The 84,318-nt window shown below is 40.8% G+C and carries 81 protein-coding genes, 2 tRNA genes, 1 pseudogene and 1 other annotated feature (1 of these 85 only partly in view); of the genes and pseudogenes, 74 read left to right on the plus strand and 10 right to left on the minus strand.

The features are described from left to right. Positions 1 to 70, plus strand: the 3' portion of a protein-coding gene (locus tag ACTWPM_RS07270) for a hypothetical protein (protein ID WP_443132401.1). It extends 53 nt beyond the left edge of the window; only the last 70 of its 123 coding nucleotides appear in the window; its start codon lies off the left edge, out of view; it ends in the stop codon at positions 68 to 70. A gap of 62 nt (positions 71 to 132) precedes the next feature. On the opposite strand, the gene ACTWPM_RS07275 is transcribed toward ACTWPM_RS07270, so the two are convergent. Then, a complete protein-coding gene (locus ACTWPM_RS07275; protein ID WP_443132402.1) occupies positions 133 to 1,452 on the minus strand; it encodes a purine-cytosine permease family protein in 1,320 nt (439 codons plus the stop codon). 108 nt (positions 1,453 to 1,560) lie between these two features. Between ACTWPM_RS07275 and ACTWPM_RS07280 the strand changes: the two genes are divergently transcribed. Then, complete coding sequence (locus tag ACTWPM_RS07280) at positions 1,561 to 2,319, plus strand: SDR family oxidoreductase (RefSeq protein WP_443132403.1); 759 nt, start codon at positions 1,561 to 1,563, stop codon at positions 2,317 to 2,319. Between the two features lie 158 nt (positions 2,320 to 2,477). Further along, complete coding sequence (gene ald, locus ACTWPM_RS07285; RefSeq protein WP_443132404.1) at positions 2,478 to 3,596, plus strand: alanine dehydrogenase; 1,119 nt, start codon at positions 2,478 to 2,480, stop codon at positions 3,594 to 3,596. Positions 3,597 to 4,269: 673 nt separating this feature from the next. Here ald and ACTWPM_RS07290 read toward each other — a convergent pair. Next, complete coding sequence (locus ACTWPM_RS07290) at positions 4,270 to 5,241, minus strand: bile acid:sodium symporter family protein (RefSeq protein WP_443132405.1); 972 nt, start codon at positions 5,239 to 5,241, stop codon at positions 4,270 to 4,272. A 238-nt stretch (positions 5,242 to 5,479) separates the two neighbouring features. Here ACTWPM_RS07290 and ACTWPM_RS07295 point away from each other — a divergent pair, with 238 nt between their 5' ends. The 7 genes from ACTWPM_RS07295 to ACTWPM_RS07325 all read left to right on the plus strand — a co-directional run bounded on the left by ACTWPM_RS07295 (position 5,480) and on the right by ACTWPM_RS07325 (position 11,670). Continuing rightward, a complete protein-coding gene (locus tag ACTWPM_RS07295) occupies positions 5,480 to 5,992 on the plus strand; it encodes a DUF4178 domain-containing protein (RefSeq protein ID WP_443132406.1) in 513 nt (170 codons plus the stop codon). 17 nt (positions 5,993 to 6,009) lie between these two features. Then, positions 6,010 to 6,681, plus strand: coding sequence for a PspA/IM30 family protein (locus tag ACTWPM_RS07300; RefSeq protein ID WP_443132407.1), 672 nt, complete (start codon positions 6,010 to 6,012; stop codon positions 6,679 to 6,681). Positions 6,682 to 6,755: 74 nt separating this feature from the next. Beyond that, on the plus strand, positions 6,756 to 7,430 hold the full coding sequence (locus ACTWPM_RS07305) for a DUF4247 domain-containing protein (protein ID WP_443132408.1): 675 nt from the start codon (positions 6,756 to 6,758) through the stop codon (positions 7,428 to 7,430). Between the two features lie 14 nt (positions 7,431 to 7,444). Then, positions 7,445 to 7,840 (plus strand): DUF350 domain-containing protein, encoded by a 396-nt coding sequence (locus tag ACTWPM_RS07310; RefSeq protein WP_443132409.1) that lies wholly within the window; start codon positions 7,445 to 7,447, stop codon positions 7,838 to 7,840. A 98-nt stretch (positions 7,841 to 7,938) separates the two neighbouring features. Then, positions 7,939 to 9,489 carry a polyamine aminopropyltransferase gene (locus tag ACTWPM_RS07315; RefSeq protein ID WP_443132410.1) on the plus strand — a complete coding sequence of 517 codons (1,551 nt, stop codon included), beginning with the start codon at positions 7,939 to 7,941 and terminating at the stop codon, positions 9,487 to 9,489. A 32-nt stretch (positions 9,490 to 9,521) separates the two neighbouring features. After that, complete coding sequence (locus ACTWPM_RS07320; RefSeq protein WP_014644008.1) at positions 9,522 to 10,202, plus strand: metal-dependent hydrolase; 681 nt, start codon at positions 9,522 to 9,524, stop codon at positions 10,200 to 10,202. A gap of 154 nt (positions 10,203 to 10,356) precedes the next feature. Further along, on the plus strand, positions 10,357 to 11,670 hold the full coding sequence (locus tag ACTWPM_RS07325; RefSeq protein ID WP_443132411.1) for a DRTGG domain-containing protein: 1,314 nt from the start codon (positions 10,357 to 10,359) through the stop codon (positions 11,668 to 11,670). 37 nt (positions 11,671 to 11,707) lie between these two features. On the opposite strand, the gene ACTWPM_RS07330 is transcribed toward ACTWPM_RS07325, so the two are convergent. Beyond that, a complete protein-coding gene (locus tag ACTWPM_RS07330; protein WP_443132412.1) occupies positions 11,708 to 12,010 on the minus strand; it encodes a YtpI family protein in 303 nt (100 codons plus the stop codon). 126 nt (positions 12,011 to 12,136) lie between these two features. Between ACTWPM_RS07330 and ACTWPM_RS07335 the strand changes: the two genes are divergently transcribed. After that, on the plus strand, positions 12,137 to 13,084 hold the full coding sequence (locus ACTWPM_RS07335; RefSeq protein WP_443132413.1) for a DHH family phosphoesterase: 948 nt from the start codon (positions 12,137 to 12,139) through the stop codon (positions 13,082 to 13,084). Positions 13,085 to 13,107: 23 nt separating this feature from the next. Here the strand turns inward: ACTWPM_RS07335 and ytrI are convergent, their stop codons facing one another. Together ytrI and ACTWPM_RS07345 are read right to left on the minus strand one after the other, a co-directional pair. Beyond that, positions 13,108 to 13,605, minus strand: coding sequence for a sporulation membrane protein YtrI (gene ytrI / locus ACTWPM_RS07340; protein ID WP_443132414.1), 498 nt, complete (start codon positions 13,603 to 13,605; stop codon positions 13,108 to 13,110). After that, positions 13,605 to 13,937, minus strand: a complete 333-nt coding sequence (locus ACTWPM_RS07345; RefSeq protein WP_014644003.1) for a YtrH family sporulation protein — start codon at positions 13,935 to 13,937, stop codon at positions 13,605 to 13,607. The genes ytrI and ACTWPM_RS07345 overlap by 1 nt, the downstream gene beginning before the upstream one ends. 123 nt (positions 13,938 to 14,060) lie before the next feature. Between ACTWPM_RS07345 and dnaE the strand changes: the two genes are divergently transcribed. The 8 genes from dnaE (at position 14,061) to ACTWPM_RS07385 (ending at position 25,054) form a co-directional block, all read left to right on the plus strand. Continuing rightward, a complete protein-coding gene (gene dnaE / locus ACTWPM_RS07350) occupies positions 14,061 to 17,423 on the plus strand; it encodes a DNA polymerase III subunit alpha (RefSeq protein ID WP_443132415.1) in 3,363 nt (1,120 codons plus the stop codon). Between the two features lie 122 nt (positions 17,424 to 17,545). Then, positions 17,546 to 18,784 (plus strand): NAD(P)-dependent malic enzyme, encoded by a 1,239-nt coding sequence (locus ACTWPM_RS07355; protein WP_443132416.1) that lies wholly within the window; start codon positions 17,546 to 17,548, stop codon positions 18,782 to 18,784. Positions 18,785 to 18,867: 83 nt separating this feature from the next. Further along, complete coding sequence (locus tag ACTWPM_RS07360; protein ID WP_443132417.1) at positions 18,868 to 19,464, plus strand: FadR/GntR family transcriptional regulator; 597 nt, start codon at positions 18,868 to 18,870, stop codon at positions 19,462 to 19,464. A 101-nt stretch (positions 19,465 to 19,565) separates the two neighbouring features. Further along, complete coding sequence (gene accD, locus ACTWPM_RS07365) at positions 19,566 to 20,426, plus strand: acetyl-CoA carboxylase, carboxyltransferase subunit beta (RefSeq protein ID WP_443132418.1); 861 nt, start codon at positions 19,566 to 19,568, stop codon at positions 20,424 to 20,426. Further along, the gene (gene accA, locus ACTWPM_RS07370) at positions 20,423 to 21,385 is read left to right on the plus strand and encodes an acetyl-CoA carboxylase carboxyl transferase subunit alpha (protein WP_443132419.1); all 963 of its coding nucleotides are present in this window, start codon (positions 20,423 to 20,425) and stop codon (positions 21,383 to 21,385) included. The genes accD and accA overlap by 4 nt, the downstream gene beginning before the upstream one ends. A gap of 230 nt (positions 21,386 to 21,615) precedes the next feature. Then, positions 21,616 to 22,575 (plus strand): 6-phosphofructokinase, encoded by a 960-nt coding sequence (gene pfkA, locus ACTWPM_RS07375; RefSeq protein ID WP_443132420.1) that lies wholly within the window; start codon positions 21,616 to 21,618, stop codon positions 22,573 to 22,575. Between the two features lie 31 nt (positions 22,576 to 22,606). Further along, positions 22,607 to 24,370, plus strand: coding sequence for a pyruvate kinase (gene pyk, locus ACTWPM_RS07380; RefSeq protein ID WP_443132421.1), 1,764 nt, complete (start codon positions 22,607 to 22,609; stop codon positions 24,368 to 24,370). A gap of 291 nt (positions 24,371 to 24,661) precedes the next feature. After that, on the plus strand, positions 24,662 to 25,054 hold the full coding sequence (locus ACTWPM_RS07385; protein WP_443132422.1) for an FxsA family protein: 393 nt from the start codon (positions 24,662 to 24,664) through the stop codon (positions 25,052 to 25,054). A 34-nt stretch (positions 25,055 to 25,088) separates the two neighbouring features. Here ACTWPM_RS07385 and ytvI read toward each other — a convergent pair whose 3' ends face one another. Beyond that, entirely contained in the window at positions 25,089 to 26,198 is a 1,110-nt protein-coding gene (gene ytvI / locus ACTWPM_RS07390; RefSeq protein ID WP_443132423.1) for a sporulation integral membrane protein YtvI, read from the minus strand. Positions 26,199 to 26,449: 251 nt separating this feature from the next. Between ytvI and citZ the strand changes: the two genes are divergently transcribed. The 23 genes from citZ (at position 26,450) to ACTWPM_RS07505 (ending at position 49,707) form a co-directional block, all read left to right on the plus strand. Next, on the plus strand, positions 26,450 to 27,565 hold the full coding sequence (gene citZ, locus ACTWPM_RS07395; protein WP_443132424.1) for a citrate synthase: 1,116 nt from the start codon (positions 26,450 to 26,452) through the stop codon (positions 27,563 to 27,565). Positions 27,566 to 27,678: 113 nt separating this feature from the next. Continuing rightward, the gene (icd, locus tag ACTWPM_RS07400; protein ID WP_443132425.1) at positions 27,679 to 28,953 is read left to right on the plus strand and encodes an NADP-dependent isocitrate dehydrogenase; all 1,275 of its coding nucleotides are present in this window, start codon (positions 27,679 to 27,681) and stop codon (positions 28,951 to 28,953) included. Between the two features lie 26 nt (positions 28,954 to 28,979). Further along, complete coding sequence (gene mdh / locus ACTWPM_RS07405; protein WP_443132426.1) at positions 28,980 to 29,918, plus strand: malate dehydrogenase; 939 nt, start codon at positions 28,980 to 28,982, stop codon at positions 29,916 to 29,918. Positions 29,919 to 29,994: 76 nt separating this feature from the next. After that, positions 29,995 to 30,471 carry a MaoC family dehydratase gene (locus ACTWPM_RS07410; RefSeq protein ID WP_443132427.1) on the plus strand — a complete coding sequence of 159 codons (477 nt, stop codon included), beginning with the start codon at positions 29,995 to 29,997 and terminating at the stop codon, positions 30,469 to 30,471. A 316-nt stretch (positions 30,472 to 30,787) separates the two neighbouring features. Beyond that, complete coding sequence (locus ACTWPM_RS07415; protein ID WP_443132428.1) at positions 30,788 to 31,483, plus strand: response regulator transcription factor; 696 nt, start codon at positions 30,788 to 30,790, stop codon at positions 31,481 to 31,483. Further along, entirely contained in the window at positions 31,484 to 33,232 is a 1,749-nt protein-coding gene (gene pnpS, locus ACTWPM_RS07420) for a two-component system histidine kinase PnpS (protein ID WP_443132429.1), read from the plus strand. A 234-nt stretch (positions 33,233 to 33,466) separates the two neighbouring features. Further along, a complete protein-coding gene (gene polA, locus ACTWPM_RS07425) occupies positions 33,467 to 36,112 on the plus strand; it encodes a DNA polymerase I (RefSeq protein WP_443132430.1) in 2,646 nt (881 codons plus the stop codon). A 17-nt stretch (positions 36,113 to 36,129) separates the two neighbouring features. Further along, the gene (gene mutM, locus ACTWPM_RS07430; RefSeq protein WP_443132431.1) at positions 36,130 to 36,966 is read left to right on the plus strand and encodes a DNA-formamidopyrimidine glycosylase; all 837 of its coding nucleotides are present in this window, start codon (positions 36,130 to 36,132) and stop codon (positions 36,964 to 36,966) included. 44 nt (positions 36,967 to 37,010) lie between these two features. Continuing rightward, positions 37,011 to 37,610, plus strand: coding sequence for a sporulation membrane protein YtaF (gene ytaF, locus ACTWPM_RS07435; protein WP_443132432.1), 600 nt, complete (start codon positions 37,011 to 37,013; stop codon positions 37,608 to 37,610). Positions 37,611 to 37,622: 12 nt separating this feature from the next. Next, positions 37,623 to 38,222: a dephospho-CoA kinase gene (coaE, locus tag ACTWPM_RS07440; protein ID WP_443132433.1), complete on the plus strand. Its 600-nt coding sequence runs from the start codon at positions 37,623 to 37,625 to the stop codon at positions 38,220 to 38,222. Positions 38,223 to 38,848: 626 nt separating this feature from the next. Next, on the plus strand, positions 38,849 to 39,883 hold the full coding sequence (locus ACTWPM_RS07445) for a glyceraldehyde-3-phosphate dehydrogenase (protein ID WP_443132434.1): 1,035 nt from the start codon (positions 38,849 to 38,851) through the stop codon (positions 39,881 to 39,883). A 278-nt stretch (positions 39,884 to 40,161) separates the two neighbouring features. Continuing rightward, the gene (gene speD / locus ACTWPM_RS07450; RefSeq protein WP_014643982.1) at positions 40,162 to 40,539 is read left to right on the plus strand and encodes an adenosylmethionine decarboxylase; all 378 of its coding nucleotides are present in this window, start codon (positions 40,162 to 40,164) and stop codon (positions 40,537 to 40,539) included. A 172-nt stretch (positions 40,540 to 40,711) separates the two neighbouring features. Next, the gene (locus ACTWPM_RS07455; RefSeq protein ID WP_443132435.1) at positions 40,712 to 41,086 is read left to right on the plus strand and encodes a cytosolic protein; all 375 of its coding nucleotides are present in this window, start codon (positions 40,712 to 40,714) and stop codon (positions 41,084 to 41,086) included. A 40-nt stretch (positions 41,087 to 41,126) separates the two neighbouring features. Continuing rightward, positions 41,127 to 41,591, plus strand: a complete 465-nt coding sequence (gene nrdR / locus ACTWPM_RS07460; RefSeq protein WP_443132436.1) for a transcriptional regulator NrdR — start codon at positions 41,127 to 41,129, stop codon at positions 41,589 to 41,591. A gap of 49 nt (positions 41,592 to 41,640) precedes the next feature. Continuing rightward, a complete protein-coding gene (locus tag ACTWPM_RS07465) occupies positions 41,641 to 42,990 on the plus strand; it encodes a replication initiation and membrane attachment family protein (RefSeq protein WP_443132437.1) in 1,350 nt (449 codons plus the stop codon). 21 nt (positions 42,991 to 43,011) lie between these two features. Further along, positions 43,012 to 43,944 carry a primosomal protein DnaI gene (gene dnaI / locus ACTWPM_RS07470; RefSeq protein WP_443132438.1) on the plus strand — a complete coding sequence of 311 codons (933 nt, stop codon included), beginning with the start codon at positions 43,012 to 43,014 and terminating at the stop codon, positions 43,942 to 43,944. Between the two features lie 181 nt (positions 43,945 to 44,125). Then, a complete protein-coding gene (gene ytxC / locus ACTWPM_RS07475) occupies positions 44,126 to 44,947 on the plus strand; it encodes a sporulation protein YtxC (RefSeq protein ID WP_443132439.1) in 822 nt (273 codons plus the stop codon). Positions 44,948 to 45,266: 319 nt separating this feature from the next. Further along, a complete protein-coding gene (gene thrS / locus ACTWPM_RS07480) occupies positions 45,267 to 47,213 on the plus strand; it encodes a threonine--tRNA ligase (RefSeq protein ID WP_443132440.1) in 1,947 nt (648 codons plus the stop codon). 174 nt (positions 47,214 to 47,387) lie between these two features. Beyond that, positions 47,388 to 47,512 (plus strand) — a sequence feature (ribosomal protein L20 leader region). A gap of 77 nt (positions 47,513 to 47,589) precedes the next feature. Further along, entirely contained in the window at positions 47,590 to 48,093 is a 504-nt protein-coding gene (gene infC / locus ACTWPM_RS07485) for a translation initiation factor IF-3 (protein ID WP_014643974.1), read from the plus strand. Positions 48,094 to 48,125: 32 nt separating this feature from the next. Next, positions 48,126 to 48,323 (plus strand): 50S ribosomal protein L35, encoded by a 198-nt coding sequence (rpmI, locus tag ACTWPM_RS07490; protein ID WP_014643973.1) that lies wholly within the window; start codon positions 48,126 to 48,128, stop codon positions 48,321 to 48,323. 30 nt (positions 48,324 to 48,353) lie between these two features. Continuing rightward, positions 48,354 to 48,710, plus strand: a complete 357-nt coding sequence (rplT, locus tag ACTWPM_RS07495; protein ID WP_443132441.1) for a 50S ribosomal protein L20 — start codon at positions 48,354 to 48,356, stop codon at positions 48,708 to 48,710. Between the two features lie 101 nt (positions 48,711 to 48,811). Beyond that, positions 48,812 to 49,099 carry a DUF1294 domain-containing protein gene (locus tag ACTWPM_RS07500; protein ID WP_443132442.1) on the plus strand — a complete coding sequence of 96 codons (288 nt, stop codon included), beginning with the start codon at positions 48,812 to 48,814 and terminating at the stop codon, positions 49,097 to 49,099. Between the two features lie 35 nt (positions 49,100 to 49,134). Then, on the plus strand, positions 49,135 to 49,707 hold the full coding sequence (locus ACTWPM_RS07505; RefSeq protein WP_443132443.1) for a TVP38/TMEM64 family protein: 573 nt from the start codon (positions 49,135 to 49,137) through the stop codon (positions 49,705 to 49,707). Positions 49,708 to 49,745: 38 nt separating this feature from the next. Here the strand turns inward: ACTWPM_RS07505 and ACTWPM_RS07510 are convergent, their stop codons facing one another. Beyond that, positions 49,746 to 50,147, minus strand: a complete 402-nt coding sequence (locus ACTWPM_RS07510; RefSeq protein WP_443132444.1) for a sigma-w pathway protein ysdB — start codon at positions 50,145 to 50,147, stop codon at positions 49,746 to 49,748. A 115-nt stretch (positions 50,148 to 50,262) separates the two neighbouring features. On the opposite strand from ACTWPM_RS07510, the gene ACTWPM_RS07515 reads away from it, so the two are divergent. Continuing rightward, positions 50,263 to 50,745, plus strand: a complete 483-nt coding sequence (locus ACTWPM_RS07515) for a dUTP diphosphatase (RefSeq protein ID WP_443132445.1) — start codon at positions 50,263 to 50,265, stop codon at positions 50,743 to 50,745. Between the two features lie 83 nt (positions 50,746 to 50,828). After that, the gene (locus ACTWPM_RS07520; protein ID WP_443132446.1) at positions 50,829 to 51,914 is read left to right on the plus strand and encodes a M42 family metallopeptidase; all 1,086 of its coding nucleotides are present in this window, start codon (positions 50,829 to 50,831) and stop codon (positions 51,912 to 51,914) included. A gap of 58 nt (positions 51,915 to 51,972) precedes the next feature. Here the strand turns inward: ACTWPM_RS07520 and sspI are convergent, their stop codons facing one another. Beyond that, positions 51,973 to 52,191, minus strand: coding sequence for a small acid-soluble spore protein SspI (sspI, locus tag ACTWPM_RS07525; protein WP_224892962.1), 219 nt, complete (start codon positions 52,189 to 52,191; stop codon positions 51,973 to 51,975). A 119-nt stretch (positions 52,192 to 52,310) separates the two neighbouring features. On the opposite strand from sspI, the gene ACTWPM_RS07530 reads away from it, so the two are divergent. The 3 genes from ACTWPM_RS07530 (at position 52,311) to pheT (ending at position 56,838) form a co-directional block, all read left to right on the plus strand. Further along, positions 52,311 to 53,045, plus strand: a complete 735-nt coding sequence (locus ACTWPM_RS07530; RefSeq protein ID WP_443132447.1) for a TrmH family RNA methyltransferase — start codon at positions 52,311 to 52,313, stop codon at positions 53,043 to 53,045. A gap of 316 nt (positions 53,046 to 53,361) precedes the next feature. Then, on the plus strand, positions 53,362 to 54,396 hold the full coding sequence (pheS, locus tag ACTWPM_RS07535) for a phenylalanine--tRNA ligase subunit alpha (protein ID WP_443132448.1): 1,035 nt from the start codon (positions 53,362 to 53,364) through the stop codon (positions 54,394 to 54,396). Positions 54,397 to 54,411: 15 nt separating this feature from the next. Next, on the plus strand, positions 54,412 to 56,838 hold the full coding sequence (gene pheT, locus ACTWPM_RS07540; RefSeq protein ID WP_443132449.1) for a phenylalanine--tRNA ligase subunit beta: 2,427 nt from the start codon (positions 54,412 to 54,414) through the stop codon (positions 56,836 to 56,838). Positions 56,839 to 56,884: 46 nt separating this feature from the next. Here the strand turns inward: pheT and rnhC are convergent, their stop codons facing one another. Continuing rightward, complete coding sequence (gene rnhC / locus ACTWPM_RS07545) at positions 56,885 to 57,811, minus strand: ribonuclease HIII (protein WP_443132450.1); 927 nt, start codon at positions 57,809 to 57,811, stop codon at positions 56,885 to 56,887. A gap of 148 nt (positions 57,812 to 57,959) precedes the next feature. Between rnhC and zapA the strand changes: the two genes are divergently transcribed. From zapA to uvrC, 12 genes are all read left to right on the plus strand, one after another. Next, a complete protein-coding gene (zapA, locus tag ACTWPM_RS07550; protein ID WP_443132451.1) occupies positions 57,960 to 58,253 on the plus strand; it encodes a cell division protein ZapA in 294 nt (97 codons plus the stop codon). Next, positions 58,246 to 58,788, plus strand: coding sequence for a CvpA family protein (locus tag ACTWPM_RS07555; RefSeq protein WP_443132452.1), 543 nt, complete (start codon positions 58,246 to 58,248; stop codon positions 58,786 to 58,788). Before zapA ends, ACTWPM_RS07555 begins: the two co-directional genes overlap by 8 nt. A 114-nt stretch (positions 58,789 to 58,902) precedes the next feature. Next, positions 58,903 to 60,615 carry a DNA polymerase/3'-5' exonuclease PolX gene (gene polX / locus ACTWPM_RS07560; RefSeq protein ID WP_443132453.1) on the plus strand — a complete coding sequence of 571 codons (1,713 nt, stop codon included), beginning with the start codon at positions 58,903 to 58,905 and terminating at the stop codon, positions 60,613 to 60,615. Between the two features lie 27 nt (positions 60,616 to 60,642). Beyond that, the gene (locus ACTWPM_RS07565) at positions 60,643 to 62,988 is read left to right on the plus strand and encodes an endonuclease MutS2 (protein ID WP_443132454.1); all 2,346 of its coding nucleotides are present in this window, start codon (positions 60,643 to 60,645) and stop codon (positions 62,986 to 62,988) included. A gap of 25 nt (positions 62,989 to 63,013) precedes the next feature. After that, entirely contained in the window at positions 63,014 to 63,421 is a 408-nt protein-coding gene (locus ACTWPM_RS07570; RefSeq protein ID WP_443132455.1) for a DUF350 domain-containing protein, read from the plus strand. Between the two features lie 441 nt (positions 63,422 to 63,862). After that, entirely contained in the window at positions 63,863 to 65,566 is a 1,704-nt protein-coding gene (locus ACTWPM_RS07575) for a long-chain-fatty-acid--CoA ligase (protein WP_443132456.1), read from the plus strand. Between the two features lie 107 nt (positions 65,567 to 65,673). Continuing rightward, positions 65,674 to 66,264 (plus strand): TetR/AcrR family transcriptional regulator, encoded by a 591-nt coding sequence (locus tag ACTWPM_RS07580; RefSeq protein ID WP_443132457.1) that lies wholly within the window; start codon positions 65,674 to 65,676, stop codon positions 66,262 to 66,264. Positions 66,265 to 66,278: 14 nt separating this feature from the next. After that, on the plus strand, positions 66,279 to 67,052 hold the full coding sequence (locus ACTWPM_RS07585) for an enoyl-CoA hydratase (protein ID WP_443132458.1): 774 nt from the start codon (positions 66,279 to 66,281) through the stop codon (positions 67,050 to 67,052). A 17-nt stretch (positions 67,053 to 67,069) separates the two neighbouring features. Next, positions 67,070 to 67,843, plus strand: a complete 774-nt coding sequence (locus ACTWPM_RS07590) for an electron transfer flavoprotein subunit beta/FixA family protein (protein ID WP_443132459.1) — start codon at positions 67,070 to 67,072, stop codon at positions 67,841 to 67,843. A 27-nt stretch (positions 67,844 to 67,870) separates the two neighbouring features. Next, a complete protein-coding gene (locus ACTWPM_RS07595) occupies positions 67,871 to 68,851 on the plus strand; it encodes an electron transfer flavoprotein subunit alpha/FixB family protein (RefSeq protein ID WP_443132460.1) in 981 nt (326 codons plus the stop codon). 135 nt (positions 68,852 to 68,986) lie between these two features. After that, positions 68,987 to 69,301: a thioredoxin gene (gene trxA / locus ACTWPM_RS07600; protein WP_443132461.1), complete on the plus strand. Its 315-nt coding sequence runs from the start codon at positions 68,987 to 68,989 to the stop codon at positions 69,299 to 69,301. A 496-nt stretch (positions 69,302 to 69,797) separates the two neighbouring features. Further along, the gene (gene uvrC, locus ACTWPM_RS07605) at positions 69,798 to 71,594 is read left to right on the plus strand and encodes an excinuclease ABC subunit UvrC (protein ID WP_443132462.1); all 1,797 of its coding nucleotides are present in this window, start codon (positions 69,798 to 69,800) and stop codon (positions 71,592 to 71,594) included. A 10-nt stretch (positions 71,595 to 71,604) separates the two neighbouring features. On the opposite strand, the gene ACTWPM_RS07610 is transcribed toward uvrC, so the two are convergent. Continuing rightward, a complete protein-coding gene (locus ACTWPM_RS07610) occupies positions 71,605 to 72,048 on the minus strand; it encodes a YslB family protein (protein WP_443132463.1) in 444 nt (147 codons plus the stop codon). A 282-nt stretch (positions 72,049 to 72,330) separates the two neighbouring features. Here ACTWPM_RS07610 and ACTWPM_RS07615 point away from each other — a divergent pair, with 282 nt between their 5' ends. The 15 genes and pseudogenes from ACTWPM_RS07615 to ACTWPM_RS07685 form a co-directional block, all read left to right on the plus strand. Then, entirely contained in the window at positions 72,331 to 72,951 is a 621-nt protein-coding gene (locus ACTWPM_RS07615) for a succinate dehydrogenase cytochrome b558 subunit (RefSeq protein WP_443132464.1), read from the plus strand. Between the two features lie 42 nt (positions 72,952 to 72,993). Then, complete coding sequence (sdhA, locus tag ACTWPM_RS07620) at positions 72,994 to 74,745, plus strand: succinate dehydrogenase flavoprotein subunit (protein WP_443132465.1); 1,752 nt, start codon at positions 72,994 to 72,996, stop codon at positions 74,743 to 74,745. Between the two features lie 15 nt (positions 74,746 to 74,760). After that, positions 74,761 to 75,525 (plus strand): succinate dehydrogenase iron-sulfur subunit, encoded by a 765-nt coding sequence (gene sdhB / locus ACTWPM_RS07625; RefSeq protein WP_443132476.1) that lies wholly within the window; start codon positions 74,761 to 74,763, stop codon positions 75,523 to 75,525. 124 nt (positions 75,526 to 75,649) lie between these two features. Continuing rightward, complete coding sequence (locus tag ACTWPM_RS07630) at positions 75,650 to 77,974, plus strand: sensor histidine kinase (RefSeq protein WP_443132466.1); 2,325 nt, start codon at positions 75,650 to 75,652, stop codon at positions 77,972 to 77,974. Next, a complete protein-coding gene (locus ACTWPM_RS07635; protein ID WP_443132467.1) occupies positions 77,971 to 78,621 on the plus strand; it encodes a response regulator transcription factor in 651 nt (216 codons plus the stop codon). The genes ACTWPM_RS07630 and ACTWPM_RS07635 overlap by 4 nt, the downstream gene beginning before the upstream one ends. Positions 78,622 to 78,718: 97 nt before the next feature. Continuing rightward, entirely contained in the window at positions 78,719 to 78,943 is a 225-nt protein-coding gene (locus ACTWPM_RS07640) for a helix-turn-helix domain-containing protein (RefSeq protein WP_014643940.1), read from the plus strand. A gap of 173 nt (positions 78,944 to 79,116) precedes the next feature. Beyond that, positions 79,117 to 79,578 (plus strand): MarR family winged helix-turn-helix transcriptional regulator, encoded by a 462-nt coding sequence (locus ACTWPM_RS07645; RefSeq protein WP_443132468.1) that lies wholly within the window; start codon positions 79,117 to 79,119, stop codon positions 79,576 to 79,578. A 21-nt stretch (positions 79,579 to 79,599) separates the two neighbouring features. Then, complete coding sequence (racE, locus tag ACTWPM_RS07650; RefSeq protein WP_443132469.1) at positions 79,600 to 80,424, plus strand: glutamate racemase; 825 nt, start codon at positions 79,600 to 79,602, stop codon at positions 80,422 to 80,424. A gap of 116 nt (positions 80,425 to 80,540) precedes the next feature. After that, a complete protein-coding gene (locus ACTWPM_RS07655) occupies positions 80,541 to 81,626 on the plus strand; it encodes a GerMN domain-containing protein (RefSeq protein ID WP_443132470.1) in 1,086 nt (361 codons plus the stop codon). Between the two features lie 139 nt (positions 81,627 to 81,765). Further along, on the plus strand, positions 81,766 to 82,536 hold the full coding sequence (rph, locus tag ACTWPM_RS07660) for a ribonuclease PH (RefSeq protein ID WP_443132471.1): 771 nt from the start codon (positions 81,766 to 81,768) through the stop codon (positions 82,534 to 82,536). Next, on the plus strand, positions 82,533 to 83,129 hold the full coding sequence (locus ACTWPM_RS07665; RefSeq protein WP_443132472.1) for an XTP/dITP diphosphatase: 597 nt from the start codon (positions 82,533 to 82,535) through the stop codon (positions 83,127 to 83,129). The genes rph and ACTWPM_RS07665 overlap by 4 nt, the downstream gene beginning before the upstream one ends. A gap of 13 nt (positions 83,130 to 83,142) precedes the next feature. Next, complete coding sequence (locus ACTWPM_RS07670) at positions 83,143 to 83,670, plus strand: metallophosphoesterase (protein WP_443132473.1); 528 nt, start codon at positions 83,143 to 83,145, stop codon at positions 83,668 to 83,670. A 101-nt stretch (positions 83,671 to 83,771) separates the two neighbouring features. Then, positions 83,772 to 83,845: transfer RNA gene (locus ACTWPM_RS07675), tRNA-Gly, on the plus strand. A gap of 35 nt (positions 83,846 to 83,880) precedes the next feature. Continuing rightward, positions 83,881 to 83,954: transfer RNA gene (locus ACTWPM_RS07680), tRNA-Arg, on the plus strand. A 200-nt stretch (positions 83,955 to 84,154) separates the two neighbouring features. Continuing rightward, positions 84,155 to 84,318, plus strand: a pseudogene (locus ACTWPM_RS07685) (ISL3 family transposase); the annotation flags it as partial.

The raw sequence follows: 84,318 nt of genomic DNA on the forward strand, positions 1-84,318 counted from the left end.
GACCGCGCCACTGAATGAAAGTTATCAGTCCGTGAAAAAAAATGAGCCCAAGGAAAAATCCAATCAATAATGAGAATAATCCCATCTCCGCTTAAGCAGGAGTGGGATTATTGTGTTATTGCCTCATTTTTTCTAGCCCCATGTTTTATGCTTCATAAACCATGGATAGGTAACCATTAGTATAGTAAATGTGAGGAATCCAGGCGACCAATTGTCCGGAAAACTGAAATAAATGATACTGCCAAGGATTATAAAAATCAAAGCGTATGGGTTAATGCTAGATGTTTTAGTTAGTTGCTCAATAGCTTTCTCATTTAAATACAGACGTTTAACAATTAGATAATCGCCTGAAATAACCGCAGAAATCGGTATAATCAATCCTCCGAGTAATGAAATGTAAGACTCAGCTTCATTAACGAGAGAAGGAAACCCACTTAATAAGACACCAAGAAATCCAAACACGACCGCGCTTTGAACGCGAGTCAGGCGGCTGAAGGTATTCAGTAAACTATATCCTCCTGTATAGGCGTTACTAATGTTAATTGAAATCATGGAAACTACTGCGGTTAACGTAATTATGCCAATAATAAGGGGGGATTCTGTTTGACCGCTTGAAGATACATAAGGGTTAATATCATGAAATAAATAAGCGGAGGAACACCCGATTAAGGCTGTAATGAAGAAGCCGATGCCGTTTCCTATGAGTAATCCCCAGAAGCCGTGCGCCGGGGTTTTTGCATAGCGTGTCATATCGGCTGAAGCACTTACCCCAGAAACATACTGTACAAAAGCTAAGCTCGCATAGAAAAACATACTGGTTAAAGAACCTTGGATAGGCTCCAGTTGGAATGTGAACCATGCGGTGTCCCCTTGATTTGTAGTAAAGTATATATATAAAATCGTGAATTCTCCCAGTAAAAGAAAAGGAAGAAAATAAGTAGTGGCTTTTTTAACAGCATCAAAACCTATTATAGCTAGCATAACCATGAGAATAGATAAAGGAATGGAGAATAGTAAAAAAGGTACCTCTTGGCCTGTCATTCGAATAAAAAGCTGCTGAATGACATATGTACCACCTATAGTCTGTACGCTGAACCAATAAAGGGAGGTTATACTTCGTATTGGTGAAGAAAGAAAACGGGCTCCCTGCACTCCGAGAATTGTGCGTATTGCGTACTGGGCAGGGATTCCTAAACGCGATCCAGGTAAAGACAAGTAAGACACGAATAAAAAACCTAAAATTGCGCCGATACATGTAGTAAGGACTCCGTTCCAAAAGGATAGACCGCCTTCTAACACTGCCAATGCAGGAACCAGGAAGTTTCCAGCATTGGCAGCTACGGCAATTTGAATAAATGCAAAGCGATACCATGAAGTGTTTTGTCTTTTTTTGGGCACCGCTTCTAAGCCGATCGTTTCAATTAACTCTTTACGTGAGGCAGTTGCCTTCATAACTTCCACGTCCCCTCTGCCGCATTTATTGTACATAAGGCAGAAGGTCTTGTAAATATATAGTATTGAAGCAAAGGGCAAACTGAAGTTCCATGGGAGGAATGGACAATGAGGCATGCAATTATAACAGCTGGATCTAAAGGTTTAGGCAGGAAAGTTACTGAGCAGTTCCTTAAGAAAGGGGTGTCAGTAACTATCACGTATTTAAATGATAAAAAATCAGCCATGAAGTTGTTTGAGGATTTCCCTGAAAAGAAAGAAAGGATCCATATTATGAAAGCGGATGTGACAGATTTACGTGATTTACACTCTTTAGTTCAAGAAACGATTCACAGGTTTGGGCGAATAGATTATTTGATCAATAATGCGGGACCTTATATATTTGAGCGGAAAAAGTTGATGGATTATTCTACGGAAGAGTGGAACGCTATGATGAAAGGAAATCTTGACGCCGTTTTCCATTTAATGAAGCTGACAGTACCTCATATGAGGGAGCAGCATTTTGGGAGAATCATCAATTACGGTTTTCAAGGTGCCGGCTCGGCTTCAGGCTGGATTTATCGGTCAGCATTTGCTGCTGCAAAAGTCGGTCTTGTATCTCTCACTAAAACAATTGCTTACGAAGAAGCTGAGTATGGCATTACTTCTAATATGGTCTGCCCTGGGGATATTGTAGGCGAGTGGAAGGAGTCAACAATCGAGAATGGTCGAAAATCAAAGGATGATTATACTCCGATTGGACGGCCGGGAACCGGAGAAGATATAGCCCGTACTATTGATTTCTTATGCCATGAAGACTCGGATATGATAACAGGAACGATTTATGAGGTTACGGGTGGTGTCGATGTGATAAACAGGTACAGGTAAAAAGATTGAATATTCCGTTATTTGTAAAAAGGTCCCCATTTGAGTTTTGCTTTGTTACAATGAAAGGGCTTACAAAATAATTATCTACTTTCTATGGAATAAACATGTTATAGTGGAAATCGACAAATAGAGAGAATGGAATAGGAGGTTGAACGGCCTTGAAAATTGGAGTGCCAAGAGAGATAAAAAATAATGAAAATAGAGTAGCAATGACACCTGCAGGAGTTGTAACATTGACCAATGCAGGACATGAAGTTTTTGTAGAAACTAATGCGGGGACTGGGTCCAGTTTTACTGATGCTCAGTACAAGGAAGCTGGAGCTATTATTGTATCGTCTGCTAAGGAAGCATGGAATCAGCAAATGGTGATGAAGGTTAAAGAACCCCTTCCTGAGGAGTATGAATATTTCTTTGATGGTCTTATCTTATTTACTTACCTGCATCTAGCACCTGAGCCTGAACTTACGAAAGCCTTAGTCAGGAAAAACGTAATAGCGATTGCCTATGAAACTGTGCAGGCTCCCAATGGATCTCTGCCGCTTCTTACCCCTATGAGTGAGGTGGCTGGCAGAATGGCCTCTCAAATTGGAGCGCAATTTCTAGAAAGTTCTCATGGTGGTAAAGGAATTCTTCTCGGTGGAATTCCTGGCGTACGCAGAGGCCGGGTAACAGTTATTGGAGGCGGTGTTGTAGGCACCAATGCGGCTAAGATTGCCATGGGTCTTGGGGCAGATGTAACAATTATTGACCTTAACCCGGAAAGATTAAGGCAATTGGACGACATTTTTGGATCAGACATCAACACTCTCATGTCGAATCCTTTAAACCTTCAGGAATCATTGGCAGAGTCGGATCTGGTAATTGGAGCGGTGCTTATACCGGGAGCCAAGGCTCCGAAACTAGTTACAGAAGATATGGTTAAATCGATGAAAGAAGGATCCGTTATTGTAGATGTAGCTATTGATCAGGGTGGTATCTTTGAAACAACGGATCGAATCACCACTCATGATAACCCTACTTACGAAAGGCATGGTGTTCTCCACTATGCAGTTGCCAACATGCCTGGGGCGGTTCCGAGAACCTCTACGATTGGACTGACGAATGTAACCGTTCCTTATGCCCTACAGTTAGCCAACAAAGGTTACAAAAAAGCATGTCAGGAGAATGAATCTCTCTTTAAAGGAATAAATACACTTGAAGGTTACGTCACTTATCGTGCCGTGGCTGAAGCTCAGGGACTTGAATACGCAGACGCGAAAGATTTAATTCATCAGTAAGACCAATTAAAAAGAAGCGAAGGGAGACTGTTCCCTTCGCTTCTTCTATTATGGACGTGTTAAATCATAGTTTTGTGTCAAAGATAAGCTCCCTATTGTGTAAGACTCCGTTTCGAGATATTGGTCTTGAGGAAGGTCCTTCGGGGGACGATTTCGCTTTCCGCGGGCATGTGGTAAGCTTCCTCAGGCTTCGCCTTCCGGGATCTTACCGATCATGTTCATCCCGCAGGAGTCTACATCGTCCCCCTTCGGACCTTGCGATATAGAGAGCTCGAAATCATGTTTAAAAATCCCCGATTTATGATGGAGATAAACTTATAATAATGAGCAAGTACGTGTGGAAAATTCCCTCTATACAAGTATTTGAGTCGAAACAAGCACTCCTCTATTTCCTATAGAAAGGCCCGTTCACTCTTCAATCATAGGGTGGCGAAGGAAACAAGGAGACTCCCGCGGGAGAAGGAGCTAGGCGAGACCCCACAGGGAGTGACAGCGACCGAGGAGGCTTGCCAGTTCCCCCGCAGGAAAGCGAGTTGTTTCCGTAGCCGCCCTCCTCGTTTTTTTTTTGGCAACGGGCCAGAGTTATCTCGAAATCGAGTCTTCAAGTATCCGGCCCTTTTGTTTAATAACCTGCTTATGGTAAGTCGCAACGTTATTTAATAGAACTTCCGCTTTAAGAGGCTGAATGAATGGTTTTTGTTTCTTCGCTCTCCTGATTCCTCTCTTTTTGTTTTCGAAATAAAGTGGCGATAATCGGACCTGATATATTATGCCATACGCTGAAAATCGCACTTGGAACAGCAGCAAGCGGGCTGAAGTGAACGGCTGCCAGGGATGCACCGAGTCCAGAATTTTGCATACCTACTTCTATGGAAACCGCTCGTTGTTTAGCTGGTTCCATGTTGAAGATTTTACCGAGCCCATACCCTGTTAAATATCCTAGAGCATTGTGAAGGACCACGATGGCAAAAATCACTGCCCCTGTTTCAGCGATTTGAGTTTGGTTGACACTTACAACGGCCGCTACAATAGCTACTATCGCGATCACAGATACGAGAGGAAGAGCTTTCACTCCTGCATCAACTTTTTGCCCGAGTAAGGCTTTCACCCCGAGCCCCAGAAGAATAGGGAGGAGTACTACTTGAACAATAGAAAGAAATAAATCTCCAGCTGACACCGGCAGCCATTGACTTGCAAATAGCCAGACGAGAAAAGGTGTAAATAATGGTGCCAGAAGAGTAGACACCGCTGTAATGGACACAGAAAGAGCTGTGTCCCCTTTAGATAAATAGGTCATCACGTTTGAAGAAGTTCCTCCTGGACAGCACCCTACAAGAATTACTCCAACGGCTACTTCCGTAGATACTGGTAGAATTGTGACAAGGAAGAAAGCAAGCAATGGCATCAGTGTAAATTGAGCTCCTACCCCTATCGCCACATCCTTTGGTCTTTTAAAAACCTCTTGAAAGTCGCTCCTGGACAAAGTAAGTCCCATGCCGAACATAATAATTCCCAGCAAAGGCACAATATAGGGAGCGATCCATGAGAATCCTGATGGAATAAAAAATGATAATACCGCAAATAGTAACACCCAAATTGCAAAGGTTTTTCCTACAAAGTTACTCACTTGCTCTAAAACCTTCATTTATTTCCACTCCTTAATAAATAATTTGAATTTTGATTATACGCTACATTTTCAATTTTCAAAGATATGATGAAGGGAAAAAAAAGAAAAAATATTTATGTAGAAAAACGCGAAACAGGCATTTAGATACAAAGTCTGATACGATGATAATAGAAAACTTTTTAAAAAGTGAAACCAAAGATGAAGGAAGCACGTAGATAAAAGTACACAGGGTCTTAGTGAAAGGTGAGGTGAGTATTTGGGATTCTTTTCAAGATTGTTTTCCAACCAAAAGAAACAAGCTCCTGAAGTAGAAGAAAGAACCGTGTTGAATATTCAGATAGGAGATATTCTCACATACGATCTTGTCGATTATGAGGTAGTGGGTAAGATCACCTACCGGGACGGGTCGTATGAGTGGTTTGCTTACCAGCTGCTGGAAGGTCAATCTACCAAATGGCTATCTGCTGAAATGGATGATGAGCTTGAGCTTGGAATTTACGAAACGATTAAGCTCCCGGTTTCCACCCCTTATCCAAAAGAACTTCAATATGATGGTAAATCCTATTATAAGGATGAAGAAGGTGAAGCACGGGTTACAGGGGAAGGCAGAAGTAAAAATATTAATGGCCGCACCACCCATTATGCAGATTATCTTTCAGAAGATGAAAAGAGTTATCTCAGTCTGGAAGCATGGGGTAGTGAAGTAGAAGTTAGTTATGGTCATGATATTGAAGCTTATGAGATTAAAATAATTGCTGGTTCCAAATAATGAAGGAGGAATTGTAAATGTTTAAATTTTTCAAACGTGTTAAGACAGTAGTAGGTTCAGAGTTGAACTCAATGCTTGATAAAGCAGAAGACCCTGTGAAAATGCTGGACCAATTTATGAGAGATATGGAAAACGACATCCGCGAAGCTGAAAGTGCGGTTGCTAAACAAATTGCCAATGAGAAAATGCTGAAGCGTAAATATGATGATGCTCAAGCAATTGTTGATAAACGTATGCAACAGGCTGAGCAAGCCATTGAAGCAGGAAATGAAGATTTAGCCCGCCGTGCACTTGAAGATAAAAAGAATCATCAGGATCAGGCAGATCAACTAAAAGCTTCGTGGGAGCGTGCCCAAACTGATTCCAGTAATCTTCGCCAAAAATTGGACGAAATGAAGAAAGAATATCAGGAAATGAAACTGAAAAAAGATTCACTAAAAGCACGTGCTGAATCTGCGAAGACTCGTACGAAGATGAATCGTACAATGTCCAATATTGGCGGGGATGAGTCGCGTCAAGGCTTTGAACGTATGGAAGAGAAGGTCATGCAGCATGAAGCAGAAGCTGAAACTAGCGAAGATATGTCTTCTGAAAGCCGATCTCTGGATGACGAGTTCGAAGATTTGAATAATAATGACAGCGTGGATAACGAACTGGCAGAATTAAAGAAGAAGATGAATAAAGAATAACCAGTATGCAAATGATACTCCGTGCCTGACAATGAGTCAGGCACGGATATTTTCAAAAGAGGGGAGGAGCTGCATTGAGAGAATATGGAGGCATATTTGTCGTCGGTATTATTGCTATTGTTCTTTTATTTAATGTGTTTGGGAATGGCAATCCACTGAGAGGAATATCAGGGTCAAATATAGAAGATACATATGGAGAACTGCCCAGTGAGCCTGATCGATCTGAAATTTTAAATACAATAAAAGAGTCGGAGGCCGGTTCAATCGAAGAATTGATTCAACAGAGCTTTCCTTTATTAGACACCATCCGATCTGATGAGGGAACTACCTCCCGCATTTATATGACAAGAGTATTGACGGTTTCAGAAGTAGCTGATGCTTTAGCCAGTGCTATAACACCAGAAGAAATCAGTGAAAGGCAGGAGGATAGACAAGCGCTCGTTTATCCGGACGACTTTGTAATTATTCAGGAAAGTGAAGAAGAACCAGAAGTTGTCACTATTGAACTAGCTTCTGATGAGTTTGTTAGAAATCACTATTCGCCAGGATTTTTTAATGGAATGTTTACGGCTATCCTGTTAAATCGAATGCTAGGTTCGAACGATTGGTATGATCGGAGAAGCAATACATGCAGGCAATCTGGCAATTGCTATGGCGGGTATGGGATGTACGGGAATTATAATACAGGCACTTCAGGATCTCTTCGTGGGTCTTCAACCCGTGGTGGAGGACCAGGTACAGGAAAATAAAGGAGGTAAACAGCATGGGACCATTTTTAGCTACATTAGGATACTTTGTGATTGCTGTAGTGGTGGTATTAATTGGACTATTAGTATTTGAGTGGTTAACACGACAGTATAAGGATTGGGATGAGGTAAAAAAGGGCAATCAGGCTATAGCCATGTCCATTTCAGGGAAAATTATTGGCATATGTATTGTTCTCTCATTCGCTATCTATCACAGCTTAACAGTTTGGGATACATTAATTTGGGGGGCTTACGGAGTCCTTCTTCAAATGATCGCTTATCTATTATTTGAAATGTTCACTCGTAAATTTTCCGTTGAAACACAACTTAAAGCTAACAATACGGCAGTAGGAATTATTTCGATGGGTGTTTCCATAGGCCTTGCTTTTGTAATTGGAGCCTCTATTACATAGAGAACAATGGATATCTTAGAAAGCCACTATGAGTAACAGCATAGTGGCTTTTTTGAGGAATAAGAGCAGAATCCGAAATACGGGTTGGAGTGAAAAATTTGGAAGTAAACGGGAAGAGAAAAAGTCATCTAATTTATTGGGCTTCGGGCATCGTTTCTATTTGTGGAATTATATTTGAAGTTCTGTTCGGGGCGCTTGGTTCATACATCCTTGGGGATGGTGTGAAACAGTACACACTGACCATCAGTTTGTTTCTGACAGGGATGGGAGTGGGCGCAAGTATCAGCGAACGGGTTATGAAAAATTTAATTATCACATTTATATGGATTGAATTTATGGTTGCGCTTATAGGCGGTTTTTCCAGCTTTACCATGTTTGGAATGACTGCATTCGCTCCTTCTGGAACTGATGCGCTGTTTTTATATCTAATAACTTTTACCATCGGTGGTTTGACTGGTCTTGAACTGCCAATATTAATTCGAAAAGCTAATGAAATTGGAGTAGAGCTGAATCGAAGTACCGCAAGAGTATTGTTTTCTGATTATGCAGGAGGGCTTATAGGAGGTTTATTATTTGCTTTCTATTTAAGGCCTCAAATGGGTATGGTTAAAAGCGCCTTTTTCGTAGCGTGTATCAATTTATCAGTAGCGTTATTAGTACTGTATTTATTTCGATCTGAAATTAAGCATCTGGTTCTTCATACAAGTGCTGCTGCTTTTATAGCAATTCTTTTGATTGGTGGTTTATTTTTTGGAGAAGAATTAGCGTTTTCCTTCGAGCAGAAGCTTTACAAGGATCCAATTATTCATATGGAAGAGAGCGCTTATCAAAAAATAGTCGTAACAAAAGAGCAGGGAGATACCCGGTTATTTTTAAATGGGTCTCTGCAATTTAGTTCAACAGATGAATATCGTTACCACGAAACGCTCATCCACCCCGCTGTTGCTAGGGCGGAATCTAAGGAAAATGTACTTGTTCTTGGGGGAGGAGACGGCATTGCCGTAAAGGAATTATTAAAGTATGAGAAAATCAAAAATATTACAGTAGTGGATTTAGACCCTGCCGTAACAACCCTGGCGCAGAATAACTATCATTTATTACAGTTAAATCAAGGATCTCTATCCGATGATCGTGTTCAGGTTCGAAATGAGGATGCCTTCGAATTTTTAGAAGAGTCTGATGAGTGGTATGACATTATTATATCTGATCTGCCAGACCCTAATAATGAAAGTCTGAATAAGCTTTACACTAGAGAATTTTACTCTTTGCTGCGGAATCATCTGGAGCCGGGAGGAGCGGCTATGATTCAGGCCACCAGTCCTGTTTTTGCTACCAGTGTATATTGGACAATAAGTGAAACAATCGAATCGACGGGGTTACATACGGCAAATTTTCATGTGGATATTCCGAGTTTCGGGAACTGGGGGTTTGTTATGGCTAGTAGGGAACCTGTGAATGTTGAAGATATTTCTATCCAGGCAGAAACGGAATTTCTAACAGATGAAGTATTAAAGTCAATGACAGTGTTTGGGAAAGATGAAGACCGGGAAATCGTAAACCGTAAAGGGGAAATTGTTCCCTTAAAGCCAAATACATTAATAGATCCTCATTTGATCCAAAAGTATGAAAGTGCCTGGCAAAGTTATTAAATGAGGAAAAATGATGATTAAGGAGTGGTAAAGTGAAAGTATCTTATCATGGACATTCTGTAGTAAAGGTAGAAGCGAATGGCAAAACGATTTTAATTGATCCGTTTATTTCTGAAAATGGAAATACTGATCTTAACGCTGATGAAGTGAACCCAGATGTCATTTTACTCACACATGGTCACAATGATCATGTAGGAGACACCTTTGAGATTGCAAAACGCAATAATTGCCAAATTGTTGCTCCGTTTGAGCTGGCCACTTATCTTGGAAACAAAGAGTTAAACGCACACCCAATGTATATAGGGGGAGGTCATGAATTTGACTTCGGCCATGTGAAATTCACACAGGCATTTCATGGTTCATCCTATACAGAAGAAGATGGAACAATTGTTTATACAGGAATGCCAACAGGCATCCTCTTGACGATTGAAGGAAAAACTATTTTCCATGCAGGCGACACAGGGCTGTTCTCTGATATGAAAATGATAGGGGAACGTAATAACATTGACCTCGCTTTCCTTCCAATTGGTGATAATTTTACTATGGGTCCTGAAGATGCCCTGACTGCCGCCGAATGGCTGCAGGCTAAACAGGTTGTTCCTATTCACTACAACACTTTTGAATTGATTAACCAGGACGGGAAAGGTTTCGCTGAGCAAGTGAAGCCTGGCAAAGGAATGGCCCTTGAACCTGGAGACACTTTAGACCTTTAATATCAGCTAACAAGAGCCCTCCGTCGAACTAGACGGAGGGTTTTTTTAATGAAAATATCTCGTATTCCAACAGAAATTGCGAAGTAACTGTATCACTTGTATAATAACAATAATAAGGTTATTAATTAGTACAGTTAGAAAGAATGGTGGGCGTATGGCTACAAAACATGAACAGATTCTCGAATACATTGAATCATTAGAGGTAGGAAGCAAAATTTCCGTTCGTCGTATCGCAAAAGCCCTGAATGTTAGTGAGGGAACAGCTTACCGTGCGATTAAAGAGGCTGAAAACCAAAATTTAGTCAGCACTATGGAGCGAGTTGGGACCATCAGGATTGAAAAGAAAAAGAAGGAGGATATTGAACGCCTGACTTTCGCGGAGATCCTGAATATTGTAGACGGTCAGGTGCTTGGTGGAAGAGAAGGATTATATAAGACGTTAAGTAAATTCGTTATCGGAGCAATGAAACTCGATGCCATGATGCGTTATACGGAAGCTGGTTCCCTGCTGATTGTTGGTAATAGAACCAATGCCCATGAATTAGCGATTAAAGAAGGAGCAGCTGTGCTCATAACTGGTGGTTTTGATACAACCGACCAAGTGAAGCAATTAGCAGATAAGAAAGAACTTCCAGTTATTTCAACCAGTTATGACACCTTTACAGTGGCTACCATGATTAATCGTGCAATTTATGATCAATTAATTAAAAAAGAAATCGTATTAATTGATGACATTTATACATCTTATCAGGAAACTAAGTTTTTAATGGTAGATGATCAAGTGGAAAAGTGGCATGAATTTAATGATGAAACAAAGCACAGCCGTTACCCAGTGGTAGATAAACATAATCGAGTGGTAGGGATTGTAACGTCTAAAGACGTTATAGGAAAAGAAAGCTCCATGAGAATTGATAAAGTCATGACTCGGAATCCAATGACTGTCCATGTGAGAACCTCATTAGCGAATGCTGCTCATGTGATGGTTTGGGAAGGTATTGAATTAATGCCGGTTGTTGACCCTTCTCATAAATTGCAGGGAATTATATCTCGCCAGGATGTCCTGAAAGCTCTGCAGCAGATTCAGAGACAGCCTCAAGTTGGTGAGACTATTGACGATTTAGCCACAAATCAACTAGAAATCGTAAAAAATGAAGAGGGTGAGCATGTTCTCAAAACGACAGTCACTCCACAAATGACAAATCAGTTAGGAACCATGTCGTACGGGGTATTTATTTCTTTAATCACTGAATCCTCAAGCAGGCTCTTAAGAAAATATAAAAAAGGAGACCTCGTCGTAGAAAACATTTCGGTTTATTTTATCAAGCCTGTTCAAATTGAAAGTGAAATTATTATAGCCCCTCACATCCTGGAAGTAGGACGTAAATTCGCTAAAGTAGACATAGAAGTGCACCATGAAGGATCTATTGTAGGGAAGGCCTTATTGATGGCTCAGCTGATTGATCGTTAAATAAAAAAGTCGCTGCAGATAAGCAGCGACTTTTGATTTAAGCTTGAGTACTGGCCTGGTGTTTTTGAAATTCATTACGATAATGCTTTGTGGCCTTCCATCCTTCTTTAGTTTGGAAAAGTCCAAGGGCAAGAAATAGAATACCAATGAATAAAGAAAGTCTTGTCTCATAGAACATATATTGATTGATTCCAAAAAAGAAGATGAAGCTTCCTAAAAACATTTTTGACTTACTATTCAAATAGTCCTGGGTTAAAGGATCTTTGGTCCTCACGATCATAACTTTGTAATAAATATAAAGAACCAACGATACTAAAATTAGAACAGGAAATATAATCACAATGAATCGACTCCTGAAGTTATATTTTTTCTCTCTTATTGTAGCTTGTTTTCATTAAAATGGCTACCTGTCAAAAGAAATATATGGTTTAATTATAAAAGGTTAATTATAGAAAGGGTTTTGTTAATGAGTATGAAGGCTATTGCGGAAGCGATTAAAAAGTATTCAACCATTATTATCCATCGGCACGTCCGTCCTGATCCGGATGCTTACGGCTCCCAGGCAGGACTCGCGGAGATAATTAAGGCGAGTTTTCCTAATAAGCATGTCTTTATTACAGGGGAAGAAGAGCCTTCCTTACAGTTCTTAACGCGTATGGACTCCGTACCTGATGAAGCTTACAAAGGTGCACTCGTAATTGTTTGCGACACCGCCAATCAGGCTAGGATAGATGATCAAAGATATAAAGATGGTGACCTCTTGATTAAGATTGACCACCATCCAGAAGTGGATCAGTATGGAGATATCCAGTGGGTCGACACTTCTTCGAGTTCCACCTGTGAAATGATCTATCATTTCTTTACCCAGTGGAGCGGGGAATTATTTACTTTAAACGAAAAAGCTGCTCGCTTAATTTACGGAGGGATTGTCGGCGATACCGGGCGATTCTTATTTCCTAGTACTACGCACAGAACCCTAACGTATGCTGCAGAGTTAGTTAATTATGAGTTTGACCGTCCAGACCTATATAATCAGTTGTATAAAACTCCTGTTCAAGTCGCTAAGCTTAAAGGATACGTACTGCAGAACTTCACGGTAAATAAGGCAGGCTCCTCTACGGTTGCTTTACCAAAGAAAGTATTAAAAGATTTTGGGGTGACAGCCTCAGAAACCAGTATGTTGGTGGGACTTTTAGGCGATATTGAGGGTGTTCTTGCCTGGGCGTTCTTTGTGGAGGAAGACAATATTATCAGAGTTAGACTTCGTTCAAAAGGACCGGTTATTAATGGAATAGCAGCGAACCATGACGGAGGCGGACATCCTATGGCTGCCGGAGCTTCAGCTTCCTCGTGGGAAGAAACCGAAGAGATTGCCAGAGAGCTTGAAGAGGTTTGTAGGAAATATAAAAACTAGCGGGTTGTTTCCTGCTAGTTTTTTTAACGTACAAGTTTAATTTCCAGATGAATTTTTATGACCTGCGAGGCGATTAGCTTTGCCACTTTTAGTTCATAAGTGAAATCGTCGACTACATAATTTTTATTTTCTATCGTTGAAATCATTAGATCGATTTGATCAGCCACTACCGTTAAGTCTTTTCCAGGAATTGAGGTAAGCTGTTCCTTTACGAGTGTGGTCAATTGATGCTGAGTGAGAAGGTCTACCTCTAATTTTTTGGCATTTGTATAAGAAACGGAAATGTCCACTACAGTAAGTGGTTGGCTTTCTGTTTCTTCTTTTTGATTATTAAGCATTCCTTCGTATTTAGCTTCCATTTCGCTTAATTTTGAATTCAGTTCGATATGCTCCTCTGTGTATTTCTCTTGCAGTTGTCCATAAATAAACAGAAAAAACAAGTATCCAATAACCGCACCAAATACCATACCTGCAAAAAAACGTCTCCACTCTTTTTTCCTATATAGAGGGGGGATATGCATCAGGTCACTTCCTCTCCAAGCAGCCACTCAAATAATAATAGTGCTGCTTTGACACCTCCCATAGCTGCTACAATGATCATTACTTGTTTAAATAAATCAAAAGTAGACCCATCAAAAATCCCTTTTTCGAAGTTGCTTATCGCATCAAACGTACCACCAATAGCCGCAACAATGGCCCAGATTCTAAGCCCTTTTGCAATACGGAACATGGCAGTTAAAGGAGCTTCCCCTGTTACATAGCTTCCGATACTTCCGATAATCGTGCCTCCTACAATAACCCCAAATGCGATAAAGAAACATTGAGTCATGGATATGATTAAGCGGTCGTCCATCTTGTCCCTCTTTTCGCCAGCTTGTTTTTGAGTTGTTATTATGAAAATATGGTGTGTACACAGGAAATATGCAGGAGGCTTTCAAGTCGCATCTCATCCCGCTATAATTGAGAAGGAAAGAAGGTGAAGACGGTGGCTTTTACTCACTTAAATGTTCAAAGTGGATATAGTCTAATGAAGAGTACTGTGAAAATAGATTCATTGGCAGAGAGAGCATCCGAGCTGGAATTTGATGCTCTGGCCCTCACAGATGAAGAGATCATGAGTGGAAGTGTGGCTTTTTATCAAGCTTGTCAAAAGCGAGGTATTAAGCCGCTTATAGGCATGAAGACCAGCCTGTTTGCAGATGAAGGATATTTTCCTGTTCTTTTATTAGCTAAAAACTATCGTGGTTATCAGAACTTAATGAGATTGAGTTCTTACATACAGACTCGAAAAGAATCTTTTCCTTTATCCTCTATGAAATCACATAGAGAGGGGCTGATTGCAGTGATTATGACCTCTTCCTCACCTTGGGCTGACCTTCTTTTCAGACGGGAGTTCAGCGAACTTGATAATGGACTGGACAACTGGAGATCCATCTTTTCACCTGGTGACCTGTATCTAAGTATTCAGGACCGTGACCTGCATTCCGAAGGGCAACTGCACCAACCATTGAAAGAATGGGCAGAAGCTAAGAGGATATCCGTCGTTGCTACAGGAGAAGTTAATTATCTGCACCGGGAAGATGCTGCAGCTTATCAAGCGCTTCAGGCTATAGAGGAAGGGAAACAAATCTCTTCAGAAGCAGAAGAGCGAATACAGCATAAATATTTAAAATCTAGTGAAGAAATGGAGAATTTCTTTAAAGACTGGTGGCCTGAGGTAATCGAACAGACTAGAAAGATCACTGAGAAATGTGATCTTCAATTATCGCTGGATCAACAGTTAATACCTTCCTATCCAGTGCCTGAAGGTAAAAGCGCGGATGACTATTTAATAGAACTGTGTCAAAATGCCTTGGATGAGAAGTACCAACAGAGAAGACTAGAAGCCGAGGAACGATTGAATCATGAATTAAATGTCATCACTTCGATGGATTTTAGCGATTATTTTTTAATTGTTTGGGACTTTATTACTTATGCGCGTCGTCAGGGAATTCATGCAGGACCTGGACGAGGATCAGCGGCAGGCTCTATCGTCGCTTATCTACTGAACATTACTCAAATTGATCCACTGGAGTATAATCTGTTATTTGAAAGGTTCTTGAACCCTGAACGGATTTCTATGCCGGACATAGATATTGACTTTCCGGATCACAGAAGAGATGAAGTGATAGAGTACGTAAACCGGAAGTATGGAGAGAAACATGTAGCGCAAATCTGTACGTTTGGTACGTTTGCGGCAAGGAGTGTTCTAAGAGAGCTATTTAAAGTGATGGCAATAGATGAAAGTGATGCAGCTTATATATTAAAGCATATACCGAAGGGGACGAATGATGGGCTTGTTCAAATTGTGCAAAGTTCGGAAACTTTAAAAGAATATATAAGAAATTCTTCTCAGTTAAAAAAATTATTTCACATAGCCGCCAAACTGGAAGGACTTCCTCGTCATGTTTCTACACATGCAGCAGGAGTGGTCATTAGTCAGAAACCTTTAGTGAATTATACAGCTCTTATGAATGGTCAGAGTGAAGTCTATCTTACACAAATGGCTATGGGAGATTTGGAGAAGATAGGGTTATTAAAAATTGACTTCCTTGGGCTTAGGAACCTCACATTCTTAGAAAAATTGGAAAGTAAAATAAAAAAGTATGAAAATCAAGACTTTTCTCTTTCTCAGATTCCGTTAACGGATCCGTTAACTTTTTCCCTATTGAAAGAAGGAAGAACGAACGGAGTTTTTCAACTAGAATCTCAAGGGATGAAAAGTGTTTTGCGGAGGCTGAAGCCTTCTCACTTTGAGGATGTTGTAGCTGTTAATGCTCTCTATCGACCAGGCCCTATGGATTATATACCGGTTTATATCAATCGTAAGCATCAAAAAGAAGAAATTCATTATACCCATCCGGATTTAAAACCGATTTTAGCTTCTACTTTTGGGGTATTGGTTTATCAAGAACAAATCATGCAAGTAGCACAAAAGGTTGCCGGCTACAGTCTGGGTCAGGCGGATTTATTAAGAAGGGCGGTAAGTAAGAAACAATCGCAGGTGCTTCACCAGCAAAAAAAGGAATTTATAGCAGGCGCCTTGGAGAATGGGTATGAGGAGACGGTAGCTTATGAACTTTTCGACTGGATCGTCAAGTTTTCTAATTATGGATTTAATCGAAGCCACGCCGTCGCGTACAGCTTCATCTCCTATCATCTGGCTTACCTTAAGGCCCATTACCCGTCTTACTTCATGGCAGAATTAATTAATGCAAATAGCGGGGATCGTGAGAAGCTGGCTGCTTATATCCGTGAAGCACGTGAGCTTAAGGTTTCCGTGTTGTCTCCATCCATTAATAAAAGCTACATGTCCACCCAGAGCGAAGGCAGAGGAATACGTATTGGTTTTACGGCCATAAAAGGGGTGGGATATCAGGCGGCCCAGGCTATTCTTGAAGAAAGAAAAAATGGGGCTTATAAACATTTGAATGACTTTTGCTTAAGAGTGGTTTCCAGTTCAGTGAGCCGATCTGTTATTGAATCACTCATTATTGCGGGTTCATTTGATGAGTTTAATACAAATCGCGCCAGTCTGCTCGCAAGTATTGATCAGGCGCTTGAACAAGGCGAGCTTTTTAAGGAGTTTCAGGATCAGCCAGGTATGTTCGGTGAAGATCTAAACATGAAGGCCCCAGTGAGTGTAGACCCGTTTCCGATATTAAAGAAATTAGCTATGGAAAAAGAGGTGCTAGGAACGTATCTATCCGAGCATCCGTTGGAATACCAGAGAAAATCCCTTCGTAAAAAAGGAGTGCTATCTTTACGGCAATCCTTGTTAATTAACAAATCAAGAAAAATCGTAACGGCCGCCGTAGTAGAAACCATAAAGGAAATTAGGACGAAGCGGGGGGATCCGATGGCTTTTATGACAATTAGTGATGAAACAGCTGAGATGGAAACAGTGCTTTTTCCAGATGTATACAGGGGTGCAAAAAACTGGCTGGCTGAGCAAATGCTGGTTGTAGTTACGGGGAAAGTAGAAGAAAGAAATGAGCGTAAGCAGCTCCTGATTTCTGAGATTTCCAACTTTGATATAGACATCCTTCCCTCTGAAACAGCTGATCGTTTATTTATTAAATTGGATAAATCCCAGGAATACCAGGCATTGGAGCACTTAAGAGAAGCTGCAAAGTATTTCCCGGGTAATACCCCTGTTCTGCTTTTCCGAACTGAAGCCCGGAAAACTTATCAGCTGGATGAAGGTTATTCCTTAAATCCTTCTAGAGAATGTCTTCAAATGTTGGAGAGATATTTTGGTTCCTCATCAGTAGCATTGCGTCGCAACAAGTCAGGATAATGTCTAAGTCCATGCTTTTGTATTTCCTTTACACTAGCAAGTCATCTGTTATAATTAAGAAGTTAATGGTGGTCTGACCACCTGGATCGGTTTATACTAATTGGTTAAAGGAGCGTGTAGTCGTGTCGAATTTGCGAGATGAAGCACTGCATATACATCGTGTCAATAAAGGAAAACTGGAAACTCATTCTAAGGTCCCTGTAAGGAATGCCAAGGATTTAAGTCTGGCTTATTCGCCAGGTGTTGCTGAACCTTGTAAGGAAATTTATGATCATCAGGAAACCGTCTATGACTACACAATGAAAGGGAATATGGTCGCTGTTGTGAGTGATGGCTCTGCTGTACTTGGTCTGGGTAATATTGGACCGGAGGCTGCACTCCCTGTAATGGAAGGCAAGGCAGCTTTATTTAAAAGTTTTGCAGGGGTGGATGCTTTTCCAATTTGTTTAAATACAAGAGATGTCGACCAAATTGTTCAAACGGTTAAACTTATGGAGCCAACGTTCGGAGGCGTGAATCTGGAAGATATCGCCGCTCCAAACTGTTTTATTATAGAAGATCGACTCAAGAAGGAAACAAACATCCCAATTTTTCACGATGACCAGCACGGCACAGCCATCGTAACAGTTGCTGGATTAATGAATGCTTTAAAAGTAACAGGAAAATCATTTTCTGATATTAAAGTAGTGGCGAATGGAGCCGGGGCAGCAGGAATTGCTATTATTAAGCTTCTTTACCATTTCGGTGTACGCGACATTATCATGTGCGATTCAAAAGGCGCGATCTTTGAGGGGCGCGATTATGGCATGAATGATGTTAAAGATGAAATAGCTAAGATCACAAATAAAGATCGGTTAGAAGGAAAGCTTTCTGAAGTTATGGAAGGCGCAGACGTCTTTATTGGTGTTTCAGTAGGCGGGCTGTTATCTAAAGAAATGGTTTCTCGTATGAATGACGATTCGATTATTTTCGCAATGGCTAATCCAGAACCTGAAATTATGCCTGAGGATGCAAAAGAAGCAGGAGCACGTGTGGTTGGGACAGGTCGTTCAGATTTTCCTAATCAGGTAAATAACGTGTTGGCATTCCCGGGTATATTCCGTGGCGCTCTGGATGTACGTGCTACTAGAATAAATGAAAAAATGAAAATAGCTGCGGCTGAGGCAATTGCTTCCCTTGTAAGCGATGAAGAATTAAACGCAGACTACGTGATACCTGCTCCTTTTGATACTCGAGTAGCCCCTGCGGTAGCGGCAAGTGTGGCTAAAGCTGCTATGGAATCCGGTGTTGCCAGACATCATGTCGACCCTGAAGAAGTTGCAGAAAAAACTAGACAAATGACTTTAATTGAAGAAGAGTAATACAATAAGAGAAAGGCTTCCGCTTTTCTCTTATTACATAAGCTTAAATTGCTCTTCCACAGAAAAAGGGGTGTACAAGTTTCGTGACCCGATCGCAACAAGGGAAAGTTTATGAAGGTGTTCTGTACCAATTAAAGTCCTATATCGATGAAAACCAATTGACACCGGGAGATAAGCTGCCTTCAGAGCGCGAGTTAAGTGAACAGCTGAATGTAGGCAGATCTTCTATTAGAGAAGCGTTCCGCGCTTTAGAACTGCTTGGCTTAATAGAAACTAAGCGAGGCGAGGGTACTTATATACGAGCTTATCGTCCCTATTATATGGTTGAATTATTATCGAGTTTCCTTTTAAATGAATCAAGGACAAGGGAAGAACTGCAGACTGCTAAGCAGATGCTGGAGAAGGAAGCCTTATTTATTCTTGCTGGCAATGCCACTGAAGAGCAGAGGTTTAAATTGGAACAAATAATAATGGAAGAAAACGGAAAAGAAAGATATCATTCTTTTTTTAAATTCCTATTTGAACTTTGTGACCGCCCGCTGCTATTATCAATGTGGCAATTTATATCCGGATTCGCGCATGCTGTGGAGGAAATACAATATGAAGCAGTCTGGTATGAACAAGTGATTGAGATTATAATAGATGGAAATAAAAAAGATATACTAATGCTTTATCCTTAGATATGGTTTGTCGAAATGATTCGACAAAATAAGGGTGATTATAGCAGTGCTTTTTTGTATATTAGATAGAAAGGAAGCTTTGTCCCAAAGGAGGAATCACCTTGCTAAGAGATTTTTTCAGCAAGAAAAAACGCTATGCATCCATCCCACGACAAGAAGCGAAAAAGGATGTACCTGAAGGTCTTATGCAAAAGTGTCCAAATTGCCAAAAGATCTTTTATAGAAAAGAATTAAATCGAAACATGAATGTTTGTCCTCATTGCGATCATCATCACCGTTTAGATGCTTATGAAAGACTGGAGCATATCTTTGATGAGGACACCTTTGAAGAATGGGACAAGCATATGATTTCAAGTAATCCGTTGGGCTTTCCCGATTATGATGAAAAGCTTGAAAAAGATCGCTTGAAATCAGACTTAAATGAAGCCGTGGTTACTGGCCGGGCTCAGCTGAATGGCTTAGATACAGCTGTTGCCGTTATGGATGCCCGTTTCCGTATGGGGAGTATGGGGTCTGTAGTTGGCGAGAAAATTGCGAACGCCATTGAGAAAGCAAGAAAAGAGAAAATTCCATTCATTATTTTTACTGCTTCTGGCGGTGCAAGAATGCAGGAGGGTGTCCTGAGCTTAATGCAGATGGGTAAAACCTCGGTAGCTCTGCAGCGGCTGCACGCAGAAGGTGGATTGTTTATATCGGTAATGACCCATCCGACAACAGGAGGGGTTTCAGCAAGCTTTGCTTCCCTGGGAGATTATAATTTCGCTGAACCTGGAGCATTAATAGGTTTTGCCGGTAGAAGAATTATTGAACAGACCATTCGTGAGAAATTACCGGACGATTTTCAGACCGCTGAATTTTTGCTGGAACATGGACAGCTGGACCGAGTCCTGCATCGGCATGAATTGAAAAAAACACTTGGAATGGTCTTAGAAATTCACCATCCAGGAGGTGAAAAAACATGAAGCATATACTCGAGTTTGAAAAACCTGTGATTGAACTGCGCGAAAAAATTGCAGAACTCAGACGCATGACTGAAAACAGCGAAATGGATCTAAGTGAAGAAATTTTAACCTTAGAGAAGCGGTTGGAAAAGCTGGAAGTCGATGTTTATGATCGTATGCAGCCTTGGGATCGGGTTCAAATGGCAAGGCACCCTGAACGTCCGACAACTCTCGATTATATTGATCATATATTCTCCGATTTTCTGGAGCTTCACGGAGACCGCTTATATGGTGATGACGCCGCTCTCGTAGCGGGGATTGCTAAATTTCATGGATCTCCCGTTACCGTTATTGGACACCAGCGCGGAAAAGATACAAAAGAGAATATAAGAAGGAACTTTGGCATGCCTCATCCGGAAGGCTACCGAAAAGCTCTTCGCCTAATGAAGCAAGCAGATAAATTTAAACGTCCAATTATTACTTTCATTGATACGAAGGGAGCTTATCCTGGTAAGGCAGCAGAAGAGCGTGGGCAAAGCGAGGCTATCGCCCGTAACCTTATGGAAATGGCTGGTTTTAACGTTCCCATCATATGTATTGTGATTGGTGAAGGAGGAAGCGGTGGAGCACTTGGTTTAGGAATAGGGGATCGGATATATATGCTTGAAAATTCGACTTACTCTGTTATTTCTCCTGAAGGTGCTTCGTCGATACTTTGGAAAGACGCAGGTCTGGCACAGCAGGCTGCTGAATCTATGAAGATTACTTCCTATGATTTAAAAGAATTAAACGTAATTGATGAAGTTATTCCTGAAGTCAGAGGGGGAGCTCATCGGGATGTAGAGTATCAAGCAAAAGAGATTGAAAAAGTAATTAAATCGTCATTAGAAGAGCTCTTATCCTTGGAAAACAGCCAATTATTAGAAGAACGCTTTAATAAATATAAAAGTATTGGCGATTATGCGTTACTTGATTTATAATGAACACGGAATAAATGAATAGTAGTAATATCAAGAAGTCGCACAACAAGTGCGACTTTTCCCATCTTAGGAGGATGGTAACGCTATCAACCCAAACTTTTAATACTTGGCCCACTTATTTTTTACATTTTAAATATTTGTACAAACTAGATATATGAAAGGGTGCAGAAGGTTTTAAAAGTTCCATGATTGGGCACAAACCAACTAGTAAATAATTTGAGGTGATTCTAATGAAAAAAATTGGTGTACTTACAAGTGGCGGCGACGCTCCAGGTATGAATGCTGCTATTCGTGCCGTTGTGCGTAAAGCAATCTACCACAACGTTGAAGTCTACGGAATTAAATATGGCTACCAGGGTTTAATCGAGGGCAGTATTGATAAAATGGAACTAGGTTCCGTAGGAGATATTATCCAGCGTGGAGGTACTAAGCTTTATTCAGCCCGCTGTGAAGAGTTTAAGACCGAAGAAGGACAGCTTAAGGGTATTGAACAGATGAAGAAGCACGGGATTGAAGGTCTGATCGCAATTGGCGGTGACGGTACCTTTATGGGTGCCAAGAAATTAACTGAAAAAGGTTACCCTTGTATTGGAGTGCCGGGAACAATAGATAATGATATTCCAGGCACCGATTTTACAATTGGTTTTGATACAGCTTTGAATACGATTATCGATGCGATTGATAAGATTCGTGATACGGCTACTTCTCATGAGCGCACTTATGTCATTGAAGTTATGGGTCGTAATGCAGGAGACTTGGCTTTATGGGCTGGACTGGCCGATGGAGCGGAGAGTGTATTAATACCAGAATTTGAAGATGAATTCACCGATGTTGTCGACCGCTTAAAACGAGGTCATGAGCGTGGAAAGCGACACAGCATCATTATCGTTGCAGAAGGGGTCGGCAGTGGCGTTGATTTTGGACGTAAGATTAAAGAAGCCACAGATCTAGAGACACGAGTGACGGTTTTAGGGCATACCCAAAGAGGCGGCTCTCCATCAGCGTCAGACCGTGTTCTTGCCAGTCGTCTAGGGGCTCATTCTGTAGACCTTCTATTGAATGGAAAAGCCGGACGTATGGTTGGTATACAACAAAACAAATTAGTCGATCATGATATAGTAGAAATCCTCAACACGAAACATCAAGTGGATCTAGACATGTATCGTCTTTCTAAAGAATTATCTATATAATATAAATCAGGTATCAGAGGAGGAAACAAGTATGTTTAGAAAAACAAAAATCGTTAGTACGATTGGTCCAGCTTCCGAAACAGTTGAAAAACTAAGTCAACTGATTGAAGCAGGAATGAATGTCGCTCGATTGAATTTCTCTCATGGAGATTTCGAAGAACATGGAGCTCGCATTAAGAACATTCGTGAGGCGTCCGCCTCAACAGGTAAAACTGTAGCTATATTGTTAGACACGAAAGGTCCTGAAATACGAACGGGTACGCTTAAAGAAGAAGAGGTTTACCTTGAAAAAGGATCTACGGTTTACGTATCTATGGAGGATATCCAAGGAGATGCCGAGCGCATTTCAGTAACGTACCCTGGATTGATTAATGATGTCCATCCAGGTTCTAAAATCTTGTTGGATGATGGTTTGGTAGAGTTACTTGTTGAAGAAATTCACAAAGATAATAACGAAATTAAAACTACTGTGTTAAACAATGGTCCTTTGAAAAACAAAAAAGGCGTGAACGTTCCTAATGTAAGTGTAAACTTACCTGGGATTACAGAAAAAGATGCGAAGGATATTGAGTTTGGAATCGAGCAAGGCGTGGACTTTATAGCTGCTTCTTTCGTACGTCGTGCTTCAGACGTTCTTGAAATCAAAGAACTGTTGGAAAAACATGACGCGCTGGATATACAAATTATTCCTAAAATTGAAAACCAGGAAGGCGTTGATAATATTGACGAAATCCTGGAAGTAAGTGACGGACTAATGGTAGCACGTGGAGATTTAGGTGTTGAGATTCCAGCGGAAGATGTCCCTCTTGTCCAAAAGAAACTGATCCACAAATGCAATAAAGCTGGAAAACCAGTTATTACAGCTACTCAAATGCTTGACTCTATGCAGAGAAACCCTCGTCCAACCCGGGCAGAGGCATCAGACGTTGCGAATGCTATCTTTGATGGAACAGACGCAATTATGCTCTCTGGAGAAACGGCCGCAGGGGATTACCCAGTAGAATCTGTGCAAACCATGCACAATATTGCCAGCAAAACTGAGACAGGCTTAAATTATAAAGCGATTCTTGATGAGCGTTCTAGGCATAGTGATATGACGATCACGGATGCAATTAGTCAATCTGTGACTCACACGGCTATAAATCTAGATGTAAATGCTGTAGTGACTCCAACGGAAAGTGGTCATACGGCACGGATGATTTCAAAATATCGTCCAAGAGCACCAATCGTAGCCATCACTTCAAGCGAAGCTGTTAATCGTAAGCTTTCTCTCGTATGGGGAGTTTATGCTGTGATGGGGCCACGTGCTCATTCCACAGATGATATGCTGGATGTAGCAGTTGAACGCAGCTTAGCATCTGGGGTTGCTACCCGTGGGGATCGTGTGATTATCACTGGCGGAGTACCAGTAGGTGAAAGTGGCACAACAAACCTTATGAAAGTGCATGTTATAGGAGATGTACTTGTAAAAGGCCAAGGCGTTGGTCAAAAGAGCGCTTATGGAAGAGCTATTGTGACCAAGGATTCTAAAGAAGCGATTGATCGTGTAGTGGATGGAGATATTCTTGTTACTCATGGTACAGACCGTGACATGATGCCTGCCATAGAAAAAGCAGCAGGTTTGGTTACAGTAGAAGGCGGATTAACATCTCATGCTGCAGTAGTAGGTTTAAGCCTGGGTATCCCGGTTATTGTAGGTGTGAAAGATGCTCTGAACTTAATTTCCGACGGAAATGATATAACCATTGACAGTTCGCGCGGAGATATCTATGAAGGGCATGCAAGTGTCCTGTAAATATTAGAGAAAGGGAGGTTAAACACTTCCCTTTCTTTTTATTTATGGCAGTGTATAACGTTGATGGTTTTCAGAGGGGGAAATACCTATAGAAATGTATAGCGTAAGAACCAGATTCGAAATATTAAATGATATTTTATGGGAATGTTAATTCTTTAACCTGATTCCACTGTTTAAAAGCAGGGACATAAATATAAAAAACGGAGAGAAAAATCACTCTTGTGTACTTAGCTTTAAAAGTACTAGAACTCCAAGTATAATAAAAGAAAAGAGTTGGAAAGGGACGATAATATGTTTCGCTGGTTATTACTATTTATTCTGATTGTCCCGGCACTGGAGATCGGTTTACTCATATGGGCTGGAAATTGGATTGGACCCTGGTGGGTTATATTATTGATTATTCTTACAGGAGTTATCGGAGCATGGCTTGCGAAGCAGCAAGGCTTAGAAACGATTAGAAACTTCCAAGATTCTATGTCAAGCGGTCGAATGCCTCAGGACACTCTGTTGGATGGTGCGTGTATATTAGTAGGAGGCGCAGTATTGCTGACTCCTGGATTTATCACCGATACCATAGGGTTTTTACTATTAATTCCACCGACAAGGGCACCCATCAAACGTTTTATAAAGAAGATAATTACAAAAATGATGGACAAAGGTACCGTCACTATTTATAGAAGATAATAATAATCCCCCATTTTCAATAAAAATGGGGGATTTATTTTCCTTTAATAAAATACCAGATGTAGGTGAAAATTCCTGTAGTATGAAGAACTTTAATAAGCACCATAACAAGAGGACTGAGTATCATTCCATACACACCGGAAATTTGAAAACCAAGGAACATGCCGGCTAATAGTAAAATAGGCGGTACGCCAAAGTGATTGGCAAGAATCTTTGGCTCCAGCGATTGCCGAACGATTAGGACAACCATATATATGATCGAAAGACCAATAGTCATTTGAAATTTTCCTGTGATAAATTGATAAAAAATCCATGGAATGAAAATACTTCCAGTACCAATGTAGGGAATGATATCTACTACAGAAGCAGCCATGGTAATAGTAAATGCATTTGGTACTTGAAGAATAAATAGGCCGGTTGCAATGATAACGGTAGATATCCCGACAAGGATAAATTGAGCTCTAATTATTCCTTTTATGGTAGAACTAAATTCAGCTGGAAAGCTCCTAGTTTTTTCAAGATACTGTGCGGGTATAGTACGATGAAGGCAATTAATAATTAATTCCCAATCCTTACATATAAAAAATATGGCCAGCATTAAAATTAAAATAGTGGTGATAGAGGAGGGCAGGCTGGTCAATCCACGAATTAAACTTTGAAATATTGTTTCTAAAATATCAACGCCTAGAGAGGCTGCCTTTACTTTTATTATCTCTATATAGTCAAAAATAGAGCGTTGCTGTTCAGGAGATAACTTAAGAATCACTTGTTCAATTTTATAAAGGATAGGGGTGAGCCAAATGGTAAACTGGTCAATGGAATGGTTCACAAGGTGATTAAAGTTTACAGGTGCCGCTATCGCCAGACGCTGGATACCCTTAATTAGTTCAGCGATGACTAGTGTAAGTAGAGAAGCAGTAAGAAGTGTGAGTAAGAGTAATAGCGAGAGTACAGCCAGGGTTCTGGGGAAATGTAATCTATTCTCTAAAAGTTTAATAAATGGTTGAAGAGCTCCCGCAATTATAAGGGCAATTAGAAAGGGATATAAATATGTCCAAGCTGCAATAAAGATAACAACACTGCACAGAATAAGAGTAAACACAAATAGAAAACGGAAAAACTGGTGAATAACGGGGTTGTCCATGTGAACCTCACTTTCTAGTGAATTTATTTACACTGGAGGTCAGCTTTTTTTGAATAAATGATTAAATAAAAGGGAATATCCTATGGAATTCGATAAATTCCCTTAAATTAAACGGTTTCAATTCACATTCAACTCAGAATACTTTATAATTGTCTGTGGGGTTCATTTCCTAATTATTTCATATAGGTGCATTAAGCGTTTTCTTGCCGCTTGGGCCGAAAACATCGGAAATTTTCAAAAGGAGAGATTGTATGTCATCAACCAAAGGTCTTGAAGGAATTACAGCAACAGAATCATCGATCAGTTCAATTATTGACGATAAATTAACCTACGTGGGTTACGATATCGATGATCTAGCAAATAACTCAAGCTTTGAAGAAGTAATTTATCTTCTTTGGAATCAAAAGCTTCCCAGCAAAGATGAACTGAATCAATTTAAATCTGATTTAATCTCAAATATGGATATTCCTCGGGAAGTAGTAGAGCATCTCAAATCTTATGATCTATCTACTGTACATCCAATGGCAGCTTTACGTACAGCTGTTTCCATGCTGGGCATTCATGATCCAGAGTCAGATGTAATGGAAGAGCAAGCAAATAAAGACAAAGCTCTTCGAATTCAAGCAAAAATGCCTACAGTTGTTACGGCCTTTGCTCGCATCCGTAATGGAGAGGAGCCAGTATCTCCTAAAAAAGAATTAAGCTTTGCAGCTAACTTTTTGTACATGCTGAACGGTAAAGATCCTGAAAATATTGAAGTCGAGGCATTTAACAAAGCACTAGTATTACACGCAGACCATGAGTTAAACGCTTCAACGTTTACTGCGCGCGTTTGTGTGGCAACACTATCCGACATTTATTCAGGCGTAACAGCAGCAATCGGTGCATTAAAAGGACCTCTTCATGGTGGAGCCAATGAGCGTGTTATGAAAATGCTTACGGAAATTGGCAGCGTTGAAAATGCGATTCCTGCTATAGAGAAGAAGCTTGAAAACAAAGAAAAAATCATGGGGATGGGCCACAGGGTTTATAAATCCGGCGATCCTCGCGCGAAGCACTTAAAAGAAATGTCTCGTGAACTGACCAAGTTGACAGGTCATTCTAAATACTACGAGATGTCTATCAAAATTGAAGATTACATTAAAGAAAATAAAGGACTTCCAGCAAATGTGGATTTCTATTCTGCATCGGTTTATCATAGCCTTGGAATTGATCACGACATTTTCACACCGATATTTGCGGTTAGCCGTGTTTCCGGTTGGTTAGCTCACATTCTTGAACAGTATTCGGATAATCGTCTGATCCGTCCTCGTGCAGAATATGTAGGACCTAAGGGCCAGACTTACACACCAATTGACGAACGTTAAGAGAGGGGCTGTCGAGCTTCCTCTTCTCTTTGCTTTAGCTTCTATATAATTTAACGTATGATAGAAGAGGATGTTACATCCCATTTTATGAAATAAATTTAGGAGGGTATATTTTGACACAATCAGAGAAAATCACAGTAGAACAAAACGGAGAATTGAACGTACCTAATCGTCCAATCATCCCTTACATTGAAGGTGACGGTATTGGACCGGATATTTGGGCGGCTGCCAGTCGTGTAATCGAAGCTGCAGTAGATAAAGCCTACAATGGAGAAAAATCTATTGAGTGGAAAGAAGTATATGCTGGTCAGAAATCTTATGATAAAAGCGGAGAATGGCTTCCTGATGCTACACTGGACACCATCCGTGATTACAAAATTGCGATTAAGGGACCTCTTACGACTCCAATCGGCGGCGGAATCCGTTCACTTAACGTAGCGCTTCGTCAAGAGCTTGATTTATTTACCTGCCTGCGTCCGGTACGTTATGTAGAAGGTGTACCATCCCCTGTTAAACGTCCAGAAGACACAGACATGGTAATCTTCCGCGAAAACACAGAAGACATTTATGCAGGAATCGAATGGCAAAAAGGCACACCTGAAGTTAAAAAAGTTATAGACTTTCTTCAGAATGAAATGGGTGTACATAATATCCGTTTCCCTGAAACTTCAGGAATTGGGATCAAGCCGGTTTCTGAAGAGGGTACGAAGCGTCTGGTTCGTGCATCTATTGATTATGCTTTGAATGAAGGCCGTAAAAACGTAACGTTGGTTCACAAAGGTAACATTATGAAGTACACAGAAGGTTCTTTTAAAGCATGGGGTTATGAAGTAGCGGAAGAAGAATACGGAGACAAAGTCTTCACATGGCTGGAATATGACCGAATCGTTGAGAAAGAAGGAAAAGAAGCGGCTAACAAAGCGCAGGATGCAGCAGAAGCAGAAGGTAAAATCATTGTGAAAGATGCTATCGCTGATATCTTCCTCCAACAGATTCTTACTCGTCCAAAAGAGTTTGATGTAGTTGCTACTATGAACCTTAATGGGGATTATGTTTCAGATGCGCTTGCAGCTCAGGTTGGCGGAATTGGAATTGCGCCTGGTGCAAACATTAATTTTGAAACAGGCCATGCTATATTTGAAGCTACACATGGTACAGCACCAAAGTATGCAGGTATGGATAAGGTGAACCCTTCCTCTGTAATTCTCTCTGGTGTACTTATGCTTGAGCATCTTGGATGGAGAGAAGCAGCAGAATTGATTTCTAAATCCATGGATAAAACCATCGGAAGCAAAGTGGTAACTTATGACTTTGCACGAATGATGGAAGGTGCCAAAGAAGTGAAGTGCTCTCAGTTCGGTGATGAACTAATTAAAAATATGGACTAATGGTTAATTAAAAGGAGCTGGGTAATATGGCTATTCGCAGAAATAAAATATCCGTGATCGGTGCCGGCTTTACGGGTGCTACTACGGCACTTATGGCAGCCCAGAAAGAATTGGGTGATGTTGTACTGGTCGATGTCCCTGATATGGAAGATCCCACCAAAGGAAAAGCTTTAGATATGTTAGAAGCGAGTCCAGTACAAGGGTTTGATGCCAAAGTAAATGGAACTTCTAATTATGAAGATACTAAAGGCTCTGATCTGGTGATTATTACAGCGGGGATTGCTCGTAAGCCTGGTATGAGCCGCGATGATCTTGTTGCGACAAACTCAAAGATCATGAAGAGCGTAACAAAAGAGATCGTGAAGAACTCTCCGGATTGCTACATCATTGTACTGACTAATCCAGTTGATGCTATGACGTACTCTGTATTCCAGGAAGCAGGGCTTCCTAAGAACCGCGTTATTGGCCAATCTGGTGTATTGGATACTTCACGCTTCCGCACCTTTGTAGCGGAGGAACTGAATGTTTCCATAAAAGATGTCACTGGTTTTGTCTTAGGCGGGCATGGAGATGACATGGTCCCATTGACTCGTTATTCTTTTGCAGGCGGCATACCGCTTGAAAAGCTAATCCCTAAAGAACGTCTTGATGCGATTGTGGAACGTACAAGAAAGGGAGGCGGAGAAATCGTAGGGCTGCTTGGTAACGGCAGCGCTTACTACGCACCTGCTGCTTCACTTGTACAAATGGCCGAGGCTATTTTAAAAGACCAGCGCCGCATATTGCCAGCTATTGCATATCTGGAAGGTGAATATGGATACGATGGCATTTATCTTGGAGTTCCTACCATCCTTGGTGGAAATGGAATTGAAGAAGTTATTGAGCTTGAATTAACAGAAGATGAAAAACAGCAGCTCGATCAATCAGCAGACTCTGTTAAAAATGTATTAAATGTATTAAAATAGGATTGTAAAGGATTCGGGGTTATCCTCGAATCCTTTTTTACACAACAACAGAAAACGCTTTCAAAGAGGTGGTTTAATGTTAAGTAAAAAGCGAAAATTAGGAAAGAAAATGAACGACTTACAGGTAGGAGATACCTTTACGACTTCTGCAACAGTAGAAGACCGTGATCTGCTCATGTATTTAGGGCTTACAGATGATTCAAACCCTCTCTATATTCAGCACGATTATGCTTCGCAAACTCCATTTAAACGTCCGGTTGTACCTACTGTTATGCTGTTTGGAATGGTTTCTTCCATAATATCCATGCACCTTCCTGGGCCGGGCAGTCATATTGTTTCTCAGGAAATCTCATATCCGAAACCTGTATACCACTACGCGGAAGTACGCTTTAGAGCTGAAATTACAGTGGTGAATAAGGATGATCATCTTGTCACGATTCACGTCACTGGCTATGATGAAGAGGGGGATGAGGTAGTCAGAGGCACGTTAGGCGTAAAGCCGCCATACGAACCCAATTCAATGAATGCTCACTCTCTTGAAAACTTTTACTAAAATATCCAAAAAGAAAGAGGTCTCCCTAAGAGATCTCTTTTTCTTTTTTTTGGAAACTTAAGAAAAGGATTTCTACGTCGATAGTTAGTATAGATAAGTACTTTAAAATAAATCATACGCCTTGTTGCGAGACGCGAATTAGGAGGTTGCAGAACTCTCCCTGCATCGTGAAAGAAGCTTAAGGTGTGTTAGATCAGCTGCATTAAGTAAAAAGGGGAATGATATATTAAGTTTAAGTAAAGATTATTAACATCCATATTCAAATTGTAAAGTTCATTGTATTATGTAGTTAACTTGTAGGTTGGGGTGATTAGAAGTGGATCAGAAAATATTGATTGTTGACGATGAAGAATCCATTGTAACGTTACTTAAATATAATATAGAGCAGGCAGGATATGAAACGGAAGTAGCTTATACGGGTACAGATGCTTTAGAGAAAGCGTCTGTTACCTCCTTTGATTTGATTGTACTGGACGTAATGCTCCCTGGAATGGATGGGATGGAAGTTTGCAAGAAATTGCGTCAAATGCAGGTGGAAACACCTATTTTAATGCTCACTGCAAAAGATGATGAATTTGATAAAGTTCTTGGTCTAGAATTAGGTGCTGATGACTATTTAACTAAGCCGTTCAGTCCTAGGGAAGTTGTAGCCAGGATTAAAGCCATCTTACGACGTATGCTTCGTGAACCAGCGGAGGTCGATGAGACTCATATTAAAATTGCCGGGCTCTCTATTTACCCGGAACAATATGAAGCCACTATTAATGAGGAGCCTCTGACATTTACGCCTAAAGAATTTGAACTTCTTCTCTATTTAGCTAATAACCTTGGACGTGTTCTTTCAAGGGATCAACTCCTTCGAGCCGTCTGGAATTATGATTTTGCCGGTGATACAAGGATTGTGGATGTTCACGTAAGTCATTTACGTGAAAAGATAGAACCTGAGACCAAAAAACCGGTCTATATAAAAACTATTCGTGGACTTGGATATAAAATGGAGGAACCAAAGTAGATGTCATCAAATACGAGACCATTAATTACCTACACAATTTTAATAGTCATTGTGATGGTGGGTCTTGGAATCCTTTTAGCTCAGCTGACCCGAACCTATTTCATCAATATTTTTGAAGACCGTGTAGCTGTAGAGAGTCAGTACTTTTCTACTTATCTTGAGAGGTATGCTAAGGACAATGACATTAGTCAGGAAGAACTCTTTAATTTCAGTGAACAGCTGAATACAGGAATGGTGTTTGAATCTGAGAATGGTGAAATACTAGTGGATACTGTCGAAGCGATCCCCATCATATCTGATGATGAAAAAAAGAAAGTCCTGAATAGCGTAGACCGCAATGGCTCCGAAGAGGGAAAATTGATCGGTGATTTGTTTTACTACACCTCGAGTATTGAAGTGAACAATACGGAGGGGACCTTGATTCTTCTCTCTCCCGTTAAATCGTTGACCAATATTACAAAGAATATATGGCTGTTAATAGGGGTCACTTTATTCTTGGGTCTGCTGGTTATATTCGTGATTGGATTTAATGTTTTTTCTAAATATATCCGGCCGATCCGTTCAGCTGCCAACGTAGCAACTGAACTTGCAAGAGGGAACTATAAGGCCCGCACGTATGAGGGCCATTTTGGTGAAGCTGGTCAGCTCAGCCGCTCCATTAATATTTTAGCGAGAAACCTTCAAGAGATGACCAGCACTCAGGGCATGCAGGAGAATCAGCTAGAAGCAGTTATTAACAATATGGGAAACGGGCTTGTTCTTATAGACGAGAGAGGATATATTCTGCTGGTGAACCGTGCCTTTTTGGAAACGTTTAAAGGAAAGCCTGCCGAATATATAAGTTATTTATACCATGATGCTATCCCGTACACAGCGATTCATGAAACAGTGAAAAAGATTTACATGTTTGAGGAGACCGTTAGTGAAACATTTGTATTACCGGTGAACATAGACCGAAAACACCTGGAAGTAACCGGTGCCCCTATTTTTAGCGAGGATCGCAAGTGGAAAGGTGTTGTCCTGGTATTTCACGACATAACAGAACTTAAGCAATTAGAACAAATGAGGAAAGATTTTGTTGCCAACGTGTCCCATGAATTGAAAACCCCAATTACTTCAATAAGAGGGTTTTCTGAAACGCTTCTAGATGGAGCAATGAAAGATGAGGCTATGCTCGAACAGTTCCTTCAGATTATTCTAAAAGAAAGCGGAAGGCTTCAGTCACTTATACAGGATCTATTAGAGCTTTCTAAGTTAGAAAGAGAGGACTTTAATTTAAGTATTGAACGAGTAGATATTCAACGTCTGTTATCCGATCTTCTTCCTATAGTTCAGCAGCATGCAGATCAAAAGCAAGTTCAGTTATCCACAGAAGTAGAAGGGAACACCATTATTGAAGGAGATTCCAGTCGTTTAAAACAAGTCTTTATGAATTTATTGACCAATGCAATTAATTACACGAAAGTAGATGGAAACGTTTCGTTGATATTTAAGGATTTAGATGATCGAGTTTTAGTATCTGTAAAAGATAATGGGGTAGGGATCCCGCAAGAAGAGGTCTCCCGCATTTTTGAAAGGTTTTACCGTGTGGACAAAGCAAGGAGCAGGAATTCAGGAGGGACGGGTCTCGGTCTTGCCATAGTGAAGCACATTGTAGAAGCTCACCATGGAAACGTACACGTAGATAGTGTGGTTGATGAAGGCACAACCTTTCATGTGGAAATCCCTAAGCAATTTACACAATCTTAATAATGCTTTAAATTTACATTCATATTTCTTTGATAAGATTACTATGAAACCCTTTCATCCAAGGTGTTTTCTCTTTTAGGCAGAAGCTTCCCTCGCTTCTGCCTTTTTTTTGGTGGAATACTAATCTTATAGGTCAAGCTATTCTCTATTGTTAACGGATGTCTTTTTTTCTTCTCAGCACTAAACATGGTAGAATGAACAAAAAGGCGTTTTTATTATTGAAGGAGTGAGTTCATGGCTGAAAAGGTTGTATTAATTGATGGAAACAGCATAGCCTATCGTGCGTTTTTTGCATTACCTTTATTAAATAATGATAAAGGAGTGTACACAAACGCGGTTTACGGTTTTACTACGATGCTATTGAAGATATTAGAGGAAGACCAGCCCGACCATTTATTGGTGGCGTTCGATGCTGGAAAAACAACTTTCAGGCACGATACTTATAGTGAATATAAAGGCGGAAGACAGAAAACACCCCCGGAATTATCCGAACAGTTCCCGGTTCTCAAGGAACTACTTGATGCTTTCGGGGTGAAGTATTATCAGCTCCCTCAATATGAAGCTGATGATATTATTGGCACGATCGCTGATCAGGCAGGGCAGGATGGATATGAAGTGAAAGTAATTTCTGGAGATAAAGACTTGCTTCAGCTGGTAACTGATCGAGTTAGTGTTAGCTTGACGAAGAAGGGGATTACGAATGTGGATACATACGATCCTTCGTTCATGGAAGAAAAAATGGGGGTTCGGCCGGATCAGATCATTGACTTGAAAGCACTTATGGGAGATAGTTCTGATAATATTCCTGGTATTCCCGGTGTAGGAGAAAAAACGGCAGTAAAACTATTGAAGCAATTTGATACAATTGACCGCCTTTATGATAATCTGGATCAGATCAGCGGTAAAAAATTAAAAGAAAAGCTGGAAAATCATAAAGAAGATGCTTACATGAGCCGCAAACTTGTAACAATTGAGAAACAAACTCCTATAGAAATAGAATTAAAAGATTTAGGTTATCAAGGATATCAATCCAGCCAGGTCAGCCATCTATTTAAAGACCTGGGTTTTCAGTCATTACTTTCAAGAATTCAAGAAGGCGGAACAGAAGAAGAAAATGGGGGTGCTGAGCCCTTCCCAGAGATTAATGTGGAAGTTGTTAAAGATTTAGAAACTGACATGTTTTCTGGTAAGGAAGCCTTAGTGGTTGAGATGCTGTACGACAATTATCACCAGGCTTCTGTAGAAGGCATTGCTATCGTAAATGAAGAAAGTAAGTATGTGATTACAATGGAGGATGCGAAAGAGTCGAAAGGATTTAAGGAATGGGCAGAAAATGGTGAAAAAGAGAAATGGGTATTTGATGCGAAACGGACGGTCGTAGCTCTTATGCGTCACGGAATTCATATCCAAGGTATTCATTTTGATCTCTTATTAGCCTCTTATCTAATTAATCCTGCTGAAAACCATCATGACATACCTGCTATTAGTCATCGTATGGGTGAAAGCAAAGTGAAATATGATGAAGAAGTTTATGGGAAAGGGGCTAAAATGAAGCGCCCTGAAAATGATAAGGACTTCTATGAACATATTAGCAGGAAAGCTGACATGGTATATAAATTGAAAGATACAGTGGAAACCGAACTGAAAAATAAAGAACAGTATAATTTATATATGGATTTAGAAATGCCGCTTGCTTTGATCTTAGGGCGGATGGAGCATAGAGGAGTACTCGTTGACCAAGAGCGTTTGGAGGAGATGGGCGCTGAATTGGAAGGCAGACTGAACGCAATTGAGAAAGAGATTTTTGAGCTTGCGGGTGAATCTTTTAATTTAAACTCACCTAAACAGCTTGGTCCCATTTTGTTCGAAAAGCTGAACTTACCCGTAATTAAGAAGACGAAGACGGGATATTCGACCTCTGCTGATGTACTTGAACAATTAGAAGATAAACATGAAATAATTTCCAAGATTTTAATGTATCGTCAATTAGGGAAATTGAAATCCACTTATATTGAAGGTTTGCTTAAGGTCATCGATGAGGATACTCATAAAGTTCACACACGATTTAATCAAGCCTTAACTCAGACCGGTCGTTTGAGTTCAACCGAGCCCAACCTTCAAAATATTCCGATACGGTTAGAGGAAGGACGAAAAATTAGGCAAGCCTTTATTCCTTCCAAAGAAAATTGGGTTATTTTTGCCAGTGACTATTCTCAAATTGAACTGCGTGTACTTGCGCATATTGCACAGGATGAGAAACTGATCGAGGCTTTCCGGGAAGGGCAGGATATTCATACTCAGACAGCGAGTGAAGTGTTTGGTGTTTCCAAGGAAGACGTTACGAGTGAAATGAGGAGACAGGCCAAAGCTGTGAACTTTGGAATTGTTTATGGGATTAGTGATTACGGATTATCGCAAAGTCTTGATATTCCGCGTAAAGAAGCCCAGGCATTCATTGATAAGTACCTGGAGAGCTACCCGGGTGTTAAAAAGTATATGGAAGAGACGGTGCAGGAAGCTAGACGTGTGGGTTATGTTACCACCTTTATGAATAGAAAGAGATACCTTCCTGATCTGACAAGCCGTAATTTTAACCGCCGAAATGCGGCAGAGCGTACTGCTATGAACACTCCTATTCAAGGAAGCGCGGCAGACGTAATCAAAAAAGCAATGATTGATCTTGAACACCGGCTAGCTGAAGAAAAGCTTGAAGCTAAGATGCTGCTGCAAGTTCACGATGAATTGATATTAGAAGCTCCTGAAGAAGAAGTTGAGCAGTTGAAAGAAGTCGTTGCATCAGTAATGGAACAAACGGTGAATTTAGATGTTCCATTAAAAGTGGATTATTCTTATGGATCTACCTGGTATGATGCAAAGTAAGTGAGGAGAATGACACCATGCCTGAACTTCCAGAGGTCGAAACAGTCAGACAAACATTAAAAACCTTAATATTAAACAAAACTATAGGCGACGTCTCGGTGTATTGGGGGAATATAATTAAAAATCCAAAGGACCCTGATGAGTTCAAGCGTCTGCTTAAGGGTCAATCCTTTATGGATATTGAACGTAAAGGGAAATTTATGATCTTTCACATGGATGATTTGGTGCTTATATCCCATTTAAGGATGGAGGGGAAATTCGGCCTGTATGACGCAGATGTAGAAAAGCCCAAGCACACCCACGTCGTGTTTCACTTTACAGATGGCACAGAATTAAGATATAACGATGTACGTAAATTCGGGACAATGCATGTGTTTCCAAAAGGGGAAGAAATGGATAGGAAACCTCTCAACCAACTAGGGCCTGATCCGTTTGAGGAAGCTTTTACCCTTGATTACTTTTATCATAAATTACAAAAAACCTCGAGAAACATTAAGACCGTTCTCTTGGATCAGACTATTGTAGCTGGGCTGGGCAATATTTATGTAGATGAAGCATTGTACAAAGCCCGGATTCACCCGGAACGATTGGCTAACCAGCTTTTAAAAGAGGAAGCGAATCGTTTGAGAAAAGCGAGTGTTCAGATTATAGAAGAAGCTATTGGTTTAGGTGGAACTACAATAAGATCCTATTTAAACAGTCAGGGTAAGATTGGCAGTTTTCAGCAGAATTTGAAAGTTTATGGTAAGCAGGATACCCTTTGCAGCGAGTGTGGGGGGCAAATAATAAAAACAAAGGTCAGTGGAAGAGGTACTCATATTTGCCCGACATGTCAATCGTGTCAAAATTATTAGACTCCCATATACTATTTACACCTTAGCGAACAGGGGTGGAATAGATGGGAGTTCTAGCTTTCACTTTTTTATTTGTGACAGCACTTAGTATCGACAGCTTCGGAATAGGTTGCGTTCTCGGGATGAGAAAGATTAGTCTTTCACTTCGAGGAATTTTAACGATCGCTTTTTTATCAGGTGCAGGATTCATGGTCTCTTCTTATATGGGCGCGCTCCTATTGCCGTTTATTCCTGCTGAGTATGCGGAAAGACTGGGTGCACTGACCTTGATTGGGATTGGGTTTTATTTTTTATATCAATACTTTCGAAAGCCTGATCAGAGTCAGAAGAAAGAGCCCTGGTCCCAGCCTGCACGCGTACTTAACGATCCCGTAGCAGCTGACGTGGATCAGTCCGGTGGTATTAAAGGGAAAGAAGTTTGGCTGTTAGGAGCAGCCTTGTCCCTGGATACGCTTGGTGCCGGCATCAGCGGAGCTTTTATGGGAGTTGAACCTTTTGTAACAGCTTTATGGATCGTTATAATCACTTTTTTTATGCTGTATGCTGGAATTTTGAGCGGAGCAAAATTAAGCGAAAAAGCAGAAGGTATCTCGATCGTACCTGCCGTACTGTTGATTACGATCGGGATCATTAAATTAACGTAAGGGGGTTGCAATTTGACTGTTGTTATTGGACTGACCGGAAGTATTGCCAGCGGTAAAAGTACGGTTTCTCAAATGTTTTCAGAGTTTAACATTCCGGTTGTGGATGCAGATCAACTATCTAGAGAAGTTGTAGAACCGGGCGAGCCTGCCTATAACAAAATTGTTGAGGCTTTCGGTTTTCAAATTCTGCAGGATGACCGGACGATTGACCGAAAGCGGCTGGGGAAAATTATTTTTTCGGATGAAGAAAAGAGACAACAATTAAACTCCATTGTTCATCCGCAAGTAAGACAGGAAATGCTGGAACGGAGAGACTCATACAAGGAAAACAAATATCCAGCCGTCGTGCTAGATATTCCCTTGCTCTTTGAAAGTAAGCTTACCAGTTACGTAGACCAGGTAGTGGTGGTCTATGTAGATGAAAAGACACAACTTAAGCGGCTGATGGAAAGGGACCAATCAGAACGTGAAGAAGCCGAAGAAAGAATCCAAGCCCAAATCTCGATTGCGGAAAAAGCAAAAATGGCGGATGCCGTAATTGATAATAATGGAACGGTGGATGAAAGCTTTCAACAATTAAAAGACATACTTCATCAGTGGAATATCGTATAGTAACACGTCAGGACTTTTTTAGTTTTGACGTGTTTATTTATTTAGGCCTGTTGAAAGGCTGGTTTTAAGCATAGGTCGCACCCTGGTAGTTGAAAAACGCTGGTTTCTTTACATTCTTTATTCGAAAGGCCCTGTTAACTATTATGGTTGGTAGTTCATAAGAATCTTACTATAAGGCCGTTATCTGGAAGGCTCAGTTTTAGCCCATGGGCGCGATTCGGTTTACTTCTTCCCTAGGAAAGAGACTCGTTTCCAGCGTCCTATTTTCTAGATGAATTGAACGAAACCATTCTTACACAATCGGAAGTATATTTGTAAAACCAGCACTGAGATTTAACAGAGCTAGTCGACCATACAATTGCACCTTTTTATGAAATAAGAAAATCCTGGTCTTTTGTAAAAGGATGGTTAGGAAATCTGAAAAATCATTAATAGTATCCCGTATTAAACTCGACCATTTTTGCTAAAGTAAGAAGAACTACGTAACGTGAAAAATTCGCCCGTTATTTTTAGAGTAACCTACTTTTAAAAAATATCATGGTTTAACTGAAAAAGCGCTTACAATATGTTATACTATTTCTGAAAAAACGAATTTTAAGTATATCATATATATAGGGGGCTGGAGCATGGGGAAAACAAAGATCGCTATAAATGGCTTAGGTAGAATTGGGAGAATGGTGTTTAGAAAAGCTGCAACAGATGATTCAATTGAACTAGTAGCGGTTAACGCAAGTTATCCTCCAGAAACTATAGCTCATATGTTGAAATACGATAGTGTACACGGTCGGTTCGATGGAGAAATAAGAGCGGCAGCTGGCGGGTTGGAAGTAAATGGTAAAAAAATTGTGATGTGTTCCACACGAAATCCTCTGGAATTGCCCTGGGATCGTCTGGGGGTTGATATCGTCATTGAGGCTACCGGTAAGTTCAGAACTAAAGATGAAGCCTCTTTGCATATAGAAGCTGGGGCCAAAAAAGTAATCATTACAGCTCCTGGCAAGCAAGTTGATGCAACGATAGTTATGGGAGTAAACGAAGAAACTTATCTCCCGGAACAGCACCATGTGATCTCCAATGCTTCGTGCACGACCAACTGTCTCGCTCCTGTAGTTAAAGTATTGGAAGATGAGTTTGGAATAGAAAATGGACTGATGACCACTGTCCATTCCTTTACAAACGACCAGAAAAACCTAGATAATCCCCATAAAGATTTACGAAGAGCGCGAGGATGTACTCAATCCATTATACCGACTTCTACAGGAGCTGCGAGAGCCCTCGGGGAAGTTATTCCTAGTTTGAAAGGAAAACTAAATGGCATGGCTTTAAGAGTTCCTACACCAAACGTTTCATTAGTGGATTTAGTCGTGGATTTAAAAAGGAACGTAACGGCCGAAGAAGTAAATCAGTCGTTTTCTACAATGGCTGCAAGAGAAATGAAAGGTATAATAGAGTATAACGAAGAACCTTTGGTATCCATTGATTATACAACTTCTCCTTCTTCTGCAATTATTGATGCTCTGTCTACTCAGGTGATTGAGAATCGCAAAGTAAAGGTATTAGCCTGGTACGATAATGAGTGGGGATATTCCTGCCGTGTCGTGGACCTTGCCAAATATGTAGGAAATGTCATGAAGCAAGAAAAAGAAGCTCGAGTTTCTTAGTAGCCAATTACCCCAAAAGTATCTTATAATAGGACCATCGTGTAAGGTATTATTTTACAGGCATTCTCATTAACACAAATTATGTGAAGTGGCCCTTTAAAAATAAATCTTGCAAAATGGGGGTATAACGTATATACTTCTTTTTGACCTTCTGAATTTCAATCCATTTCATCTCTACTCAAAGGGTTAGGACCTCTCAGGACTAACTTTCCCCCGTGGTAGTGCATGACTGTTTTTTAGAAGGAGAAGAAGTTAATGTACAAAGGGGGATCCTAATTATGGATACAATGGGAAGACATGTAATTGCTGAACTATGGGATTGTAATGAAGGAAAATTGAATGATATGTCGTATATAGAACAAGTTTTTGTCGACGCCGCTTTAAAAGCAGGGGCAGAAGTGAGAGAAGTTGCTTTTCATAAATTCGCTCCTCACGGCGTTAGCGGAGTAGTCATTATTTCTGAGTCTCACTTGACGATTCACAGCTTTCCTGAACATGGGTATGCAAGTATTGATGTTTATACATGCGGAGATCGTATCGACCCTAATGTTGCAGCACATTTTATAGTGGAAGCTTTAGAAGCAGGGCGCAATGAAACAGTGGAAGTTCCAAGAGGAATGGGCCCTGTGGAAGTGGAACAGTCTCGTGCTTTATAATTGTACAGGTAAAAGCCACACAGAGTGTATCTGTGTGGCTTTTTTGAATACTAGAGTTTGTCTTGAACGTCATAGTGCCCCGCTTCCTTCCTTAGGGTTTCCATTTCTTATTTTGTAGAATCGTGTTAAAATGTAGGAAGTCAATGTCGAATGGAATGAAGGGGTTAGGTAAGTGAAAGCGTTTATATCCAGATATTTTAGTAATCATTCAGAAACCAGTGAGCAGCATAAAGATGAGAAGCTTGTTACCCATTACTACAATGCTAAGCATGAGGAGCTTATTCGTGCAGTGGAGTCCTTGTTTCCCTCCCCTTCAGAAATTGTTGCCGTGTCTAAAGAGCGTGGGGAAGTTACAGTAAAATATAAAGGGAAGAGGCGTGCTTTTGTAGTGGCTACCATTATTATGGTGCGTCCTTTTCGGATAGCTGTAGACTTTTCTGTCACAACTGACTCGGGAGGGCCTGTAGATCTTGGGTTCAGCCGTAATCTAATTGTGAATCTCTATGAGAAATTGGATGGGCAATTTACTAGGGTGGATCCATCGTAAGAATTCCAATGAAATGAAGACTATGTGGAGTTGATCGAATTTGAAGTGTCCGAATTGCCACTATAAAAGTACAAAAGTCCTTGATTCTAGACCAATTGAAGAAGGACAGTCAATTCGAAGAAGAAGAGAATGTGAACAATGTGACTTCCGTTTTACTACTTTTGAAAGGATTGAAGAGGTTCCTTTGATTGTTGTAAAAAAAGAGGGCACCCGGGAAGAGTTCAGCCGAGAAAAACTGATGCGCGGGTTGATCAGGGCCTGCGAAAAGCGTCCAGTGGCTGCGGAAGAATTAGAGAGTGTGACTCTTGATATCGAGAAGGAATTAAGAAACCGCGGTGTTTCTGAAGTGATGAGTAAAGATATAGGAGAAATGGTTATGGAACGTTTAGCAGATATTGATGAAGTAGCTTACGTTCGATTTGCCTCGGTTTACAGACAATTTAAAGATATCAATGTATTTATAGATGAACTGAAAGATTTAATTAAACACGAGGATGAAGAATGAGCCTGGCGTGGCTCATTTTCTATTTCAATGAAAGATCGGAGGTGTTGACGTGAACAATTCTGTAGGAAAGCTTCTGCCAGTGGATGGATTTCGTTTATCTAAGTGCGGAGAACTTCCTGTAAGTGCTGATCGTTCACTGACTCATCTTTATCAGCCAATTGTTGGTCAATTAGCTGTTTCTTTATATCAAGTATTTTTATCCGAATATGACATGGCTCCTTCTGGCGAAATTCAAACCCATCACACCTTAATGTCGTATTTGTCTGTGCCTTTGGATAAAATATATGAAGCTAGAAAGAAGCTTGAGGCTATCGGTCTTCTGCAAACTTATCGTTCTTCAACCAATGAAAAGCAGACGGAATATTTATACAGGCTTCACCCGCCATTTGCACCGGAGGACTTTTTTCTTGATAACATGCTCGCTATGCTCTTATATCATGAGCTGGGGTCAGAAAAATATGAACAGCTGAAAAGACGTCTTGTTAGGCAGGAATTTGCAGTAGAAGGGCTTGACGAAGTAACAGCTACATTTGGAGAAGTCTTCCATTCTCAAACGATTGAAGCGGCAAGATCTGAAGCCAATGAGAAGCAGACAGAAAGTTATTCTAGGAAGAACGGAGGGCCTTTTCTGAAAGAGGACTTTGTGGATTTCGATTGGCTTCATGATGCCTTAATAAAACGAATGTATCCTAGTGATAAAATATTAACAGGGACCAATAAACGATTGATCACCCAGCTGGCTTCTCTCTATAATTTGAGCTTGCTGGACATCGAAAAAGCCGTTACCTGGGCAATTGATGAAGATCACCGCTTAGTAGCCGAAGAGTTAAAAGCTGCCTGTCACGATTTTATGAAAGAAAAGCCGTCAAGCCGAAACTTTAATCATATTGACCAAAGGGAAAAAGCAGTATCTGGCTCGAGCAAATCAAAGAGTAAAGGGGACCAGTTTATTGATATGCTGGAACAGATTTCACCGCGTGAATTGCTTGAGGATCTTTCAGGAGGAAATAAAGCCTCTGACCAGGACTTAAAGTTGATTCGTGATGTAATGACAGAACAAGGTCTCTCACCTGGAGTCATGAATGTGCTTGTTCATTACGTTATGTTGAAAACCGACATGAAATTATCAAAAGCCTACATGGAGAAGATTGCCGGTCATTGGACAAGAAAGAATGTGACCACTGTCAGACAAGCCATGAACTTGGCAAAAGCGGAACACCAGAAATATCAGCAGTGGGGCAATCAGAAAAATTATAAACGGAAAAGTAAACATGATGAAGTTATTCCGGCTTGGTTCAACCAGAAGGATAATAAGAATGAACAAACCCATCAGGATTCAGCTGTGAATACGGATGAGATCGCAGAGAGAATTAAAAGGCTGACGAATAAAGGAAACTGATAATAAGGTGTGAGAAGAGTCATGGAACCGATTCAAAGATCATTAAAAAAATGGATGCGCGATCATAAACAGTTCCAGGAACGAATGAATCGTATGAAAGAAGAGGTTGTCCGGTCAGAGGAAGTGTCAGAATTAATCAGAAATCATTCATCTTTGACAGAAGATGCCGTTGAAAAACAATTAATTAAGTTATATGAATACCAATCTCAATCTAAAGACTGTGAGAAATGCCCTTCACGGGAGGAGTGTATTAATATACTTCCTGGTTATGTGCCTCGTGCTGAAGTGGAGGGCAGTGAAGTTAAATTAGCTTATGATAAGTGCCGTCGGCAGAGAAAGTTAGAAGAACAGCAAAAGCAGAAATCTCTCGTGAAAAGCTTACACATGCCAAGGGAAATTTTAGAAGCAAGTTTATCCAGACTTGACCTCGAGGATCCAGACCGGGGCAGTGCGGTGGAAAAAACGGTTCGCTATATTGAAAATTTAAATGAAGAGCTGCCAAGTAAAGGGTTATACTTTCATGGACCGTTTGGAGTTGGTAAGACATACTTTCTCGGAGCTATTGCCAATGAACTGAGCGATAAAAATATTCCATCGATGATCATTTACATGCCTGAATTTGTAAGAGAAATTAAAGCTTCAATTAAAGATGATTCCATGAATGAGAAGATTGAAGCATTCAAAGAGACGCCCGTGCTTATGCTGGACGACATCGGAGCAGAATCTCAATCCGCATGGTTTAGAGATGAAGTATTAGGCTCTATTTTACATTATCGTATGATGGAGCGTCTGCCGGTGTTTTTTACTTCAAATTACAGCCTGGGAGAACTGGAGAAAGTACTTATGCTGAGCAATCGTGGTGATGTAGAACAGGTGAAAGCGAAAAGGATTACAGAAAGAATAAAGCAGCTCAGCCAGGAAGTAAAAGTTGACGGACGCAACCGTAGAGAATAACCCCTTTAATTTTTAAGGATCTGTATCATGATTTATGACACTGAGACATAAATATAAGATGGAAAAGGACAAACTCATTCTTGGAGTCAGACCTTTAATGCTTATTCTGCTTCTTGCTTATTAAAGGCTTGAAGCCACATGATATAGTTCGGTAGGAAGTCGGGAATTAGGGGGAATACTATTGTTTTGTGTACATTTTTCCAAACGGGCAGAGGCAGTTAGTTTTTTAAAAGCCGTCGATCATAAACAGAAGTACTGGTTTCTTAAAAAATACAAGCGTCATTTTGTAGTATTGGGAGAAGCAGATTCTTCAATTGGCTGGCTGTATTATAAGGAAGCTGTAGAAGGGCTTATAGTGGTAATTAGAGAAAGAAAATGGCTGGGCTGGATAGAAGGCGTTTTAAAACATCGTTACTATTATGAGGATCAGGAAGAAATTCAGCGGATCTTGGAGATTGCGCGTGAATTTGAGGATAAGCCTCCAAGAGGTCTGAACCTTCCGGCTGTTAATTTGAATTTGAGGACTGCTATTCAGAAGTATGTAAGTAAAGATAGAAATGTGGATTTTGATGGGTTAAGTGCATACTGTTTAGAGGACCTTCATAGCACCGTGCTCGAATATACGGGTCTATTAATTGATGAATATAAACAAGAAGAGTCTTTTCAACTGCTTTTGGATTCTTGGAGAAGCCGCGTACACCATAAGGATACTGGCATCCAACTTTTACATCTGTTAGAAAATGGTTCCCTTCATTACTTTCATGATGAGGGCAACCCATTAAGTGAATCCGAGACCCTGCTCTATAGAAGGCAGTATCCCGATGATTCCATTAACGATCTTCCGCTTCGGTGGACCATCACTCCCGCTCTTGTACACGCTCCCGATCAGCTCATCATTTATTCAGATAAAGCAAGTGATTCAGAACTGGAATTATTGATGAGTATCTTTGAAGAGAAGGCCAGCTGGAAGCCTATATCAGAATTTCCTTTTGAAATCTCTTGATTTCCATTGGAATAATGGATATAATACCTACATATTTAAATAATCAGCGATGATAAGGACAACAATACGAAGTGACGCTTGATTAGAGAAGGGGGCCACCGGCTGAAAGCTCCTCCTTGACGACTTCAGTATTTACCACCTTTGAGCTTTGCTTACGAACCTTTTGTAGTAGTTGGCAGCGCCTTATCCCCGTTAAGGATGAATGAAGCCGCATGGAATGCGGAAATTTTGGGTGGAACCACGAGTAATAACGCTCGTCCCTTAGCTGAGAAAGCTACGGGACGGGCGTTTTTTAGTATAGTAAAAAGGAGTGTTTATGATGGCCAATGCAATAAATATTAAATTTCCAGATGGTAATATCAAAGAGTATGAGCGCGGCACCACTGGAGAAGAAATTGCTCATTCTATCTCACCAGGCTTGAAAAAACAAGCGCTGGCAGTAAAGTTGGATGGGGAACCTTTCGATTTAAGACGTCCAATTGAAGAAGATGGAATGATTGAAATACTTACGTATAAAAACCCGGAAGGTTTAGAAGTGCTGAGGCACTCTTCAGCACATCTAATGGCTCAAGCGGTTAAGCGCCTTTATGGTAATGTCAAACTAGGTGTAGGTCCCGTTATTGAAAATGGGTTTTATTACGATATCGACATGGAAGAATCCATTACACCAGAAGACTTGCCGAAAATTGAAAAAGAAATGCAGAAGATAGTAGATGAAAACCTGGAAGTAGAGCGAATTGAGCTTTCACGTGAGGAAGCTAAAGAGAAGTTCCGCCAAATCGGGGATGACCTGAAACTTGAATTAATAGATGATATTCCAGAAGGAGAACAGGTTACGATTTATAAGCAAGGAGAGTTTTTTGATCTTTGCCGAGGAGTCCATGTTCCTCAAACTAGTAAAATTAAGGTTTTCAAACTGTTAAGTATTTCAGGAGCTTACTGGCGCGGAAATAGTGATAATAAAATGCTTCAGCGTATCTATGGTACAGCATTTGAAAAGAAGGACCAACTAGAAGAATATCTGCACTTATTAGAAGAAGCCAAAGAGCGGGATCACCGTAAGTTGGGCAAGGAGCTCGAAATATTTACAGTTAATCAAAAAGTGGGACAGGGACTGCCTATGTGGCTGCCAAAAGGAGCGACAATCAGACGTACCATAGAAAGGTACATTGTTGATACAGAAGAGCGTCTAGGCTACGCCCACGTATATACACCTGTCCTTGGCAGTGTGGATCTATATAAGACAAGCGGTCACTGGGATCACTACCAGGATGATATGTTCCCAGTCATGGAAATGGACAATGAGGACCTTGTACTTCGTCCTATGAACTGCCCCCACCATATGATGGTCTATAAGAATCAATTATACAGCTATCGTAATCTGCCGGTAAGGATTGCGGAACTCGGGACTATGCACCGCCACGAAATGTCAGGAGCTCTAGCTGGTCTGCAGCGCGTGAGAGCCATGACTTTGAATGATGCTCATATCTTTGCCCGCCCAGATCAGTTGAAGGATGAGTTTAAGCGAGTTGTCCGACTTGTCCAGGAGGTTTACCACGACTTTGGAATTAATGATTATTACTTCCGACTGTCTTACCGGGATCCTGAGGATAAAGAAAAGTATGTGGATAATGATGAAATGTGGAATAAAGCTCAGGACATGCTGAAGGAAACAATGGAAGATATGCAGCTTGAATACGTGGAAGCCGAAGGGGAGGCCGCTTTTTATGGTCCTAAACTCGACGTACAAGTGAAGACGGCGCTTGGGAAGGATGAAACGTTATCTACGATCCAACTCGACTTCCATTTACCTGAGCGATTCGATTTAACTTATGTCGGAGAGGATGGAAACGACCACCGTCCTGTTGTTATCCACCGTGGTGTCGTTTCAACGATGGAGCGTTTTGTCGCTTTTCTAATCGAAGAATATAAAGGAGCATTCCCTACTTGGCTAGCCCCTGTACAGGCAAAAATTATTCCGGTTTCAGCTGATGCTCATCTGGACTACGCTAAAAAATTAGAAGATGAGTTAAGAGAGGCAGGCATCCGCGTTGAAGTAGACGAACGGAATGAAAAAATTGGTTACAAAATAAGAGAAGCGCAGATTCAGAAAGTACCTTTCCAACTGGTCGTCGGAGATCGGGAAATTGAAGACCATGCGGTTAATGTACGACGATACGGAGAACAGGATTCAGCTACAAAATCAGTGGACAAGTTTAAAGAGGAAATTAAAAATGAGATTGACCAGAAACTGTTAAGGAAATAAGTAATGAACACGGGCGTCCCCCGTGTTCATTAATCATTAGTTAGTAATTCCGATCTTGATTTTTAATTCAGGATCCTTTAAGCTATTAAAAGTGTAGGTAAAGGAACAAAAGGACTTGTTGACATTACTCAAAAGGCATGCTATTATAGTTTAGGTAACTTAATGAACGGATCTAGAGACAAGTAGAAGCACCCGCTTCTCACCTGATCGACGCTTTAAGCAGTTGGCAGGTTATTATTTCCTTTGTTTTCTTAGGAGACGTGTGGGTGCAGTATGTGTGCCGACACTTTTTTTATGTTGAAAATTCTTGTCGATGACAGATCTAATAGAAGTTTTCTAAATATGTTGGAGGTGGCTCAATATTAGCAAAGATAACATGAATGTTAATGAGAAAATTCGTGCCCGTGAAGTTCGCCTAATCGATGTAAACGGTGAGCAGCTTGGAGTAAAATCCCGTAACGAAGCATTAGATATTGCGGCTAACGCAAATCTTGATCTAGTTATGGTAGCTCCTAACGCTAAGCCGCCGGTTTGCCGAGTGATGGACTACGGGAAGTATCGCTTTGAGCAGCAGAAGAAAGAAAAAGAGGCTCGCAAAAAGCAAACCATTATCAAGGTGAAGGAAATTCGTCTAAGCCCGAATATTGAAGAGCATGATTTCAATACGAAGCTTCGTAATGCTCGTAAATTCTTGAGTAAAGGCGATAAAGTGAAAGCATCTGTCCGCTTCCGCGGCCGTGCGATCACACACAAAGAACTTGGCCAAAATGTACTGGAGCGCGTAGCTGAAGAGTGCAAAGATATTGCCCAAGTTGAGACCAAGCCTAAAATGGAAGGTCGCAGTATGTTTCTAATGCTTTCTCCTCTGAACGAGAAGTAAGAAACTGCAAAAAGTAAAAGGAGGAAATTCACATGCCAAAAATGAAAACCCATAAAGGTTCTCAAAAACGTTTCAAAAAAACAGGTACAGGTAAAGTGAAACGTTCTCACGCATTCACTAGCCACTTGTTCGCAAATAAGTCTACAAAACAGAAGCGTAAACTTCGTAAAGATACACTAGTTTCTGCTGGAGACTACCGTCGTATCAAGCACATGCTTCCAAAAGATTAATAACAGAACGAATAAATAGGAGGGATTCCCATGCCACGAGTAAAAGGTGGAACAGTGACACGTCAGCGTCGTAATCGTGTCCTTAAACTAGCAAAAGGTTATTATGGTTCAAAACATGCTTTGTTCAAACAAGCAAAACAACAAGTAATGAAATCAGGTCAGTATGCGTACCGTGACCGTCGTCAGAAAAAGCGTGATTTCCGCAGACTATGGATCGCACGTATTAACGCGGCAGCACGTACGAACGACATTTCTTACAGCCGTCTAATGCACGGTTTAAAGCTTGCTGGTGTTGAAGTAAACCGTAAAATGCTTGCCGATCTTGCTGTTAGTGATGAGCAAGGATTTGCAAATCTTGCGGAGCAGGCTAAATCTGCACTTAAATAAGTCTTTAAAGCGTAAATGCGCTTGAGTCTTACAATTTAATTGTTTTAAAAAGCCATTTCCGATCGCCTGGAAATGGCTTTTTTTATAAGGCGGGAAAATCAATGAAAATAGTATTTGGGTTTACAGTTATAAGTGTAATCCTCATGTCTCTTATCTGTCTCTATCTTATGTGGTGGGATAAACGAAAATCAGTGAAAGGCCAGTGGAGGGTCTCTGAGCAAACCATATGGATCACAGCTATTCTGGGTGGGGCATTCGGAGGCTGGGCAGGTATGCGTTTATTCCATCATAAAACCAAACATCATTTCTTTGCCTTTGGTCTGCCTGTACTTGCTTTGCTTCAAGCAGGACTGCTCGTGTACGGATTCGTTCAGTTCTACCCCTTATAAGTTTCTCATAAGATGTAGTTAGGGAGGGGGATTGAATGGGCGAGACATCTTCTGCAATCCTGACATGGATCGAACAACAAGAAGCCTGGGCACCGCTCTTATTCATAGGTATTCATTTATTACGGCCTTTTCTATTTCTACCAGTAATGCTTGTCTGCATCACTGGAGGGGTATGGTTTGGTCCAATTGCGGGTACTGCTTACTCCGTAATTGGTACCATGTTATCAAGCCTTCTTTTTTATCGGACTATTCGTTTGGTTCCATTCGGGTTAAAAAGGCTGCGAGGACTGAAGGAAAAGTGGATGAAAAAAAATGCCCATTTAACTGTTAAGCAAGTAGCAGTTCTTCGCTTAATACCGTTTATACATTTCCATTTACTATCCTATTGTTTATTGGAAATCAGTGCGGATTTCAAAGAGTATGCAAAGTCATCCCTGTTTGCAAACTTTCCCTTAGCTGTGGTCTACACGTCCATGGGCCAATGGATTTCAGTTTTGTCCATTCCAATGATGGTGATTTTCTCGATTTTTTTACTCATTGTAAGTTTTTCGATCCGTAAAAAATTTGAGGTTTTTGTTTGGAAAGATTTTTTTCATCCTGCTCCATAAAAAAGAGGCTGCTCCATATCTTTCGGAGCAGCCTCTTTTTAATAATTGTCATTTAAAGGATGAATAATCAAACGATTCATGGGATATTTCCATTCAATGGAGGCGTAAGGATAGCGTATGAGGATTTCCTGCTCTAGAAAATAAATATCTTCGCGATCAAGTCCTTGAAGCCTTTCGGGCTCATGGGTACTGACGTTAATCGTTACCACTTCAAAGGAATGCTCCGTAGTGCCTAAATATTTCTCCCCTTCAAATACAAACCCTTTGTAAGTCATAAGAAAGTTTTCTTTTGTGTTCTCTTTATTATCATGAAAGAAGAATTCCTGTTTTTCACGTGCTAGTTCCAGCTTCCTTCTTGGATTAACGGCAAATTTGTAAGCGGTGTATAGGATGAACGCTATGGCAATTAGTAATAATATACGGAAAAGGATTATTATCATACTTATCGTCTCCCTGTTCGTGGGTTAGTAGTTTATATACGTTTAGAAGTGTCGTTTTGTTTCAAAAAATGATACATTTATTAAAGATACGCTTATTGGGAAGGAGTCAGATCTTATGAATTGGGAAGCTTTATACCTTATGCAGGAAAAGCTCGATCATTATATTGAAACTCAACATCAATTGAAAAACTCAGAAAAGATAAAAGAAAAGCTTCTGGCTCTTCAAGTGGAATTAGGTGAATTGGCAAACGAAACACGCTGTTTCAAATTCTGGAGTACCAAGCAAGCCAGTACGAAAGAAGTCATCTTAGAAGAATATATTGATGGTCTTCATTTTATATTGTCTTTAGGGTTAGATCTTGGTCACCGTTATGAGTCTCAGCCCGTTACCCCGTTCACATCACAAACAGGTGCTTTTCTAGCGGTGTATTCCCTGATAGAACAGTTTCGTAACCACACAAATGAGAATAATTATAAGGAATTATTTGGCGGCTATCTTAGCTTAGGAGAGACGCTAGGGTTTAGCGAAGCTGAGCTCGTCCGGGCTTACCATGCTAAAAATGAAGTGAACTTTGAGCGGCAGGACCAGGGATATTAAGCCCGAAGAGACGCAATTTTTTGTGAAATCGCTTAAAAAGATATATAATAACACTTGGAAATAAAAAGGAGGAATTATTACATATGGCTAAAAAAGATGAAACGTTGACAATGCTGAAAGATCTTACTGATGCCAAGGGTGTGCCGGGAAATGAAAGGGAAGCTCGTGAAGTAATGAAAAGGTACATTACTCCCTTCGCTGATGAGGTATTTACGGATAACCTTGGCAGCTTAATTGCTAAGAAAACAGGAGATAAAAAAGGTCCTAGTGTCATGGTTGCAGGCCATTTGGATGAGGTTGGCTTTATGGTTACCCGTATCGATGATCACGGTTACGTTTATTTCCAAACCGTGGGCGGCTGGTGGAGTCAGGTAATGCTTGCCCAGCGTGTAACGCTCATGACAAGAAATGGAGACTTGACAGGCGTTATTGGCTCAAAGCCTCCGCACATTCTACCTGCTGAACAGCGCAAAAAACCAGTAGAAATTAAAGATATGTTTATCGATATCGGTGCTTCAAGCCGGGAAGAGGCTGAAGAATTTGGTGTGAAACCCGGGGACTCTGTGGTCCCATATTTTGAATTTACCCAAATGAAAAATGAAAAAATGCTGCTGGCAAAAGCGTGGGATAATCGAATTGGCTGTGCTATTGCTATAGAGGTTCTAAAGCGTCTGAAAGGCGAAAAGCATCCGAACGTGGTTTATGGTGTAGGTACGGTACAGGAAGAAGTGGGGCTTAGAGGTGCCCGTACTGCTGCGAACTTAATTAATCCAGATATCGCTTTTGGTGTAGACGTAGGTATTGCAGGCGATACCCCGGGGGTGTCCGATAAGGATGCCTCAAGTAAAATGGGAGATGGACCTCAAATCATTCTATATGATGCGTCCATGATTTCTCATAAGGGTCTGCGTGACTTTGTTACGGATACAGCTGATAAGAATAAAATCCCTTATCAATTTGATTCCCTTGCAGGTGGTGGTACAGATTCAGGAGCTATCCACTTAAGTCACGACGGAGTACCTGCTTTGTCAATTACAATTGCGACTCGTTACATTCATTCTCATGCAGCTATGCTTCACCGTGATGACTTCGAAAATGCGGTTAATTTGATTGTAGAAGTCATTAAAGAACTTGATGCAGATAAAGTTCAGGAGATTACTTTCAAATAAAAGAAAAAGAAGACCAGTCCATTGTGGCTGGTCTTTGTTATACATGCATTTAAAAAAATTAAGCAGTAGGTTCTTTTAAGCTCTGCTCTAATGTATTTAATATTTCCTGTTTCTCTTGTTCATCTGACTCTTTCCAAAGCATCTCAAAGAAGACGCCTAGACCAGGAAGCATCTTTTCTTCGCCTTTTTGCATGGCATCATCAATCGTGGCTTCCAATTGTTCTGAGTTGTGCCCAGTTACATTAGAAAGAATCGCTTGTCTTAAGTTAAGATTCATTTTTACGGGATCCTCCTTTATTATAAATTATCCTCATGAAAGTTTCCCTCTTAGTTTGACCAAACAGGATAAACCTATGTATGATTAGTTAGAAATAGACGAACAAATGAGGGAAGACAATGATTACATCCATTCAAAATTCACAGGTTAAAGAGTGGAAAAAGTTACATAAAAGAAAATACCGCAATAGAGAAGAGCGTTTTCTTGTCGAAGGTTATCACTTAGTAGAAGAAGCGCTGAAAAGCGATTGGCCTGTTTTTGAATTCATACTCAGTGAAGACGTGAATTTTTCAGTACCTGAACATGTGAAGTGTACAACCGTAAGCAACCAAGTATTTTCAGCCATCTCTGAGACAGAAACGCCTCAGGGAATCGCGGCAGTAGTAGGACAGAAGGTATGGGAGTATGCCCCTGCGTCCTTAACATTACTAGTGGATGCTGTACAGGACCCTGGCAACCTGGGAACTTTAATACGGACGGCAGATGCTGCTGGATTTGACCATATAATTTTGGGGACGGGTACAGTCGATCCTTATAATGATAAAGTTATTCGTGCCACTCAGGGGTCTCTTTTCCATATTCCTCACTTTACAGGTGATCTGGAGAAATATATTGGGAAATTAAAAAGCAGTGGTACCTCCATATGGGCCTCTACGTTGCAAAATTCTACTCCTTTTCAAGAACTCCGGCCTCAAGAGAAAGCAGCTCTTATTGTAGGCAATGAAGGACAGGGGATTTCTCAGGACTTTCTGGATTTAGCAGATCAGCTGGTCTATATTCCAATTTACGGAGAAGCGGAATCATTAAATGTTTCTATAGCAGCAGCTGTATTGATGTACCATATGAAAGGGTAGGGTTGCATCCTGCTTTTTCATTCTCTATAATATATAAGCAGTTATATAATAAAAAGCGTAGAAAGAGGCAAGTAGGTAATTGGGAATCGATTTTAGGGAGGAAGCACCTTAGACTGGAAGTGCTTTTATCGTGACAACTACTGAATTTTCACTCTGGAGCTGATCACTCTATGTGGTCCGGAATTTATTCCGTTATTCAATCTGAGGTGGGCACTACAGGTGTCAACAAGGGTGGTACCGCGAAACGACCATGGCAAGTCTCGTCCCTTTTTTTGGGACGGGACTTTTTTATTTTTATTAAAGGAGGACATATTCGATGAAAGAGCGTTTAGAAGAGTTGAAGCAGGAAGCTCTGCAAAAAGTAAATAAATCCGAAAACGTGCAAAACCTGAAAGACGTTCGGGTAGAGTACTTAGGAAAAAAAGGCCCTATTACTGAGGTGCTTCGCGGCATGGGGAAATTATCAAAGGAAGAACGTCCCGTAATTGGTCAGCTGGCAAATGAAGTAAGAGAAAGTATAGCCGCTGCGATTGATACGAAGCAGACTCGTCTGGAAGATGAAGAACTTGAAAAACAATTAGAGTCAGAAAGCATTGACGTGACTTTACCAGGACGCCCCGTTCGTGTAGGTGGTCCTCACTTACTTACAAGTATTGTGGAAGAAATTGAAGATTTATTTATCGGCATGGGCTTTGAAATAAAAGAAGGTCCTGAAGTGGAAACCGATTATTATAACTTTGAAGCATTGAACTTACCTAAAGGGCATCCGGCCCGTGATATGCAGGATTCTTTCTATATTACAGAAGAGCTGCTTCTGCGTACCCATACCTCACCAGTCCAAGCACGTACAATGGGGCAGAAAGACGGAAATGAACCAGTTAAGATGATCTGCCCAGGTAAAGTTTACCGCAGGGATACAGATGATGCGACCCATTCTCACCAATTTACTCAGTTAGAAGGCCTTCTAGTTGATAAGAATGTCCGCATGAGTGATCTGAAAGGGGTTTTAAATGCCTTTGCCAAGCAAATGTTTGGAGCAGAGCGCGATATAAGACTTCGTCCAAGTTTTTTCCCATTTACGGAACCGTCTGTAGAGATGGATATTTCTTGTAAAGTGTGTGAAGGGAAAGGGTGTTCCGTCTGTAAAGGAACTGGCTGGATCGAAATATTAGGTGCAGGTATGGTTCATCCGAATGTATTGGAAATGGCAGGTTATGATCCAAAAGAGTACTCTGGATTCGCGTTTGGGATGGGACCTGAGCGAATTGCAATGTTGAAATATGGAGTAGACGATATTAGAAATTTCTATACCAATGACATCCGATTCTTAGAACAATATCACAAAGCGTAAAGGAGGAGAAAATCAATGCTTGTATCATCAAATTGGTTGCAAGAATTAATCGATATTAGCAGCTATTCAACCGAAGAGTTAGCTGAAATCATCACGAAAACAGGAATCGAAGTGGAAAGTGTGACACCTGTTGCAGAAGGCGTGTCCGGCGTAGTTGTTGGACATGTGCAGTCCTGTGTACAACATCCAAATGCTGACAAACTATCTCTTTGCCAGGTTGATGTAGGAGAGGAAATCCTGCAAATCGTCTGTGGTGCTCCGAATATTGCAGAAGGGCAGCAAGTAGCTGTTGCTAAACCTGGATCTGTGCTTCCAGGTAACTTCAAAATTAAGAGAACTAAGCTCCGTGGGGAAGAGTCAAATGGCATGATTTGTTCTCTTCAGGAGCTGGGTATAGACGAAAAAGACGTGCCGAAAGAATTTGCTGATGGTATTTTCGTTTTCCCTGAAGATGTTGAAACAGGAGCGGACGCTCTTTCTCTGTTGAATTTAGATGATAAGATAATAGAACTTGGTTTAACACCAAACCGATCTGATGCCCTGAGCATGGTTGGAGTAGCTTATGAAGTGGCTGCCGCTATCGATGGTTCCTATAAACTGAAAGAGGAAGATGTTCCATCCTCTAATGAATCTGCGGAGAATTTCATTTCTGTAGAGGTAGAAGACAAAGAGGCAAACCCTTATTATGGGGCTTTCATCATTAAAGATATAAAAGTAGGCTCATCTCCTCTATGGATGAGGAATCGCTTAACGGCTGCGGGAATTCGTCCTATCAATAATGTGGTGGATATAACGAACTATGTGCTGCTCGAATACGGTCAGCCGCTTCATGCTTTTGATTACGATCGTTTCGGCTCGGACAAGGTTGTAACAAGACGAGCTGAAGACGGAGAAGTGATTACAACATTAGATAACCAAAATCGTGAACTGAAGAACCACCACTTGGTTATAACAAACGGTAAAGAGGCTCATGCGATCGCCGGGGTTATGGGTGGTGCGAAGTCGGAAGTTCAGGGAGATACGGAAACATTGATTTTAGAAGCGGCTTATTTTGATCCATCAGTCGTGCGGCAGGCTTCCAAGGATCATGGACTAAGAAGTGAGTCAAGCAACCGCTTTGAGAAAGGTGTCGATCCAAACCGCGTAGAGCGTGCAGGAAAGCGTGCCTGCGAGCTGCTGGCCAAGTATGCTGGCGGCACAGTTTTATCAGGAACAGTAAGCGTAGATCAACTGGATCGTTCTGAAAAAACGGTTTCTATGGAAACGACTGTAATTAATGAACGACTTGGAACTTCAATCACTAATGAAGAGATTGCTGATATCCTGCGCCGCCTTCAGTTTTCCTATGAACAGAATGGTGAACATTTTGTTGTAAAAATTCCAACCCGCCGTGGGGATATTGAACTTTTTGAAGATATGCTGGAAGAAGTAGCTCGTATTTTCGGGTATGATAACCTTCCCTATACACTTCCACAAGGATCTTCTCAAGCAGGAGGGTTAACACTTGAGCAGCAGCTCAAACGAAAAGTGAAATCTTACTTCGAAGGAGCCGGACTGCATGAAACGATTACGTATTCTTTAACACCAATAGAACGTTCTCAGATGCTTGTTAGTCCGGAAATTAAACGACAGGCGAAATCTCCGGTTGCTCTTGCTATGCCGATGAGTGAAGACCACAGTCATCTGCGGCTCAGCATGCTGCCCGAATTATTGCAATCCTTATCTTATAATGTGGCCCGTAAGCAGAAGGATCTATCTTATTATGAAGTGGGGACCGTATTTGTAAGTAATGAGGAAGAAGTAACGAGACAGCCTAATGAAATTCTAAGAGCATCCGGGGCTTTAACAGGCACTTGGATCTCACATCCCTGGCAGCAGGAGAAAAAAGAAGTAGACTTTTATGTAGTGAAAGGTATTGTTGAAGGGTTGAGTGCACAGCTTGATCTGTCATTCACCTATGAAAAAACCAAACTTCCTCATATGCACCCAGGACGCACGGCACTAGTAAAATCAGGTGATAAAGAAGTTGGTTTTATCGGACAAGTTCATCCTAAGCTTCAAAAAGAACTTGGTTTGAAGGATACGTATGTTTTCGACTTAAATGCTGAAGAATTATTTACTCAATATACTAAAGAGGAAGCGTTCCAGGCAATTCCGCGCTATCCATCTGTCTCAAGGGACATTGCGCTAGTGGTAGATGAACAGATCACCTCTGCCGCTATTGCTGATACAATTTCTGAGGCAGGAGCTCCACTGGTTAAGGATATACGGGTATTTGACGTATATCAAGGCGATCATTTACCAGAAGGGAAGAAATCCCTGGCGTTCAACCTTTTATATTTAGATCCTCATCGTACTTTGAAAGACCAGGAAGTTGAAGAAGCGCACGACAAAATTTTAACAGCAGTTAAAGATAAGCACGAAGCTGAACTTCGTGGATAAAAATAAACAGGTGTCCCGGCAGATCCGGGACACCTGTTTTATACTTCTACCACTTTTTAGCCTTTTGGGTATTGGCAAAATGCACTTTTGCTATCTCTTCAAGCTTATCTTCACCATAGTGTTTGATGACTTGAGCGGCGGCCTGATCAACTTTTGCAGAGGCACCTTTAGGGATGGAAAGTCCTGTATCCATTTCTAGTTGATCCATTGCTTTAACAAAAGCCGACCGGGCGATAATGGACCCTGCAGCAACAGCAATCGAGTGACTTTCGGCTTTTGTCATAAAATAAACATTGGGCTGTAAATGTAATTTTTCACTACGTAAATGCTTCTGGTAAACCTCAGGCTGTGAAAATTGATCAATCAGAATTCCATCGGGTTTCTCAGGGGATATCTTTTCTAATAACTTGTCCAGCGCCTGATGATGGAGAATTGTTTTCATTTTACCTTGGGACCAGCCCTTGCGCTGCCATTGATTATATTTATTATTAGGAAGCCGCAAAAGGCTGTAGGGAATTTTTAACTCGACAATGCTTTTAGCCAAGTCCCTGATTTGCCTGTCACTTAAATGCTTAGAGTCCTTAACCCCAAGGGCTTTTAGCGCAGGTACTTGCTCTTTAGTAACATAAGCTGCTGCAACCGTGATCGGTCCGAAGTAATCACCGGTACCAGCTTCATCAGAGCCGATATGAGAACTAGTAAATAAGCTCTGGGGAGGATGAAAGGCATGTGGCTGTTTAGAACTACTATTAGATTTAAGCGAACCGGAGTCAGGTTTCCCCCATTGCTCGGACTCAGATTCAGGGCTTCTACCTTGAAAAAGAACTTTACCGGAACGATAGGCTGTAATCGTGCAAGCATTGGTTTTGGCAGCAAAAATGGCATTTTGCGGCGGATTTTTCAGTTGAGAGAGATAGTGTTTTTTCATTTTTTCCAGTGTGGAAGCTGGTAATTTTAGGACAACTTGTGGCATGTTTAATTCCTTTCTGTGAACAAAAATGGTAACAACAGTATAGCAAAACCCATTCGAAAATAGAACATTTGCAAATTAGATCCATATTGGTTTCCTAATTCAATATCTTCATGTTACTATTAAATTTAGGATTGAGAAACTAGGGGGTATGGACGTGGCACAATCGGACCAAGACAAGAAAAGAATTACAGTGGAGATCAATAAGCGGTCTTACACTATAGTTGGTCATGAAGAACCCCATCATATCCGTATGGTATCCAGCTTAGTGGATCAGAAAATGCGTGAAATTCACGAAGCAAATCCAAGTCTGGATACGGCTAAGCTCGCCGTTTTGACTGCTGTTAATACGATGAATGAATATATAAAGTTAAAAGAAGAATGCACGGAACTGATGGATTATATAGAAAAGAAAGAGGAAAAGGACGACCACAACGATGATTGACTTACTATTGTTTTTTATATTAATAATTGGAATTCTAATTGGCCTGAAAAGAGGATTTATCCTGCAGCTATTCCATCTGATCGGGTTTATTGTTTCTTTCGTAGTAGCGGCTATGTACTACGACGACTTATCTCCCAAGCTTACTCTCTGGGTTCCATACCCGGAATTGCCCGCTGATTCATCCTGGGCCGTTTTTGTGGAGAACATGCCATTGGAACAAGCGTTCTATAATGCGGTAGCTTTTGCTATTTTGTTTTTTGGAGTAAAAATCATTATACATATCATCGCATCCATGTTGGATTTTGTTGCCGAGCTTCCAATTCTGAGTTCCTTGAACACATTATTGGGAGGTATTCTTGGATTCATAGAGAACTATATTCTGCTTTTTGTCTTACTGTATTTCGCGGCATTAGTTCCCCTGGAAATGGTACAGAATGCACTGGATCGTTCGTTCTTAGCTCAGTTCATCATTGAACACACTCCAGTGTTTTCCGAACAATTGAAAACATTATGGATCGAACACGTGGCTGACTGATGATAATGTAGATATGGGTAGACTAAGCCGCTGTGATTATGATCATAGCGGTTTTTTCTTATGTATATGAGGAAAATGTACAGTATAATCATCTATTAGAGGAGACGATAACATATGGCTGTTGATAAAAAGCAAGTAATCAAGTTACTGGATAAGATTGCTGTATATCTTGAGTTGAAAGGTGAGAATCCTTTTAAAATATCTGCTTATCGCAAAGCTGCTCAGGCTTTGGAGAGCGATGACCACTCATTGAGTGAAATTGAAGACTTTACAAAGATGAAAGGGATTGGAAAATCTACAGCATCTGTTATTCATGAGTTTATTGAAAATGGTGAATCTGATACATTAAAACAATTACAAGCAGAAGTTCCTGAAGGGCTGGTTCCATTACTTGACCTGCCTGGACTTGGTGGAAAGAAATTAGCAAAGTTGTATCAGGAATTAGGTATTATTGATGCGGAAACGTTAAAGACAGCAGTAGAAAAAGGGGAAGTTGAAGAGTTGGAGGGATTTGGAAAGAAGTCTGCTGAAAAGATAAAGAAGGCTTTAGAAGAAGCAAATACCCGTCCAGAACGCCTGCCGATTGCTTTAATGCTGACTCTAGCTGATAAAATAGAAGGTTTTCTTCAAAATGCAAAAACTGTAATACGCTATTCGCGAGCTGGCAGTCTTCGGCGCATGAGGGAGACAATCAAGGATATTGATTTTATCCTGGTCTCGGAAAACCCGGCGGAGACAAGAGACGAACTTCTTGATTATCCCGATATTAAAGAGATAGTGGCTTCGGGAGAGACAAAAGTTTCCATCGTTGTAAATGAAGGTTATGATATTGGAATTGATTTCCGTATTGTTGCGCCTGAGGAGTTTGCGACCACTCTCCACCACTTTACCGGTTCTAAGGACCATAATGTTTCGATGAGACAGCTTGCCAAGCAGCAAGGTGAAAAGATAAATGAATATGGCATTGAAAACGCCGAAACAGGTGAAGTTAAAACTTTTGAAACGGAAGAGGACTTCTTTAACCATTTTGGACTGCACTACATTCCGCCAGAGGTCAGAGAGAATTATGGGGAAGTAGAGAAGTATAAGGAACCGGTAGAGTTAGTCGAAATGAGTGATATCCGCGGTGATCTGCATATGCACTCGACATGGAGTGATGGCGCGCAGTCCATTAAGGAAATGGCCGAACGTGCAAAAAATAAAGGCTATGATTTTATCGCCATAACTGATCACTCTAAGTACTTACGAGTAGCCAATGGTCTTAATGAAGAGCGTTTACGCAAACAGCGTGAGGAAATTAATAAAGTTAATGAAGCGATGGAGAATTTTCATATATTTGCAGGTATAGAAATGGATATCCTCCCAGATGGGTCCCTGGATTTTAATGATGAGTTTCTAAAAGAGATGGATTTTGTCATCGCGTCCATTCATTCTAGTTTCAATCAGTCTGAAGAAAAGATAATGAAGAGACTGAATACAGCTTTGGAGAACCCTCACGTTGATATGATTGCTCACCCAACGGGCCGCTTAATAGGAAAGAGAAAAGGTTACAACGTAAATTTAGATGAATTGATCAGCGGAGCCAAGCGCACGGGAACCATTTTAGAATTGAACGCCAACCCTAACAGGCTGGACTTAAACTGGGAATGGTTAATGAAAGCCCAAGAAGGAGGCGTGAACATAGCTATAAATACGGATGCTCACAGTTACCCTATGTTAGCACATATGGAAGTGGGAATTGGCGCAGCCCGAAAAGGATGGCTCAGGAAAGAAACGGTAGTAAATACTTGGACAAAAAAGCAGCTTATGAGTAAGTTCGGTATTTGATAGTTGTTATAAAGGAGACGGATCTACATGAACCAGCGAATCCTTCATGTTTTAGAATTTAAAAAAATTATTGATCAATTAAGTGAACATGCAGCCTCCTCATTAGGTAAAGAAAAAACTGCTGCTTTAAAACCATCCTCGGACCTGGAGGTAGTAAAAGAATGGCAGATGGAAACAGATGAAGCGGCTCAAGTGCTCCGGTTAAAAGGACATGTACCGCTAGGTGGTATTTTTGATATTAAACCGAGTTTAAAAAGAACAACTATTGGTGGTATATTAAGTGCATTAGAGTGCCTGGACGTGGCAAGTACCATATATGGCGGACGTCAGTTGAAACGTTTTATTGAAGAAGCCGAAGAACCTGACATGCCTATACTCAGGGAAATAGTGACTGGGATTATACCTCTTAAGGAATTAGAGCAGTTGATTCGAAGTTGTATTGATGAGCATGGAAATGTTATGGACGGAGCCTCGGATAAGCTTAGAACCATTCGCTCTCGGGTCCGGACTTATGAGAGTCGGGTACGTGATAAAATGGATTCATTTACTAAGTCCAAGACTAAGATGTTATCGGATGCGATTGTAACCATTAGAAATGAGCGGTATGTATTACCAGTAAAACAGGAATACCGGGGGTCGATCGGAGGTATTGTGCATGATCAGTCTTCGTCCGGAGCTACACTCTTCATCGAACCCCAATCAGTCGTAGACCTGAATAACCAGCTCCAAGAAGCTCGAGTTCAGGAAAAGCACGAAATTGAAAAGATTTTGAAGGAGTTGTCTGAGGAGATTGCGGAAAATCATTCTGCATTATATGAGAATGTAACCCGCTTAGGAAACATAGATTTTATGTTCGCTCGCGCGAAGCTCGGTAAGCAAATGAAAGCCTCTATGCCTTCCATGAACGATGAAGGGCGCATTAAGATGCTTCAGGCAAGACATCCCTTAATTGGTGAGGAAGAAGTGGTCCCCAATGATATAGAAATTGGGGAGGATTATACCTCTATCGTTATTACCGGTCCCAATACCGGCGGGAAGACCGTCACTTTAAAATTGGTAGGTCTATGCACACTTATGGCTCAGTCAGGTCTTCAGATTCCTGCTCTGGATGGGTGTGAGATGGCTGTGTTTGAAGAGGTTTATGCTGATATAGGGGATGAGCAATCCATCGAGCAGAGCTTATCTACTTTCTCCTCTCATATGACTAATATTGTCGATATTTTAAAGCACGTGGATGACAAAACACTTGTTTTATTTGATGAGTTAGGAGCGGGTACTGACCCACAGGAAGGTGCCGCACTTGCAATGTCCATATTAGATGAAGTAGTAAATAGGAATGCTTGTGTAATTGCCACGACTCACTATCCTGAATTAAAAGCTTATGGCTATAACCGTGAAGGTGTGATCAATGCTTCAGTTGAATTTGATATCCAGACGTTAAAGCCTACCTACCGATTATTAATTGGCGTGCCTGGGCGCAGTAATGCATTTGAAATTTCGCGTAAGCTTGGATTAAATGAGTCCGTAATCACCTCTGCCCAGCAGAAAATCGGAGTTGACTCTCAAAGTGTAGAGAACATGATTGCCTCGCTTGAAGAATCAAAGCGGGGAGCAGAGCAGGATTATGCAGAAGCTGAACGTTTGCTGCAGGAAGCGGAAGATTTACGCAACGAGTTGAAGAATAAGTGGACACAGTTCGAACAAAAACGCGAGGCTCTTTATGAAAAAGCTGAAGAAAAAGCAGAAAAAGCAATTCGTCAGGCTCGAGAAGAAGCGGAGGCTATTGTCGGCGAGATCAGGAATATGAAGTCACAGGCTGGTATGAAAGAACATGAATGGATTGAAGCAAGGAAGATGTTCGACGAAGCTCAACCCGAACTTGCTAAAAAGAAAAAAGAGCCAAAACCAGAATCTCCAAAAGAAGTAAGAGAATTAAAATCTGGAGACGAAGTAAAACTGCTTACTCTAAATCAGAATGGGACGATTGTGGAACAGACTGGAAAAAACGAATACCAGGTTCAAGTAGGTGTAATGAAAGTTAAAGCCAAAAGAAAGGACCTGGAGTTCATTAAGGCGGAGCAGCCTTATAAAGAAAAACCGATGGCTACAGTTAAAGGAAAAGGCTACCATGTGAAAACAGAGCTTGATTTACGTGGCGAGCGGTATGAAGACGCCCTAAATAGACTTGAAAAGTATATTGATGACGCAGTACTGGCAGGTTACCCAACCGTCTCTATTATACATGGAAAAGGAACGGGAGCATTGAGAACCGCGGTACAAAACTATGCCAAGAACCACCGGAATATAACAAGTCACCGAGCAGGTGGCATGAATGAAGGCGGCAGCGGAGTTACTGTGCTGGAGCTTAGCTAGTAGATTATAAAGGGAGCGTTAAGATATGACTGACTTTTGGGAATATACGTTAATTGAGACAGCCGCTCGCTACAGTGTTGTCATCTTATGTTTGGTTGTCTTTATGGCTGTTTTTGAAATCGTCACTTCATATAATAATTGGAAGGAAATAAAAAATGGAAACCTTGCTGTAGCAATGGCTACGGGCGGGAAGATATTCGGGATTGCCAATATCTTTCGCTTTTCCATTGAACACAATGATTCGCTTCTCCAGACTATGGGCTGGGGGCTGTTTGGGTTTATTCTTCTATTATCCGGTTATTTTATCTATGAATTCTTGACGCCTTCCTTTAAAATTGACGAGGAAATTGCCACAGACAACCGTGCCGTTGGCTTTATGTCTTTCATCATCTCGGTGGGTCTTTCATATGTAATTGGAGCGAATATCATATAAGGGGCGAGATCATGGAAACCTTAGCAAAAGTATTAATGGTTGTTGCAGCTGTTTTTTTACTGATTGGAATATTATTTTTTATTGTTTATTAGAATGAAGTCTTCTTCACCTGTGGAGAAGACTTTTTTATATGCTCTTGCAAGAATGGTTCCGCACCAAGCGAAAAAACAAATCTCACGCAACAGGAAGCTTAACTATAAAACAAAAGGGAGGTTTTACAGAAACTTATAAAAATTATTAAAGAAAACCCTTTATTCAGGAGAGGTATAAGCGGATGTATAACAAGCGAAAATTGAATCTGTCTCCAGGGACCGGACCAGATTATGAACAGAGTAGATCCCTGCGCTTATAGTTAATTTTTTCAAAATTTAAAATTATATTTCAAATTTTTTTCATAAATCGTTATAATGGATATATAAGACTAAAGGGAGGCAATACGATATGGACACCTTTCATCGCCCCTGGCATGAACATTATCCACCAGAAGTACCTACCACTTTGGATTATGACGAGAAGCCGCTGCATGAATATTTAGAAGATAGTGCTCAATCATACGGCGAAAAGAAAGCGCTTTATTTTATGGGGAAGGAACTAAATTATCAGCAGATTTATGAAGAATCAAGGTTACTTGCCAGCTATTTACAAGAGAAAGGTTTAAATAAAGGGGATCGAGTATCTATAATGCTCCCTAACTGCCCGCAGTCTGTTATAGCTTATTATGCTATTCTAATGGCAGGAGGGATTGTTGTTCAAACCAATCCCTTATACATGGAGCGAGAGCTAGAGTATCAAATGAAAGATTCTGGAACAAAAATGATTATCTGTCTGGATATTCTTTATCCAAAAGCTGCTAACGTTAAGCCGAATACACCGCTTGAACATATTATTGTTACTGGAATTAAAGATTATTTACCATTTCCGAAAAACAAATTGTATCCATTTGTACAAAAAAGACAATACCAGGTATTAGTTAAGCCGGAACAGTCGAGTGATACTCATTTATGGAAGAATATACTAAAGACAGCAACTGGAAATGTAACACCTGTTAAAGTGAACCCTAAAGAAGATTTAGCTCTTCTCCAATACACTGGAGGTACCACTGGCTTTCCAAAGGGAGTTATGCTGACTCACTACAATCTAGTTGTTAACACACAAATGGCTAAAAAATGGTTGTACAAATGTGAAGAAGGTAAAGAAGTAGTGCTCGCTATTCTCCCATTCTTCCATGTGTACGGAATGACATCCGTCATGAACCTTTCTGTTATGATGGGAAATAAAATGGTTTTAATGCCTAAATTCGATGCAGAAGAGGTATTAAAAGTTATTGAAAAACAACGACCGACACTTTTCCCGGGAGCACCTACCATTTATATTGCCCTTTTAAATCATCCGAATTTGAAGAAATATGATTTATCCTCAATTGAAGCCTGTATCAGCGGCTCAGCTCCCCTTCCCGTGGAAGTACAAGAGAATTTTGAAAGGATAACGAAAGGGAAACTGGTAGAGGGATACGGGTTGACGGAGACTTCTCCAACTACTCACTCTAATTTAATTTGGGGAAGGCGCGTAAGTGGGAGTGTAGGAATTCCTTGGCCAGATACAGATGCTAAAATATACCGGATGGAAGCTGATGAAGAGGCAGAGCCGGGAGAAATTGGTGAAATTGTAGTCAAAGGGCCTCAAGTGATGAAAGGCTACTGGAATAAGCCTGAAGAAACAGCTCAAGTTTTAAGTGAAGATGGATGGTTTCGCACAGGAGACATGGGACGCATGGATGAGGAAGGTTACTTTTATGTAGTAGACCGTAAAAAAGATATGATTATTGCGGGGGGCTACAACATTTATCCTCGTGAAGTAGAAGAAGTGTTGTATGAACATTCAGAAATACAGGAAGCAGTTATCGTTGGTGTACCAGATCCTTATCGAGGAGAAACTGTTAAAGCATTTATTGTGAAAAAGCAGGGAAGCGAGATTACGGAAGAGGAATTAGATGAGTATTGTCGTAAGAATATAGCCTCTTACAAAGTCCCCCGGATTTACGAGTTCCGTAATGAACTGCCAAAAACAGCAGTAGGAAAAATTTTACGTCGCACGTTAGTGGAAGAAGAAAAGAGAAAGTTAGAGGGTACAGAAAGTGTTCAATAAAATTTAAAAGAGTGCAAAATGAAAGTTGACAGATATTTTCCTGGATAGTAGTATAATAGATGAATGACCATTCATTCATTTTCAACGAAGTTAGGCAGGAGATTGAAGTGAAAAAAAATAAACCTAAATACAAACAAATTATTGATGCAGCGGTAGAAGTTATTGCTGAAAATGGATACCACTCTTCGCAAGTTTCAAAAATCGCCAAGAAAGCGGGAGTGGCGGATGGTACAATTTATCTTTATTTTAAAAACAAGGAAGATATACTTGTTTCGCTATTCCAGGAGAAAATGGGGCAATTCATAGAGAAAATCGAGGAAGAAACCACCTCTAGACAATCAGCTGAGGAAAAACTTCTGAAATTGATTGAGACTCATTTTGAGCAGCTCTCTGCAGATCATCATTTAGCGATAGTAACACAGTTAGAGCTGCGTCAATCGAATTCGGAACTCAGGCAGAAAATCAATGAAGTATTAAAAGGATATTTAGATGTCATTGACCAGATTGTTGAAGAAGGTGTAGAAGAAGGGTTGTTCCGCGATAACCTTGACCGCCGTCTTGTCCGTCAGATGATCTTCGGAACGATGGATGAGACGGTTACTAATTGGGTTATGAAAGAGCAGCGCTATAACATAGTAGATCAGGCAAAAGAAGTCCATAGTTTATTTATCCATGGATTGGCCCATCCAAAAAAATAAAGGAGGGAATAGGGTTGTCAACTCTTACATTACAAGTGAAAGAACAAGTAGCAGAAATCACAATACAGAGTCCACCAGCGAATGCTCTGTCCAGCACTATCCTTCAGGACTTGTCAGAAGAAATGGATCGGATTGAGCAAGATTCATCGATAAAAGCCATTCTACTTAAAGGTGAAGGAAAGTTCTTTTCAGCTGGAGCTGATATTAAGGAATTTACCTCTCTGCAAGGAGCCTCTGATTATGAAGGTCTCTCAAGCAAAGGGCAAGAATTGTTCAACAGGATAGAGAACTTTCATATTCCGGTTATAGCTGCTATTCATGGAGCAGCGCTAGGCGGAGGGCTCGAGCTTGCTATGGCCTGCCATATACGCTATGTAGCTGATGATGCAAAAATCGGGCTGCCTGAAATTAACTTAGGGATTGTACCAGGGTTTGCCGGGACCCAGCGGCTGCCAAGATATGTTGGTGCTCCTAAGGCTTATGAAATGATCTTAACGGGGGTTCCAATTTCGGGAAGTGAAGCTGCCTCATTAGGTTTGGCAAATCAAAGTTTTCCGAATGAAGAAGTATTTGAACAAGCTGAAAAGCTTGCACGAACAATTGCTTCTAAAAGCGGCCCAGCCATTAATCAGGTAATGAACCTGATTCCCTATGCTCATACGTCGACTTTCAGTAATGGAGTAAACGCAGAGGCTACAGCATTTGGTCAGGTGTTTGGTAATGAAGATGCCAAGGAAGGCATTCAAGCTTTTATAGAAAAAAGAAAACCCGAATTTCAAGATAAATAGTCCAGGAGGTTATGTAAATGAACATTTATGTTTTACTTAAAAGAACCTTTGATACAGAAGAAAAGATTACTGTTGCTAATGGAAAGATTGAGGATGATAGTGCCGAATATATTATCAACCCTTATGATGAATATGCGGTTGAAGAAGCAATTAAGATTCGTGATGATCACGGAGGAGATGTAACAGTAGTAACGATTGGTGAAGAAGATGCAGAGAAACAATTACGGACAGCACTAGCCATGGGAGCTGATCAGGCCGTTCTAATTAACACAGAAGACGACCTGGAGGCAGGAGATCAGTTTACTACAGTTAAAATTCTGGAAGCTTTCTTTTCTGACCGTGATGTAGACCTTATCCTTGGAGGTAATGTGGCTATTGATGAAGCAAGCGGGCAGGTCGGACCTCGTTTGGCTGAACGACTGGATATGCCTTGTGTTACGACCATTACTAAAATAGAAATTGATGGAACTACTGTAACGATTGATCGTGATGTTGAAGGGGATGTAGAGAAAGTTGAAACATCACTTCCGCTGCTGGTTACGTGCCAGCAAGGTTTAAATGAGCCGCGCTATCCATCCTTGCCAGGTATTATGAAAGCGAAGAAAAAGCCATTAGAAGAGCTGGAACTAGATGATTTAGATTTAGAGGAAGACGATGTGGAGCCTAAAACGAAGACCACTGAAATTTTCCTTCCACCTGAAAAACAAGCAGGTAAAGTTCTGGAAGGTGAAACTGCCGATCAGGTTAAAGAATTAGTATCGTTGCTAAAAACTGAAGCTAAAGTACTGTAAATAGAGGACTGGGAAAGGAGAATCGTTATGAGTAAAAAAGTTTTAGTAATTGGGGAAGCTAGAGAAGGGTCCCTTCGTAATGTGACTTTTGAAGCGATTGCGGCAGGGAATATTGTAAGTGATGGCGGAGAAGTAGTAGGTGTGCTTTGCGGTGCAGGTGACTTGAGTGAAATGGCAAAAGAAATGGTGTACTACGGAGCTTCACGTGTAATCACCGTTGCAAACGAAGAATTGAAAACGTATACATCTGACGGTTACGGACAAGCGATTTATCAAGTGATTAAAGATGAATCTCCTGAAGGCATTATTATGGGGCACACGTCTATCGGAAAAGATGTAACTCCAAAACTCGCAAGCAAATTAGAATCAGGACTGGTTTCTGACGCGACGGAAGTAGTTGTAGAGGATGGAAGCATCGTGTTTACCCGCCCAATTTATTCAGGTAAGGCGTTTGAGAAGAAGGAAGTAACAGATGGGCTTGTGTTTGCGACGATTCGACCAAATAATATCCCTGCCTTAACTCGCGATGATTCGCTGGCTGGAGAAGTTACAGAAAAAGAGGTTGAAGTAACTAATATTCGAACGATTATTAAAGATGTCATCAAAAAATCTTCAGAGGGTGTCGACTTATCTGAAGCTAAAGTGATTGTGGCTGGTGGCCGCGGAGTTAAAGGTTCAGAAGGGTTTGAACCTTTACAAGAACTTGCTGATGTACTTAATGGAACAGTAGGGGCCTCTCGTGGCGCTTGTGATGCAGGATACTGCGACTATTCACTGCAGATTGGTCAAACAGGTAAAGTTGTTACTCCAGACTTATATATTGCCTGCGGAATTTCAGGTGCCATTCAGCACTTGGCAGGAATGTCGAACTCTAAAGTAATTGTTGCGATTAATAAAGACCCGGAAGCTAACATTTTTAATGTAGCAGATTATGGGATTGTAGGCGATTTATTTGATGTAGTACCGAAGCTGATTGAAGAAGTGAAACAAATGAAAGTTAATGCATAAATTTAATAAAGCCGAAGCCAAATAATTGGCTTCGGCTTTGTTCCATGTTTAAATAGGGTATAAACAAATTGTTAGTCACTAAAAATAGATAGTGATATACTCTAAACAGAATAAAAGTTCGAGGAGGAATAGAGAATGGCAATTGTAAAAGCAACAGATCAAAACTTTACAGACGAAACAAATGAAGGTTTAGTACTAGCAGACTTTTGGGCTCCATGGTGTGGACCTTGCAAAATGATCGCACCGGTTCTAGAAGAACTGGATGAAGAAATGAACGATCAAGTAAAAATCGTTAAACTTGATGTAGATGAGAACCAGGAAACAGCTGGTAAGTATGGAGTTATGAGTATTCCTACTTTACTACTCTTTAAAGACGGCAAAGTCGTCGACCAAGTGATCGGTTTCCAGCCAAAAGAACAGCTGGCTGAACTCATTTCCAAACACGCGTAAGAAAAATCTTCAAAAAAGACCGCGTTGCATAGCAGCGCGGTCTTTTTTATAGAATGCTCTGTTAAAGTTTATTGTTGATAATTCATAAGTGGCTTATTACACAGGAGGGCCGCAGGAAAGTGTTCAAATGTGGAATCGCCCCGAAAGACACGACCAGCATAAGCCGACCATCAAAAGGATTGCGGTTTTTCAATCCGTTGATGAGCGGCTTATGTCTCGAGTGTCTGGGTGATGGAACAAGCCGAGTTGTTTCCGTAGCCGCCCCATCCTTTTTTTGGCAATGGACCCGAGTTATCTCGAAACTGAGTCTTAATATAGAAACTGGAGCTTTTTCTTTATATCAACACGGAAGTTAGTTTAACAAAGCCTTATAGCAAAATGAAAACTTCATATGGTCTTTTAGGAAAGAAAGCACATTGTAATGGTTTATTTTTGTATAATATTTCCTGCATGTGATACGTTTAATATAGATTTCTTATATATGGAGTGAAATCCTATGAATTCAACAATTAAAGAAAAGCTGGCTGTCTTACCTGATCAGCCTGGCTGCTACCTCATGAAAGATAAAAATGGAACGATTATTTACGTAGGAAAATCAAAAGTTCTAAAAAATCGGGTGCGCTCTTATTTTACAGGAGCACATGACGGTAAAACCCAGCGCCTTGTTAGAGAGATCGTGAATTTTGAATATATTGTAACGACTTCTGAGATTGAAGCGTTAATTCTAGAAATGAACTTGATTAAAAAATACGATCCAAAATATAATGTTTTATTGAAAGATGATAAAACGTACCCATATTTAAAAATAACTGCAGAGCGGCATCCACGGCTAATTGTTACACGTAATGTAAAAAAGGATAATGGTAAATACTTTGGACCGTATCCGAACGTCATTGCTGCCAGAGAAACAAAAAAGTTGCTGGATCGTTTATATCCACTTAGAAAATGTAATACGATGCCTGATCGTGTGTGCCTCTATTATCACATGCACCAGTGTCTCGGTCCATGTGAGTATCCAGTATCTAAGGAAACGAACCAGGAAATTGTCCAAAACATTACTTCTTTCTTGAGCGGTGGACATACGGAAATTAAAAAAGATCTTAAAAAAAGAATGTATGAAGCTTCAGAATCTCTGGATTTTGAGAGAGCTAAAGAGCTCCGTGACCAAATTGATCATATCGAGTCGGTTATGGAGCAGCAGAAAATGACGATGAATGATCAGGTGGACAGAGATATCTTTGGATATTCCTATGATAAAGGCTGGATGTGTGTCCAAGTGTTTTTTGTGCGAAGAGGTAAGCTAATCGAACGCGATGTAGCTTTGTTTCCCTTCTTTGATGACCCAGAAGAAACTTTTCTCAGTTATATTGGACGATTTTATCTACATCAAAACCACCCTTATCCAAAACAAGTACTTGTACCCGTGGCTACAAACACTGAAGTTCTTGAAGGGGTGCTTGAAACCAAAGTTCATATACCTATGAGAGGTCGTAAGAAAGAACTGGTCGAACTTGCCATGAAGAATGCAAGTATTGCGTTGGAAGAAAAGTTTGCCCTAATCGAAAGAGATGAGGAACGGACAATTAAAGCAGTAGAGGCATTAGGAGAGCACATGAACATTGAAACTCCACATCGTATTGAAGCCTTTGATAATTCCAATATTCAAGGAGCAGATCCTGTGTCTGCTATGGTCGTCTTTATTGATGGAAAACCGAATAAGAAGGAATACCGGAAGTATAAGGTACGTGATGTAAGTGGGCCGGATGATTACGACACGATGCGAGAAGTCATTCGAAGAAGATATAAGCGCGTTCTTAAAGAGGATTTGCCTTTACCTGATTTGATCGTCGTGGACGGTGGAAAAGGTCAAATGTCAGCCGCTATGGATGTACTTGAAAATGAACTTGGACTCGACATTCCATTATGTGGTCTGGCTAAAGATGATAAACATAAAACCAGTGAACTCCTTTACGGAGAACCACCGGCTATTATGAATCTTGATCGTAACTCTCAAGAATTTTATCTTGTGCAAAGAATTCAGGATGAAGTTCACAGATTCGCTATCTCTTTCCATCGTCAGCTTCGAGGAAAAGGTGCGATCCAGTCTGAATTAGATAAGATTCCAGGGGTCGGGGAGAAGCGTCGCCGATTATTGCTCAGGCATTTTAAGTCTGTACCTGAGATCAAAAATGCAGGTCTCCAGGATTTGACGAAATTAGGAATTCCTGAGCCGGTGGCCAATACCATTCTTATCCATTTAAATCAGGAGGAAGCAGAGCCGGCTGAAGAATAGCGGCTCTGCTTTACGTGATCATAGCTGTGAGTTCTATGTACTTCTCTTTGGAATATTTTTCTTCTAGACATTCATAGGTTTGACCTGTGAGTGTCTGGACGGTTTCAGCTAAGAATCCGCATTCCACCCTGTAATCGATGGGGAAGAGGTTTTGGCTTAATCGCTTTTCAATTATATGCCCGGTCAGCTTGAAAACCAGTTCTTTTTTCTTTTCTTTGACCAATGAAAGATCTCCCCACCCCATATATTGAAAAAATTCATAGAGTTCTTCGTAATTTTGAATAGTTGTTTTGCGTGCCATGTTTTTGCCCATTAGATACAGAAGGTAAGGGGCATCTTGTCCAAGGAAATCAGGTAAGGTTTGATAGCGCATGATATCATAACCTGCACCTGTGGTGACCAGCGTTGATATAATGTTTTTGTCTAGTTTTGTAGATTCTTCCAATACGCTCATTCCTTTCTACTTTATTATCACCCGAAATGCGACATGGCGCAATAATTATTGTTGCATTTTGCGGAAAGGAAATAAATGTGTATTTTTGAGCATTTTATAGACTGGCTTTCTTGACGCTCCTAATGGATAGAAGTACAATAAATATGTCACAAACTGTACATTTAACAGAGTGTGAATGGATTAAAGGGGATTTACTTATTATTTTTGAGCGATTGTAAAGCGCTTAACTGTCTGAAAAATTTTCAAATTCATTCTTCTGTTATTATTTTGAGGGGGGTAAACATGGCGGGAACACGCGGATATGTTAATCGAAGGCTACATTCTTTATTAGGGGTAGTTCCCATCGGGATCTTTCTGCTCCAACACTTAACTGTGAACTTTTTTGCAACACGTGGTCCAGAAGCATTCAATGCAGCAGCTCATTTTATGGAGAGTTTGCCATATCGTTATGTATTGGAAATCTTCATTATTTTCTTACCACTACTATTCCATGGAATCTATGGAGTCTATATTGCATTCACAGCTAAGAGTAATTTGTCGAATTTCGGATATTTCAGAAACTGGATGTTCATGCTCCAGCGTATTACAGGTATCCTGACTTTAATTTTCGTAGCCTGGCACGTATGGGAAACCAGAATTGCTATCGGCTTCGGCTGGGCAGAGCTTAACTATTCATTAATGGAAGGTATCCTTACGGAGCCATTCTTCTTCTGGTTCTACATAGTAGGGGTGATTTCTACTACTTTCCACTTTGCAAATGGTCTTTGGTCTTTCTTTGTCAGCTGGGGAATTACTGTTTCTCCACGTTCACAACTGATCATGACTTATGCAAGCATTGTAGTTTTTGTCGCTATATCTTATATCGGTGTACGTACACTGATCCAATTCGCATACGGAATATAATTTTACGCAGATATATAGTATTTAAGGGAGTGAGCTTCAACCATGACTAATCGAAATATTATTGTTGTCGGAGGGGGTCTAGCAGGCCTTATGGCAACAATTAAAGCAGCAGAGCAAGGTGTCCACGTGGATCTGCTCTCTATTGTACCTGTTAAACGCTCTCACTCTGTTTGTGCACAGGGAGGAATTAACGGCGCGGTTAATACAAAAGGGGAGGGAGACTCTCCTTGGGAACACTTTGATGATACCGTTTATGGCGGAGATTTCTTAGCTAACCAGCCTCCTGTTAAGGCTATGTGCGATGCAGCACCGGGTATTATTCATTTACTGGATCGTATGGGTGTCATGTTTAACCGGACTCCGGAAGGTCTTCTGGATTTCAGACGTTTCGGAGGAACTCAGCACCACCGTACTGCTTTTGCTGGTGCTACAACCGGTCAGCAGCTTCTATATGCTCTTGATGAACAAGTAAGAAGGCATGAAGTTAATGGGCTCGTAACCAAGTATGAAAACTGGGAATTCCTATCTGCCATTATTGACGATGAAGGTGTCAGTAGGGGAGTCGTCGGCCAGAATTTAAGTGACCACGAAATTAAAGCATTCCCTGCAGATGCTGTAATTATGGCTACTGGTGGTCCCGGAATTATTTTTGGTAAGTCAACTAACTCTGTCATTAATACAGGCTCAGCGGCAGGTGCACTTTACCAGCAAGGTGTAAGTTACGCGAATGGTGAATTTATCCAAATTCACCCGACGGCGATTCCCGGGGACGATAAGCTTAGGCTTATGAGTGAGTCAGCACGCGGAGAAGGTGGACGTGTCTGGACTTATAAAGACGGCGAACCATGGTATTTCCTGGAGGAAAAATATCCAGCTTATGGTAACCTGGTCCCAAGGGACATTGCAACACGTGAAATTTTTGATGTATGTGTAAACCAGAAGCTTGGTATTAACGGTGAAAACATGGTGTACCTGGATCTTTCTCATAAAGACCCTAAAGAGTTAGATGTAAAACTTGGAGGAATCATTGAGATCTACGAAAAATTCGTAGGAGATGACCCTAAGAAAGTACCAATGAAGATATTCCCTGCGGTTCACTATTCTATGGGTGGTATGTGGGTTGATTTCGACCAAATGACTCATATTCCTGGAATATTTGCTGCTGGTGAGTGCGATTATACCCAGCATGGCGGTAATCGCTTAGGCGCCAATTCCCTGTTATCATCGATTTATGGCGGAATGGTAGCTGGTCCAAATGCTGTCAAATACACCGAAGGTCTGGAAACCATATCGGAGGATATGAGTTCAGATTTATTTGAAAAGAAACTAAAAGAAGAACAGGCTAAATTTGATGAGATTATGAAGATGGATGGCGATGAGAACGCGTATCAGATTCATAAAGAGCTTGGAGAATGGATGACTGATAACGTAACAGTAGTCCGTGAAAATGAGAAACTGCTTAAGACAGATGAAAAAATACTTGAGCTCATGGATCGTTACAAGCGTATTAACATTAATGACACGTCACGCTGGAGTAACCAGGGTGCCATGTTTACACGCCAGCTCTGGAATATGCTTCAGTTGGCTCGGGTCATTACCCAGGGTGCTTATAACCGGAATGAAAGCCGCGGTGCCCATTATAAACCTGAATACCCTGATCGTAATGACGAAGACTGGCTGAAAACAACCGTAGCGAGTTATGATAAAGAAAATAACAAACCAGTTTTCAGATATGAGGAAGTTGATACATCTTTAATTGAGCCGCGTAAACGCGACTACTCTAAAAGTAAATAAAGGAGGTCATGGATGATGAGCGAAAACAAAACGATTACGTTTATTATTACACGCCAGGATCACCCGGATGAATCCGCCTATGACGAAAAGTTCGAAATTCCTTACCGTGAAAATATGAATGTTATCTCAGCACTTATGGAAATTCGCCGGAACCCTGTGAATGCGGATGGTGAAAACACCACCCCTGTTTATTGGGATATGGGATGTTTGGAAGAAGTTTGCGGAGCATGTTCGATGGTTATCAACGGTACACCAAGACAGTCTTGTACGGCTCTAGTCGATCAGTTGGAGCAGCCGATAAGGCTGGCACCGATGACGACCTTCCCTGTAACACGCGACCTTGCGGTAGATAGAAGTCGTATGTTTGATTCCCTGAAGAAAGTAAAAGCATGGGTGCCAATTGATGGGACTCATGACCTTGGGCCAGGTCCAAAAATGGCAGAGAGTAAGCGTCAGTGGGCGTATGAGTTGTCTAAATGTATGACTTGTGGTGTATGTCTGGAAGCTTGTCCGAACGTTAATAGTAAAACTGATTTTATCGGCCCGGCTGCCTTGTCCCAAGTTCGTTTATTCAATTCTCATCCTACCGGTGCAATGAATAAGAGTGAGCGACTGCAGACGATCATGGATGCAGAAGGACTGATGGGCTGCGGAAATGCCCAAAACTGTGTGCAATCGTGTCCAAAAGGAATTCCTTTGACTACTTCTATTGCTGCTTTATATCGTGATACAGCTATTGAATCGTTTAAGAGTTTCTTTGGCAGTGACTCAAGAGTATAAGAGTGGAAAACCCCCCCTGACTTGTAAAAGTGAGGGGGGGTTTTCTATGGTATGATTAATGGTTTGAGAGGCTTGCCAGTCGTAGTATAATAGAAATAATTGATTTTGACGTAAGGGTGATCTTATGCAGAAGTTCAAGTGGAGTCACTTGGTTGTTTTATTATTCTTTATTATATCCGCCGGTTATTTATCCGTGCTTTCGATTACCCAGCCTTTCCTTGGAATTGATTTGGAAAAACAAGGAAACGACTGGGTAATTACACATATTGATATGGGTAGCTGGGCCGATCGAGAAAATGTCCCTATAGGTTCAAGTGTTTCTAGTATTGAAGGAAATGCACCAGAGGACCATTTCAGTGTTTCTATGTTTCAAGAAGTAGAGTTAGCGAACTCTTTTACCATTGAGACATCTGCTCAACCACTCGTTTATGAGAATATTGAACAAAAAGGTCCTTTGCACTGGACGCTTTTTATCATCATACCTATGCTGTTTTTTCTGGCCATACTAGCAATTGCTTATCTGGTTCATAAAAGAGTCCCGAAAAGGTATTCTGCTAATCAATTAATTATCTTCTTTTTAACTATAGCGACAGGTTACTTGAGTAATAGTGGAGCCGTGCGCGATGATTTGTACAGTATCTTTCTAAATACGTCTTTATTCTTAGTGGCTCCTGTTATTCTCATGCACTTTTTATATAATTATTTTCAGGAACTTAATATCTACTGGTTTTCAAAAAAAATCGTCTATTCTTTATATGTTTTTGTCATTGCCGTTTCGTGTTTAGAAGGGGTATTTTTAATTAATCATAATTACCCTGATCCGTTTGGTCCTGTTCCCGGATGGCTGCTGCTGGTACTTTATATCTTTTTATTTACTGTAATTTATAAAGGTCTTTATATTTATAAAGAATCACCAGTTGGATCTATTTTTAAATATATGAGTGTTGGGATGACCACGGCTTTTTTTCCATACATTTGGCTGTATCTAATTCCCGCCTTATTATTCGGTACAAAAATTATATCAATTGAGGTAGGTGCTTTTTTCCTAGTAGCCTTACCAGTGACATTCATGTATCTCATTACTCGTGAACGTTTAATTGATATAAACTTTGTTATAAGCCGCGTCCGTTACTATGCCTTGTTATCCGTTATCCCGAGTGTGCTGTTAACGCTTGCCATCACCTGGCTGATGGAAACAATAACCGCCGGGGTTACCTATATTCAAATCTACTTACTCATTCATATTGGCTTTATTATGTTTCTTTCCATAAAGGAAGTATTGGATTTCCGTCTCCAAAGATATTTGTTTTCGGCCCGTTACAGCTATCAGGAAAGTATGCACCGAATGTCTAAGGATATGAAAGATCAGTCGAATGCCGTTGATTTAATGAAAGTCATGCGAGATGAAATTAAGAATGTGATGAATGTTAAAGAAATTTACATCTATTCTAAGCACAATAAAAAGAATATGTATTGCGTGTACGATCAAATTCCTGATGATATTTTAAATCACTTTGAGGGCGAACTTATTAGTCATAATTATGACATTGGTTCTATTATAGAAACTGAAAAAGGATTCGGCGTTATAGTAGGGTATTCTTTAGAAAAGTTAACTATGCTCTGGTGTAAAGGAAAAAAAGATTTTACTACCTTGAATCGTGACGAAAAGACCTATCTTCAGACGATATCCCATAACGCGAACATTGCGATTGAAAATATGAACCTTATTGAAGATCTTGTAAAAGAATTGCGAACCTTAAAAAATGATAACACTCAAAAATACCCAACTTGGCTTTCCCGTCTACTTTTCACCATTGCTGAAAATCAGCGGAAGCAATTGTCCATTGATCTTCATGATACCGTTTTACAGGAACAACTTTACTTATACCGCAAGATGGATGATTTGATTGCCCATCGTCATGCTTTGGAGCCGACTCTCCAAGCTGAATTAAATATGTACAAAGAATCCCTGCTTGACAGCATCCACTTAATTAGAGAAACGTGTAATGAACTAAGACCTGCCTTTATAGAAGAATTGGGACTAGTACAGTCATTAAAGAATCTAATTCATCAATATCAATTACGTTCTAATTTCACGGTATATTTTAGAAGTGATGAATTTAAAGCTGGATTAGATCAGGAGCGTATACTGGCGATCTTTCGAGTTGTTCAGGAATTACTTACCAACGCTATGAAACACTCTGAAGCTAAAATAGTAAAATTATCCTTATCAAATGATGAGGAACGAGTCCACTTGTTTTATTCGGATAATGGCCAAGGAATGGATTATTCTTTTAAGCGCGATCTATTTTCGCACATTGGGTTATCCGGAATTGAACAGCGGGTAAATGGTCTGAACGGAAATCTCGAAATTGATACAGCACCCGGTGCTGGATTTAGAATGACCATAACCTTTCCTTATTCAGTTAAAAAGGAGGTCCACGTATGACTAAAGTATTAATTGTAGATGATCATCCGGCAGTTGGAGCTGGTACTAAAGCTATGCTGGAGCAAGAAAGTGATATGAAAGTAGATGTTATTGACCATTGTGATAAAGTAGAGGACCTTCTCAAGCAATATATGTATGATATATTGTTACTGGATTTATATATGCCAGGAATGAATGGAATTGAGCTTGCTAAGAAAATACGAAAACATTATCCGGACCTAACCTTATTAATTTATACAGGGTTTGATCTCAGCACTCACTTTAATATGCTGGTGGAGGCAAATATTAATGGTTTCGTAAGTAAAACAGCAACGAGTGAACAACTCGTAACTGCTATCCGGTGTGCACTTAGGGACGAAGTTGTTATTCCACTGCACCTCTTTAAACAGTTGAGACGTTCCGAGGCAAGTGTTAGCCAAACGAATGAATCGCAGGAAGGATCGAGTCTTTCTTTAAATGAGAAGGAACAATCGATTCTTAAAGAGGTAGCTTCAGGGTTTACCAATCGAGAAATTGCTCAAGCGCTTCACATGTCTCAAAGGAGCGTAGAATACACCTTAACTGGTATTTTTAATAAACTTAATGTACGATCAAGAACAGAAGCTCTTTTTAAAGCTCAAGAACTCGGGCTTGTGTCTAAATCGTAATAGTGTGACACAAGGCGGCTGATTCATTCATACGATACATTGACTAAATAATTCCCCTCAATCCTCATGCTCAAGGACAACAAGGAGGGGTACGCTTGTGAAGGAGGAGGGCTATCGGCCAACACAAATTCTAACCAAGCGGGAGCGAGAAGTTTTTGAGCTTCTGGTCCAAGATAAGACAACGAAGGAAATCGCAAAAGAGCTCTTTATTTCAGAGAAGACTGTGCGGAATCACATTTCAAACGCCATGCAAAAGCTAGGAGTGAAAGGGCGCTCGCAGGCAGTTGTAGAACTGCTTCGTATGGGTGAACTGGAACTTTAAGTCTCCATAGAACAGCAAAGATATGGACTGTTTGAGATGGGAGGGCCTTTCAGGTATTGCTGCACATGCCAATACCTGAGAGGGTTTTTAATAAGGAAGAATTTTTATCTTGAATTTTTGTTCATAAACCACGAGAATGAGACATACAGAGTAATTCGTTAGGAGTGCTGAACGTGTCCAATCAACTACAAGCGTCCATTATAGCGGATGTGGAAAAAGAACTTAGGTACATATCTGGAATCATTAAGCAAAGAGGACGAGTAATATTAAATCATTATCCTATTACGGCTCCGCAATTCGTTGCTTTGCAGTGGTTACTTGAAAAAGGGGATATGACTATCGGTGAATTATCCGATTATATCCATCTTGCGTGCAGTACCACGACTGATTTAGTGGACCGCATGGAAAAAAACAAACTGGTTGAAAGAGTTAGAGATTCAAAAGATCGCAGAGTTGTGAGGATTCACGTCCTTCAAAAAGGTGAACAAATTATTCACGAGGTAATTGAGAAGCGTCAAGATTATTTAAAAGAAGTATTGAAGGATATTCCTTCAGATGATGTGGAGACACTAAACAGCTTATTGCATGTCCTGCATGAAAAGATGCGTGACGCTGACCAGGAGCAATATGATTAAGGATTAAAAGAGGGATGTTACGTGAGGCAGCAGTCTATTGGAGTTATTGATTCAGGAGTAGGCGGATTGACAGTAGCACGTGAGCTCATGCGTCAATTGCCGCAAGAGTCTTTCATTTATTTAGGGGATACACGAAGGTGCCCATACGGACCTAGATCTGAAGAAGAGGTGCGGGCTTTTACATGGCAAATGGTGAATTATTTGCTTGCGAAAAACATTAAAATGCTGGTGGTTGCCTGCAACACGGCTACGGCTTACACGCTCACAGAACTTCAGGAGGAACTCAATATTCCCGTCGTTGGTGTAATTGCTCCAGGAGCAAGAGCAGCAATTAAATTTAGTAATAATAAACGCATCGGAGTTATTGGCACGGAAGGAACTATAAAGAGCAAGGCATATCCTCAGGCATTAAAGTCCATTGATCAGTCTATCAGGGTCAATGATTTAGCCTGCCCTCCATTCGTACCTATGGTTGAGGACGGTATTCTTTCTGGTCCTAAAGCAGAAGGTATTGTCGCTCGCACTTTGCAGCCTTTGAAAGCTATGAATCATATTGATACGTTAATATTAGGCTGTACACATTATCCTTTGATAAAAGACCTTGTTCAAAAAGAAATGGGAAGTCATATACAAGTGATAAGTTCTGGAGAAGAGACAGCAAGAGAAGCGAGTTTTTTGCTTGCCTATCATAAAATGCTGGAAGAAGGAAAAGAGCCGCCCGTCTATGAATTTTACACGACTGGGGACGTAGAGAAATTCCGTCTCATTGCAAACAGCTGGTTCGATGATCCGGTGGAAATTTTGAAAATTGTAGAGTTAGAACACGTACAAAGCACTGCTTATTAGGATAAGTGGTGTTTTTTTATGGACTTTTAAAGAAAGAGCAGCTAAAAAAATCTATGGTCTATTCCTTTCTGGGGCTCGTATATATGGTAGTACAATCAATCTCAGGAGGGGAAACTATGAAAAAGTCTGGTTACAAACCCTATTTAATTGCGGTTTTGTTATTAATAAGCTCAGGACTTTTAAGCGGCTGTTTGTTTGAGGGAGAGCAAGCTTTAGAAAAAATGGATGCACCGGAGAAGACGACAGTCACTGAACCAGAAATGGATAGTGAAGCTACAGAACCGGAAGGCGAAACGGAAAAAGAAGGAGAAACTACAGAAGAGGAGTCAGCTTCCGGCACGGTAGAAAGAGAACTATATCTATTGGATGCTAGCGGCATGGTTGTACCTCAAACATTAGAACTGCCTGCGTCGGAAGAAGCAGCGACACAGGCACTTGAATACTTAGTTAAAGATGGTCCAGTTACGAATTTACTGCCGAATGGATTCCAAGCTGTGCTGCCGGCAGGTACTGAGATTTTAGGACTTAACCCGGAAGCCGATGGAACAATGGTGGTGGATGTTTCAGCAGAATTCAAAAATTATGAAGAGAAGGATGAACAGAAAATCCTTCAAGCGATGACTTATACCTTGACGCAGTTTGAAAATGTGAAACGAATAAAGCTCTGGATCAATGGTCATGAACAAGATGTTATGCCGGTAGGCGGGACCCCGATAACGGATGGGGTTTCCCGTTCCGACGGAATCAATGTTCATGTAGGTGACCAAACAGATGTAGTGGATAGTGCAGCTGTAACTGTATATTTTCCGGCCCAAAATGGTGATCAGGTTTATCAGGTCCCAGTTACCACTCGAGTTAAAAAAGATGATAACAGCTACTCTTCCGTCGTCCAAGCCTTACTAAATGGACCTGAGCTCGGTACTTCGCTACTTCACCCTTTTAATGAAGGGGCGCAGGTGACAGGTGCAGATCTGAAAAATGGAGTTTTGAAACTATCCTTTAATGAAGCCATTTTAAGCGGTGAAGAGCAGAAATCACTTTCTGATGAAGCCCTGGCCAGCCTTGTTATGAGCCTGACGGATTTACCAGAAGTTGAATCAGTAGAAGTGCAAGTAGAAGGCACAGAGCAGGTTATGAAGGAATCAGGGGACCCTTTGGTAGAACCGGTCAGCCGCACTGATATTAATAAATCAAAAGAATAAAAAATAAAAATGAAAAAGGGTGCCGGTGCAGGCGCCCTTTTTCCGTTTAGCTCCAGGGAAGAGCAGACTTACTACCGAGCAGCTATAAATTGTGTTAAGATGGGCTAGGATAATGGAGTAGAAGAAGGAGGCGGCTTTAATGAGAAACGATCAAAGAAAAGTAAATCAATTAAGAAAAGTGACGATAGAAACTGATTATGTTAAACATCCGGAAGGTTCGGTTTTAATAAGTTTTGGAGATACAAAAGTAATTTGTAATGCAAGTATTGAGGATCGTGTCCCACCTTTTTTAAGGAACCAAGGAAAAGGCTGGATCACGGCTGAATATGCCATGCTTCCGAGAGCGACGGAGAATAGAAACATTCGGGAGTCTTCAAAAGGAAAAGTTTCAGGACGTACGATGGAAATACAACGCTTAATCGGACGTGCGCTACGGGCGGTAGTGGATTTAGATAAAATTGGCGAGCGCACACTTTGGGTAGACTGTGATGTAATTCAAGCAGATGGGGGCACACGAACAGCTTCTATAACAGGGGCGTTTGTTGCTGTGGTTCTTGCATTAGGTAAATTGGTGAATAACAAATCCATTAAAGAGCTGCCGATTAGTGATTATTTAACCGCTATATCTGTAGGTGTACTTCCAGAAGGAGAAGAAGTACTGGATTTATGTTATGAAGAAGATAGCAAAGCACAAGTAGATATGAACGTAGTCATGACTGGAAATGGGGAATTTGTAGAACTCCAGGGTACGGGAGAAGAAGCGACGTTTTCTATGCCCCAGCTCCAGACAATGCTTTCGTTGGCTCAAGAAGGAGTTACTGAGCTAGTGGAGCTTCAGCAGGAAGCAATTGGAAAATGGGCAGAGGTTATTTCTGCTAAACAAGCAGCACAAACGGGGGGTCAATCGTGAAAGAGGTTGTAATTGCAACAAAAAACGCCGGAAAAGTAGGCGAGTTTCAGGAGCTTTTTTCTGCTTATGATATAGCAGTTAAGTCTTTACTTGATTTTGATGAAGAGATAACGGATATTGAAGAGACCGGTAACACTTTTGCTGAAAATGCAGCTATCAAAGCAGAGGCTGCAATGGATCACTATCAAATTCCAGTGATCGCAGATGATTCAGGTCTTGAAATTGATGCATTGGATGGAGCACCGGGTGTTTATTCGGCCCGGTATGCCGGGAAAGAGAAAGATGACGATAAGAACATGGAAAAGGTGCTTGATGAGCTAATAGACACTCCGCTGGAAAAGAGAACGGCTCGTTTTGTATGCGCCATAGCCGTAGCCCGACCGAATGAAGATACCTTCGTGAAAACCGGGGTATGTGAAGGCAGTATTGCTTTAATGTCCAGAGGAGCGAATGGTTTTGGGTATGACCCGATTTTCATTCCAAAAGGGTCTGATCGAACGATGGCCGAGCATACTTCAGAAGAAAAGAATTCCATCAGCCACCGACATTATGCTATCCTGCAAATAGAGGAATGGTTAAAAGATCAATCGTAAAGAGGTGATCCAGATGCCGAAAGTATTAATTATTAGTGACAGCCACGGGCTGGAAGAAGAGTTAATCGAAGTAAAAAAACGTCATCAGCATGAAGTTGACGCCATGCTTCACTGCGGTGATTCTGAACTGAGTTATCATTCACAGGAATTAGAAGGTTTCTATTATGCAAAAGGGAATTGTGATTTTGAGCCTGAAATGGAAAACGATCAGGTGGTTACAGTAGGTGATATTACTTTTCTTGTGACACATGGTCATCTTTATCAAATTAAGTCTACACTGATGCCGCTTTCCTACAAAGCTGAGGAAGTAGGAGCTCAAATAGCATGTTTTGGTCATTCCCACATTGCAGGGGCTGAAAAAGTGAATGAAAAACTGTTTATTAACCCAGGGAGCTGCCGTCTTCCAAGAGATCGGGAGGAGCCAACGTACGCCATCCTTGAGTGGACGTCCCTTGATCAATTGAAGTTACAATTCTTTCATATCAATGGGGATGTTATGCCGGACTTATATCTGGAAACATCACTTGCAGCAAAGGAATAATTCTTTGCTGCAATCCTGTTGACAAATACAAGAGTTCTTATTATAATAGTTTTTGTCCGCTTAAACGATATAGAAAATCCTAGTTAATAATTTTCAAAAATGCGGGTGTAGTTTAGTGGTAAAACCTCAGCCTTCCAAGCTGATGATGAGGGTTCGATTCCCTTCACCCGCTCCATAATAACATAATTGACTTTTAGAATACTTAATCTTGTCCCAGTAGCTCAGCAGGATAGAGCAACAGCCTTCTAAGCTGTGGGTCGGGAGTTCGAATCTCTCCTGGGACACTAACTTAAAACAGCTGATTCCTTTTTATTAAAAAGGAATCAGCTGTTTTTTTAAGTTATACCATCGGTTTAAATTATCCTATTATAAAAAGGGCTCTAAAATATTTGTTGGGGTAGATAAAAATTTAGTATAAAAAAACACGCAAGCTCCAATCTTTACTACACTTGAATTGACGAGAAACAAGCAGAAAAGGAGTTGCGTGTACGTATATTCTAACATGCCCTTACCGGGACTACAAAATGCGATTATAAAGAAAAGTGAAGAAGTGGAAGGGAATTTTCATCTTCATGTGGAATTGCCGAGAAAGAAGCACAGGTGTATGGATTGCGGGGAATGGACCGATCGCATCCACGACTACAGAAC

Origin of the sequence: Halobacillus sp. K22 (assembly GCF_052246795.1) — a bacterium.
Classification (GTDB): domain Bacteria; phylum Bacillota; class Bacilli; order Bacillales; family Halobacillaceae; genus Halobacillus.

What these genes read in the sequence shown, in the direction of transcription:
- ACTWPM_RS07635 (WP_443132467.1), top strand. Translation starts at nt 77,971, where the DNA reads ATGACTAAAGTATTAATTGTAGATGATCATCCGGCAGTTGGAGCTGGT.
- ACTWPM_RS07445 (WP_443132434.1), top strand. Translation starts at nt 38,849, where the DNA reads ATGGGGAAAACAAAGATCGCTATAAATGGCTTAGGTAGAATTGGGAGA.
- ACTWPM_RS07325 (WP_443132411.1), top strand. Translation starts at nt 10,357, where the DNA reads ATGGCTACAAAACATGAACAGATTCTCGAATACATTGAATCATTAGAG.
- infC (WP_014643974.1), top strand. Translation starts at nt 47,590, where the DNA reads ATGAATGTTAATGAGAAAATTCGTGCCCGTGAAGTTCGCCTAATCGAT.
- thrS (WP_443132440.1), top strand. Translation starts at nt 45,267, where the DNA reads ATGGCCAATGCAATAAATATTAAATTTCCAGATGGTAATATCAAAGAG.
- accA (WP_443132419.1), top strand. Translation starts at nt 20,423, where the DNA reads ATGAAGCATATACTCGAGTTTGAAAAACCTGTGATTGAACTGCGCGAA.
- pheS (WP_443132448.1), top strand. Translation starts at nt 53,362, where the DNA reads ATGAAAGAGCGTTTAGAAGAGTTGAAGCAGGAAGCTCTGCAAAAAGTA.
- speD (WP_014643982.1), top strand. Translation starts at nt 40,162, where the DNA reads ATGGATACAATGGGAAGACATGTAATTGCTGAACTATGGGATTGTAAT.
- ytrI (WP_443132414.1), bottom strand. Translation starts at nt 13,605, where the DNA reads ATGCATATCCCCCCTCTATATAGGAAAAAAGAGTGGAGACGTTTTTTT.
- polX (WP_443132453.1), top strand. Translation starts at nt 58,903, where the DNA reads ATGGCTGTTGATAAAAAGCAAGTAATCAAGTTACTGGATAAGATTGCT.
- polA (WP_443132430.1), top strand. Translation starts at nt 33,467, where the DNA reads ATGGCTGAAAAGGTTGTATTAATTGATGGAAACAGCATAGCCTATCGT.
- pfkA (WP_443132420.1), top strand. Translation starts at nt 21,616, where the DNA reads ATGAAAAAAATTGGTGTACTTACAAGTGGCGGCGACGCTCCAGGTATG.
- mutM (WP_443132431.1), top strand. Translation starts at nt 36,130, where the DNA reads ATGCCTGAACTTCCAGAGGTCGAAACAGTCAGACAAACATTAAAAACC.
- ACTWPM_RS07335 (WP_443132413.1), top strand. Translation starts at nt 12,137, where the DNA reads ATGAGTATGAAGGCTATTGCGGAAGCGATTAAAAAGTATTCAACCATT.
- trxA (WP_443132461.1), top strand. Translation starts at nt 68,987, where the DNA reads ATGGCAATTGTAAAAGCAACAGATCAAAACTTTACAGACGAAACAAAT.
- ACTWPM_RS07555 (WP_443132452.1), top strand. Translation starts at nt 58,246, where the DNA reads ATGATTGACTTACTATTGTTTTTTATATTAATAATTGGAATTCTAATT.
- ACTWPM_RS07670 (WP_443132473.1), top strand. Translation starts at nt 83,143, where the DNA reads ATGCCGAAAGTATTAATTATTAGTGACAGCCACGGGCTGGAAGAAGAG.
- rpmI (WP_014643973.1), top strand. Translation starts at nt 48,126, where the DNA reads ATGCCAAAAATGAAAACCCATAAAGGTTCTCAAAAACGTTTCAAAAAA.
- ACTWPM_RS07590 (WP_443132459.1), top strand. Translation starts at nt 67,070, where the DNA reads ATGAACATTTATGTTTTACTTAAAAGAACCTTTGATACAGAAGAAAAG.
- ACTWPM_RS07385 (WP_443132422.1), top strand. Translation starts at nt 24,662, where the DNA reads ATGTTTCGCTGGTTATTACTATTTATTCTGATTGTCCCGGCACTGGAG.
- rph (WP_443132471.1), top strand. Translation starts at nt 81,766, where the DNA reads ATGAGAAACGATCAAAGAAAAGTAAATCAATTAAGAAAAGTGACGATA.
- ytvI (WP_443132423.1), bottom strand. Translation starts at nt 26,198, where the DNA reads ATGGACAACCCCGTTATTCACCAGTTTTTCCGTTTTCTATTTGTGTTT.
- ACTWPM_RS07595 (WP_443132460.1), top strand. Translation starts at nt 67,871, where the DNA reads ATGAGTAAAAAAGTTTTAGTAATTGGGGAAGCTAGAGAAGGGTCCCTT.
- ACTWPM_RS07530 (WP_443132447.1), top strand. Translation starts at nt 52,311, where the DNA reads ATGATTACATCCATTCAAAATTCACAGGTTAAAGAGTGGAAAAAGTTA.
- ACTWPM_RS07655 (WP_443132470.1), top strand. Translation starts at nt 80,541, where the DNA reads ATGAAAAAGTCTGGTTACAAACCCTATTTAATTGCGGTTTTGTTATTA.
- ACTWPM_RS07520 (WP_443132446.1), top strand. Translation starts at nt 50,829, where the DNA reads ATGGCTAAAAAAGATGAAACGTTGACAATGCTGAAAGATCTTACTGAT.
- ACTWPM_RS07565 (WP_443132454.1), top strand. Translation starts at nt 60,643, where the DNA reads ATGAACCAGCGAATCCTTCATGTTTTAGAATTTAAAAAAATTATTGAT.
- sspI (WP_224892962.1), bottom strand. Translation starts at nt 52,191, where the DNA reads ATGAATCTTAACTTAAGACAAGCGATTCTTTCTAATGTAACTGGGCAC.
- ACTWPM_RS07510 (WP_443132444.1), bottom strand. Translation starts at nt 50,147, where the DNA reads ATGATAATAATCCTTTTCCGTATATTATTACTAATTGCCATAGCGTTC.
- pyk (WP_443132421.1), top strand. Translation starts at nt 22,607, where the DNA reads ATGTTTAGAAAAACAAAAATCGTTAGTACGATTGGTCCAGCTTCCGAA.
- ACTWPM_RS07275 (WP_443132402.1), bottom strand. Translation starts at nt 1,452, where the DNA reads ATGAAGGCAACTGCCTCACGTAAAGAGTTAATTGAAACGATCGGCTTA.
- ACTWPM_RS07570 (WP_443132455.1), top strand. Translation starts at nt 63,014, where the DNA reads ATGACTGACTTTTGGGAATATACGTTAATTGAGACAGCCGCTCGCTAC.
- dnaI (WP_443132438.1), top strand. Translation starts at nt 43,012, where the DNA reads ATGGAACCGATTCAAAGATCATTAAAAAAATGGATGCGCGATCATAAA.
- ACTWPM_RS07515 (WP_443132445.1), top strand. Translation starts at nt 50,263, where the DNA reads ATGAATTGGGAAGCTTTATACCTTATGCAGGAAAAGCTCGATCATTAT.
- ACTWPM_RS07505 (WP_443132443.1), top strand. Translation starts at nt 49,135, where the DNA reads ATGGGCGAGACATCTTCTGCAATCCTGACATGGATCGAACAACAAGAA.
- ACTWPM_RS07575 (WP_443132456.1), top strand. Translation starts at nt 63,863, where the DNA reads ATGGACACCTTTCATCGCCCCTGGCATGAACATTATCCACCAGAAGTA.
- mdh (WP_443132426.1), top strand. Translation starts at nt 28,980, where the DNA reads ATGGCTATTCGCAGAAATAAAATATCCGTGATCGGTGCCGGCTTTACG.
- ACTWPM_RS07280 (WP_443132403.1), top strand. Translation starts at nt 1,561, where the DNA reads ATGAGGCATGCAATTATAACAGCTGGATCTAAAGGTTTAGGCAGGAAA.
- ACTWPM_RS07310 (WP_443132409.1), top strand. Translation starts at nt 7,445, where the DNA reads ATGGGACCATTTTTAGCTACATTAGGATACTTTGTGATTGCTGTAGTG.
- ACTWPM_RS07500 (WP_443132442.1), top strand. Translation starts at nt 48,812, where the DNA reads ATGAAAATAGTATTTGGGTTTACAGTTATAAGTGTAATCCTCATGTCT.
- ytaF (WP_443132432.1), top strand. Translation starts at nt 37,011, where the DNA reads ATGGGAGTTCTAGCTTTCACTTTTTTATTTGTGACAGCACTTAGTATC.
- ACTWPM_RS07345 (WP_014644003.1), bottom strand. Translation starts at nt 13,937, where the DNA reads ATGGACGACCGCTTAATCATATCCATGACTCAATGTTTCTTTATCGCA.
- zapA (WP_443132451.1), top strand. Translation starts at nt 57,960, where the DNA reads ATGGACGTGGCACAATCGGACCAAGACAAGAAAAGAATTACAGTGGAG.
- ACTWPM_RS07300 (WP_443132407.1), top strand. Translation starts at nt 6,010, where the DNA reads ATGTTTAAATTTTTCAAACGTGTTAAGACAGTAGTAGGTTCAGAGTTG.
- pheT (WP_443132449.1), top strand. Translation starts at nt 54,412, where the DNA reads ATGCTTGTATCATCAAATTGGTTGCAAGAATTAATCGATATTAGCAGC.
- sdhA (WP_443132465.1), top strand. Translation starts at nt 72,994, where the DNA reads ATGACTAATCGAAATATTATTGTTGTCGGAGGGGGTCTAGCAGGCCTT.
- uvrC (WP_443132462.1), top strand. Translation starts at nt 69,798, where the DNA reads ATGAATTCAACAATTAAAGAAAAGCTGGCTGTCTTACCTGATCAGCCT.
- rplT (WP_443132441.1), top strand. Translation starts at nt 48,354, where the DNA reads ATGCCACGAGTAAAAGGTGGAACAGTGACACGTCAGCGTCGTAATCGT.
- ACTWPM_RS07290 (WP_443132405.1), bottom strand. Translation starts at nt 5,241, where the DNA reads ATGAAGGTTTTAGAGCAAGTGAGTAACTTTGTAGGAAAAACCTTTGCA.
- ACTWPM_RS07610 (WP_443132463.1), bottom strand. Translation starts at nt 72,048, where the DNA reads ATGAGCGTATTGGAAGAATCTACAAAACTAGACAAAAACATTATATCA.
- ACTWPM_RS07410 (WP_443132427.1), top strand. Translation starts at nt 29,995, where the DNA reads ATGTTAAGTAAAAAGCGAAAATTAGGAAAGAAAATGAACGACTTACAG.
- ACTWPM_RS07630 (WP_443132466.1), top strand. Translation starts at nt 75,650, where the DNA reads ATGCAGAAGTTCAAGTGGAGTCACTTGGTTGTTTTATTATTCTTTATT.
- sdhB (WP_443132476.1), top strand. Translation starts at nt 74,761, where the DNA reads ATGAGCGAAAACAAAACGATTACGTTTATTATTACACGCCAGGATCAC.
- citZ (WP_443132424.1), top strand. Translation starts at nt 26,450, where the DNA reads ATGTCATCAACCAAAGGTCTTGAAGGAATTACAGCAACAGAATCATCG.
- ACTWPM_RS07615 (WP_443132464.1), top strand. Translation starts at nt 72,331, where the DNA reads ATGGCGGGAACACGCGGATATGTTAATCGAAGGCTACATTCTTTATTA.
- pnpS (WP_443132429.1), top strand. Translation starts at nt 31,484, where the DNA reads ATGTCATCAAATACGAGACCATTAATTACCTACACAATTTTAATAGTC.
- rnhC (WP_443132450.1), bottom strand. Translation starts at nt 57,811, where the DNA reads ATGCCACAAGTTGTCCTAAAATTACCAGCTTCCACACTGGAAAAAATG.